General features: G+C 38.8%; 91 protein-coding genes and 1 other RNA gene (1 of these 92 running past the window's edge). 38 read left to right on the forward strand and 54 right to left on the reverse strand.

The window, feature by feature from the left end; all coding sequences use genetic code 11:
* From IQ282_RS03815 to IQ282_RS03855, 9 genes are all read left to right on the forward strand, one after another.
* Nucleotides 1–196, forward strand: the 3' portion of a protein-coding gene (locus IQ282_RS03815) for a phosphoribosylpyrophosphate synthetase (protein ID WP_194850583.1). Its footprint begins 98 nt before the window's first position; 196 of the gene's 294 nt are visible here — the last part of the coding sequence; its start codon lies beyond the left edge, outside the window; the stop codon is at nt 194–196.
* Nucleotides 197–198: 2 nt separating this feature from the next.
* Nucleotides 199–1554, forward strand: a complete 1356-nt coding sequence (locus IQ282_RS03820) for an APC family permease (protein WP_194850584.1) — start codon at nt 199–201, stop codon at nt 1552–1554.
* Nucleotides 1555–1565: 11 nt separating this feature from the next.
* On the forward strand, nt 1566–4301 hold the full coding sequence (locus IQ282_RS03825; protein ID WP_194850585.1) for a heavy metal translocating P-type ATPase: 2736 nt from the start codon (nt 1566–1568) through the stop codon (nt 4299–4301).
* A 17-nt stretch (nt 4302–4318) separates the two neighbouring features.
* Nucleotides 4319–4810: a DUF305 domain-containing protein gene (locus tag IQ282_RS03830; RefSeq protein WP_194850586.1), complete on the forward strand. Its 492-nt coding sequence runs from the start codon at nt 4319–4321 to the stop codon at nt 4808–4810.
* A gap of 234 nt (nt 4811–5044) precedes the next feature.
* Entirely contained in the window at nt 5045–6784 is a 1740-nt protein-coding gene (locus IQ282_RS03835; protein ID WP_194850587.1) for an efflux RND transporter periplasmic adaptor subunit, read from the forward strand.
* Nucleotides 6785–7075: 291 nt separating this feature from the next.
* Nucleotides 7076–7720 (forward strand): pyridoxamine 5'-phosphate oxidase, encoded by a 645-nt coding sequence (gene pdxH, locus IQ282_RS03840; protein ID WP_194850588.1) that lies wholly within the window; start codon nt 7076–7078, stop codon nt 7718–7720.
* A complete protein-coding gene (locus IQ282_RS03845; protein ID WP_194850589.1) occupies nt 7720–8205 on the forward strand; it encodes a SixA phosphatase family protein in 486 nt (161 codons plus the stop codon). The genes pdxH and IQ282_RS03845 overlap by 1 nt, the downstream gene beginning before the upstream one ends.
* A complete protein-coding gene (gene ppk1 / locus IQ282_RS03850; RefSeq protein WP_194850590.1) occupies nt 8205–10253 on the forward strand; it encodes a polyphosphate kinase 1 in 2049 nt (682 codons plus the stop codon). The genes IQ282_RS03845 and ppk1 overlap by 1 nt, the downstream gene beginning before the upstream one ends.
* The gene (locus IQ282_RS03855) at nt 10253–11152 is read left to right on the forward strand and encodes a Ppx/GppA phosphatase family protein (RefSeq protein WP_194850591.1); all 900 of its coding nucleotides are present in this window, start codon (nt 10253–10255) and stop codon (nt 11150–11152) included. The genes ppk1 and IQ282_RS03855 overlap by 1 nt, the downstream gene beginning before the upstream one ends.
* Nucleotides 11153–11269: 117 nt before the next feature.
* Here the strand turns inward: IQ282_RS03855 and IQ282_RS03860 are convergent, their stop codons facing one another.
* Nucleotides 11270–13156: a DNA polymerase III subunit gamma/tau gene (locus IQ282_RS03860; protein ID WP_194850592.1), complete on the reverse strand. Its 1887-nt coding sequence runs from the start codon at nt 13154–13156 to the stop codon at nt 11270–11272.
* 100 nt (nt 13157–13256) lie between these two features.
* Here IQ282_RS03860 and rnpB point away from each other — a divergent pair.
* Nucleotides 13257–13596: RNase P RNA component class A (rnpB, locus tag IQ282_RS03865), an RNA gene on the forward strand.
* A 521-nt stretch (nt 13597–14117) separates the two neighbouring features.
* Here the strand turns inward: rnpB and IQ282_RS03870 are convergent.
* From IQ282_RS03870 to IQ282_RS03880, 3 genes are read right to left on the reverse strand one after another with little or no spacing between them, the layout of a single operon-like run.
* The gene (locus IQ282_RS03870; protein WP_194850593.1) at nt 14118–14672 is read right to left on the reverse strand and encodes an RsmD family RNA methyltransferase; all 555 of its coding nucleotides are present in this window, start codon (nt 14670–14672) and stop codon (nt 14118–14120) included.
* On the reverse strand, nt 14663–15427 hold the full coding sequence (locus IQ282_RS03875; RefSeq protein WP_194850594.1) for a DUF3822 family protein: 765 nt from the start codon (nt 15425–15427) through the stop codon (nt 14663–14665). Before IQ282_RS03875 ends, IQ282_RS03870 begins: the two co-directional genes overlap by 10 nt.
* A complete protein-coding gene (locus IQ282_RS03880; protein ID WP_194850595.1) occupies nt 15402–16154 on the reverse strand; it encodes a hypothetical protein in 753 nt (250 codons plus the stop codon). The genes IQ282_RS03875 and IQ282_RS03880 overlap by 26 nt, the downstream gene beginning before the upstream one ends.
* Nucleotides 16155–16275: 121 nt before the next feature.
* On the opposite strand from IQ282_RS03880, the gene IQ282_RS03885 reads away from it, so the two are divergent.
* The 4 genes from IQ282_RS03885 to kdsB are packed head-to-tail and all read left to right on the forward strand — an operon-like array spanning nt 16276 to nt 19489.
* Nucleotides 16276–17697: an ATP-dependent DNA helicase gene (locus tag IQ282_RS03885; protein WP_194850596.1), complete on the forward strand. Its 1422-nt coding sequence runs from the start codon at nt 16276–16278 to the stop codon at nt 17695–17697.
* 4 nt (nt 17698–17701) lie between these two features.
* Entirely contained in the window at nt 17702–18307 is a 606-nt protein-coding gene (locus IQ282_RS03890) for a DUF4126 domain-containing protein (RefSeq protein ID WP_194850597.1), read from the forward strand.
* Nucleotides 18304–18753, forward strand: coding sequence for a hypothetical protein (locus IQ282_RS03895; RefSeq protein WP_194850598.1), 450 nt, complete (start codon nt 18304–18306; stop codon nt 18751–18753). The genes IQ282_RS03890 and IQ282_RS03895 overlap by 4 nt, the downstream gene beginning before the upstream one ends.
* Nucleotide 18754: 1 nt before the next feature.
* The gene (kdsB, locus tag IQ282_RS03900; protein WP_194850599.1) at nt 18755–19489 is read left to right on the forward strand and encodes a 3-deoxy-manno-octulosonate cytidylyltransferase; all 735 of its coding nucleotides are present in this window, start codon (nt 18755–18757) and stop codon (nt 19487–19489) included.
* Between the two features lie 10 nt (nt 19490–19499).
* Here kdsB and IQ282_RS03905 read toward each other — a convergent pair whose 3' ends face one another.
* Nucleotides 19500–19808 carry a GNAT family N-acetyltransferase gene (locus IQ282_RS03905; protein ID WP_194850600.1) on the reverse strand — a complete coding sequence of 103 codons (309 nt, stop codon included), beginning with the start codon at nt 19806–19808 and terminating at the stop codon, nt 19500–19502.
* 177 nt (nt 19809–19985) lie between these two features.
* Between IQ282_RS03905 and IQ282_RS03910 the strand changes: the two genes are divergently transcribed.
* The 6 genes from IQ282_RS03910 (at nt 19986) to IQ282_RS03935 (ending at nt 25098) form a co-directional block, all read left to right on the forward strand.
* A complete protein-coding gene (locus tag IQ282_RS03910; protein WP_194850601.1) occupies nt 19986–20636 on the forward strand; it encodes an alpha/beta fold hydrolase in 651 nt (216 codons plus the stop codon).
* Nucleotides 20637–20681: 45 nt separating this feature from the next.
* Entirely contained in the window at nt 20682–21608 is a 927-nt protein-coding gene (locus tag IQ282_RS03915) for a lytic transglycosylase domain-containing protein (protein WP_194850602.1), read from the forward strand.
* A 3-nt stretch (nt 21609–21611) separates the two neighbouring features.
* Entirely contained in the window at nt 21612–23090 is a 1479-nt protein-coding gene (gene cls, locus IQ282_RS03920) for a cardiolipin synthase (protein ID WP_194850603.1), read from the forward strand.
* 16 nt (nt 23091–23106) lie between these two features.
* Nucleotides 23107–23490 (forward strand): sulfite exporter TauE/SafE family protein, encoded by a 384-nt coding sequence (locus IQ282_RS03925; protein ID WP_194850604.1) that lies wholly within the window; start codon nt 23107–23109, stop codon nt 23488–23490.
* 18 nt (nt 23491–23508) lie between these two features.
* Nucleotides 23509–24354, forward strand: coding sequence for a DUF2911 domain-containing protein (locus IQ282_RS03930; protein ID WP_194850605.1), 846 nt, complete (start codon nt 23509–23511; stop codon nt 24352–24354).
* 321 nt (nt 24355–24675) lie between these two features.
* A complete protein-coding gene (locus IQ282_RS03935; RefSeq protein WP_194850606.1) occupies nt 24676–25098 on the forward strand; it encodes an OsmC family peroxiredoxin in 423 nt (140 codons plus the stop codon).
* 49 nt (nt 25099–25147) lie between these two features.
* Here IQ282_RS03935 and IQ282_RS03940 read toward each other — a convergent pair whose 3' ends face one another.
* From IQ282_RS03940 to IQ282_RS03965, 6 genes are all read right to left on the reverse strand, one after another.
* On the reverse strand, nt 25148–25681 hold the full coding sequence (locus IQ282_RS03940; RefSeq protein WP_194850607.1) for a hypothetical protein: 534 nt from the start codon (nt 25679–25681) through the stop codon (nt 25148–25150).
* Nucleotides 25674–27446: a sodium:solute symporter gene (locus IQ282_RS03945; protein WP_194850608.1), complete on the reverse strand. Its 1773-nt coding sequence runs from the start codon at nt 27444–27446 to the stop codon at nt 25674–25676. Before IQ282_RS03945 ends, IQ282_RS03940 begins: the two co-directional genes overlap by 8 nt.
* A gap of 80 nt (nt 27447–27526) precedes the next feature.
* Entirely contained in the window at nt 27527–30070 is a 2544-nt protein-coding gene (locus IQ282_RS03950; RefSeq protein ID WP_194850609.1) for a PIG-L family deacetylase, read from the reverse strand.
* Nucleotides 30071–30135: 65 nt separating this feature from the next.
* Nucleotides 30136–30552: a PIN domain-containing protein gene (locus tag IQ282_RS03955; RefSeq protein ID WP_194850610.1), complete on the reverse strand. Its 417-nt coding sequence runs from the start codon at nt 30550–30552 to the stop codon at nt 30136–30138.
* A gap of 2 nt (nt 30553–30554) precedes the next feature.
* Entirely contained in the window at nt 30555–30821 is a 267-nt protein-coding gene (locus tag IQ282_RS03960) for a DUF6364 family protein (RefSeq protein ID WP_194850611.1), read from the reverse strand.
* 59 nt (nt 30822–30880) lie between these two features.
* Nucleotides 30881–31654 carry a DUF1206 domain-containing protein gene (locus IQ282_RS03965; RefSeq protein WP_194850612.1) on the reverse strand — a complete coding sequence of 258 codons (774 nt, stop codon included), beginning with the start codon at nt 31652–31654 and terminating at the stop codon, nt 30881–30883.
* A 209-nt stretch (nt 31655–31863) separates the two neighbouring features.
* On the opposite strand from IQ282_RS03965, the gene IQ282_RS03970 reads away from it, so the two are divergent.
* The 8 genes from IQ282_RS03970 to IQ282_RS04005 all read left to right on the forward strand — a co-directional run bounded on the left by IQ282_RS03970 (nt 31864) and on the right by IQ282_RS04005 (nt 46942).
* Nucleotides 31864–35415 (forward strand): methylmalonyl-CoA mutase family protein, encoded by a 3552-nt coding sequence (locus IQ282_RS03970; protein ID WP_194850613.1) that lies wholly within the window; start codon nt 31864–31866, stop codon nt 35413–35415.
* A 290-nt stretch (nt 35416–35705) separates the two neighbouring features.
* Nucleotides 35706–35954, forward strand: a complete 249-nt coding sequence (locus IQ282_RS03975) for a hypothetical protein (RefSeq protein WP_194850614.1) — start codon at nt 35706–35708, stop codon at nt 35952–35954.
* Nucleotides 35955–36466: 512 nt separating this feature from the next.
* Nucleotides 36467–37210 carry a hypothetical protein gene (locus IQ282_RS03980; RefSeq protein ID WP_194850615.1) on the forward strand — a complete coding sequence of 248 codons (744 nt, stop codon included), beginning with the start codon at nt 36467–36469 and terminating at the stop codon, nt 37208–37210.
* Nucleotides 37211–37326: 116 nt separating this feature from the next.
* The gene (locus IQ282_RS03985) at nt 37327–42519 is read left to right on the forward strand and encodes a translocation/assembly module TamB domain-containing protein (RefSeq protein WP_317174178.1); all 5193 of its coding nucleotides are present in this window, start codon (nt 37327–37329) and stop codon (nt 42517–42519) included.
* A 49-nt stretch (nt 42520–42568) separates the two neighbouring features.
* Complete coding sequence (gene tamL, locus IQ282_RS03990; RefSeq protein ID WP_449406806.1) at nt 42569–44851, forward strand: translocation and assembly module lipoprotein TamL; 2283 nt, start codon at nt 42569–42571, stop codon at nt 44849–44851.
* 98 nt (nt 44852–44949) lie between these two features.
* Nucleotides 44950–45447 carry a DUF805 domain-containing protein gene (locus IQ282_RS03995; RefSeq protein ID WP_228547208.1) on the forward strand — a complete coding sequence of 166 codons (498 nt, stop codon included), beginning with the start codon at nt 44950–44952 and terminating at the stop codon, nt 45445–45447.
* Nucleotides 45448–45518: 71 nt separating this feature from the next.
* The gene (locus tag IQ282_RS04000; protein ID WP_194850617.1) at nt 45519–46616 is read left to right on the forward strand and encodes an endonuclease/exonuclease/phosphatase family protein; all 1098 of its coding nucleotides are present in this window, start codon (nt 45519–45521) and stop codon (nt 46614–46616) included.
* A 125-nt stretch (nt 46617–46741) separates the two neighbouring features.
* Nucleotides 46742–46942 carry a hypothetical protein gene (locus IQ282_RS04005; protein ID WP_194850618.1) on the forward strand — a complete coding sequence of 67 codons (201 nt, stop codon included), beginning with the start codon at nt 46742–46744 and terminating at the stop codon, nt 46940–46942.
* A gap of 16 nt (nt 46943–46958) precedes the next feature.
* Here the strand turns inward: IQ282_RS04005 and crcB are convergent, their stop codons facing one another.
* From crcB to IQ282_RS04035, 6 genes are all read right to left on the reverse strand, one after another.
* On the reverse strand, nt 46959–47330 hold the full coding sequence (gene crcB / locus IQ282_RS04010; RefSeq protein ID WP_228547209.1) for a fluoride efflux transporter CrcB: 372 nt from the start codon (nt 47328–47330) through the stop codon (nt 46959–46961).
* Nucleotides 47330–48352: a GyrI-like domain-containing protein gene (locus IQ282_RS04015; RefSeq protein ID WP_194850619.1), complete on the reverse strand. Its 1023-nt coding sequence runs from the start codon at nt 48350–48352 to the stop codon at nt 47330–47332. The genes crcB and IQ282_RS04015 overlap by 1 nt, the downstream gene beginning before the upstream one ends.
* Before the next feature lie 506 nt (nt 48353–48858).
* Nucleotides 48859–49482, reverse strand: a complete 624-nt coding sequence (locus IQ282_RS04020) for a response regulator (protein ID WP_194850620.1) — start codon at nt 49480–49482, stop codon at nt 48859–48861.
* Nucleotides 49479–51242, reverse strand: a complete 1764-nt coding sequence (locus IQ282_RS04025; RefSeq protein ID WP_194850621.1) for a tetratricopeptide repeat-containing sensor histidine kinase — start codon at nt 51240–51242, stop codon at nt 49479–49481. The genes IQ282_RS04020 and IQ282_RS04025 overlap by 4 nt, the downstream gene beginning before the upstream one ends.
* Nucleotides 51242–51610 (reverse strand): hypothetical protein, encoded by a 369-nt coding sequence (locus IQ282_RS04030; RefSeq protein ID WP_194850622.1) that lies wholly within the window; start codon nt 51608–51610, stop codon nt 51242–51244. Before IQ282_RS04030 ends, IQ282_RS04025 begins: the two co-directional genes overlap by 1 nt.
* Nucleotides 51611–51702: 92 nt before the next feature.
* Nucleotides 51703–53019 (reverse strand): M28 family peptidase, encoded by a 1317-nt coding sequence (locus IQ282_RS04035; RefSeq protein WP_228547214.1) that lies wholly within the window; start codon nt 53017–53019, stop codon nt 51703–51705.
* A gap of 172 nt (nt 53020–53191) precedes the next feature.
* Here IQ282_RS04035 and IQ282_RS04040 point away from each other — a divergent pair, with 172 nt between their 5' ends.
* The gene (locus IQ282_RS04040; protein ID WP_194850623.1) at nt 53192–54082 is read left to right on the forward strand and encodes a DUF302 domain-containing protein; all 891 of its coding nucleotides are present in this window, start codon (nt 53192–53194) and stop codon (nt 54080–54082) included.
* Nucleotides 54083–54161: 79 nt separating this feature from the next.
* Here the strand turns inward: IQ282_RS04040 and IQ282_RS04045 are convergent, their stop codons facing one another.
* From IQ282_RS04045 to IQ282_RS04055, 3 genes are all read right to left on the reverse strand, one after another.
* Entirely contained in the window at nt 54162–54824 is a 663-nt protein-coding gene (locus IQ282_RS04045; RefSeq protein WP_194850624.1) for a hypothetical protein, read from the reverse strand.
* A gap of 72 nt (nt 54825–54896) precedes the next feature.
* Nucleotides 54897–55757, reverse strand: coding sequence for an endo alpha-1,4 polygalactosaminidase (locus IQ282_RS04050; protein ID WP_194850625.1), 861 nt, complete (start codon nt 55755–55757; stop codon nt 54897–54899).
* 405 nt (nt 55758–56162) lie between these two features.
* Nucleotides 56163–56972 carry a mechanosensitive ion channel family protein gene (locus IQ282_RS04055; protein WP_194850626.1) on the reverse strand — a complete coding sequence of 270 codons (810 nt, stop codon included), beginning with the start codon at nt 56970–56972 and terminating at the stop codon, nt 56163–56165.
* Between the two features lie 460 nt (nt 56973–57432).
* On the opposite strand from IQ282_RS04055, the gene IQ282_RS04060 reads away from it, so the two are divergent.
* Entirely contained in the window at nt 57433–58743 is a 1311-nt protein-coding gene (locus IQ282_RS04060) for a DUF2254 domain-containing protein (protein ID WP_194850627.1), read from the forward strand.
* 341 nt (nt 58744–59084) lie between these two features.
* Here the strand turns inward: IQ282_RS04060 and IQ282_RS04065 are convergent, their stop codons facing one another.
* The 6 genes from IQ282_RS04065 to IQ282_RS04090 all read right to left on the reverse strand — a co-directional run bounded on the left by IQ282_RS04065 (nt 59085) and on the right by IQ282_RS04090 (nt 66141).
* Nucleotides 59085–60893: an acyl-CoA dehydrogenase family protein gene (locus tag IQ282_RS04065; protein WP_194850628.1), complete on the reverse strand. Its 1809-nt coding sequence runs from the start codon at nt 60891–60893 to the stop codon at nt 59085–59087.
* Between the two features lie 149 nt (nt 60894–61042).
* The gene (locus IQ282_RS04070) at nt 61043–61393 is read right to left on the reverse strand and encodes a four helix bundle protein (RefSeq protein WP_194850629.1); all 351 of its coding nucleotides are present in this window, start codon (nt 61391–61393) and stop codon (nt 61043–61045) included.
* A gap of 108 nt (nt 61394–61501) precedes the next feature.
* Nucleotides 61502–62695: an acetyl-CoA C-acyltransferase gene (locus IQ282_RS04075; protein WP_194850630.1), complete on the reverse strand. Its 1194-nt coding sequence runs from the start codon at nt 62693–62695 to the stop codon at nt 61502–61504.
* Between the two features lie 71 nt (nt 62696–62766).
* Nucleotides 62767–63135, reverse strand: coding sequence for a four helix bundle protein (locus IQ282_RS04080; protein WP_194850631.1), 369 nt, complete (start codon nt 63133–63135; stop codon nt 62767–62769).
* 137 nt (nt 63136–63272) lie between these two features.
* Nucleotides 63273–65681, reverse strand: a complete 2409-nt coding sequence (locus tag IQ282_RS04085) for a 3-hydroxyacyl-CoA dehydrogenase/enoyl-CoA hydratase family protein (protein WP_194850632.1) — start codon at nt 65679–65681, stop codon at nt 63273–63275.
* Nucleotides 65682–65700: 19 nt separating this feature from the next.
* Nucleotides 65701–66141 carry a MarR family winged helix-turn-helix transcriptional regulator gene (locus IQ282_RS04090; protein WP_194850633.1) on the reverse strand — a complete coding sequence of 147 codons (441 nt, stop codon included), beginning with the start codon at nt 66139–66141 and terminating at the stop codon, nt 65701–65703.
* 292 nt (nt 66142–66433) lie between these two features.
* Between IQ282_RS04090 and IQ282_RS15030 the strand changes: the two genes are divergently transcribed.
* On the forward strand, nt 66434–66565 hold the full coding sequence (locus tag IQ282_RS15030; protein WP_262893086.1) for a hypothetical protein: 132 nt from the start codon (nt 66434–66436) through the stop codon (nt 66563–66565).
* A 39-nt stretch (nt 66566–66604) separates the two neighbouring features.
* Here IQ282_RS15030 and IQ282_RS04095 read toward each other — a convergent pair whose 3' ends face one another.
* The 3 genes from IQ282_RS04095 to IQ282_RS04105 are packed head-to-tail and all read right to left on the reverse strand — an operon-like array spanning nt 66605 to nt 69042.
* Entirely contained in the window at nt 66605–67273 is a 669-nt protein-coding gene (locus IQ282_RS04095) for a T9SS type B sorting domain-containing protein (protein ID WP_194850634.1), read from the reverse strand.
* 23 nt (nt 67274–67296) lie between these two features.
* Complete coding sequence (locus tag IQ282_RS04100) at nt 67297–68139, reverse strand: ABC transporter permease (RefSeq protein WP_194850635.1); 843 nt, start codon at nt 68137–68139, stop codon at nt 67297–67299.
* Nucleotides 68140–68148: 9 nt separating this feature from the next.
* Nucleotides 68149–69042, reverse strand: coding sequence for an ABC transporter ATP-binding protein (locus IQ282_RS04105; protein WP_194850636.1), 894 nt, complete (start codon nt 69040–69042; stop codon nt 68149–68151).
* A 57-nt stretch (nt 69043–69099) separates the two neighbouring features.
* Here IQ282_RS04105 and IQ282_RS04110 point away from each other — a divergent pair, with 57 nt between their 5' ends.
* Nucleotides 69100–70158, forward strand: a complete 1059-nt coding sequence (locus IQ282_RS04110) for a hypothetical protein (RefSeq protein WP_194850637.1) — start codon at nt 69100–69102, stop codon at nt 70156–70158.
* A gap of 1 nt (nt 70159) precedes the next feature.
* Here IQ282_RS04110 and IQ282_RS04115 read toward each other — a convergent pair whose 3' ends face one another.
* The 5 genes from IQ282_RS04115 to IQ282_RS04135 form a co-directional block, all read right to left on the reverse strand.
* Nucleotides 70160–71218 (reverse strand): nucleoid-associated protein, encoded by a 1059-nt coding sequence (locus IQ282_RS04115; protein WP_194850638.1) that lies wholly within the window; start codon nt 71216–71218, stop codon nt 70160–70162.
* Between the two features lie 6 nt (nt 71219–71224).
* Nucleotides 71225–71743: an IS1096 element passenger TnpR family protein gene (locus IQ282_RS04120; protein WP_194850639.1), complete on the reverse strand. Its 519-nt coding sequence runs from the start codon at nt 71741–71743 to the stop codon at nt 71225–71227.
* A 78-nt stretch (nt 71744–71821) separates the two neighbouring features.
* Nucleotides 71822–72868 (reverse strand): COX15/CtaA family protein, encoded by a 1047-nt coding sequence (locus IQ282_RS04125; RefSeq protein WP_317174180.1) that lies wholly within the window; start codon nt 72866–72868, stop codon nt 71822–71824.
* 284 nt (nt 72869–73152) lie between these two features.
* On the reverse strand, nt 73153–73761 hold the full coding sequence (gene miaE / locus IQ282_RS04130) for a tRNA-(ms[2]io[6]A)-hydroxylase (RefSeq protein WP_194850640.1): 609 nt from the start codon (nt 73759–73761) through the stop codon (nt 73153–73155).
* 144 nt (nt 73762–73905) lie between these two features.
* Complete coding sequence (locus IQ282_RS04135) at nt 73906–74334, reverse strand: MarR family winged helix-turn-helix transcriptional regulator (RefSeq protein WP_194850641.1); 429 nt, start codon at nt 74332–74334, stop codon at nt 73906–73908.
* Nucleotides 74335–74471: 137 nt separating this feature from the next.
* On the opposite strand from IQ282_RS04135, the gene IQ282_RS04140 reads away from it, so the two are divergent.
* The gene (locus tag IQ282_RS04140; protein ID WP_194850642.1) at nt 74472–75044 is read left to right on the forward strand and encodes a porin family protein; all 573 of its coding nucleotides are present in this window, start codon (nt 74472–74474) and stop codon (nt 75042–75044) included.
* A gap of 96 nt (nt 75045–75140) precedes the next feature.
* Here the strand turns inward: IQ282_RS04140 and IQ282_RS04145 are convergent, their stop codons facing one another.
* From IQ282_RS04145 to IQ282_RS04175, 7 genes are all read right to left on the reverse strand, one after another.
* Nucleotides 75141–76790 (reverse strand): RluA family pseudouridine synthase, encoded by a 1650-nt coding sequence (locus IQ282_RS04145; RefSeq protein WP_194850643.1) that lies wholly within the window; start codon nt 76788–76790, stop codon nt 75141–75143.
* Nucleotides 76787–77323 (reverse strand): MepB family protein, encoded by a 537-nt coding sequence (locus IQ282_RS04150; RefSeq protein ID WP_194850644.1) that lies wholly within the window; start codon nt 77321–77323, stop codon nt 76787–76789. Before IQ282_RS04150 ends, IQ282_RS04145 begins: the two co-directional genes overlap by 4 nt.
* A gap of 2 nt (nt 77324–77325) precedes the next feature.
* Complete coding sequence (locus tag IQ282_RS04155) at nt 77326–79146, reverse strand: ABC transporter ATP-binding protein (RefSeq protein ID WP_194850645.1); 1821 nt, start codon at nt 79144–79146, stop codon at nt 77326–77328.
* Nucleotides 79146–80861, reverse strand: coding sequence for a phospho-sugar mutase (locus IQ282_RS04160; protein WP_194850646.1), 1716 nt, complete (start codon nt 80859–80861; stop codon nt 79146–79148). The genes IQ282_RS04155 and IQ282_RS04160 overlap by 1 nt, the downstream gene beginning before the upstream one ends.
* A 72-nt stretch (nt 80862–80933) precedes the next feature.
* Complete coding sequence (locus tag IQ282_RS04165) at nt 80934–82817, reverse strand: hypothetical protein (RefSeq protein WP_194850647.1); 1884 nt, start codon at nt 82815–82817, stop codon at nt 80934–80936.
* Between the two features lie 228 nt (nt 82818–83045).
* Nucleotides 83046–84005 carry a glycosyltransferase family 2 protein gene (locus IQ282_RS04170; RefSeq protein WP_194850648.1) on the reverse strand — a complete coding sequence of 320 codons (960 nt, stop codon included), beginning with the start codon at nt 84003–84005 and terminating at the stop codon, nt 83046–83048.
* Nucleotide 84006: 1 nt separating this feature from the next.
* Complete coding sequence (locus IQ282_RS04175) at nt 84007–84558, reverse strand: DUF4199 domain-containing protein (RefSeq protein ID WP_194850649.1); 552 nt, start codon at nt 84556–84558, stop codon at nt 84007–84009.
* 90 nt (nt 84559–84648) lie between these two features.
* Here IQ282_RS04175 and IQ282_RS04180 point away from each other — a divergent pair, with 90 nt between their 5' ends.
* Nucleotides 84649–84900, forward strand: coding sequence for a type B 50S ribosomal protein L31 (locus IQ282_RS04180; protein ID WP_194850650.1), 252 nt, complete (start codon nt 84649–84651; stop codon nt 84898–84900).
* Between the two features lie 509 nt (nt 84901–85409).
* Here the strand turns inward: IQ282_RS04180 and IQ282_RS04185 are convergent.
* The 3 genes from IQ282_RS04185 to IQ282_RS04195 form a co-directional block, all read right to left on the reverse strand.
* The gene (locus IQ282_RS04185) at nt 85410–86555 is read right to left on the reverse strand and encodes a sensor histidine kinase (RefSeq protein ID WP_194850651.1); all 1146 of its coding nucleotides are present in this window, start codon (nt 86553–86555) and stop codon (nt 85410–85412) included.
* 193 nt (nt 86556–86748) lie between these two features.
* Nucleotides 86749–88374: a GMC oxidoreductase gene (locus IQ282_RS04190; RefSeq protein WP_194850652.1), complete on the reverse strand. Its 1626-nt coding sequence runs from the start codon at nt 88372–88374 to the stop codon at nt 86749–86751.
* Between the two features lie 194 nt (nt 88375–88568).
* On the reverse strand, nt 88569–89807 hold the full coding sequence (locus IQ282_RS04195) for a serine hydrolase domain-containing protein (protein ID WP_194850653.1): 1239 nt from the start codon (nt 89805–89807) through the stop codon (nt 88569–88571).
* A 161-nt stretch (nt 89808–89968) separates the two neighbouring features.
* Here IQ282_RS04195 and IQ282_RS04200 point away from each other — a divergent pair, with 161 nt between their 5' ends.
* Entirely contained in the window at nt 89969–91720 is a 1752-nt protein-coding gene (locus tag IQ282_RS04200; protein WP_194850654.1) for an ABC transporter ATP-binding protein, read from the forward strand.
* A gap of 20 nt (nt 91721–91740) precedes the next feature.
* On the opposite strand, the gene IQ282_RS04205 is transcribed toward IQ282_RS04200, so the two are convergent.
* The 8 genes from IQ282_RS04205 to IQ282_RS04240 all read right to left on the reverse strand — a co-directional run bounded on the left by IQ282_RS04205 (nt 91741) and on the right by IQ282_RS04240 (nt 99255).
* A complete protein-coding gene (locus IQ282_RS04205; protein ID WP_194850655.1) occupies nt 91741–91995 on the reverse strand; it encodes a hypothetical protein in 255 nt (84 codons plus the stop codon).
* Nucleotides 91996–92748: 753 nt separating this feature from the next.
* The gene (locus IQ282_RS04210; protein WP_194850656.1) at nt 92749–93594 is read right to left on the reverse strand and encodes a formate/nitrite transporter family protein; all 846 of its coding nucleotides are present in this window, start codon (nt 93592–93594) and stop codon (nt 92749–92751) included.
* 8 nt (nt 93595–93602) lie between these two features.
* Nucleotides 93603–94970 (reverse strand): Na+/H+ antiporter NhaA, encoded by a 1368-nt coding sequence (nhaA, locus tag IQ282_RS04215; RefSeq protein WP_194850657.1) that lies wholly within the window; start codon nt 94968–94970, stop codon nt 93603–93605.
* Nucleotides 94971–95326: 356 nt separating this feature from the next.
* Nucleotides 95327–95893, reverse strand: a complete 567-nt coding sequence (locus IQ282_RS04220; protein ID WP_194850658.1) for a hypothetical protein — start codon at nt 95891–95893, stop codon at nt 95327–95329.
* Between the two features lie 110 nt (nt 95894–96003).
* Nucleotides 96004–96441, reverse strand: coding sequence for a S1 RNA-binding domain-containing protein (locus tag IQ282_RS04225; protein WP_194850659.1), 438 nt, complete (start codon nt 96439–96441; stop codon nt 96004–96006).
* A gap of 296 nt (nt 96442–96737) precedes the next feature.
* Nucleotides 96738–97601 carry a sigma-70 family RNA polymerase sigma factor gene (locus IQ282_RS04230; RefSeq protein WP_194850660.1) on the reverse strand — a complete coding sequence of 288 codons (864 nt, stop codon included), beginning with the start codon at nt 97599–97601 and terminating at the stop codon, nt 96738–96740.
* Between the two features lie 511 nt (nt 97602–98112).
* Nucleotides 98113–98496 carry an alkyl hydroperoxide reductase gene (locus tag IQ282_RS04235; protein WP_194850661.1) on the reverse strand — a complete coding sequence of 128 codons (384 nt, stop codon included), beginning with the start codon at nt 98494–98496 and terminating at the stop codon, nt 98113–98115.
* 342 nt (nt 98497–98838) lie between these two features.
* Nucleotides 98839–99255 (reverse strand): hypothetical protein, encoded by a 417-nt coding sequence (locus IQ282_RS04240; protein WP_194850662.1) that lies wholly within the window; start codon nt 99253–99255, stop codon nt 98839–98841.
* A 181-nt stretch (nt 99256–99436) separates the two neighbouring features.
* On the opposite strand from IQ282_RS04240, the gene porQ reads away from it, so the two are divergent.
* Nucleotides 99437–100459, forward strand: coding sequence for a type IX secretion system protein PorQ (gene porQ, locus IQ282_RS04245; protein WP_194850663.1), 1023 nt, complete (start codon nt 99437–99439; stop codon nt 100457–100459).
* A 2-nt stretch (nt 100460–100461) separates the two neighbouring features.
* Nucleotides 100462–101151, forward strand: coding sequence for a (d)CMP kinase (cmk, locus tag IQ282_RS04250; protein ID WP_194850677.1), 690 nt, complete (start codon nt 100462–100464; stop codon nt 101149–101151).
* Here cmk and IQ282_RS04255 read toward each other — a convergent pair.
* Nucleotides 101132–101596, reverse strand: a complete 465-nt coding sequence (locus tag IQ282_RS04255; protein WP_194850664.1) for a hypothetical protein — start codon at nt 101594–101596, stop codon at nt 101132–101134. The genes cmk and IQ282_RS04255 overlap by 20 nt on opposite strands.
* 529 nt (nt 101597–102125) lie before the next feature.
* Nucleotides 102126–102893 carry an amino acid kinase family protein gene (locus IQ282_RS04260; protein ID WP_194850665.1) on the reverse strand — a complete coding sequence of 256 codons (768 nt, stop codon included), beginning with the start codon at nt 102891–102893 and terminating at the stop codon, nt 102126–102128.
* 325 nt (nt 102894–103218) lie between these two features.
* On the opposite strand from IQ282_RS04260, the gene rpsA reads away from it, so the two are divergent.
* Complete coding sequence (gene rpsA, locus IQ282_RS04265) at nt 103219–105183, forward strand: 30S ribosomal protein S1 (RefSeq protein ID WP_194850666.1); 1965 nt, start codon at nt 103219–103221, stop codon at nt 105181–105183.
* The last annotated feature ends 199 nt before the right edge of the window (nt 105184–105382 follow it).

The raw sequence follows: 105382 nt of genomic DNA on the forward strand, positions 1-105382 counted from the left end.
TTCACTCAAACTGAAATTACATCCAGAAGATTTTGATGTTGACCAGACGTTTCGGTTTGAAGGGATGAGCAGTACGGACGATAATAGTATTCTATATGCTATATCTTCAAAAAAAGGAATTAAAGGTTTATTGGTAGATGCCTATGGTGTATATGCAGAAAACATCACTGAAACAATGAGACAAAAATTAAGATAAAAATGAAGCCGTTAAACATAAGTAACCAAAAGCTTTCTTTATTGGGCTCTGTATCTTTAGGTACAGGCGTGATGATAGGTGCTGGTATTTTTGTTTTAATGGGACAGATAGCCGAGTTGGTCGGAGATTTATTTCCTATCGTCTTTGTGGCTGGAGCTATTGTTATAGGATTTAGTTCCTATTCGTATATTAAATTTTCAAACGCTTACCCATCTTCTGGTGGTGTGGCTAAATTTTTGACCAAAGCCTATAAGCCAGGCACTCTTGCGGGATCATACTCGTTATTAATGTATGTGTCGATGGTGGTCGCAGAGAGTTTAGTAGCTGGTACTTTTGGCGCTTATGCGTTGCGGTTATTTCCAGAGGAGTACGCGGGTAATGCATCTTTATTGGGGGTTGTTCTTATTGCAACCGCATATATCATAAATATCTCTGGTAATAAAGTTATCGAAGCAACTGCCACCTATACCGCAATTATAAAGGTTGCAGGTATTGCCTTATTAGCTGTTGCTGGTTTGGTGATTTCGGGATTGCCTACTGTAACTGGCAATTATGTGGCTTCTAACAGCCAGTCTTTTCCTGAAGGTTTTGGATTTATTGCGGCATTAGCGTTATCAGTTCTTGCATTTAAGGGATTTACAACCATCACAAATCAAGGAGGTGATATTAAAAACCCTCATAAAAAGGTGGGACGTTCTATTATAATTTCAATCGCCGTTTGTACCATTATTTATGTTGCCTTAGCGTTATCTGTCGCCGGTGGATTGAGTATAGAAGAAATTATTGTAGCTAAGGATTATGCATTGGCCGCTGCTGCAAAACCCATATTTGGGGAATGGGGTTCTACATTGACCATTTTACTTGCTATCGTTGCAACGGTTTCTGGTGTTATAGCCAGCGTTTATTCTGCCTCAAGAATGTTAGGCATGTTGAGTAGTATGAAACAAGTGCCAAACTTGAATGCCATCAAAAAACTTAAAAATCCTGCACTAATCTTTACCGTTTCTCTAGCCATAGTGTTAACTATATTGTTTGATTTAACGAGGATAGCTTCCATAGGTGCTATTTTCTATTTGATAATGGATATTGCTATCCACTGGGGACTTTTCAGACATTTAAAAAAAGAAGTAAAATTTAATCCGGTAATTCCAATAATAGCCATAGTAATGGATGTTGTCATTTTATCAGCATTCATTTATTTAAAATATGTGAACGACCCATTTGTGCTTATAGTTGCTGCAATTGGAATCGCGCTCATTTTTCTCACACAATTTATATTTATGAAATCGCATACTGATAACGATGGGAATATGAATATGGGAATGGAAAGCAGCGGAGAAGAAACAATGAAAATGTAATAATAAATAATATGAAACACACCTATCACATACAAGGTATGACCTGCAACGGTTGCCGCAGTCACGTAGAGCAGACACTTTCTAAAGTGAATGGTGTTAAAAGCGCTACTGTTGATTTAGAAAAAGTAGAAGCAATCATTGAAATGAATTCTCACATTCCCATCGAGACATTTCAAGATGCATTATCAAAGGATGGCGGGAGCTACAGCATACATATGCCAAAAGAAAACGGAACAATGAAGCACACTTATCACATACACGGAATGACCTGCAATGGTTGCCGCAGTAACGTGGAGCAGACACTTTCTAAAGTGGATGGTGTTTCTAATGCAACCGTCAATCTGGAAAAAGCCGAAGCTACCATTGAAATGGAATCACATATTCCTATCGAAACTTTTCAAAAAGCACTTCAAGATGATGGAGGTAGTTATTCCATTCATAAACTCGGTGATAAACCGGCTGACATTGATAAACCAAATGAGGTTCCCGCCTCTGCGGGAACTTCAGGAACGGGAACCTTTTACTGCCCCATGCATTGCGAGGGCGACAAGACGTATGGCAAACCAGGCGATTGTCCCGTTTGTGGAATGGATCTGGTAGAAGAAGTCAATCTATCTGCAACCACCACAGAACAATGGACTTGCCCCATGCATCCAGAAATCATCAAGGATGAATCCGGAGCCTGTCCCATTTGCGGGATGGATCTAGTTCCCATGAAAGCAGACAGTTCTGCCGAGGAAAAGACGTATAAGAAACTACTCAAGAAATTCTGGGTTGCGGTCGCCTTTACACTTCCCATTTTTCTAATGGCTATGAGTGAGATGATTCCCAGCAATCCACTATATGATTTAATGGAACAGAAGTGGTGGAACTGGATTCAGTTTGGCTTATCCATTCCGGTGGTGTTCTATGCGACCTGGATGTTTTTTGAACGCGCTTATCGCAGTATTATCACCTGGAAGCTCAATATGTTCACACTTATAGGCATCGGTGCTGGTGTGGCGTGGTTATTTAGTGTTTTCGGAATGCTGTTTCCAGACTTTTTTCCAGACCAATTCAAGACTGAATCTGGTGCTGTACACGTCTATTTTGAAGCGGCAACAGTGATTCTCACGTTGGTGTTGATGGGACAGGTTTTGGAAGCTCGTGCGCACAGTAAAACAAATTCTGCCGTCAAGGAATTGCTCAAACTGGCTCCTAATAAAGCTACCCGAGTAGTAGATGGAAACGAGGAAGAAGTTTCTATTGATAAAATTGAAAAAGGAGATATCCTGAGGGTTAAACCTGGCGATAAAATTCCTGTGGATGGTATTATTACAGAGGGAAACACCACGGTTGACGAATCGATGATCTCTGGAGAACCCATTCCTATTGATAAAGCTGAGAATGATCAAGTAAGCAGCGGTACCATTAATGGTAATCAATCATTCTTGATGAAAGCCGAAAAAGTAGGCAGCGATACCTTGCTATCCCAAATAGTGCAAATGGTCAACGACGCGAGCCGCAGCCGCGCGCCCATCCAGAAGTTGGCCGATACGGTTTCCGGGTATTTTGTACCCGTTGTCGTTGCGATTTCCATAATTACGTTTATGGTTTGGGCAATCTGGGGACCAGAACCCGCTTACGTTTATGCCCTGGTTAATGCCATTGCGGTATTGATTATTGCCTGTCCTTGTGCGTTGGGACTTGCGACTCCCATGTCCATTATGGTAGGCGTGGGTAAAGGTGCTCAAAACGGTGTGCTCATTAAAAATGCAGAAGCCCTTGAAAAGCTCGATAAAGTAGACACGCTCATCGTTGATAAAACAGGAACGATTACAGAAGGTAAACCAACCGTTGAAAAAATAGGCGTTTTTGGAGACCGCTTTCGCGAAAGCGAAATACTTAAAATGATTGCTTCCTTGAACAGCTCTAGTGAACACCCGTTGGCAGAGGCTACCGTGAAATACGGAAAAGAACAAAAAGTCGAAATCCTAAAAACCGAAAACTTTAGCGCAGTTACTGGAAAAGGAGTAGAAGGAACTGTTAATGGTAAAAAGCTCGATCTGGGAAATGCAAAAATGATGGAGTACGCAAAAGCCAGCATCTCCTCAGAAATGGAAGCAGAAGCGCAATCCTTTCAGAAGAAGGGAAAAACCGTCTCCTATCTAGCCGTAGACGGTGAAGTATCAGGTTATGTGGTCATAGGCGATAAAATTAAAGAAACCAGTGCGCAGGCCATCAAAGAACTGCAAGACAAAGGCATTGCCGTCATTATGTTGACCGGCGATAACCACGATACCGCGCAATCTGTAGCCAGCGACCTAAACCTAGCCGATTTTAAAGCGGGAATGCTGCCAGAAGACAAACTCAAAGAAGTAACTAGATTACAAGAAGAAGGAAAAATAGTGGCAATGGCTGGAGACGGTATCAACGATGCACCGGCACTGGCCAAAAGTGATGTAGGAATCGCCATGGGAACAGGAACTGATGTTGCCATAGAAAGTGCTATGATCACTTTGGTTAAAGGGGATTTACACGGCATTGTTAAAGCGAAAAATTTGAGCCATGCCGTAATGAGAAATATCAAGCAAAACCTGTTTTTTGCTTTGATCTATAACGTTCTAGGCGTTCCAATTGCCGCTGGATTGCTCTTCCCGTTTTTCGGAATATTATTATCACCCATGATTGCAGCACTAGCGATGAGCTTCAGCTCGGTTTCCGTGATTGCAAATGCATTGAGGCTCAAATCAAAATCAATTAACTAATTTCTAAATCAAACAACATGCAAAACGACATCAAAATGAATCATGATTCCATGAAAAAAAACCAATACACAAAATTTGTGGCCATGCTCGCCGCCTCGTTTGTGGCTATGTACATCACGATGTACTTGAACACGTATTCCATCGATCATGTATATTTTAGCCTAACCCGTTTTTATATGAGCTGTCTTGGTATTTCTGCCATGGCGATTATTATGTATGTGGCGATGCGCGGGATGTACAAGAATAAAAAGAAGAATTTCGCCATTATTTTTGTAAGCATCAGTTTGTTTATTGGAGCACTGAGTTTAGTGCGTGATCAAAAAACTACCGTGGGCGATGTTTTGTGGATGAAAGCGATGATTCCGCATCACTCCATTGCTATTTTGACGAGTGAACGTGCTGATATAAAGGATCCAGAAGTAAGACAATTAGCTGATGATATTATCAAGGCCCAACGTAAGGAAATAGGTGAGATGAAAGCTATGATAAAAAGGTTAGAAGGGAAATAATACTTATGATTTTTTTTTGGGCGCTCGAGCGGGCTATTCGCTACAATCTTTTTAATGCCTATCGGCATTTAAAAAGGATTTCCACTTCTATCCCTAGCGCAAAACAAAAAACCTTGTAGGAACAAACCTAATAGGTTTTCAATACCTGTTAGGTTTCGTAAGGTAATAAAGAGGGTTTTTAAAAAACTGTTGGATTAAAATCACAGGTAAGGGTTTCAATAAGAAATAGAAATTATGAAAAAGAACATTTTATATATAGGCATTGCGGTAATCGTTGGGTTACTTGCTGGCTGGCTCATCTTTGGGAACGGCAATGATGAATCGATGAACGTAAAGAACGTTTCTGATATGTCAGACAATCACGGTCATGATGGTGAAACGGCGGCTCAAATGTGGACTTGCTCGATGCATCCACAAATAATGCAACCAGAATCTGGCGATTGTCCTATTTGTGGAATGGATCTTATTCCTGCGGCATCCAGCGCTGAAGGTCTTGCCATGAACGAGATTAAAATGACCGAGAATGCCATCGCACTGGCTAATATCCAAACGACCATTGTAGGTAGTGGGACAGCATCTGATGAGGATGGTATGATCTCCTTATCAGGGAAAATTGCTACTAACGAAGAAAACAACTCGGTTCAGGCAAGTTATTTTGATGGACGTATTGAACGATTGAATGTAAATTATGAAGGTCAAAAAGTTAATCGCGGGCAGCTGCTGGCTACCATTTATGCGCCTACTCTCGTCGCTGCACAGCAGGAATTGCTAACAACAGCTTCGCTAAAAGAATCACAACCGGCACTTTATAAGGCAGTTCGCAATAAACTAAAAAACTGGAAGCTTTCTGACGGGCAGATCAATGCTATTGAATCCTCAGGAAAAGTGCGGGATAATTTCCCCATTTATGCCACCGTATCTGGAACGGTTGCCGAGGTAGTGGCACGCGAAGGCGATTACGTCAAACAAGGGCAACCCATCCTTAAGGTCAGTAACTTGAATTCGGTTTGGGCAGAATTTGATGGATATGAGAATCAGATCTCAAACCTGAAGGAAGGTCAAAACATTAAAGTCGTGACGAATGCCTATCCCAATAAAGAATTTGACGCAACGATATCCTTTATAAACCCTATGCTGGATAATGCGACTCGCACCGTGACGGTAAGAGCAACGCTTAAAAACACCGATAACCTTTTCAAGCCAGGAATGTTTGTTACCGGTAAACTTAAAGGCGCAACAAAAATGACTGGAGAAACACTGACCGTACCCGCAACTGCCGTCATGTGGACCGGAGAACGATCCCTAGTTTATATCAAAACAAACCCCAACGAGCCTATTTTTGAAATGCGCGAAGTAACTCTGGGGAACCGGAATGGTGATAATTACTCAATTGCAAATGGTCTTTTAAATGGTGATGAAATCGTTACTAATGGGACTTTTACCGTGGATGCGGCGGCTCAACTTCAAGGTAAAAAATCTATGATGAATCAAGGAAAGCCGGATATGACCGAAATGCCTATTTCTCAAATGAAAATGGAGTTTCCAAAGAGTTTCCAGCTGAATTTTAAAAAGGTACTGAAACCATATTTACAAATGAAAGATGCCTTCGTGAGTAGTGATGCTGGTAAGGTTTCAGCTTTCGCGAAAGCGACATCGACCTCTTTAAAATCTGTAAGTATAGGTAGCTTAGGAAAAATGGAACAAGCGCATATCAAAAAAAGTATCGAGATGCTTGACGCTATTGCGACCAATGATATTCTTGAAAATCAGCGCGCGCACTATGTGATCTTGAATGAAAACATGGTTCCCATTGCAATGAATATCGGGAGTATAGACCCCACGCTTTATGTTCAGAAATGCCCTATGGCTAACAATAACAAGGGCGCAGTCTGGTTGAGTACAGAACAAGATATACGCAACCCTTACTATGGCGAACAAATGATGACTTGCGGGAGTGTGATCGAGGAGATCTAATAGGCAAGAATGGAAGTAACCGTTAAAGTTTTCGCCCTATGTTAATTCAGATAAATTTGATTTCCTAGACGGATTAACTTCTGGAAGCTAGGTATTTTAACTCTTATTATCACAATAGAAAAATGAGTGGCACATAGTATTGAGGTGCTCGATTGAAGACTGCATGCTTTTAATATAGCTTTATCTCCGCAACCTTAATAGATTGATATCACCATCTCACCTTATGTAAAACCTTTGTTTAGGGCTGTGAAATCTGTCTTCAAATCCTTAAATTGCATTCAAACGTTTGCAATGGAAAAAGACCTTCAAGATTCACGCAAATCCTATGACAAGGATGCGCTATTAGAGTCAAATCTTAATAGAAATCCTTTTGAAACCTTTGGAGAATGGTTCCAGCAAGCAGAAAATGACGATGCGGTGGAAGAACCTAATGCAATGAGTGTTTCTACCATAGGAGGTGATGGATTTCCTAAAACCAGAATTGTTCTTCTTAAAGAAATCGCAAACGACACGTTCTTATTTTATACGAATTATACTTCTGAAAAGGCTGTCGCTATTGAAGCGCATCCTCAAATTTGCATTCATTTTTTCTGGCCTAGTCTAGAGCGACAAGTAATTATCAAGGCAAATGTGAAAAAGGTACCTGCTGAAAAGTCTGCTGCTTACTTCAACAGTCGTCCCAGAGGTAGTCAATTGGGCGCATGGGCTAGTCATCAGAGTGATGTAATAATTTCTAGAGAAGAGTTAGATGATCAATTAAAAGCAATAGAAAAACAATTTGAGGGCAAAGATGTTCCATTACCAGAGTTTTGGGGAGGTTATAGTTGCTCACCAGTGTCTTTTGAGTTTTGGCAAGGCCGTCCTAATCGAATGCATGATCGTATTTTGTACCTCCAGAATAATAACTCCTGGGAATTTAAAAGATTACAACCTTAATGAAAAAGCAACTTATCTTAGTACGCCACGGGAAGTCTAGCTGGGAATTTGATGTTCGCGACCATGATCGACCCCTAATTTTTAAAGGAATTCAAGATGCTCATATCATTGGGCAATCGCTTCAAGAATTTCCTAAGCATCCCGGTTTAATCTGGTCAAGCACAGCTGCACGAGCGCTACAGACGGCTACCATACTTACCGAATATATAGATTACGATCTCAAGAATTTACAACTTAAAAGAGAGCTGTATACTTTTGATTCAAGCGAACTCTTAAAAATGGTACATACGATTCCAGATAATATGGAAAGCTGTATGATCGTATCGCATAATCATGGTTTGACAGAACTCGCTAACCAGCTAGGTGATACACATTTTTCAAACGTTCCTACCACAGGCGTTGTGATTATTGAGTTTGAAGCTTCCAGCTGGAGAAGTATTTCTAAAGGGACTACAACCTTTCATCTTTTTCCAAAAAACCTTTAATGATACCACGCTATTTTAATAGAGAGCTATCATGGCTTAAATTCAACGCACGCGTGCTGCAAGAGGCTAACGACCCTACTGTACCGCTCATCGAGAGGCTTAGGTTTTTAGGGATTTTCTCTAACAATCTTGACGAATTTTTCAAAGTACGTTATGCTGCTATTCAACGTATTTATCGTGCAGGAAAAAATGCTACTAAATCCCTAGGAGGTATCTCCGCTGCTGACTTGTTGAATGAGATCAACTTGACGGTAATGGAAGATCAGATGCTTAGTTTTCAAATTCTCAATGACCTTGAAAATGAGCTCGCTAAGGAACACATTATCATTGTTGATGAGAACGAAGTTTTAAAAGAACATGAGGATTATTTACGTAAATACTTCAATGAAAAAATAAGCCCTGCGTTAGGAGTTATCATGATTGATGGTAAGGCTGCATTCCCACCTTTACAGGATGGAATGGGGTATCTCGCGGTTCGAATGACTTTCAAAGATGGCGAGGTGCGACATGCTCTGATCGAGAAGCCTAAACATTTGAACAGATTTGTTGTACTTCCAGATCTAAAAGACGGTAAGCAATATGTCTTGCTGATAGATGATTTGATACGTCACAGAATGCATTATCTATTCAGCATTTTTGAATATGAAAGCATTGAGGCACATATGATAAAAGTAACACTAGATGCCCAGCTTGATATTGACTTAGACCTTAAAAAAAGTCTACTAGAAAAAATCAGAGATAGTGTATATGATCGTAAAGATGGGGATCCAGTTCGGTTCGTTTTTGATAGAGAAATCAATAAGGAAACGATTGATTTGATAATGAGTAAACTGGAGATAGATGATACCGACTCTATCATTCCCAGCGGTAGGTATCACAACAGGCGTGATTATTTAAAGTTCCCCAGTTTAGGTCGTAAAGACTTATTATATGAACCACTCACACCTTTACCTATTAAAAATCTTGTTATTAAAGGTTCTCTATTGATGCACATTGCAAGGAAGGATATTCTGCAATACGCGCCGTATCATACATTTGCAAATACTACAAAATTCTTAAGAGAAGCTGCGCTGGACCCTAATGTTGAGGATATAAAGATTACAATATATAGACTGGCAGAAGTTTCCCAGATTGCAGGATCTCTTATTAATGCCGCCAAAAACGGAAAGTCGGTTACGGTATCTATTGAGTTACAGGCACGGTTTGATGAACAAGCAAATATCAATTATGCAGAGTTGATGCAGGAGGAGGGGATTCAGATGATTTTCGGTGTTCCAGGCTTAAAAGTGCACTGCAAAGCTTGTCTCATAACTCGCCGACAGGAAGGTAAATTGAAACGGTATGGTTTTATCTCTACTGGGAACTTCAACGAGGCGACTGCAGGAATTTACACAGATTATACTTTATTCACAGCAGATAAGAAGATATTAAAAGAGGTGGAACGTGTTTTTGAATTTTTTGAAGTCAATTACAAACAGCACAGGTATAAGCATTTACTTGTGAGTCCTACTTTTTTGAGATCTCGTATTGAGCAGATGGTTAGACGTGAAATCGCTTTCGCGAAAGCGGGAAAAAAGGCATTGATACGGTTGAAACTTAATTCGTTCTCAGACTATAAAATGATTGATTTATTCTATCAAGCGTCCAATGCAGGTGTTCAAATTGAGCTAATCATACGTGGCATATGTTGTCTGATTCCAGGTGTTAAGGGAATGAGTGATAACATTAAAGCGATTAGTATTGTCGATCGTTATCTAGAGCATCCACGCGTTTATTATTTTCACAATGGCGGTGATACCTCGTTATACATTTCTAGCGCAGATTTTATGCAACGCAACCTAGATAATCGTGTAGAAATCGCTTGTCCCATCTACGATGAGGATATTAAAAAAGAGATTTTAGAAACGCTGGATATTTGCTGGAATGACAATGTGAAGGCAAGAATAATTGATGAGGATCAGTCAAATTCCTACGTAAGGAATGAAATGCCAGAAATCAGGTCGCAATACGCTACCTATGCTTATTATCAACAAAATATAGATGTTTAATGGGATTTAATACAGAGAAATACGGAGCTATTGATATAGGATCTAACGCAATACGTTTATTAATTGCGACGGTCAATACCTTTGACAACCTGTCCCCTGTATTTAAAAAAACCAGTCTGATACGTGTTCCTGTTCGACTGGGCGAGGAAGTTTTTATGGATGGAAATATCTCGGAATATAACATTGAAAGGATGGTCAAAACTATGAAATCCTATAAAAACTTAATGGAAGTTCATGAGGTTCTTGATTATAAGGCTTATGCTACCAGTGCGATGCGTGATGCCTCTAATGGTAAAGATGTGGTGAAGATTATAAAGAAGCAATCGGGAATTGATATTGAAATCATTGATGGAACACATGAAGCTGCTATGATTGCCATGACAGACCTGCGCGATTTGATCGATGAGAATAAAGTTTACTTATATGTGGATGTGGGTGGAGGAAGTACAGAATTTACCTTGTATGCAAATGGTAGCCCGATAGAATCAAAATCCTTTAAAATCGGATCTGTTCGACTACTGCACGATATGGTTAAAAGCGAACTGTGGAAAGAAGCTGAGAAATGGGTAAAAGAAGCTTGTGAACCCTATCATAAAATAGAATTGATAGGCTCTGGTGGTAATATCAATAATATCTTTAAAAACAGCGGTAAGGTTTACGGCAAGCCTTTATCGTATTTGTACTTATCGAGTTATTATGAGAAACTGCAAAGCTATACTTATGAAGAACGCATCTATCATCTAGCACTTAATCGAGATAGAGCAGATGTGATAATTCCAGCCTGTCGTATCTATCTGAGAGCCATGAAATGGAGTGATGCAAAAAACATTCATGTTCCAAAAATAGGATTAACGGATGGTATCATTAAATCTATATATAATTCTAGAATTCAAACATAAAGAATAGACTTTTAGAACAGCTCATCACATCTATCTTTAATGGTAAGGTCATAACTCGATAATTTTATGGTCCTACTTTCATTCCAGATTGAAACCGATTATGATTTAAAAGTTCATTTAAAATTCTAAGTCAAAGGTTTTTCTAAGTAAATCTATAGAAGGATTTTTATCTACTAATTTTTGAAATTTCTCCTGATCCGTATAGACGTATCTTTTTTGTACTGATTTGTCCACAGTAATGGCGATTTCCAGATTGTAATTCTGTAATTCTCGCTTTAAGAATTCAAGTATTTGACCCATGTTTTTTTCCAAATCTTCCTTCATAGAAACATTTGGGAATCGCAGGTGTGCTATTGTACCTTCCAACTTGGGACTATCCACGTTTAAAATACTCGCTAGAATCAGTGAGCCGCGTTCTTTTAAGTGTTCCACATATTTATTCCATACCGCCACTAGCTCCTCTTGTGTAAAAGGTTCTTCAGGTAAACTGTCGTGTATCACTTCAGTTTCCTTTTTATTCTCAATGTGTTCCTTTTTACGCTCTATTCCCTGTATTGAAAGCGAGCTTACCCTATTGCGATTTTTATCTAATAAAGCTTTACGTCTCTCGTCTAGAGATTGATTGGAAGATTCACTAGGAGTAGGAGGTATAGGATTTGTTACTTCAGAAGTACTCGTTTGCGGAACAACTTTTACTTCAGGCTGTGGTAGAGAATTTAATTTTTCTTCTGTCTTCTCGGGAACGTCAATTGCACTGGAGTTAGAAACTTGACCTACATTTTCGGTATGGCCAGGAAGCGATTGGTTAGAATTAGATCTTTCAATTTTCGATTGGGAATCAGCTATAACCTCATCTGTAGAAGTAGTAGGCTCTGAAACTACAGCTTCAGCAAATGTATCAGCGGGTAGGATGTAGGTTAGAGACTTTTTTTTTTCGCCAGTAGCTGGCGTAAGAATAGAGGCAAGTTGCATCAAGCAAAGCTCCACAAGCAAACGCTGGTTGCGGCTGTTGCGGTACTTTAAATCGGCATCGTTAGTGATCTCGATGGCTGTTTGCAAAAAGCTCATCTCTGTCAATCTTGCCTGTTCTAGATATTTCTTTTTAGTAGATTCTCCCAATTCCAGCAACACAATCGTACGTTCGTCTTTACAAACCATTAGATCTCTAAAATGTGAGGCAAGACCATTTAAAAAATGCTGACCATCAAAACCTTTAATCATGATCTGATCATAATCTACCAGTAGCTGTGGTATATTATTTTCAAGAATCAAAGAAGTCATACTGAAATAAGTATCCCGATCCAGTACATTCAAATTCTCAGTTACCGCTTGTACCGTTAGATCTTTACCAGAAAAACTCACAACCCGGTCAAAAATGGATAAGGAATCCCGCAAGGCACCATCAGCTTTTTGAGCGATGATTTGCAGTGCTTCTTCCTCCGCATCAATATTTTCCTTAACCGCTATTCGCTTTAAATGCTCTCGCATGTCACTAACCGTGATTCGTTTAAAGTCAAAGATTTGACAACGGGACAAGATCGTAGGAATTATTTTGTGCTTCTCTGTGGTTGCGAGAATAAAAATCGCATGCGCTGGTGGTTCTTCTAAGGTTTTCAAAAACGCATTAAAAGCAGCAGAAGACAACATGTGTACCTCGTCAATAATATAGATTTTGTATTTCCCCACTTGCGGAGGTACGCGCACCTGGGCAATCAATTCCCGGATGCCATCCACGCTATTGTTGGATGCCGCATCCAGTTCAAAAATGTTGAATGCAAAATCCTCATTAGGATCATATTCCACATTATGCTGGTTAATTTTCTTCGCCAGAATACGAGCGCAAGTCGTTTTTCCCACACCACGCGGTCCGGTGAATAGCAGGGCCTGCGCTAGATGATTGCTTTCGATAGCGTTATCTAACGTTCGGGTAATGGCAGACTGTCCCACCACATCTTCAAAGGTCTCGGGTCTGTATTTTCGGGCTGATACTATAAAGGGCTCCATGCGCGCCAAAGATAAATTCAACCATCCGCAACTGGATCGATTGTGGGTTTGTTTTTATGATAATTATCAACAGTTCGGGCATAATTCATGTAATTTTGCCGCAGCAGGCCGCTCTATCGTATAGCGCTCAGATTTATCTGGGAATTATGAGGAAAGTCCGGACACCATAGGATAACATAGCGGCTAACGGCCGTCGGTTCGCTTTCGCGAAAGCGAAAACGAATTAGGACCAGTGCAACAGAAAGGATGTACAGGTAATGCTGTAGTGAAACCAGGTAAACTCTATGTGGTGAAATGTCGCGTAAATCAGAGCTTGAGTGCGATCCGCGCGATTCTGAAGGGTAGGCAGTTAGAGGTTGTGAGTAATTGCAATCCTAGATAAATGATAGAGTGCTTCATTTATGGAGTAACAGGATCCGGCTTATAGGCCTGCTTTTTTAATTACCAATTGCTGATTCTTGATTTGCTAAGCAAACCATTATTGCTAATTATCGATTGCGAATTGCTGCGCAACCATTTATTCCTTTTCCAGGATATTTCACTGATCATAGATAGATCATTTTGTAAAATTACAAATCTCTCGACGTCAGTTCGAGCGCAGTCGAGAACAGTTGTGTAGCAGCGCCTTGATTTTTTTCACTAATCTTAATGGTCAATTATCTATTGGAAATCGCTACCCATTTTTCATTCTCGATTCTTAATTATTGGCCTCCTTAGCAAGCTTTAGTTGCTGATTTCATTCAGGTACTACTATACAGCTTGTAAATAGAAAAACTACAACGTCAGTTGGATCGCAGTCGAGAACAATTGTGTAGTTCAATTTTTAATTCAAGAGAAAACACAGATCTTGAAAAACTTAAACCTAAACTGAAACTAAAAAAAACTACATTTCAATATTCAATATTCAATATTCGTTAATCTGTGTTCGATAATATTTAAGTTCGCTATTAGGCTCAGACTATTATTCCTCCTCGGAACTTTCACCTAAGAAAAAACTAAAAACCGTCCCCCCATATTTGCGCTGGTTATCAAAGGAAGGATGACTACTTAAATCGGTGTGTTTTGAATGCTCGATAATTAAAATCCCATCAGTATTGAGAAGGTTATTTTCAAAAACTGCATCAGGAATTTTTAGAAATTCCTCCAGCTCTATACCGTAAGGAGGATCAGCAAAAATGATGTCGTAACTGCCCTTGTGATTTTGGATAAACATGAAAACATCTGCTTTGGTGGTTTCAATGGGAAGATCTAGTAACTCTGCTGTCTTTTCAATAAACTGAATGCAGGGCATGTGTGAATCTACAGCTAGAACAGACCCTACACCGCGACTTGCAAATTCATAGGACATGTTTCCGCTTCCTGCAAAAAGTTCTAAAACCTTCAAGCCATGTAAATGAACCAGGTTGCGCAGAATGTTGAATAGGGCTTCCTTAGCCATATCTGTTGTAGGGCGTATGGGAAGCTTTTTAGGAGCTTGAATCCTGCGGCCTTTATGAATGCCTGAAATTATGCGCATAGGAGTGTTTGTAAGTATTTAGGATAGTCATCAATATAAGCTACGTGGCGCACATAGGTGTATAATAAATTAAAAAGCTGTTGATTGATTTCTGGCTGAATTATAGTTAAATGAACCGTTTCTGGATCGAGTTGGTTTTGTTCAGCGGCAAATAGGGTATAAAATAAAATATCTTCTACTTGCTCGTGCTGGAATAGGTTATGGGCAACTAAAATTCCATCGCTAAAAATAGTAAGATAAAAATGCGATGGCATGACTTCAATAAAAACTCCATCAGGTCTGGTATTTAAAACAGGCAGACAGAGTGTTGAATAATGGAAATAACTATAATCTCCATACCTGTCGTAAAAGAAATTATTGACATTTGAATAAGCAACATATACCAGGTTCGCATTTATTGCTGGAAGGTTTTCGTCAACGCTTACCGTATCGGTTTGCAGCAATCTGGTGTTGTATTTTAAATAATCTGCAGCATTTTCTTCTTGATAGATATCACTAGGAACTAGAGTGAAAATATCATGATGATAAATCAGTTTCACCGATTCAAAGTCTGCTTTGAGAGACTCCTCCTTTTCAAAACAATCTTTCACAGCAGTTAAGATCTCAATGGGGTTAGAAGCGTGTTTAAAAGATTTATTAAATACACTAATAACCTCAGATGAGGTATGGATATAAAAAGAAAGTCCATCCTGATGAATCAGGACGGACAGTCTATTAATTATATTTTGATTATTGTTTTGTGCGGGAGATTGCATATTGTCTAGGCCAGTTACCACTTGTGGAAACTTCTTCTAAGCTACCTACTATAATTTCAGCACCGTCAATGGCTTCCACTTGTTTGATTTCTAATTCTCTTTGAACCAATCTTTCTGGTTGGTCAAAAAGGATTTCTTTCTTAGAGGCTTTCGCTACAAATACTTGCAGTTGATTATCTCCATCTGCAACAGTTCCTGTTTCAAGGGTGATTTTTCCTGGTGCACCAGGAATATCATAACTCAATAGGTTGCGTACATCCACATTTTGGAACAGTGAATCTTTAACCGATTTAAACCCTAGAGTATCCACCATTGTAATTTCTTTGTAATACCCTCCAGTTCCTGACAGACCGTATCGTTTGTTTTTTTCCACGTCAATGATACTGCTATCACGTTTTTGGGTTAATGCAAACTGTGCGGTATCAATAAACCTTGCAAGAGCTTCAATATCTTTAGTGTATTTGCCAGTAATTAGTTTGTGAGCCACTTGTGCATCACGCAATCTAATAAGTTGGGCAACTACTTTTTGATACCGTTCCTCTTTCACCTTTTCAAATTTGACAGGCTCTGCGATGGATTGATAAAGTTTGAATCCGAAGAAACCTATGAGCGCCAGCAATACAATGATGATAACGATGTGAAGTTTACGTGGGATTTTGTTGATAAATATCGCAAGTAGTACAAGCACGATGATACCTATAACTACCGACAAGATCAAATTGAACATAAGAAGAATTGTTTGTTAGCTTTATTTCAAAGGAAACAAATCTACAATTTTTTTTCACTCGTCCTAATGAGCAGTGTTTTTTTTGAACTAAGTTTATCCTCTACATTCCCACAACTCATTTATGACTCCTCCAGAATTCTTCAAAATTCTCAAACTAGATTTTCCATTTGAACCCACTTTCCAGCAGGAGAAGGCGCTAGAGTCGCTTTCAGATTTTATTCTGGATCCAGATAGGGACAGGATATTTATGTTACGTGGATATGCGGGTACTGGAAAAACTACAATTATCAGTAGTTTAGTTAAAAGCATCTGGAAAATAAAGAAGAGCGCCGTACTTCTAGCGCCTACGGGTAGGGCTGCAAAAGTGATAAGCAGCTATTCAAATCAACAAGCAGCCACCATACATCGTGAAATTTATTATCCCAAGGGTCAAGGTTCGGGAAATGTTCAATTTTCTTTAAAAGTCAATAAGCATAGAAATGCGTTATTTATTGTTGATGAAGCTTCTATGATTCCAGATGTTGCGGCAGATAATAAAATGTTTGGTGGGAATGGTTCACTGTTGGACGATTTGATTGAATACGTTTATAATGGTTACAAATGCAAATTGATTATAATAGGTGATACAGCGCAGCTCCCGCCAGTGAAACTAGACGTTTCGCCAGCGCTAGACGCTGCTTTGATAGGACAGCGCTATTTGAAAGAAGTAACAGATATTGAATTAGACGAAGTCAAACGACAGAGCGTTGAATCTGGAATTTTATATAACGCCACACAAATAAGGGATCACATAGAGGAAAATAATCCCGCTTTCAAATTTAACGTATTGCCATTTCCAGATATTCATAGGTTAATTGACGGGCATGAGATAATGGAAACAGTGATGAGTGCTTATGACAACCAGGGACATGAGGAAACTGCGATCATTGTACGATCGAACAAACGAGCTAATCTGTACAACCAACAAATTAGGTCACGTATTCTTTTTCGCGAAAGCGAACTTGCCACTGGAGACTATTTAATGGTGGTAAAAAACAATTATCACTGGCTAGAAAGTACTAGTGATGCTGGATTTATTGCTAATGGTGACATTATAGAAGTGCTGGAGATTTTTGATTTTAAGGAAATTTATGAATTTAAATTTGCCAATGTTAAGGTGCGCATGGTGGATTATCCCAATGCAAAGTCGTTTGAAACCACGCTGCTGCTAGATACGCTCTCATCAGAATCACCTTCTTTAACCTATGAGCAAAGTAATCAGTTATATCAAGAGGTGCGCAAGGATTATCTTAAATTGCCTAAATGGCAGCAGTATAAGGAGATTAAGGCAAATCAATATTTCAACGCACTCCAAGTGAAGTTTTCATATGCGATTACTTGTCACAAATCACAAGGTGGACAGTGGGAAAATGTGATTGTGGAACAACCTTATTTACCAGAAGGGCCCAGTAAGGAATACTTACGATGGTTATACACGGCTGTGACACGGGCCAAAACTAATTTGTATCTTATTGGTTTCAAAAATGAAAGTTTTATAGAATAGCGCTATGCTGGAAATCATTATTAGCATTTGTTTAGGAATAGGGCTTGCGGCAAGCGCTGGTTTCCGTGTTTTTATACCTTTATTGCTACTCAGTCTTGCTGGTTATATGGAATGGATTCCTCTTAATGAAGACTGGGCGTGGGCAGCAAGTTTAACGGCTATTCTTGTTTTAGCGGCAGCCTCAATATTTGAGTTGGTTGCGTACCTTATTCCCTATGTGGACAATTTACTAGATACTATTTCAATACCATTAGCAGCAGTTGCAGGCACTCTGGCAATGGTTTCAGTAGTAGGCGATCTTGATCCTATATTTAGCTGGACATTAGCCATTATTGCCGGTGGTGGTACAGCTGCAACTATTGCTACAACTACAACTGCTGCAAGGGCGGCAAGCACCGCGACCACAGCTGGAATAGGCAATCCTGTTATTAGTGTTTTAGAAGGTTTATTTTCAACTTTCTTGAGTATTCTATCGCTTATAGCGCCTATTATTGCAGTAATTGTTGTGATTCTTACGTTTTTTGGTATTCGTAAAGTATATCGCAGAATGTTTAAAGGGAATTCGCTTTCGCGAAAGCGTAACAACCACATAACAACTGACAACTCATGAGTTTCTTCGAAAGAGAACCGACAGCGTGGAACTATTCCAATAAAAATAACGTTTTAGAGTTTAAGGATCATGTAAAATGGAAGTTGATCATGCAGTTTTTTCTCATGTTTTGGCCATTAATTTATGTGGGTATAACAGCCTACCTAGAAGGAGGGATAATCTGGATCATATTAATTTCGATTTTTGGTACTCTCAATATTCTATTCATTAGCATCAGTATTAAAACTGTCAGTCTTGCTACTAGTGTTGATATTGAATCAATAGAAGGTGGTATTATAAAAGGGAATAGCCATACTAGGATTCATGTCAAATTGAAAAACGGCAGATGTAGACAGCTTTATTTTGTAACAAGACCACAATTTGAATCGTTTGCTTCTTTCCTGCACGATCACAATATTCCCGTTCAGGAACGATCAAAATACTTTTCTTTACCATTAAATTATTGATATGCTTAAAAAAATTGCCGTAATACCCGCCAGGCTAGAGGCGCAGCGGTTTCCCAAAAAATTACTTCAAGACCTAGGTGGCGCACCTGTAATTGTACGTACGTATGAGGCAGCAGTTCGAACGGGATTGTTTGATCAGGTCCTGGTTGCCACAGATAGCAAGGATATATATCAAATCATACGTCAATATGATGGAAAAGCTATCATGAGTCAAAAAGAACATGATTGTGGTAGCAATAGAATTGCAGAGGCTGTATTAGATCTGGATTATGATATTATAGTAAACGTTCAAGGCGACGAGCCTTTTACAAATCGTGGTGATCTTGAGCGGTTGATCCAGGTGTTTGAGGAAGATAAAGATCATAAAGTTGACCTTGCATCGCTGATGCACCCGTTGACAGAAGAATCTGAAATTCAAGATCCTAACAATGTGAAAGTAATTGTAGATGACTTGGGTAACGCGATCTACTTTTCAAGATCGCCTATTCCCTTTGTACGTGATGAATCCGTTGATATTGAGTTCCAGAAACATATAGGAATTTACGCTTTTAGAAAGAAAGCGTTGATGGAATTTTATAAAACCGCACCCACACCTTTAGAAATGGCAGAAAAAATCGAATGCATAAGATACCTAGAACACGGCAAGAAAATACGCATGGTAAAAACTTCAAATCGCAGCATAGGAATAGATACGCCTACTGATTTAGAGAAGGCGCGTGTACTGTGGGAATCTTGATTGAGGTTTTTTAAATACTAATTCCTACGGGAAGCATTTCTTTATATTCATTGCGGTGCTTGCGTACAAATCCTGCAATTTTAGGATGTGTAGGAACTACTTTTAGTTTTTTGTTATCTCGAATGTCAGCAAAAACTGCTTTCAAAAAATCATCTTTGAAAGTAGGGTTTTCTTCTAGAACTTCTGGAATAATTAATTTAGTCAGGAAGATCTTGCGTTCCTGTTGCGCATATTCGATTTTGGCAAGTGCCCCATCGAATTCACATTGATACTGTCTTAAAAATTCATTATCAGTAATTTCGATCATAGTCGTATCCATATTCAATTTATTTGACTCGTTCTAAAATGTGAGAGAGGTAATTTTTAAATCAAGCAAAGTTATGGGCTGGTTAGCAGAAGAGTAAAATTTGCTTGTTTAACTTTGCAAAGATACTTTATTACAAGCACTAACGCTTTTTTATATAGTTAAAACCTTGACTGGCAATTCCCATTCTTTATGAAGCATGTTTATTTAATGCCTGGGATGGCAGCATCGCCCTTGATTTTTGAATACATTGAATTGCCTAAAGACCGATTTGAAATCCATCTTATGGACTGGATCAATCCTGAAAAGAAAGAATCTCTTCCAGATTACTGCACGCGATTACTAGAACAAATCAAGCATGTCAACCCGGTGTTGATTGGAGTATCGTTTGGTGGAATCATCGTTCAGGAGATCTCTAAATTGATTGCGGTAGAAAAGGTCATCATCATTTCCAGTGTAAAGTGTGTTGCAGAATTTCCCAGACGTATGCGCATTTGTAGAAAAACGCAATTGCATCGATTATTGCCCACTAGATTAATGGAGAATTTTGAAGGTATTTCAAAATATGCCGTTGGAGTTGCGCCTAAAAAAATTGAGCTATATCAGAAATACATTCATATGAATAACAGGGTTTATCTCGACTGGGCACTGGATTCAGTAATGAACTGGAGTCAAGAGGAACCACTTGATTATGTGATTCACATTCACGGAGAAAAAGACCCTATTTTCCCCATTAAATACATTAAGAATTGTATAATCGTGCCTGGTGGAACTCATGTGATGATCATCAATCGCTTCCGGTGGTTTAATGAAAATTTACCTGAAATCATTGATGGGAAATAGATTTCTTTTGGCTTGAATCTTCTATATTTAAACAAAAATTAAAAGATGAAAAAGATCGTAATCGGCTTCTCTATAGCCATCGTATCCGTCATTGCCATCAGCGCATCGAGTATGTCTGACTCCTCATCTCAAAAAGAAAGTGTTACTGATCCAGAATCGCTGGTAGGTGATTACAATGTATATTCTCTTGCCATGCCAGAAGAACTCTCTTTTGCAGGTGAAAAAGTTCCGCTTTCAGATCCAGATATTGAAGAGCGATTTGATAATGAACTGCTATCTAATGTTTATTTCCAGTCAAATGCCATTAAATTAATTAAGAAAGCACATAAGTATTTCCCTATTATCGAGCCTATTTTGAGAGAAGAAGGAATTCCTGATGACTTTAAATACCTAGCGGTGGCAGAAAGTGCACTTACAAATGCTGTTTCTCCAGCTGGTGCAAAAGGTTTCTGGCAATTGATGCCTGCAACCGCGCGCGAGTTGAATATGGAAGTTAATGATAATGTCGACGAGCGCTATAATATGGAAATGTCTACCCGCGCAGCTTGTAAATATTTGAAGGATAGTAAGAAGAAATTCGGTACGTGGACACTTGCGGCAGCAGCTTATAATGCTGGAAATAGAGGAGTCAACCGCCAGCAGGAACGTCAGGAAGAAGGTGAATATTATGATTTATTGTTGAATAGCGAGACTGCTAGATATGTTTTTAGAATTCTTGCTTTGAAAGAAATATTAGAAAAACCTGAGGCTTATGGTTTCAATGTTCTGCCAGAACATTTCTATAAAAATGTTCCAGTTAGTCAGGTTGAGGTTGATTATGAAATTGATGACTTAGTCGCTTTCGCGAAAGCGAACAAAATCTCATATAAAGTGCTTAAAATTCACAACCCATGGCTGCGGGAGACAATGCTGAACAATAAGTCTGGAAAAACATATTTTATATCCATTCCAAAAGCCGGATATTATAAATAAAATATGCTAGAATGGTTAGGAATGCACTGGTTCTTTACATCACTAATAATTAATTATTTAGTAGCTCTCAGTGCAGCGTTTTTTCTGATCAGAAACAATCAGAATCCGCGTAAAACATTATCATCACTTTTATTCCTCGTCGCTTTTCCTTTCATAGGATTGGGGATATACTACTTCTTTGGTCTGGAATACCGCAAATCCAAAATATTTAAACGCAAAGATTTAAATTCTAATGCACTTATAGAAAAGTGGAATAAGCGTTTGTTTCCTTCAGACGATCAACTGGAACAATACCGCGATAGCTTTTTACAAGATCGTGTGAAAATGGTGAAACTGCTGAGCCACAATCAGAAATCACCACTCACATTACAAAATGATCTTGAGGTAATCTACAATGGAGAAAATACATTTAAAGCAATTTTTCAAGATTTAAAAAAGGCTACAAACCATATTCATCTAGAGTACTTTGTTTTTAACGATGATAAAATAGGAACTGAATTCATCGATCATTTAGTGGAAGCTACAGGTCGTGGTGTAAAAGTTAAGTTGATTTATGACTCTGTGGGAAGTGATTTATCCACTGCAGCTCAGCGCCGTATGACTGCTGCTGGAATTGATCACCATGCTTTTATGCCAGTTCTACTGTCCCGATTCACTAGAAAAGCAAATTACCGCGATCACCGTAAAATCTGTATTGTTGATGGTCACATAGGATATTTAGGAGGTGTCAATGTAAGTGATGATTATGTCAACACACCAGATAGAGACCCTCTAGAGTACTGGAGAGACACTCATTTGCGTATTGAAGGTCATGCTGTCAAAAGTCTGCAATCTCAATGGCTGTTGAATTGGTTTTTTGTTTGTGATGGAGAGGGTCATGACAGTGATGATGAAATTTATGACAGCTACTTTCCAGAGATTGATGAAAAAGAGAACAAGGCAGTCCAGATTGCAGCAAGTGGGCCAGATACAGATTGGGCTAACATTATGGAAGCCATTTTTGCCGGGATTAACTCTGCTGAAAAACGAGTGCGTATTACTACGCCATATTTCATACCTAATGAAGCTATACTAATTGCTTTAAAAAGTGCCTCCAGATCTGGAATAGAAGTAGAGTTGATGTTGCCCAGAATAGGAGATAGTTGGGCAGCGAGATACGCTTCCAGGTCCTATTTTGAGGAACTTATGGAGAGCGGTATCAAAATTCACTGGTATTGTAAGGGTATGTTGCATGCAAAAACGATGGTGGTAGATAACAATTTTGCAACCATAGGAACCTGTAACATGGATTACCGTAGTTTTGGGATTAACTTTGAAATCAACGCATTGATTTTTGACAGCGATACCGCAAAAAATCTTAATGATAAGTTTGATATGGATATTAAAGATTGCCAGCTCATAGATATGAAAGAATGGCAGAATCGATCAAAAATGTATAAGTTTAAAGAGTCTTTTTGTAGATTGTGGGCTCCATTATTATAACATGAAAAAAGGTAAAATGACAGTAGAAATTGTGTTGCTATTACTGCTATTAGGTTTAATAGCAGGATTCTTGAGTGGCAGTGTAGGAGTAGGTGGCGGTGTGGTAATGGTACCACTTGCAATCTGGTTTTTAGGGTACGATCAGTATCAGGCACAAGGAATGAGTCTCGCGGTCCTCGCGGTTCCTGTAACCTTTATTGCTGCATATACATATCATACAAGTGGTCATGAGTTAGACTGGCGCTATGCGTTAGTAATTGCGGTGGCATTTGTAGTAGGTGGTTATTTAGGATCGAAAATTGCAGTAAATTTGAATCAACAAGTTCTTAAGAAAGTGTTTGGGATTATTATGCTAATCGTTGCGATTAAAATGATCTTCTTTTCAGGAGCTAAAGCTTAAAATTTTAAAATAAAAATCATGAATAAAAATATTTTTTTAGTAGCATTTTGTGCCATAGGAATGAGCATGCAGGCACAAATAACTCCAGTACAGCCTAGTCCTAGTGCAAAATTGACACAAACCGTAGGTTTGACAGAAGTTAATGTTGAATACTCAAGACCTGCTGCGCGGGACCGTGCGATTTTTGGTGAATTAGTTCCGTTTGATCAAGTGTGGAGAACAGGAGCCAACTCAAATACTGTTGTCACATTTTCTGATAGTGTAAGTTTTGGGGAACAAAAATTGAAAGCTGGTAGTTATGCCTTGTATACTAAACCGGGTAAGAGTCAGTGGGAAGTCATATTTTATAATAATACAGAAAACTGGGGAACACCAGAGGACTGGGATGAGGCTCAAGTAGCTGCCACGGTAATGGCGCCGGTTACTAAAACTTCTAATAAAACAGAAAATTTTACCATTGCGGTTAATAATCTTATGGTTGATGGAGCTACTCTTGACATTATGTGGGACCAGACAATGGTTTCTGTGCCATTTACAGTGCCTACAGATCAGAAAATGCTAGCCAGTATTAACAGGATTATTGCGGGTCCAACGGGAACGGATTATTTTAGTGCCGCGAGTTTTTACATGGAAACAGGTAAAGATATCAATCAAGCAAAAGAATGGATTGACATCGCCGTTGAAAAAAGTCCTAATGCTTACTGGATGTGGAGAATGAAATCCTTGATAGAGGCAAAAATGGGTGATAAGAACATGGCAATCGAGAGTGCAAAAAAATCATTAGCTCTTGCGACGTCCGCACCTAATCCAGATTATGTAAGACTCAACAAAATATCTTTAGAGGAGTGGGGAGTTAAGATGTAATATCTTTTAAACTATTTCTGCTTTCGCGAAAGCTGACTAATCTAAAACCGCTCTACATAGAGCGGTTTTTTTTATCGAACAGTATTTAGTTAAATCGTTGTCCGTCATGAATACGAGTCGATGTTTGCTTATAAAAGATATAAGTCGCTGGTTATCTATTATGAAAGTCATCCATTTGTGATTAACGTAGTGACGTCTAATTTTAGATTTGACTTAAATTGTGACTTTAAATTTAAAGTATCTCAACCTTGATTAAACCTTAGTTAAAGACACCGAAAAGCCCCTTTTTGCAGCTTACTTTTATATTAAATAATTATAGTTATGAAATTTACAAGAAATGCGGAAGCGCAATGGAAAGGAACCGGAAAAGAAGGTAAAGGTCATGTGACCACTGGTAGTAAGGCAATGGTAGATGTTCCTTATTCATTTGGAACTAGATTTGAAGGCGAACAAAAGGGTACAAATCCTGAAGAATTATTAGGTGCAGCTCACGCAGGATGTTATACAATGCAGTTAAGCTTCCTATTAAATGAGGAGGATTTTACAGCAACTAATTTACATACAGATGCTAAAGTGCATTTTGCAGATGGTGAGATAACTACGGTTGATCTAGAGGTTACGGGAGAAGTTCCAGAAATCTCTGCAGATAAGTTTAAGGAGATCGCTAATAAAGCTAAAGAGGTTTGTCCTGTTTCAAAGCTTTTTAAAGCTAAGATTAATTTGAAAGTCAGCTTAAAAAAGTGAATTTCTAAATAGTATCAGAAAATCCGCTGCAGCACTTGCAGCGGATTTTTTATGCGGCGTAAATTGAGAAAATATTCCAGGCAGCATACAAGTTAGCAATAACCAACACAATTGCAAGAATTAAACCTGGTATCCTATAAATCTTCTTTTGAATTCCTAAGGCGATGAGCAAAGGCGTAAATGCTGTTAGAATTCTTAAAATCAAATAAACATTGCTGGAAATATTTATTTCTAATTCCGATTTTATGATGTTTAATATGAAACGTAAAATAAGTACAAACATTAATAAAACCACAGCACCGAATAGAAGGGGGTCACGCCAGGCTTCTCGATCCTTTTCCAACCTTGGAGCCTGAGCGCTCTCTTCTTCTTTTTCATCAAGCCTCTTAAATTCTGACTCAGCAGGAAAAGTTTTATTATTTCCTACAATGAATCGCAGTTCAGGATGTTCTGAAATGGGTTTCATCTCCACCTCATTTGCTTCCCGAACCTTAAAATCCGGACGTAGCTTTTTGTCCATCATTTCTGTAACTGTAAAAGGCCCAAATTCGCGCAAGCCATCGCCGTAATAATATCTATTCATTTAATACTGTTTTAGGAGTAGAGGGAAGAGAATCTTTAGGCGACTGAATTAATAAAGCAAGCCCCATAGTTAACAAGGCTCCCAGCGGATTCAACCATAAGAAAGGTAGGATTTTGATTCCGTTATCCTGCAAGTCAATTAAATAGCAAGCGATCACAACAACTTCTGAAATCAATGCTGCAATAAAAATGGCTCGGCCTCTGATTTTTTTCAAATAGAAGGCAGTAAGAAAAATCCCGAGAATCGTACCGTAAAACAAGGAACCGATAATATTCACCAACTGGATCAAATTATCAAATAAGGAGACCACACTTGCAAATACAATGGCGATTATACCCCACATTAAAGTGAACCACTTGCTCGCTATAACATAGTGATCGTCTTCTTTCCCAGCACCGCTAAACCTCTTATAGATGTCAATTGTGGTGGTAGAAGAAAGAGCATTCAATTCTGAGGCGGTGGATGACATAGCGGCACTGATAATTACCGCTAGAAGAAGACCTATCAAACCTTTAGGCAAGTGGTGCAAAATAAAATTGATAAATACAAAATCCTTGTCATTGGTCTCCGCCGTGGGATCTGCTTTTGTGATGAGATCTCTTGCGAGTTGTCTGTTTGATTCTTCTTGGCTTCTCAAAACTTTGAGCTCGTTGCTCAGTCTATTTGATTCGGCCGAAACTCCGTTCTCTAGTAATTTTCCATAGGCGATTTGCTTCTCTTGTTTCTCCTCGAGAATGGAAGCATGATTAGACTGTAAAGCCTGATAATCTCCAGAATAGTCACTTTCAAGAACAGCTTTTTCTGCTGCTGGATTAAAGTTAAGTGGTGTGGAATTGAACTGGTAGAATACAAAAACCATCACACCTACCATCAATATAAAGAACTGCATGGGAACTTTAAGCAACCCGTTAAAGAGTAGGCCGATCCGCATTTGCTTTACTGATTTTCCTGATAAGTAGCGTTGCACCTGCGATTGATCTGTTCCAAAATAACTGAGCATTAAAAAACTGGCGCCAAAAATTGCCGTCCATACATTATAGCGATCGTCCAGAGAAAAATTGAAATCTAAAATCTTCATCTTGTCGGCATTACCTGCCATAGTCAGCGCATTGTCAAAAGAAACGGTATCTGGTAATTGAGTGACTATAAGTACAAAAGCGGTGATCATACCCGCCATAATAACGATCATTTGTTGCTTTTGAGTCACATTCACAGCCTTGGTACCTCCAGAAACGGTGTAGATAATAACTAATATTCCTATAACAATATTGAGGTATTTGAGTTCCCAATTCAATACCGCACTCAAAATAATCGCCGGCGCATATATCGTGATTCCTGCAGCTAGGCCTCGCTGGATAAGGAATAGGATGGAGGCAAGTGACCTTGTTTTCACATCAAACCGCTGCTCCAGAAATTCGTAGGCGGTATAAACCTTAAGTTTATGATAGATGGGAATAAAAGTGACACAGATAATAATGACCGCTATAGGCAGCCCAAAATAGAACTGGACGAACTCCATCCCGTCCGTATAGGCTTGACCAGGCGTACTCAAAAAAGTAATGGCACTAGCTTGTGTTGCCATGACAGATAAACCTACTGTCCACCATCGCGCATCACCGCCTTTTATATATTGCTCACTGGTCTGTTTTCCACGTGTTTTGTAAACCCCATACAGCACGATAAATGCAAGCGTGGAGGCAAGTATAAACCAGTCGACAATGGATAATTCCCCCAGGCTACCTGAGAACCAATCAACTATTCCCATAAACCGAGCTTATTATATAGAATGCAACGGCAAACAATAGGTTAGCGACAGCTATGAGAATGTAGAAATACATCCACTTTTTAGAACTTTTGATCTTGTTTTCTTTCAAGGTTGGCTTCATTTTTACTTAAACTAATCATATTTGCGAGCAGCTTATAAGCTCCAGAAACTCCAGCAGGCAATTCTCTAAATAGACTTAAACCTGTATAAACCACGTGACCTTTACCATATGGAGCAACCAGCAAACTTCCTTTTGTTTGAGCCTCACCCTTATCGTTCATTCCTAAGATAGGAGTGAAGGCAGCATCCCACTTTTCAGGGAAATACAATCCACGTTCTTGAACCCAGCCTTTAAAATCATTTTCGGTAATTTTATTGGGTGACTGGAGCACCTTATGTTCGGGATTTAAAAAGGTTACCGCGGCGTTTTCATCAGTAACCCGCTTCCGCGAAAGCGTAATTGACAACGGTCCCAGTGCATCATTAGGAATCCCACGGTCTGTATTGTATTGCATTATAAGTGTACCGCCGTTTTTCACGTAAGCGTCAAATCTATTTTGAAGGTTTGCCATCGCTTCTGGCTCTACATTAAACGCCCTAATTCCCACCACAACAGCGTCATATTTACTTAAGTCTGCGGGAACTTCGCTAGGCTCAAACTTGAAAACCTTACTACCTATGGCTTCAATGGCCTGAGCAACCTCGTCACCAGCGCCGTTGATATACGCGACTGTTTGAGCAAAATTGGTCAACCCTGGATTAACAATCTTAGCGCTAGCTGCTTTTACCAACTGTTGATTTGGGATGTGGTTATAATCAATGAGAATTACTTCTGAAGTAAACTTTTGATCATCAATTCTAGCAACTATGTCCAGCTCGCCTTGAGAAGAACCATAAGGTGCCGTAATGTAAAAGTGCTCTGTAGTTTGTTGTCCTTTTTGTAGATCTTTTGGTATTCTCTCTACAATCTGGTTTTCCCAATCGTCTGGAACGCTTCCATATATTTTTAAACCTTTGATATCTTTGTAGGCCTTAATAGTGACATTGATCGTTTTAGATTCATCATCACTAAAAACATACACCGGGTTCTCGATAGAGATTGAAACTGCCGGAACCACCATAAAAGGTTCATAAACTTCGCCTCGCACACGATCTGTGGTTTTATAAATAACAGGCAATGACATTTCAATTTTCTGATTGCCAAAATTTAAGATCAATGGTACTTGAAAGGCAGCATTTGCCTCAGGTAAACCTATCAAGTTAGGATCATTAACGGTGTACATTCCCACGGTGCCCTCTTCCTCTAAATAATACGGATTTGTAGCTTTTGCATCTTCAGCAATTTTAAGCGTTCCAGTTATCGTTATTGATTTATTTTTTGTCAGTGATCCTTTGGACTCTTTAAAGGAAACGGCTGCATTATTATTAAGTTGAAAATCCAATTGATCCAGCGCGCGGTTTGCAATTTCCACATTTAATTTTACTGATTCTCCAGGCGTTGCGTATGCTTGGGAAACATATGCCTTTGCATAAAGCCCGATAATATCTTCAACGATTCCATCGACTTCTGCCCGTTTTATACTTTTCCAATACCCTGAGTTCAAAGTATCGATTTCATTTCTTAATTCTAGCAACCCTTTCAGACTGCTAGATGGGTTTTTAAAGTCATAAGCAGACTGTACCTTTTCCAGTTGCGCTAATACTTTTTTCCCATCATCAACACGTGTCCAGGTTGTATTGATCCCAGAAAACGGATCTGATTTATCGGTAGGTCGGGTTCCTTTTAAAAACTCCAGGTATTCTGTTGACGACCCACGAGATCCGCTGGAACCAAATCCTTGAGACTGGTGTCTGCTTCGGCTCAATGCAGCAATTTCACCTATAGAGTAACCGCTATAATTTAAATAATCACCATCTTCTAGTTCTAATAAGTTGGTTTTGTCCGCTTTCGCGAAAGCGTCCTCGCTGCCATAAAACCACCAGCTGGTATTAAAGAATAAACGCTCCGGCTTCCAGGTGTCCACATATTTTAATTGTGCGGGAAAAGCATTTTTGTCATTTACAAGGTCAAATGCCTCAACACTTAAAATGGCACTGCTGGTGTGATGACCGTGGGTTTCCCCTGCGGTTCTATGATCAAATCTATTAATGATAATATCTGGTTGAAACTTGCGGATCACCTGAACTACATCAGAAAGTACCTCATTACGATCCCAAATCTCTAGGGTTTCCTCTGGGTCCTTAGAATACCCGAAGTCATTTGCCCGAGTGAAAAACTGCTCGCCGCCATCGATATTGCGGGCTTCCAGTAATTCTTGTGTTCTGATCATTCCCAGTTGTTCCCTTAATTGTGGTCCCACGAGGTTCTGACCACCATCACCACGAGTAAGTGACAAATAAGCCGTACGCGCCATTTTCTTATTGTCCAGCCAGCCGATTAGCTTGGTATTTTCATCATCAGGATGCGCCGCAATAAAAAGCGCCGACCCTAGAAAACCCAACTTCTCGATCTTGTGATAAATCTCTGAACTGCTGGTAGGCCTATCGCCCAGTCGGTTTTCCTGTGCCACAGACGTTGCTATAATAAAACAAGCAACTAACAGTGAAAGAACGTATTTTTTCATAGGTGGTGAAGATAGAATTTTTGAATCGGAATGTTTTAATGGTATACGGAAACTAGGAGACGATATTAAGGCCTCTGTTTGAGGTAAGTTAGTGGAGTTTGAATGGAGAGCCTACTGCTTTTGTAGTCTTTGAAGTTTCGGGTAATTACTATAGAAATATCTTTGTTCGCGGCTGCTGCAAAATTTTGTAAAGCGTCTTCGAAATCTTTGAAACTAGAATTAAGAGCGTCAATCACAGTGATTTTATTTATTTCAACAAGATCGATGACTTCCAATAATTTTAAAAAACTCTTTACAATGTTTTCGTGAGAATGAATTTTCCTTAATACATAGTGAGCATTGGAGAGGATAACGGGACTAGTATACCCCTTAATAACCCCAGTTTTACAAAGCTCATAAATCTTAGCTGCATCATCTGAAAATGGTTGACGATTGAGCAGAAAATCAAGCATAACGTCATTGTCTATTAGTACGTGATCCATACCTACAAATATTTCTTTTCCAGTTCTTCTTGCAAAATCTTTTTATAGTCGTAATCAAAACCTGAACATTTAGGTGGTGTGAGAGCGCCTTTCAATGAATCTACCCAAGGACTCAATTCATCTTCTTCAATAGAAATCTGTTTCTTTCCCGAGATGTGTTTCAAATAATTCTCCACCAGTTTACTCAAACTTTGATTTTGTTCTTTGGCAAACACTTTGGCCATTTCAATGACGTCCTTTTTAATGCTTAACGTAAGTTTTGTGTTCATCCTGAAGATCTTAAATAGTTATACGTAGTAAATATAATAAAAAGATACGTAACAGATTTCTAATCAATTGGTATGTTGCGGTGCTTTCCGCTTAAAATGAGGAACAAACCATAACACATCATTCCAAAAGCAACAATACCCATGAAGACTGCTCCATAAGTCGCATCCATAAAGGCAAAAGCAGCATCAGCACCTTTCGGTAAGTTTTCCATATCATAGTAAGCAGATCGGGCCAATACATAAGCAAAAACACCAAAAACAATCCCACGACAGAATCTACCGAAGCGACCTAATCCCATCAACCATTTGTACTGTAATGTGGTCAGGTTATCAGGCAGCGTCATTTTATTCATCATGTCAGAAAAAGAGATCCACCACTCATTTATAGCACTAACTGCCAGTCCTATGGCTATTATGTAAACTAAAATTTTCCCATAAATTGATTGTAATACCATCAATTTAAAGTTGGAATCACTGTTGCTTTGGGCTCCTAAAAGTATCGTGATACAAGTGAACAGTAAAAGACAATATCCTAAGCCATTGATAAGATAGGCTGCTCTTCTAAAATTAGGTTTGTTTTTAGACCCATCATAATCTCTATTATTAAAGGTGAGATAGACGCGAGAGAAAATGTAACCGATTAGTCCTATGGATACTGCTAGCAATAAAAACCACCCAAAAGATAAACCATAAATCCATTGAATGACTTCCTTTTCATTTTTCAGAGTATAAGTTAGATTACACGCTGTTATAAATGACATGAAGCCTATCAGAAAGAAGACGATGCCTTTTGTGGCGATTCCTACTCTTGCAAAACGTCTGGAATTTTTCAATAATTGGTTTTAGAAGAACTGTCGCGCAAAGATAATAGTGACGCACATAGGATGAAACCCTTTATCAAAAGGTTATACTAATTGTTCAAATTAATACTTAGGCTTACAAATCTTTTTAAAATCTAATTCTATTAGAAGTTTAAAATAGCATTGGCAATCGTACGCTATCGTTTTCGTAATTTTGCAACATATAAAATAAGGATATCGCAATGCAGGATCAGACCCCATATACTCCAAAAAATAAAGTAAGAATTGTAACCGCAGCCAGTCTATTTGATGGTCATGATGCCGCTATAAATATTATGCGCCGCATCATTCAATCTACGGGTTGTGAGGTGATTCATTTAGGCCACGACCGCAGCGTTGAAGAGGTTGTAAATACAGCAATTCAAGAAGATGCAAGCGGTATTGCGATGACTTCTTATCAAGGTGGTCACACCGAATATTTCAAGTATATGCGCGATCTTCTGGTGGAGAAAGGCGCTGGGCACATCAAGATTTTTGGTGGCGGTGGCGGTGTCATCCTTCCATCAGAAATTAAGGAATTGATGGATTATGGAATCACCAGGATTTACGCGCCAGATGATGGACGTGAGATGGGACTCCAGGGAATGATCAATGATCTAGTAGAGCAGTGTGATGTGGAGGTTCCCCCATTTCCTGTAAAGGAATCAAAAGACAAGGACGCGAAAGCGAAATTAAATGGAGAATTGCTGGAAAATCACGTACCCACCATTGCCCGATTGATCTCTCTAGCAGAAAACCGTCACGAGGACTACGTAAAACACTTTGCAGAAGCCGATAAAACTGAAATCCAAGCGCCAGTGCTAGGAATTACTGGAACGGGTGGGTCTGGAAAATCATCTCTCGTTGATGAACTGATCCGAAGATTCCTAGTCGATTTCCCAGAAAAAAATATTGGGGTAATTTCAGTCGATCCTTCAAAAAGAAAAACGGGAGGCGCATTGTTGGGAGATAGAATACGCATGAATGCGATTAATAACGACCGCGTTTATATGCGATCTCTAGCAACACGTCAATCAAATCTTGCTCTTTCTAAACACGTGCAGGAAGCTGTTGACGTTCTGAAAGCAGCAGATTATGACCTTATCATTCTAGAAACAAGCGGGATAGGGCAGAGTGATACAGAGATTATGGACCATAGCGATGTGGCTTTATATGTGATGACACCAGAATTTGGTGCTGCAACTCAGTTGGAAAAAATCGATATGTTAGATTTTGCTGACGTGGTTGCCATCAACAAATTTGACAAACGTGGTTCGCTAGACGCTTTGCGTGACGTTAAAAAACAATATCAGCGCAATCATAATCTGTGGGAGACAGATCCTGATACACTTCCTGTTTATGGAACTATTGCAAGTCAGTTCAACGATCCGGGAATGAATGCGTTGTATGAAGCATTGATGGGAGAAATCACTACAAAAACCCATGCCGATTTCAGTTCCACCAACAAACTGAACACCGTTCAAAGCGAGAAAATATTTGTAATTCCACCAGCGAGAACACGCTATTTAAGTGAGATTGCAGAAAGCAATAGATCCTACGATCAAACAGCAGAAGTACAGTCAGAGGTTGCTCAAAAGCTATTTGGAATTTATAAAACAATCCAAGCGGTTCTTGATAATTCTGAATTTAGAATGGAGAATTCAGAAATGCTGACCGATAAAGGTCTCAATGAAGAAGCAATACTTTCTTCTCTTAGAGAAGATGTTCGCAGGACAGATGGAATTGAAGCTGATGAGCAGTTTTTAGATTTACTTATCGCTCAATTCAATAAAACCTTAAAAGACCTTGATCCCTACAACTGGGAAGTTATCTTCGGTTGGGGAGAAAAAGTGAATAAATACAAACAACCTATTTACGAATTCCAAGTTCGCGATAAGGTTATCAAAATAGAAACCCACACAGAATCTCTTTCTCATAAGCAGATTCCAAAGGTAGCGATGCCTAAATACAGCGCTTGGGGTGATATTTTAAAGTGGTGTCTGCAGGAAAATGTTCCCGGTGAATATCCATATACCGCAGGATTGTACCCATTCAAACGTCAGGGTGAAGATCCTACTAGAATGTTTGCTGGTGAGGGTGGACCGGAACGTACAAATAAGCGATTCCATTACGTAAGTCTGGGCATGCCTGCAAAACGTCTGAGTACGGCTTTTGATAGTGTAACTTTATACGGGAACGATCCTGGATTGCGACCAGATATTTATGGGAAAATTGGTAATGCAGGAGTAAGTATCTGCTGTCTTGATGATGCTAAAAAACTGTATTCTGGTTTTGATTTGTCTCATGCAATGACTTCCGTTTCTATGACGATTAATGGGCCAGCGCCCATGTTGTTAGGTTTCTTCATGAATGCCGCAATTGATCAGAACTGTGAACGATTTATTACAGAAAATGAACTGGGCGACAAGGTAGAAGCAAAGCTTAAAGAGGTTTATGACGATCACGATGTAGAACGCCCTTCCTATCTAAATGCAGATGGCGAAAAAGTCATTTCAAAAAACGGCAAAGTCGACACTTCTAAATTGCCAGAAGGAAATGATGGGTTGGGGTTGATGCTATTAGGTTTAACAGGTGATCAAATCCTAGAACCATCAGATTATGCCAAAATCAAAGCGGAAACCCTAGCACAGGTTCGTGGGACCGTTCAAGCCGATATTTTAAAAGAAGATCAGGCACAAAACACCTGCATATTCTCTACTGAATTTGCTCTGCGGTTAATGGGTGACGTTCAGCAGTATTTTATTGAGGAAAAAGTACGCAACTTTTATAGTGTTTCTATTTCAGGATATCACATTGCAGAGGCGGGAGCAAACCCGATTACCCAACTAGCATTCACGCTAGCAAATGGTTTCACTTATGTAGAATACTATTTGAGCAGAGGAATGGACATCAATAAATTCGGTCCTAACTTAAGTTTCTTCTTTTCTAATGGTGTAGATCCAGAATATTCTGTGATCGGTCGTGTGGCGAGGAAAATTTGGTCTAAAGCGTTGAAACATAAATACGGTGCGAATTCCAGAGCACAGATGTTGAAATACCACATTCAGACTAGTGGTAGATCACTGCACGCTCAGGAAATTGATTTTAACGACATTAGAACCACGTTGCAGGCGTTGTACGCGATTTATGACAATTGTAATTCGCTACACACAAACGCTTACGATGAAGCAATCACGACACCTACGGAAGAATCGGTGAGACGTGCGATGGCGATCCAGCTGATTATTAATAAAGAATTGGGACTTGCTAAGAATGAAAATCCGATTCAAGGATCCTTTATCATTGAAGAGTTAACTGATCTGGTAGAATCTGCCGTATTGGAAGAATTTGACCGCATCACAGAACGTGGCGGAGTGTTAGGAGCTATGGAAACGATGTATCAGCGCAGTAAGATTCAGGAAGAATCCATGCACTACGAGATGCTGAAACATACTGGCGAATTCCCAATCATAGGAGTGAATACATTCCTAAGTTCTAAAGGAAGCCCAACGGTATTACCGGCTGAGGTAATCAGAGCAACTGAAGAAGAGAAACAGGCTCAAATTGCAACCAAGAATAATTTGCATTCCGCTTTCGCGAAAGCATCACAAGAGCAAATTGATAAGATACAGGCCGCAGCAGTAGCACAAGGAAACATTTTTGAACATTTGATGGAAGCAACTAAAGTTTGTACGTTGGGTCAGATTACTGAGGCATTGTTTGAAGTAGGAGGGCAGTATAGGCGCAATATGTAAGCAGAGAACCATAACCCGCTGCGCGGGATGTGTGTGAATCGCTTATCCCGCTAAGCGCAGCGAGAGCGGGATCTATCGTTTTGTAAAGATTTTGACTGAAGAAGGGTTATGTGTGAATCGCTTATCCCGCTAAGCGCAGTGAGAGCAGAACCTTATGTAGAATACAGCTTCGTTACGTTGCAGGCAGCTTTTCCTAAGCTTGACTGGGGATCACTTTCTTTGAAATATTTGTGAATGAAACTAATTTACGTTTGAATCCATTATATTTAGAGGACAACAAACTAATCCAGATGAAAAATTTAATAATATTCTACCTAATCATCCTAGTGCCCTTGGCATTTTTAATTTGGTTGACTAAGATTGAATTTCTAGATGGTTGGTTGTTCATGAGTATTCTGCTCATTTATACATTTGTATATCGAACTTACACAGACGGAAAAAGACTCGCCAGTAAAAATATCATTCTTGAAAAAGACATCTGGAAATTGGTTATTCCCGGTAAGCGTTTTCAGTATTTCAGGGAGTTGTATTTAAAATAGAAGCAGCTGGAAAAATAATTAGATTTTCAGCCACTATTTGAGGTACTCTTTAAGTTTGTGTAGTAACCAGAAATTATATCACGACGGCATATCACGAACCTACTGCACAAAAGCGTTGTAAACCTTTGTAAGAATTTAGCTTCAGCAACTATTCGGTGCTGGTAGAATCAGCTCTGGAATAAATAGAAATTGAGTGAATCGGCAAGAAGGCATTTAACAATTTCTACTTTTGAATTTTAAGTAAATGTCTTTTCAATTAATCCGGATTAGGTTTCATCGCGAACAAGCAATATTGTAGTTTGACCTTTTTTTTAGTCTTTTACCTTCAGTCTAAATAAGCTCTTAAGATAAAAGCTCCTTTACTTCTGATTAAAATTATTTAATGATATCCACTAGATTTCTGACAATCCTGCAAAATCAGCATTTTTCAGTCAATTCTACGCTTTAGGAATTAACAATTGTAATTGTCTGTACAACTAAACCAAGATTATTTTTGATGAAAATTGAAGTTCATGAAAAATAGTTTTATTCTTTGGATGGTTTTTGGAATAGTTGCATCCAGTTTTGCTCAAGTTGGAATCAATACGGCAACTCCAGACGACTCGGCCATCTTAGATATTACTTCAACTGATAAAGGGGTTTTGTTTCCTAGGATGGATTTGAAGAATTTGAATGAGGCATCTCCAATTTCGAACCCACAAGAAAGTCTAGTAGTTTGGAATACAGACACTAAAAATGGTGGGGCAAAAAAAGGTTTTTATTATTGGGATGGGGAATGGAAGAGGTTTGGTATTGTTGATGATCGTTTGTCTGGGGTGTTTGGACAATTAAAGTTGAGCTCAAACGTGAAAGGAAATTTACGTGCAGCTTTTAACAATACTGTAGTGTCAATAAAAGGAAGTTCAACTGGAAAGTTTTCAGGTGTCACACTCAACGAGCCAAATTTTAAAATGAATACTCAGTTAGGAGGTCTTTATGAGATAAAATTTACAGTTACTTTTAAAAATGATAAAACTGTTGGATCTAATCAAATTGAGTTTTACACAACTCAAAATAATAATTTAATGCAGTCTACAGTAACATCCGGCTTATTATCATCCGATAAAAATTCGGTAACTTTTGTTGGTAATGTCAACTTGATTGCTAATGCTGAATATGCTTTAGGTTTTCGACCAGCGGGACTAAATCCCAGCAATAAAGCAACTACTATTACAATTTTTGAAGATTTAACTCAGTTCTCCATCAAACGACTTTGATTAGTCTACTAGTCGTTAATTTTCTTAACACAAATTTATTCCCCACACCCTCAATTTCCCGCTGATTTTTAGCAATTTGCACGACTTATGTGCGTTACTCTAAACACGCATCTCTAGTGGAAAAGGAAGAAGAAAAAAAAGACAAAAAACCAATTAGAAGATTCCGCTGGCTGCGCAGGCTGGCACGGGTATTTCTGGGTATTCTGATTTTTTTAATCCTGTTGTTATTGTTTATTCGCAGTCCGTGGGGACAGAATATTATCGTGGGTCAGGCCGTCAAATATGTGAAGGATAAAACAGGAACTGAGGTTTCTGTTGGTAAACTTTTTGTCACATTTGATGGAAATATACAACTGGATGATCTTTATCTAGCAGATAAAAAGGGCGATACGCTCGTTTATTCTAAACATTTAGAAGCAAGTATTCCGTTGTTGCCTATCATTAAAGGCGATGGTTTTGGCATCGATTATGCGCGCTGGGATGGTTTTAAAGCTCGGGTTTCCCGCAGGGATTCCATCAGTGGTTTTAACTATCAGTTTTTGATGGATGCCTTTGTGGTAGAGGATACAACTACTACTTCAGAGCCTGTACAGGTTTCCATAGGAGATCTGGATTTTTCTAATTTTGACATTACGTTCAAGGACGATGTTGAGGAACTGGACGCTATAGTCCAATTTGAAAAGTTTCATCTTTCCATGAATGAGCTCGATCTCGAGCAGATGATTGTGGACATTGATGCTGTATCGCTTACAAATGCCGTGATTAAATATGATAAGGATACGGTTACCGCTTTCGCGAAAGCGGAAAAGGACAGCGATCCCAACACAGACACCACCATCGCAGAGGCGATCACAGACGACGCAGGTGACTCTCCATTGCCCTTGATAACCGTAGGAAACCTTAAAATGGACCGGGTGGCACTCGAATATGAATCTGTGCCTGATGCGATCAATTTCAACAGTATCATAGGGTTGCTGGAAACTTCTATTTCTAAAGCAGATGTGGGTGCAAGTGCCTATACCGTTGACTATTTCAATTTGAGCCAAAGCCATATAAAAGTGGCCATGAAAACTGTGGTTGAAGATGATGCGACTGCTGTAACTAGTGAAACCGCTCCATTTGAATGGCCAGATTTCGTTATTGATGTAAACGATCTAGCGCTGCGTAATAATAGCGTGGATTATAGGATGGATGGTGCTGCACCGGTACGGAACACGTTCGATCCAAATGCGATTGTCCTAACTGATTTTAACCTGCTTGCAGATAAGATTCTTTATAAAAATAAGGAGGCCAACGCAGAGATTTCAGAGCTTATTTTTGAAGAGGCCTCTGGAATCAACGTGAAACAGTTTGCGTTTGCATTAACTGCAAACGATAAGGCCATTAATATTACAGATCTCAATGCGCAGGTTAATAATAACGCTCTGCAAGGTAATGTGATGTTGGGATACACTAGTATGGATGCTTTTATCAGCAATCCAGATAAAGTAAAGCTGGATGTTCAAATCCCAAGATATATGATTGATTTAGCTGATATTTTCAGATTCCAGCCAGATTTGAGATCCAATGAATATTTACTTGCTTTAAGCAAACGTCCACTAACGGGAAGCTTAAAAGCTAAAGGCTCTACAGCTGCCTTGCAAATACCAAATCTTGTGGCTAACTGGGGAAATCAAACTGCTATTATGGCAACGGGAAGCCTGCGCAATGCGACAGATCCAAATAATCTATATATCGATTTTCCTTCCATAAAAATGCGCTCCACAAGAGCAGATCTTACGAATTTTATTAGTGAAAAAGACTTGGGGATTCAATTACCCGAGCGTTTTTCATTGGCAGGAAATGCACAGGGTCGAGTGGATGATATAACCGCCAAAGCCACGTTAACAACGAGTTCAGGAACGATAAAGCTAGATGGAGGTTTCAAGAACCAAAAATTAATGACTTTCAATGCAGATGTTGAGGCCGTGGAAGTAGATCTGGGTGCTATTTTGCAAAATCCGCAACTGGGGAAATTGAATTTAAGTATCAAAACGAATGGTTCTGGATCAACACTAAATAATCTAGATGCTGTTGTTGATGCTACCATTTCAAGTTTTACCTATAATGATTATGAGATAAAGGATCTTCCCATTAATGGGAAGTTTAAAGACGGCAATGGCTCTGTTACTTCAAAATACAGGGATAAAAATATCGATCTGGATCTGGACAGTCAGATCAAGCTGGATAGTGTGGCCACAGAAGCAAACATGCAACTCGATATTGCTGGTGTGGACTTGCGGGCTTTTGGGATAACGACCCAAAACGTGAAGGCAGCCGGAAAAATATCGGCATTTTTTAAGGGTGATGCAGAAAATTTTGAAGTAAAGTCAACCATTACAGATGGTATTGCTGTATTTGACGAACAATCCTATTTGCTGGGGAATTTAAATTTGAGTGCATTTGTAAATCCAGATTCAACATCAGTAGATGTGAAAAATAAGATGCTTGATTTAGAATTAAGGTCCAATGCAGATCCTACAGATCTTACCGCCGCGATGAAACGACATATTGATCGTTATCTCAGTCCTAAAACTGCGGTTGACACGATCAAACCAGTCGTCATGAGAGTGAAGGGAACCATCAGTCCAGCGCCCATTTTAAGGGATGTAATCCTACCCAGTCTTGAGGCTCTTGACACGATCAGGATTGCAGTGGATTTTAATGAGTTAGATCGTAAACTCGATGCAGATATCAAGGTTCCCTACGTAAAATATGCAGGTAGCGAGATTGATAGTCTTTTGATCACTTCTACTTCAGATGCTGAGAATCTAACTTTTAATTTAGGGTTTAAAAACGTTGTCGCTGGACCTCTCCACATAAAAAGAACAAACCTTAATGGAGTCATTACAAGTAAGGCGTTAAATATTGATTTTGTTTCTTATGATGAGGAAGAAGTGCTGATGCAGTTCAATAGTGCACTGAAAAGAAGATCAAATGCTCAAGGTATTGAAGAGCTTATCTATAGTGTAAAGCCCGAGAATTTAACTCTTAATAAACAATCGTGGACCATACCCGCAGATAATTCCCTGACGTATAATGAGAATGAGTTAGCCTTCAATGACTTCAAACTTTCCAATGGTTCTCAAAGTGTGGAATTTAGTAGCAATGTATCTGGCATCACTAAAGATCATCTGGGGATTTTACTGAATGATTTCAAACTACAATCCATTATTTCTCTCTTAAATTCTGACGAGGAGTTGGCAAGCGGCAGTGTAGATGGGAAATTGGTTTTAGAAGATATTTTCAATAAGCTAGGTTTTTCTGCAGGTCTATCTATCGATGATTTAAAAGTTCTAGAGGTTCCATTGGGCACAATGGGATTAGATGCCGGGACTGAAGACGGACAGCGCTACACCATGGACATGAGTCTTAACGGCAATGACATTGATCTAGCGGTTGACGGTTCTTACGTGGCAGATCCTGAGGCTGCCCAACTGGATTTAAACCTTGATCTACAGAAACTGGGTATGCAAACCTTAACCGGAATTGCAAGTGACTTTTTATCTGAAGGTTCAGGAAACCTTTCCGGAAAAATGAAAATTACTGGGACTACGGCAGCACCAGATTACGTGGGAACTTTCCGTTTTAACGACGCAAAATTTACCGTGGATATGCTCAATGCCCCATTTGAGTTCAGAGATGAAGAATTAATTATCAACAATGACGGGTTGTCCATGGCTGACTTTACCATTCGTGATGCAGACGATAACACTTTTGTAGTGGATGGACTCATAGGAACAGAAGAATTGCTGACGCCTACATTTGATCTGCGAATGAAGGCTGAAAATTTCACGGCCTTAAACTCCACCGCTTCAGACAACGATTTGTACTACGGTAAAGCCACTTTTGACGCCACCGCAACCATAACGGGAAATAGTACGGTTCCCGTAGTGGATCTAACCTTTAATGTAGATGACTCTACAAATGTGACCTATGTTATCCCAGGTACCGAACTGGATATCGTTCAACGCGATGGCATTGTCCAATTTGTAAATAAAGAGAACCCTGATGATATTCTTACTCGTACTGAGGAAGAAAGCGCTACCCTAACTGGTTTTGATATCACCGCAAACTTGAAAATTGGGAAAGAAGCTGTTGTAAATATTATTGTTGATCCTACTACTGGAGACAATTTACAGGTGTCTGGGGATGCAGATCTTAAATTTAGAATGACTCCTAATGGACGAATGACGCTTGCGGGTCGTTATGAAATTGACAATGGTCATTATGAATTGAGCTTGTACGATATCGTCAAGAGAAAATTTGACCTTAAAAAAGGTGGTATTGTTTCCTGGTCAGGCGATCCATTTGATGCAGATTTGAATGTAAGTGCGATTTATGAGATTGAAACCAGTGCGAGTGCTCTTATGGCATCCCAGACTAGCGGCGCTGATCAGAACGAGAAAAATAAGTTTCGTCAGGAATTACCGTTTCTAGTCTACCTGAATGTGGATGGAGAATTACTAAAACCGATAATCAGTTTTGAATTGGACTTGCCTGAGAATGAAAGAGGGTACGCCAGTGGACAAGTCTATGGTCGATTGCGACAATTGAATACGCAAGATCAGGAATTGAATAAACAGGTGTTTTCCCTTTTAGTGCTCAACAAGTTCTTTCCAACCAGTGGTGCAGATGGTAGTTCTGGTGGAACGGCAACGATAGCCCGTGATAATATCAATCAGGCATTGAGCGATCAGCTCAACCAGTTTGGTGGTAAATTATTGGGTAATTCTGGAATAGATTTAAATTTCGGTCTTGATAGTTTTACAGATTATCAAAGTGGTACGGGACAGGACCGCACCCAGTTGGATGTAACCGCTAGTAAGAAATTACTGGATGATCGATTAATTGTAAGTGTAGGTAGTGAGGTGGATATTCAGGGTAGTGCCGCAGAGTCTGAAGGCAAAACACCTGTGGTGGGTAATGTGAGTCTGGAATATCTATTGAACGAATCTGGGCAATGGAGGTTAAAAGGATTCCGTCGCAATCAGTATGATAACGTTATTGATGGACAATTAGTCGTGAGTGGGATCAGTTTGATATTTACCAAAGAATTTAACGAATTCAAAAACTTGTTTACCAAAACTGTTCAAGAAGCAGCAGCAGACGAAAAAAGAAAAGAGGAAGCAGCAAAGAAGAGGGAAGAAGAAAAAGCGAAAGCCAAACGAGATGAGGAAGAAGAGCGTCAAAAACAGCTGGATGCCACTAAAAAAGAGCGGGAAGCAATGAGAAAAAAGGAGAACGAAAACGAAGATCAAAAACAATAACTCTCGAATGAAAATTACGTTTTAAGCTTTGGAATTTAAAAAGATAACCTTGATTAAAAACACGTACATAAAAATTGGTTTGCTGTCATTTTTCTCAATGATGGTATATTCCTGTGCCGTTAAAAAATACGTACCAGATGATGAGCTACTTCTGGAGTCTAACAATCTAGAGTTAATGGTTGATTCTGCCGTGGTTGTAAAAGATGTGGATCTTCTCAAGATCGAATTGCAAAAAACAGTTTCTCCCAAACCCAACTCTAAATTTTTGGGCCTTCGTCCGGGACTGCATTATTATTATAAAGTGAATGTGGACAGTGCCGGGTTTATAAATAAATTTATAAATAAAAAAATAGGCGAGAAGCCCGTTTACCTATCTCAGGTAGAAGAGGAATCAACGAAAGACCTGTTAAGAAACCGCCTGGAAAACCGAGGCTTCTTTTTTAGCAATATAGCATCAGAGGTAGAGCGTAATGAAGATGCTAAAGAGGCTACCGTTAATTACAAGATCAAGCTGCCCAAACCTTATACGATGGAGACCTATCAGGTAGATCGGGATTCCATACCATTTTATGATGTGCTGGAGCAGGAAGTTCAAAACTCCCCTATAAAGAAAGGCTCAAGATTTGACCTGTCTGCCATGAAACTGGAGCGGGAGCGCATCGATCGGAATTTTAAAGAAAAGGGATATTATAACTTCAATTCTGGTTTCCTGATTTTTCAAGCAGATACGAACCAATATGACAACCGCAGGTTTGACCTATTTCTCAAACTGAAACAAGATGTTCCCAGCAAATCTGTCAAGCCCTATAAGATCAATAAGGTAAATATCTATCCCCATAATGTGGTGGGAGCAGATTCCATAATTAAGGATACGACTCGATATGCAGAGAAGAACTTTATCCAAGATCAAGAGTTTTTTAGGGCAGATCGATTAGATCCTTTTGTACTGATAGAAGAAGGAGACCTTTACAGCCCTACTACATCAAAAGCAACCAGCAGGCGATTGGGTTCCATAGGGGCTTACAAATTTGTGAATATTGAATATAAAGAGTTGGACTCCCTACAAAATGATTCCCTCAATTTTCTGGAAGCTAATATTTACCTCTCACCGCTCAATAAAAGAGCATTGCGTGCGGAATTACAGGGAGTGACAAAATCAAACGATTTTGCGGGACCTAGCCTAGCATTGACGTTTTCCAACCGCAATCTTTTTAAGGGAGGAGAAACCCTTAATATCACGGCCAAAACTTCCTATGAGGTCCAGATTGCTAAAAGCAGTCAGGCCGGATTGACCAGTACAGAATTTGAGTTGGGAGCAGACTTGATCTTCCCACGTGTGTTGACACCTATTAAAATAAACGATGATTTTTTTGAATATTCAATTCCCAAAACCATAGTCAGTGCAAATGTGAATCTATTGACTAGGAGTAAACTCTATAGTTTATTGACCTTTTCTGGTAGTTTCGGTTATGTATGGCAGGCTAATAAATTTGTTACCCATGAGTTCAATCCCATTTCCATTAATTATGTGAATCCATTGAATAAATCAAAGGAGTTTGATGAGATTTTAATGTCAAATAGGTTTTTATCAAACAGTTTTGATCAGCAATTTATTTCTGGTTTAACTTATTCCTTTACTTATAATGGGATGATAGAACAAAACAAGCGCCATCTCTTTTTTGTGAACAGTACGGTAGATATTGCAGGCAACTCCATTAGTTTTTTGGGAAAAGAAAACGACATGGGTAAAAAGGAATTTCTGGGACTGGAATATGCACAATATGCGAAGGCTGATGTGGATTTCAGGTATCATTTTATAACCGGTAAGGAACAGCGCATCGCCACAAGGATTTTTGCGGGAATAGGCTTGCCCTATGGAAATAGTGATGTACTGCCATTCAGTAAACAATACTTTTCTGGTGGTGCCTATAGCGTTCGTGCCTTTAGAACCAGATCGCTGGGCCCGGGAACCTACACGCCAGAAAGTACAAATGACCGGTCGTTTTTTGACAGGTCCGGTAACTTGAGGTTGGAGGCAAACGTAGAATATCGATTCCCCATTTTTGGGTATGTGAAAGGTGCCCTTTTTGCAGATGCGGGAAATGTGTGGAACACTACTAATAATGGACTGGAAGGCGGGAAGTTTTCGGGCAATTTCTTGAATGAGTTGGGAATAGGTGCCGGTGCTGGAATACGGGTAGACGTTCAGGGTTTTGTAATTCGTTTTGATCTTGCCGCGCCATTGCACGATCCATCGCTCCCGGTAGAAGATCGCTGGGTGAATGATTTTGCAAATCCCGTGTTTAATTTTGCCATAGGATATCCTTTTTAGGTCAGTAAATATCTAGTATGTATTTTATTTCTTGATGATCCAGCTTTCGCGAAAGCGGAACAACCATTTTTATATATTGCACTTTATAAATTAAAAAAATGAGTGAATTTAACCGACCGGAGGACAAGACCGATTACAGACCTAGAAGAAATAGAGAACCTTTTGATGCCACGGTTGAGGCTCAAGGAATGATGGACTATGTCAAAGACTGTTTTAAAAAATATGCTGATTTTAAAGGACGCTCTCGCAGGTCAGAATATTGGTATTTTTATCTTTTTAATATCATTATATCTTTTGCCTTAATTATTCCTGCAATAGCGCTTATGGTAGCAAAGAGCGATGCTTTCTGGCTGCCCGTAATATTATTAATACTGTATTCCCTAGCAACAATCCTACCTACATTAGCAGTTGTTGTGCGCCGTTTACATGATACCAGCCGCAGTGGATGGTATTATTTTATGACACTTATCCCGCTCGTAGGGATCTTTATACTGATAGTATTTCTCGTTGACGATAGTAAGCCTGGAACAAATCAATGGGGACCTAATCCTAAAGGTGAGGGAAATGAAGATTTTGATACAGAAGCATTTTTATAAATACGTTCATTGACGCAAAACCTCTATAATTACTGGTTTTTAAAACTATATTTGGATAAACCTCTTTCACTATGAAATGGCGTCTCGCGTTTCAAATATTAGGCCTTATTGCCGCTGTATTTTCTTTACTTCCATTAATCGCAGCAGACTACTGGTGGATTAGGGTATTTGATTATCCGCATCTACAGTTTACTGCTTTCACTCTAGCAGCTATTATTTTATCGTTATTTACCTTCAAATGGCGGTGGTATCAGGATTACATATTCTTGGCGATTTTAGTGGGTTGTTTTGCTTTTCAATGTTATAAAATAATTAGATTCACACCATTAGTCCCTGTTGAATTGAAAGACAGTTCTGCAAATATTTCCTCTAAAGATCAACTGAGACTGTACACAGCAAATGTGTTACAAACGAATACAAATAGAAAAGCCTTATTTGAGGAAATCACGCAGCGTCAACCAGATGTAGTCGTTTTTACAGAAACAGATCAAATATGGATGAAGGAAATTAGAAAAGCTTTAAGCGCTGATTATCCTTACAAGGTGGAAGAGCCATTAGAAAACACGTATGGAATCATCTTGTATTCTAAATTGCCACTAAGGGAAACCTCTGTGCAATTTATGGTAGATCCGGAAATACCTTCCATACATACTCAAGTAAAATTGCGTAATGGCGACTGGTTCCAGTTGTATGCAATACACCCAACACCGCCCATGCCGCAGGAAAACCCATCAAGTTCAGACCGTGATACAGAATTGATGAAAATCGCCATTAAAAGTTATCAGTCTACTCTTCCCGTTATTGTTTTAGGTGACTTTAATGATGTAGCCTGGTCTTCAAGTACGGAGTTAACTGAGACGATCGGAAAATTACTGGATTTAAGAGTAGGGCGAGGATTCTATAATTCCTATCATGCGCAGTACCCCATGTTTAGATGGGCTTTAGATCATATTTTGATAGCGCCAGAATTCAGATTATCAAAAGTAGGAAGAGGAGTCAATACGGGAAGTGATCACTTTCCAACCTATGCATATCTTACGTATGAACCTGATCTTGCACACGAACAAGAGCCGGAAGAGCCAAGCATGGAAAACTGGAAGAGTGCCAGAGATCAAATGAGTAAACAGGGATTAGAAAGTTTTTCAGTACTTCCCGACGGAATGAAATAATTTTTAGATTTCAATTACCTGAATGAAAATCGGCTCGGTTATTAATAGTTAATTATAAGGTAATTAATTATGTATTAACGACTTCAGAGCGATTTCAGGACGATATTTGCAGCTTAATTAAATCCATGAATAAATATATACTCTTACTTGTAACTCTTGCTACCGTTAGTGGTATCATAGGCTTTACAACGGACTCTGCTCTTACTTCTTTTTTAAGAGTTTTCACTTTAATTACCGCTGACATTGCGATTATTCTTTTGATAGGTAAATTTGTATTCTTTACAGATAAAAGTAAGACTTTGCGTCAACGCATCAGCATAAGATAATCTGAGTTATGATGGTTTAATTTATAGATTTTATAAATTGATAGGATAGTAAAACAGCAGTAATTCCCAAAATGCTGCTCAGTAAAAAATAAATTACCGCCTGTGTATAGGCAGCTTGTTTCAGCAGAAAATACAACTCAGCAGAAAAAGTGCTGAAGGTGGTCAAGCCACCACAAAAACCCACAGCCAGCAATAGGAATGTAGATTCTGATAGCTGGCTTTTATCGTTTAAGGCTAGAAAGCTTCCCAAGAGTAAACAGCCTATAATATTAACTGCGATTGTAGGTATCCATTTAATCTCGTCTGAATTGAGCCATAGACTCATAAGAAATCGTAGGCAACTGCCTAACCCACCGCCCAGAAAAACAAAGAATAAACTTTTAATCATTATCGAACGGGCAAATAGATTTCAGTAATATAATTCGCTGGATTGTCTATTTTACTGGGATCAGTTTTATAAACCTCAAAAGGCGGTTGTTCAGACCTTTCTAAACCATTTGCAGATATGTAATCGTCACCGTTCTTCCAGGCTTCTCTTAGGTAATCATAACTTCCTTTGAGCGTAATTTTTATGGCACTTTGAGGTTCCATGAAGCCAACTAAGATCCGAGAGTTAGCGGCTGTAATAACACGTTCTTGAACAGGTACAGCTGCAGAAAATATGGCGTTTTCTCCGTCTTCATCAAACTTCTCATAGAGAACCATATCAGCTCCATAAGAATCAATGTTATTAGCATCCATAAAACTATGGATTTTACGTAACATTTGCGACTGGAGACTGGAAAGGTTTTCATAACTAGAGCTGGAAGACATGTATAAATAATATCCACCACTGTAATCGATTCTTCCATCCACATTTGCGATGTATTTATCCATCTCGGTAGTTAGGTACTGGTTTAAATTAGCAATACTTTTCTCATACGATGGACCTAATTCCTCATCCATACTCGTTCCACTCAAGGTTGATAATATTTTGCCGACTAAATTTTTATCGCCAGTCGTATGGATAATGACTTCTGTACCGTTTTCAACTTGTGCGAGCTTGTAATTTATTTTAGCCCGAGAACTACCTAAGCTATGTTTATAAAACATTTCAAGATCAATGGATTTATTAGGATTCAATCTTGTAATCGTCATTGTACCTTTTCCATCTTCATCAGTAAAAGAATAGTTTGCATCAACACCAGCAGATTGCTCATTGAGCTGCACATCAACATCACTTCGTTGATGATAAGTATTCCAATTTGCCCAATTGTCAAAATCGGCTATTTGATCATAAACTAGGCTGGATGGTGCATCTACTATAGAAGTGCGTTTCACGTCATAATGTCCGTCCTGTAATGAGAAATAGACGGCACCTGCGATGATGACCACCAGCAGTAAAATAAGAATGTACTTTAAGGCTTTCATACTAAAAAATGGTTGTAGATCAAAGATACAATTTATATGAAGTGATCACAGGTCATAAAAAAACTGCCAGATTTAAGTCTGGCAGTTAGAAAGAAACGCAAGCGATTCTTTTCCCCTACTACTCTCTCAAGTAATTTGAATCAAAGGTAGGAGGTAAGGAAAGTAGACGAAATACCCACTATTGGGTATATTTTCAAAAGTCGTAATGCTCTAAGGAAAGAAAGTAATTAGCTTACCAACTTTCAAAACAGGTTATAATACAATAAAGCAAGCTAAAAGATATACGATTTCAATAGGCAAGGTAGTCGCGGATTATAATCGCGAATAAAACTGTTACTCGATTCCAGAAATAAAACAAGCATAAAGTTTTAGTTCATAAGATTTGTGCTTTTGATAAGCAGCTTAGAAGAGGTGCCAGGATTTTTATCGAGCACGTTGATTATCTGATGTATTACTGAAAATGGAAAGAAGTCCGCTTTCGCGAAAGCGAGATGCAGTGAATCACATTACTTATAATGAGGGTGCTGCTGCAAGGCAAATCTCAACAGCTCACCTTTACCTTCCAAGCCTAATTTTTGAATCATATTCTTGCGATGCTTATGAATAGTACTCACAGCAGTATGGCGGATTTCTGCTATATCTGATGAACGATTTCCTGCCGCCATGAGCTTTAAAATTTCTCGCTCACTGCGGGAAAGTATATCAGTATCACCATTAGGAATTTCAGAATTTGGATTGACGGTTATTGATGGATCGATATACGCATTCCCTCGAGAAACACTTAAAATCGCCTCGCGAACTGTCGATAATGATCTTATTTTTAAAACGTAACCATCCACACCAGCATTCATCATTTCTTTTACTGCGGATGCATCGTCAAACATAGTGAAAGCTACAACCTTGATTTTAGGGTTCTTTTCCTTTACTCTTTTACATAATTCGATGCCGTTCATTCTAGGCATGCTTATGTCTGTGAGTATGACGTTAGGATTTCTGTATTCTAAAATACTCATGAGTTCTATACCATCTAGTGCTGTATCGATAACTTCAATATCTGTATCTTTTTCAAATAATAATTTAAGACCGTCGATGAGGGAGACATGATCTTCAACAATGATTAGCTGTATCATATAAAAGGTATTTCGATGGTTATGGTGGTGCCATGTCCTGGATTTGAATCAATCTCAAACTGACCATCCATATCTTCCACTCTAGCTTCAATACTGGTCAATCCCATACCATCTGTTTTTTTAGTACGGTCAAGGATAAAGCCCTGGCCATCATCTTCTACCATAAGGTTGATGCTTGTATCAGAGCCTACAATATTTATACTTGCCGTGCTGGCACCAGCATGCTTTACAATATTGCTTAGCAGCTCCTGCAACATTCTAAAAATGTTAAGTTCGAGCGAGTTTTCGATCTTTCGATCCATCCCGTGATGAAATATATCCACTTGTAATTTACCGCTATTGGAAATATTAGTTGTCAGCTTTTTGAGCGTAGGAATTAATCCTTTACTTGCCAGCACTCCATTGTGACGGCTGTGGGACATCCCACGTATGGTCGCATAGGTATCTTCCAATAACTTATCCGTACGATCATAAATCTCTGACGAGGTCTCTGGTTTCAATTGGTTTTTCAAATTATCAAAATACAACCGAATGGTAGTCAATGAACTCCCTAGATTATCATGTAGGTCTTCCGCTAATTTTTTACGTTCTTTTTCTTGACCTTGAATCATGGCGTCGATCGTGGCGAGTTCTTGGTTCTTCATCAAGTTATCGGCACGTTGTTTTTCCAGTTCCATCTCTTGTTTAGCAATACGTTGCTTTTTGCGCTGGTTGTTATACACAAATCCTGCGACCAGTAAAAGAACTAGAGCACTTCCTGCAATGGAAATGATCATCAGTTTTTGACGTTCGTTGTCAGCACTTAACTCAGCATTTTCAAGTTTGCGTTCTTGGACTTGGTATTTTGTTTCTAATTCCTGTAATGCATTGAATCTTTCTGTAGCATTTAGGGAGTCTTTAAAGGAAACGTAACTTTTATAGGATTCTAAACTTTTTTCATATTCCTCATTCAGGTCATAATTTGTCGCTAGATTAAATAGAATATTGAGCTTAGTATTGTTGACGTTTTCATCTTTTGATAATTGCAAGGCTCTATTCAAATTGTCAATGGCTTCATCGTACCGGCCAAGGCTATTCAAGGTATTTGCGATATTATTGTAGAAAGCGATTTTTGTGGGTATGTACTCCTTATTCTCCACATATTTTCTGGACTTCTCATAGTAAATCATTGCAGAGTCGAACTGTTTTGCCCTTTCATGGGTAGTGGCGATATTAATAACCTCATTGCCATAGATGGTTTTTAAATTTGATCTTTCTGCAATCACACGATTTTTATGCAATAGCGCCAATTGTTTTTGGAACTTTAATGGATCATCTTGATCAATTTGATAGAACAAATAACCGTTGCAGTAGATGGTATGTTCGGGATCTTGTGTTTTTGCAGCTATCGCGCAGTTTTCTGCCATTAATTCACTGGCGGTATTCTGGCTGTTATCAAAAGAAAGTTGGGCATAAATTAGCTCATCGTTCAATTTGAATAATAAGTCATCGCTCTGATTTTTAAGGAGTCTTTTTGCATCCAGTAAAATCTGGTAGGATTTCACAACTTCACCTTCAAGGTTAATTTTGCAAAGAGCAAATTCGTAAAGATATTTTGCCTTGTTGAGCCTATTGAAACCGACGGTATCAATCTTAACTAGGATATCTTTCCCTTCTTGGTATTTACCCACATCATTTTTGCTGCGGACTTGATCTAGCAAATTTACTTGAGCAAGACTAGTAACGGAAAATAAAAATAAAAGTATTTTGATTAGCTTCATTAAGGTTTATGCCTAATAATTACACCACCGTCAATCGGGTCATCCATTTCTTTCTCCTGATTCAGATGAATGATTACAGGGTATTCCTGATCTTTCACTAATAATTTATTTTTAAGAGAAAATACCTTTAACGGTTTTACATTACTTTCTAGTTTTATAAGAAAACTTCCATCTTTTTGAAAATGAGCATAGCTTACTTGATGATCCCCATCTAATTGGCAAAAAACAACATTGCTCAACGATTTTTTATCGCTCCATTCAAAAAACGCCCAGATTTGCAAACCGTTTTTGTCGTAGAGACAAACGGGTTTGTAGCACGTGTCTTGGGAGATGATGCAAAGGTGTTGAGATGGTTCTGTGGACTTCATGGTATGAAGGTTTTAGACTAGGTTCAAATATGCCTTGAAATTAGGCAAAAAAAAATACCCACTAATGGGTATTTTTTTGAATTTGAAATGAATTATCTCATTGTTCCACTAGGGAAAGAAACCACACTTTCCACGCCGTCTTCACCCACCGCAGCAACGCCAAAGAAGGAGTTGTCAATCACGATACCATTGAGTGTAAACTGGTTAACATTTCCTACATATCTGGAATGATCCCAAGTAGGACTGGTAGTATCTCTCCAGTATATTTTATACCCTTTAGCGCCTTTCACAGCATCCCAGGATAGTTTTACATCTGCTTCTACAATCCCACCTATTTTTACATTTTGTGGTCGGGTAGGAGCCCAGGCCAGTTGTGCCAGGTTGATGGCATTCACTGCCGTCAATTTTCTAGCATAAGGAAAATTTACATGTTCTACCACGTCGCCATAAGCGATGCCATCCTCAACTCTAATATCCTGATGTTGCTGGGTATAATTCTCATGCGCCTCCATAATACGGATTCCAGGAAATCCTAAATCATTAAAAGGTCTATGGTGACCACCACGACCAAAACGGTCCAGTCGATACACCATCATGGGGTGCATTTCTGGCATGTAATGAGTTACGCTCTTGTGAATATATCTTGCTAGCTGTCGGGAAATCCCATCTACTTCACCACCGTAAAAACGTCTGGCACCGCGTTCTCTTTCTGTTTCGGTGGGGTCTGTAGGTTCAGAAAATATGCGGAATTCTCGATTATCGATCACACCATCCACACCCTTGATATTACCTATCATGTCATTATTAAGAAAGCCTATAACGTTCCATTCTTTTTCTTTGGCATATTCTGCAAGGCCTTTTCCACCAAACAATCCCTGTTCCTCACCGCTCAATCCTACGTAAACAATAGAATTATTGAAAGTCCGCTTGCTAAGTACTCTCGCTGCTTCAATGGTTCCTGCCATACCACTCGCGTTGTCGTTAGCGCCAGGAGCATCTTTAGTAAAGTCAGAGCCATCACTATTGCGGGAATCAATATCCCCACTCATCATCACAAAACTGTTAGGATTGGTAGTGCCTCGTTGTATGGCTATAACATTCACGACCCAAGTATCTTTTGGGATGCGGTTGCTCATATCCTTAGTGACATAATCTTTTTGATAAAAAACCTCTAGACAACCACCACAGTCAGCGCTAATCTTATCAAATTCTGCTTTGATCCATCGTCTTGCGGCGCCTATACCACGAGTATCGCTAATAGTATCAGAAAATGTATTTCTTGTTCCAAAACCCGCCAGTTTGCGAACATCATTCTCAATGCGATCTGCGCTGACTTCATCAACGATCTTGTAAATATCTTGTTGGTTTTTAGTAGGGATTTGTGCCGCAGCCAGACTGGCTGTAAGCATAAGGAGGGTAAGAATGCGCATGTGTTTTTGTTTTAAAGATAAAGGTTGTTCCGCTTTCGCGAAAGCGAAAACCAAACAATACCCCATTAAAATAAAATATGCTGCCTAGTTAAAGAATGCGCAAAGAGTTGGTTGACCGATGGATAAGAGATATTTTTCTAAAAAGTAAACCATGAAAAAATTAGCGATAGTACTGATACTGGCATTAGTAAGCTGTGAAAGTCAGGAAAGAGAAAGTGATTTACCGGATGTGCTTGGCGCAAATTATGCGCTTTCCACCCAGAGTTTTATAGAGACTTACGAAAGTATTGAGAATAGCTTGAAAGCAGCTGCGCCCATAAGTATCGTTGCGGTAGTGGATCATAAATCAAATGCTGCCAGTGTGAATCAAGAATTGAAGGATGCTAAAACGATATTTTTTGGTAATCCTGCGTTGGGAACTGCATTTATGCAAGAAAACCAACAAGCTGGACTGGATCTACCTCAAAAATTTGCAGTTTATACCACTCAAAATGATACAACCATCCTTATATATAATGACGTGGATTATCTTAAAAATAGACACGGAGTTGACCCGGCAACCGCTCCCAAAGTGGCAACCGCATTAGAAAACATTGCGTTAAAAGCTAAAAATTCCCAAATTATTCAAAATAAGGAATCTGTGACGAGGGACGAAGGTGTGGTTGTCGTGAAGAGCGATCGGGACTTTGAGTTGACTTATCAAAGTTTGATAAATGCTTTGAATGCTAATCCAGCGATCAAGATTATCGCAGAGCTTGACCACCAACAAAATGCAGCTAGTGTAAATTTGAGCTTGCTTCCTACAAGGGTCGTAATTTTAGGAAATCCTACGTCAGGAACACCATTGCTGCAGAAAGGCGGCAGTATTTCGCTCGATCTACCGCAGAAAATGCTGGTTTATCAAGATGCTACGGGAATAGTAAAGATTGCTTTTAACGACGCCTCATTTATGGCAAAACGTCATAATTTAAATAACGCTGAGAACATTGCTATAATTAATAATGCACTTGCAACGTTTGCCGAAACAGCTGCCGGCAGGTAGGAAGTTCTTGACCTACCTAAATTAAAAATCCTCATGACTTTTGAAAAAAGCCATGAGGATTTTTGTTGAACTCAGCTTTTTATTCCTCAACTTCTGGTAAAGTAGCTTCAAATTCTCTTGCGGTCAATTCCTCCGTACTGATCCAGTAGTTTGACGTAATCAATTGATAACTATGATCGCCGGTTTTATCAAAGTACCAGGCGATATTTTCTGCTTCAGGAAACTCTTCTTCACCACTTATTTGATCTTTGAACAATCGTCGCAAAATAGAATGTGGATCAATCCCAGCGCATAATAATCGCAAAGCGGCAGCTTTGTCGATTTCTTGACCTTCGTTTGATTTAGTAGTTGCGGTAAACTTGATAACACTTGCCTGTCCATGAGGAAATTTACCATTGTAAGCTTTATACAGGAACTCGTTGACATCAAATAGCCTACTGTGCAGTGTTATATCAGAATATTTTTCGGCCACGTTTTCCTTGAGCATATCGTTTGAGATTTGACCATATTGACCGTCGTTCAATTCGTCCTTAAATTTGTAACGCAATACAAGTTCTGCAGCTTCCTGTGGATCGTATTCTGATAGGGCGAGGAAGAGTAATTCTCGTAAATCCTGATCTGTTGCTTCTCCAGTATCACCAAACTCGATCAATTCTAAAAGGTTCACATAGTCATCATGATTCCATTTATTTTCTATTTCGTTAACCGAATCAAAATCGTCGATTACAATTTGATATTTCATAAAAAATACTTTTTGGAAAGTTAGCTCATGTGGACATTTATCATTGCTAAAACCAACTTAAACCAGAGAGGTTTAGTTGCAATAAAAAGTGGTGTTTGTAAGATCACGATCTTTTAATACGCTGCTGTATTGAAGTCGCCTTGCTTCTGGACAGACCTGGTTATTGAAGTCGGTTCTTCTCATACGATCCGTGTATTCTACCAGGAATACGGCTTTGTTAGCATCGATATAAGGAGTCAATTGAGTGTAAAATTCGTCTACAAAAGCATCTTCAGCAAGAAACCAATCGAATTCATTAACTAAAGTAGGGATGAGTTCTTCCGCATTTTTTTGACCTATGCTCAATCCTCTCTCATGAGCCTCGCGTATCAACCATCTGGAAAAGGTGATAGCGTCTTTTTTTGTCAGATCAAATCCAGAGTTGTTTTGGTAGCCATTGATGTTGTCTGGTTCGATCCCGTCAAAGCCCTTAGCCTTAATCATGTCCAGTCTTGCTTCCATAATAGGGCCCACAATGTCAATTTTTCTAACGTCAATCCATTTTTCGTCAGGAAATCCTTCGTACTTGTTTCCCTTGACGCTGCTGGGAAATGAGCCGGCATCTTCTCGAAAATTCTCAAAACTCCCCACTGATAAATAGGCAATCACTTTAGTTCCTTGAGCTTGTAGGTTAGCCACCAGTTGTGGGGTAGCGGCAAATGCATCAATATCAATAATGTCAACGCCGGTTTGAAAATCATCAGGTAAATCATCGAGGCGCCATTCAAAAGTAGCACCAGGTCTTGGAATCATAATACCATTGACAATGTCAACATTGCCGGTGCGGGTGCCAGGATTGATAGTATCCATTCTAGTATCCTGATCTTTCATAGCGGTACATGAAAATAAAGCCAAAACCGATAGAAGAAAAGAAATAGAAGAGATGTATTTCATGGGGATGGAAATTAGACTCAAGAAACGGTAGACTAGGTTCATTATTATTAGTAATTAACAAAAACAAAGCAAGAATAAATTCAAGAATAAAATCAAAAACAAAAACAAAAACAAAGCAAAAATAAATTCAAGAATAAAATCAAAAATTGGCTTAAACATTAAATTTCTGCTTCATAATTCCATCTGTCAGAAATAATCAAATATTTAACCAACTTTTAAATCTACAAAGCTTTGTTTATTAGGAGAACACTGATTCCTTTCACTTCTATGGAGTATTCATTCCTCTTTGAGCTTCACATTTTCTGTAAGGGAGAACTTAAATTCAATAATCATAAACAGAGCAGATAATTGAAAAGCATTAAAAAGCCGCTTCTTTAAGGAAGCGGCTTTTGATATTCAAGACAATCAGTCTTTTTTGTGTATTTCCACTTGATGTGGGTAAGGAATTTCAACTCCTATTGCATCTAGCGTAGTTTTGAAGTTTTCCTGTAGATACCAGTAAACCGACCATACATCGTCAGAAAGCGTATAGGGTCTCACATTAATTTTAATGCAACTGTCCGCATTATCTGCAATTTGTATAAGCGGTGCTGGATCTTCTAGGACTAGAGGATTATCCTTACATAGTTTGAGTAGCGCCTCTTTAACTTTAGGAAGATCTGCGCCGTAATTGACTCGTACAACGGCTTGACAACGTAAGATTCCGGTGCCGTCGTGATTGATGATATTCCCATTTAATAAAGGTCCATTAGGAATGATAGCGAGCTTGCGTTCAAAGGTGACGACTTTAGTCTGTAAAATATCAATTTCCTTGATAGTACCTAAAATTCCTTGGGCCTCTACGGTATCGCCCACTTTAAAAGGTTTGAAGACCAGCAAAAGTACGCCTCCGGCAAAGTTAGATAGGGAACCCTGTAATGCTAATCCTATGGCAAGACCCATTGCGGCGAGTACGGCGGCAAAACCACTAGTTTCTACCCCTAATGTTCCTATAATGGCAACGAGTAAGAGGATCCACAGCACCCAATTTATAATGTTAACCAAGAATTTTTGAAGGGTTAACTCATATTCCCGGGCTACCATTACTTTCTTAACAATCTTAACCAGGCGTTTAATCAGCCAGGCACCTATAAGGTAGATTGCAATAGCCTTCAATAACGGTATTCCATATTCCAGAGCTAGAGCTATGACACTTTCCCATTTAAAATCTCCCATGGTAATTTTTTGAATTTTGCGCAAAGTTATTACGTTGATACTCAAATCTCCTTAGTAAATTGTTAAGTGTATAAAAGTCATAATAAGGATCTTTAAGTTTTTAAAAATTGAAAGCCGCAAAGAGATTAATACACGATAAATCTTTTACTTTAATTGCACTGAACCCTGAATAATTAGCGGATCAAATATCTAGATGCCACTCAACTTTATAGATTCTAAATATAGATGCATTGGCAACCATCAGCATTTATAGAGACAATTACGATCTTTTAAGGTTCTTTGTAAGCAGATCTATCAATCATTACACGGGATAAATATTTAAGCTACAACCATACCCAGCTTATAAAATATTACATTAGCCCTCCAGTTTGTATGACAGCCTTATATTTTGAAAGCTTAATACAGCAATTAATAAGACCTTTTCAAAACAACACTAACACATCACCCGCTAATTTCTTAAATGAAAAAATTATACAATCGCATTACCGCCTTTTACAATACCATAAAAAGTAAAATCGCATTCTATCCCACGCTTTTGTCACTCGGCGGCTTTCTGGTGGCTCTATTGATGATACTGCTTGAAAAGGAAGGGATTTCCCGTAAATTAATTGAAATCTTTCCCCTTATTGTTATTGAGGATGGAGATACAGCTCTTAATGTGTTGAGCACTTGTATAGGTGGGTTGATTTCCCTGATGGTTTTCAGTTTTTCCATGGTAATGCTGTTATTGAGTCAGGCCTCCAGTAATTTTTCACCTAGATTATTGCCAGGTTTGATCTCTAATAAAAAGCATCAGTTGATATTAGGGTTTTATCTCGCCACGATTATCTATAATATTTTCACGTTGTTTTCCATTGAACCCAGTGAAAAAAAGTACACGCTGCCCGGGCTTTCTATCTTGATAGGGGTATTGCTGACTATCATTTGTTTGAGTGCTTTCATATTTTTCATACATAACATATCGCAATCCATTCAGATCAATAATATCATGGACGGTATTTATGATAAGGCTTCAAAACGTATGGAAGAGGTTATCAAAAAGGAAAAAGAAAATCCGACCGCTGTGGTGGAAAGTTTTCCAGATACTGAGGGCTGGACCGCTTACATATCTCCCAAAACTGGATATTTTCAAAACCTGGCAGAGAAGAACATAATGGATATCTGTGAAAAACAGGAAACTAAAATTCACATCACCGTACCTAAGGGGCTTTTTGTACTTAAAAATGTTCCCATACTCAAGTCAGAGAAAGCACTTTCTCAAGAGGTGATCAAGGATATTTTCCAAAACCTGAACTTCGCCCGAGGAGAATATATTGAAGATAATTATGTATTATCCTTCAAGCAGATTTGTGAGATCGCTCTAAAAGCCATGTCACCGGGAATCAATGATCCCGGCACCGCGATCAATGCCATTGATTATCTCACGGAGTTATTTGCCTTGCGCCTACAGAAAAGTGATTCAGGAGTACTTGTTTTCGATGGCAAAGCAAAAATCAGGATAGCAGTAGTGAGCTTCAGTGAGTTGCTGTATTACGTGATGTCCTCCCTGCGTACCTATTGCAAACATGACCCTATCGTTGTTCAAAAATTGTTATGGATGCTCAGCTATCTAAAACAACAGCCCTGTGAAGTGGACAGTTACAATGAATCCATAGAACGAGAAATATCGGTTCTCATGAAAGACGTTAACTTTGATTCCCCCACAGATCAAAGGAAGGTAGAAGAACTTGCTACCTCGCTAGGTGACGGCTCTTTTGGTGAAAATAATTAGTGGGAGAATTTCGCTTTCGCGAAAGCGGAATAAAACAATATTCGTCGAAAATTGATTTTCTGAACTTGCCATTGATTCTAGATATACAGGCTATTGTCTAAAGCGAAATGATCGTTAGCCACAACGCATTAATTGCTGCTGTTAGAGCCTTTCCTTTGAATATTTAAGAAGCTGAATATTCATAAACTCAAAAAATCTCTTATAGGATTTTAATTGGTCATTATTCATTCCTGCTCTTAACGCGGAATCTCATTTCGGTACCTGAATTTCAATCCTATTTAAGACCACAAAAAAATGCCCTAAATCTCTTCAGGGCATTTCAACATTCACGTTTTAGAATCCTAGAAAGGATACTTATTTTCTTTAGTTACCTTGTCTGCAATCGTATTTCTCAATTCAATCACATTAGGCAGGTTTGCATATTTAGTAAAGCGTTTCAAGCCCATTAACATCATGCGTTGTTCATCACCTTCTGCAAAGCTGGCAATTCCTTCCTCAGCTTTTGCCTGGATGATCTTAGTGGCTTTGTATAGATAAAGTCTAGACATAGCGATTTGCTCTTTTTGAGCTTCCTCACTGGAACGGTTCACGTTCTTTTCAGTTCTAAGAAGAGCGCTTTCTGCCATATAGATCTCGATCAGGATATCAGAAGCTGCCATTAACAATTGTTGGTGCTCTTCTAACTCTGTACCGAATTTTTGAACCGCACTACCGGCTACCATCAAGAACACTTTCTTGAGTTTCCCTAACATTTCTTTTTCTTCCGCAAATAGTTGGGAATAATCTGGTGTTTCAAATGATGGGATGGATGTCAATTCTTGTCCTACAGCTGTGGCAGGTCCTAATAGATCAACATGACCTTTCATTGCTTTTTTAACAAGCATTCCCACGGCTAGCATGCGATTAATCTCGTTAGTACCTTCATAGATTCTAGAAATACGCGCATCTCTCCAGGCGGCTTCCATAGGCGCGTCTGCACTGAATCCCATTCCTCCATAAATCTGGATTCCTTCATCTGCGCATTCCTGTAAATCTTCAGAAACGGCCACTTTAAGAATAGAACATTCAATAGCAAATTCCTCCACACCTTTCAATTCCGCTTCCGCGAAAGGAGCTCCGTCTTCCTGGCGTCTGTGGATTCTATTTTCAATATCTTTTGCAGCACGGTAGGAAGCACTTTCACCTACATAGGCATTTGTAGCAAGGTCTGCCAGCTTCTTACGAATCGCACCAAATTTTGCGATAGGTGTGTCAAACTGTACCCGATCATTAGCATAAGTAGTGGACAGCGTAATCAAACGACGCTGTGCATCCAGACAAGCCGCAGCCAATTTTATACGTCCTATGTTCAGGGCATTCATTGCAATTTTAAAACCTTCACCCTGACCAGCTAGCATATTTTCAACAGGTACCATTGTGTCGTTGAAAAATACCTGACGGGTAGAAGAGGAGTGGATTCCTAGCTTGTGCTCTTCATCACCCATAGTGATGCCGTTGCTGGCGTCATTCTCAACGATGAATCCGGTAATATTTTTGTCATCACCCATTCTCGCAAATACTACAAAAACATTACAGAAACCTGCGTTTGAGATCCACATTTTTTGACCATTGATCTTGTAATGTTTCCCGTCTTCTGTAAGCTCTGCTTTTGTTTTCCCTGAATTGGCATCAGATCCTGCACCCGGTTCTGTCAAACAATAAGCGCCAAACCATTCACCGGTGGCGAGTCTGGGAACATACTTTTTCTTCTGCGCCTCTGTACCATACAAGGTAATAGGCATAGTGCCGATTCCCGTATGCGCACCAAAAGCGGTTGCAATAGATCCCGTAGCTCCAGATATGTAGTCACACACGAGCATGGTAGAAACAAACCCCATTCCTAGGCCATCGTATTCCTCAGGAACGGCAACGCCCAAAAAGCCCATTTCTCCGGCCTTGCGCATCACTTCTTCCGTAAGTGCGTAGTCTTTCTTTTCAAAACGTTCCCTGTTTGGAATAATTTCTTTATCCACAAATTCGCGAACGGAATCCCGCATCATTTTTTGTTCGTCTGAGAAGTCCTCAGGAGTGAATACATCTGCCGCTTTTGTTTCAGTGACTATAAATTGACCACCGCGGATCATTGTTTTTTCTTGTGTTTCTGTACTCATAATAGTATTTAGTATTTGTCGCTTCGCTCTTAGTACAAAGTATTATGTATAAAGTACAAAGACTGAGTGGGTGTTATTAATTCGCTTTGCTCATTTCGTAAAAAGTAGTGTGTAATAAATACAAAGATCGAATGAAAAGCATTACTTTTTTATTTTAGACTTTTTTGAAGTCCGTAGTTCATATTTGATATTTCTACACATTGATCGACTAATATTCTCATAGTTTCTGTGTCTAACAATCCTAATCGCTCAGAGAGAAATGTCTGCGTAATTAATTCCGATGTACTACCATTGGCAATTCCTAAAAATTGATTGAACTGTGGATTACTATTTCTGCCTGAGCCTTCCGCAATATTTGATGGAATGGAAACAGAACATCTTCTCATTTGAGAAATCAATCCGTATTTCTCCTCTGTCGGGAATGAACTTGTAGCATTATAAACATCTACTGCTAGATCCATTGCTTTTTGCCAAATTTTCAACTTCTCAAACTTATGCATATGTTTTGTTTTAGATTAAACTTCTAAATATTCCGCTTTCGCGAAAGCGAAAACACCATTAGCAACTGTCTTAATACTTTGTACTCTGTACTTAATACTAAAAGGACTTTAATTCAAAAACTCAAATATCCCAGCAGCTCCCTGTCCAGTTCCCACACACATGGTAACCATACAATATTTTCCCTGATTTCCACGCTTGCGCATCTCGTCAAAAATTTGCACTGATAATTTTGCGCCGGTGCAACCTAGAGGATGGCCTAGTGCAATGGCACCACCGTTTACGTTTACAATATCTTTATTCAGTTCTAATTCTCGTATTACTGCAACAGACTGGCTAGCAAACGCCTCGTTCAGTTCGATCAATGCCATGTCTTCTTTTTTAAGACCGGCTTGTTTTAATGCTTTTGGTATTGCGATAATTGGTGCAATTCCCATCACTCGTGGTTCAACGGCAGCAACGGCAAAACTTACCATTCTAGCAATAGGCTTAATGCCCAGCTCCTTGACCATATCCTCACTCATCACCATAGTAAACGCAGCACCATCACTGGTTTGCGAAGAATTTCCAGCAGTGACACTACCGCCAGCTGCAAATACCGGACGTAACTTTGAAAGCGCCTCGACATTAGTTCCCTTACGTGGCCCTTCATCTTTAGTCACGGTATAGGTTCTGGTTTGTTTCTTACCATCGTCATCCAGATAAACTTCTTCTACATCAATAGGAACAATCTGATCTTGAAAACGACCTTCATCTTGAGCTCTTAGTGCTTTAGATTGGGATTCGAATGCAAATTGATCTTGCTCTTCTCGGGAGACATTGTAATCATTGGCTACCTCTTCAGCCGTCAAACCCATTCCCCAGTAATAATCTTCATGACCTTCTTTAGCCAGTTTATAGTCTGGAGTAGGTTTGTAACCACCCATTGGAACATAACTCATGCTTTCAACGCCACCAGCAACAATACATTCTGCCATTCCTGACTGTATTCTAGCGACTGCAGTTCCTATGGCATCAAGGCCAGAAGCACACCATCGATTGACGGTAGTTCCTGGAACGTCTACACGATCCAATGCTAGCAAAGAGATCTGTCGAGCCATGTTCAACCCTTGTTCTGCCTCAGGCATTGCATTGCCGATGATCATATCATCAATGCGACCCTTGTCAAAATCAGGGAGGTCTTTCAACATTCCTTGTATGGTTTCTGCCGCAAGCTCATCAGGTCTTTTGAACCTGAATACGCCTCTTCCTGATTTTCCTACCGCGGTTCTTTTTGCGGCTACTATGTATGCTGTCTTGTTCATGTTCTTAATTTTGTTGATAGTTCTTAAATTCCTAATGACATAAGAATTAATTCGCTTTCAGCGAATTTGACTTAGGACGTAAGACTTTTTTCTAGTTTTTCTATAAACCTATGGATTTTACCTTGAAGATTTTGAATCTTTTTTTCCAACTCCTCAAACCTATTTTTCTCTATGTAACCTACTCTAAATGCTATTACTAATTGAGATTCCCATTCATATCCAGAACCTAGGGCATTCTCTAAATAAGTAATGAAATGCTTATCTGATTTACGAGAGGTTCCTTCAGCGATGTTTGATGGAATTGAAACGGATGCCCTTTGCATTTGACTTATAAAGCCAAAACGTTCCTCCTTAGGAAAACTCTTAGTTAAGGCACACGTATCTATAGACAAATCAATCCCAGCTGACCAGACCTCTAACTTTTTAAAATTATGTCTCATAACTATTTTTAAGCTTCAGTGAATATTCTATAGGTCAAATAATTAGTATTAATGTTCCTGTATCAATATTTATTCTTACGTCTTAAGTCAAGTTTGCGTCAGCAAACTCCATCCTATGTCAGAAATAAGGCGTAAGCCTAGTTTCTCAACGGTTTCCCCTTCTGCAACATATGCTGCAATCTTTCCAATGTCTTGCGTTCTCCTGCTAAACTCAAGAAAGCTTCTCGTTCCAGATCTAATAAGTAGCGCTCGCTGACTTCTTGCGGCTGACTCAAATTTCCACCTGCCATCACGTAGGCAAGTTTATTAGCTATTTTCTGATCGTGCTCGCTGATGTATTTTCCGGCGTGCATTGCATCTGTTCCTACCAGGAACATTCCCAATGCCTGTTTTCCAAGAACTTTTACATTCTTGTTAGGCGGTGGCTGGGTGTAACCCATATCGGCTAACATTCTTGCTTCTGCTTTTGCAGCTCCTATTTGTAAAGAAGCATTGACCACTACTTTATCTTTCCCTTTTTTCAAGATTCCTAGATCAAAGGCTTCGTAAGCACTAGTGGCAACTTTAGCCTGACCTATAGTTAGGAAGTATTCTCTCAAACGGTTGAGTTCTACATCACCTTCACTAAATCCTTCTGCAGCGCGCAAGGTCATTTCCTTAGATCCTCCACCACCGGGAATCAAACCAACACCGAATTCTACCAGACCTATGTATGTTTCTGCATGAGCCACCACAACATCTGCGTGGAGGGATAACTCACAACCACCACCTAACGTCATTTGTTGAGGTGCGGCAACTGTCGGGATACTGCTGTAACGCATGCGCATCATCGTATCCTGGAATTGCTTCACAGCCATATTGAGCTCCTCATACTCCTGCTCAACGGCCATCATAAATATCATACCGATGTTTGCTCCCACAGAGAAATTTGTTCCCTGATTTGCAATCACTAATCCATCAAAATCTTTTTCTGCGAGATCAATCGCCTTATTCATACCAGCAAGTACATCACCACCTATAGAATTCATCTTAGAGCGGAATTCACAATTAATGATACCATCGCCTAGATCCTGAATAGAAACGCCAGAATTACTCCAGATTTCTGTTGATTTTCTAATATTGTCTAAGATGATTACACCATCTTGACCGGGTTTTTTAACATAGTCTTTATCTGGAATAGAGTAGTAGTAAGTAGCTCCTTCCTTGATAGTATAGAAAGATTCAAATCCTTTCTCTAACATTTCAGTTACCCATGAAGCTGGTTCTTTGCCCAGTTCTTTCATTAAGTCAATTCCTTTCTGAATACCTACGGCGTCCCAAATCTCGAAAGGTCCATTTTCCCAACCAAACCCTGCGCTCATCGCGTCATCGATGCGGTATAATTCGTCAGAAATCTCTGGAATGCGATGTTGCACATAAGCAAACAAAGCTCCAAATGACTTGCGATAAAATTCGCCAGCCTTATCTTTTCCTTTGATCAATACCGGAAAACGATCTGGTACATGATCAATAGTTTTGGTTTGTTCTAGTGTGGCATATTTAGCTCGTGGCTGGACTTCATACTCCATAGTATCTAGATTCAATCCTTGAATCTCGCTACTTCCATCCTTGCCTTTCACTTTTTTGTAAAATCCTTGTCCAGACTTACTTCCCAACCATTTGTTAGTCATCATCGTGTCGATGAATTCTGGAAGTTTAAAGGTGTCTCTGTGCTCGTCTTCAGGGGCATTTTCATATACACCGTTAGCCACATGAACTAAAGTGTCAAGTCCTACAACGTCAACTGTTCTAAATGTAGCCGATTTAGGACGGCCGATAACTGGACCGGTTAATTTGTCAACTTCAGAAACGGTCAATCCCATTTCTTTTACCGTGTGGAATAAACTCTGAATGGAGAAAATTCCCACTCGGTTTCCTATAAACGCTGGAGTATCCTTAGCAAGAACGGAAGTTTTACCTAAGAATTTTTCTCCATATTTCATTAAGAAATCAGTCACGTCAGGATCACAATCTGGTCCCGGGATGACTTCAAATAATTTTAAATAACGCGGTGGGTTGAAAAAGTGGGTAACTGCAAAATGCTTGCGGAAATCGGCACTACGTCCTTCATTCATAAAGTGAATGGGAATACCTGAGGTATTAGAAGTAATTAAAGTCCCTTTAGTACGGAATTCTTCAATTTTCTCAAAGACGGATTTTTTAATATCGAGTCTTTCAACGACAACTTCAATAATCCAGTCTGTGTCCTTTATTTTTTTAAGATCATCGTCTAGATTTCCAGTGGAAATACGGTTGACAAAATCTTTATGGTAGAGTGGTGCTGGTTTGCTCTTGATCGCGCTTGCAAGATTTTCATTCACCATGCGGTTGCGCACTTTCTTATCTTCCAGCGTCAATCCGCTTGCTTTTTCTTTTTCTGTCAGTTCCCTAGGAACAATATCCAGCAACAACACCTCGCAACCTATATTAGCAAAATGGCAAGCAATCCCGCTTCCCATAATCCCTGAACCTATAACTGTGACGTGTTTAATTCTGCGTTTTCCCATGTTGTTTTATAGCTAGTACTTATTCTTTTGTGTAAACTTTCTTTGAATAGACCAAATCATTTATCCGATTAGTCACCTCTAGAAAGATACTTAATTTTTCTTCTGAAATTTCTGATTTCACCACGTTATCAAAGGTTTTAACTACGTTTTTAGAAAAATCGCGCATCTCTTTTCCAAAGTCGGTTAAATGTATCAAAACACTGCGTCCATCTTCAGGATTGCGGCTTCTAGTAATCAGACCTTTTTCCTCCATCGCTTTTAAAGTGCGCGATAAAGAAGTAGCCTCCATTCCCATTTTAGGCCCTAAAGCAGTGCTGGGAGTACCTGTTTCTGGATCGATACTTATCAGCGCAAATCCAGTAGCCATGGTGCTTCCCTTAACGCTTGCCTGTTCGTTGTACATCTTTGCAACGGCCATCCAGGTCGATCTCAAGACGTAATCTATGGTTTTATCTTTCATAAAATTGAGTCTCAAATATAATCAAAAGTATTATGCACGCATAGTATACTTGTTAAAGTTTAACCGAAATAATTATTGATTTTCAGCATTTAGGATAGGCAATTAAAAGGCATCTTGACGCAGGTTCCGGCAATCTAACAAGCACTGCGCGACTGGAGATAAAACAATTTCACTTCAATCCATTGACGTTCATCATGACATTATTATTGTCATTGTAGAAATTTCAACTGTATTTAAGGAACATGATTTTCTTTGCGCCATTGATTATGCGTCACAGCCACAACCGTTTTTCATGACGCGGTCTTCTATTTTTTTAAAGGTTCCAGAATCGGAGTCGGTTCTTGCCATATCGCTCAATAATTCCAAGACGGATTTCTATTACGCTTTCGCGAAAGCGGAACAATTCAAAGTCTACAATAAATAATCTATCCTGAAATTATTCTTAGAGGTAATGCTCTTTTGACTAGCGCTTCAAGCTAAAATGGGCAGAGAATTCAGTTCCATCTTTAAGGGTTGCTTTGAACCAGTAATCACTGGAGGGTAGGGGCTCACCATTAAAGGTACCATCCCAACCTTGAGCAGTGGACAATAATTGTTTCAATAATTTCCCATAACGATGGAAAATAAAAATTTTAGCCTTTGGTTCAAACATGTTGTTAACGCCATCCAGTTGCCAGAAATCGTTAAATCCATCAGCATTAGGTGTGAAAAACCGCGGATAACCCACGATGCTGAATCGTTGCTGAGTTACCCCACACCCATTTTTATCATTAACGAATAAGGTATAAAAATCAGGTGGAAGATCATTGAAAAAAGGACTTTCCTGATAACTAGCATTTTCATCGATGCGGAATTCATAATCACCCAGCCCACTTACCATTGCAGTTGCAGACCCAAATTCCCCACCGTTTGCATTAATTATTTCTATAGCGTTTATGGTAGCTGGATCACAGTTGATCGTAGTAATTAGCTGGTTTCTATAGGTGTCAAAATCATCCGCATCATTTGTATTAGAATTATACCTTGATTCCTCATTCTCTCCATAGTATCTATTCTGCGCCTCTAACTGTCCATAGCTTAATTGTACCGTACAAATAACCAGCACAATTAAAGCGATACGTGTTTTTATCATGCTGCTAATTTAAAGGATTAGACCTATAAGTCGCGACGCTTGAGTAGCGCAAAAGCCCAATAAATAAAAATAGAACTCCAGATTAATACAGATGCGACATCAATCCATTCGACTTGATAATCAAAAACGAGACCTCCTTGCGTTACCTGATTAATGCTAGAACCTATCAAATCAATTCTTGTGAATGGTTGCTTAATTAAATTTGCCATGGCGTTTAATGGAAGGATATGAAGGACATAATCATACACCTGCGTACCATATGCCTTATCAATCACGTAGGCAATTATATTGACGGCACCCTCAAAAAGCCACCACACAGCGACAAAACCCAAAGCAAACGCACTACGTTTCAATAAAATTCCTGCAAAAAGACAAAAACTAAAAAATACCAGATGCCCTAAGAAAAAGGCTCCTATAAATTGTAAATCTGAGAAAATGATACCAATCTCGTTGTAATCTGAATAGATTAAACCTAAAGTTAATGATGCTAGAAACACAACTAGTGTGGTTAACACGGCAAGTATCAATACAAAGTAAAATTTAGATAAAATTAACTCCTTTTTACTCAACCCGTCAATCAAATTCTGTTTGATCGTCCTATTGCTGTATTCACTTGCTGTTAGAGAGACAATTACAATTGCAATGAATATTTTTAGAAAGCTGGTAAAATAGGTGCTAACATGCCAGACATAAGGAAAGTCAAAAATGCCTAAATCTGAGAAACTACCGCTGAACCCGTTGAAATCAATTTTGATCATTCCCACCAGCATCATAAGTGCAACGATGGATAGGTAAATTATGGTCAATATTTTACTACTACGGCTGTATCTGAATTTGTGAAATTCTATATCAAGTAATCTTTTCATCTGTAGTGGTTAGTTTTTAGTTAGCTCTATAAATTGATCTTCTAGGCTCTGCTTTTTAAACATCAATTTACTTAATACAATACCTGCGTTGTAGGCATCTTGATTGATTTGGGTGGTGTTGACATCTTTCAATAATTTGACTTCAAATCCATCAAGTTGATCTTCTGTACTCCCCACATAATCTTGTGTTTTCATAAAGCGCATTAAAGCTGCTTTATCGACGGCATCTATCAATATGGAACCAAAGTTTTTATTCATTTCTTCCACAGGACCGCAATACAACATCTGTCCCTTGCGCAAAACAATAACGTGGGTGCACACTTTTTCAACTTCATCTAGTAGGTGAGAGGCGAGTAAAATGGTAGTTCCCATTTTAGCAATATGCTGTATGATATCCCTTATTTTACGTATTCCCTGTGGATCCAGACCATTAGTAGGTTCGTCTAGGATCAATATCTCGGGATCGTTCAATAATGCACTGGCAATGGCAAGACGCTGCTTCATTCCTAGTGAGTAGGTTTTGAAGGGACTATTTTTTCGCGAAAGCAAATCTACCAGTTCCAGTTTTTCATCAATTTTATCCTCACTTATTTCTTTGATTTTACAAACCAGTTTTAGGTTTTGCACCGCATCCATATTAGGATAGAAGTTGGGTCTTTCTATTATAGCACCTATGCGTTTGAGAGCATTGTGATTGTTAACAGTACCTTCAAACCAGGAATAGCTACCTGCGGTAGGATTAACGACATTGAGAACCATTCCTAAAGTGGTAGATTTGCCGCTGCCGTTAGGACCTAGAATGCCATACACATGACCTTTTTGTATTTGAAAGCTTACGTGATCTACTGCTTTTAGAGCACCATAGTGCTTTGAGAGATCTTTAATTTCAAGGATTTTTTCCACAGTTGGCGTTTTTGTTGTATTATGAGACTAAGATAAAAGTAAAACGTTACCAATTCCATGAATGAAGTTCAAGAAGATAAGTTATTATCTAAGAAAAAGCCCGCTTTTCCCGTACACCAAAAGCTTAGGGATTATCTAAAAAAATACAATCGTGATTCTGATATCTCTGTTTCCTACGACGACTTGTTACGTTTTCAAGGTGCAATCACGGTTTATGACCGCAATGAAGAAGATACCTTATGGGTACGTTGCTATTATGCAGATCATGAACGAGAAAATATAGATAAAGACTTAAGACACATCTATGATGTACTCCATAGTGATGGTCGCAGCAATACAATGGATTTTCTAAATGTTGATGCGGTGGACTACTGCACCTTTGGTAACACAAAACCATTCAGAATTAAGGTGCGTAATATCTTAAATGATGCGTTTACCTATTTTTATGTGAAACGTGCAGATGCGTCAAGAGTTTACGGTCTGGAGCTGGAACATTTGCTATCGCCACACAGGATCAATTTTCTAGTTCACGATGACACTTTAATAGAAGAGCATATCGCGGGAATTCCCGGTGATGAATTTATTGATAATTATCTAGAGGAATGCGACCATCAAGAACGCACTCAAATAGCAAAAGAATTTGTTAAATTTAACGAGCGCTGTTTAATAAGGCTTCTAGGAGATATGCGAGCTTACAATTATGTAATCATACCCACGCACGATTTTGACCGTGTAAGTTATGCGATAAGAGCCATTGATTTTGACCAGCAGAGTTATGAAGGGAGGCTTAAAGTGTACCGGCCGCAATTCTTTAAGGAAAATGTACCCATGGTTATGAATGTTGCTGACTGTCTTAAGAATGAAAGCATAGAACAATATAAAAAAGAGGAACGAGCCCTAATTGCTAAAAGATTGATCAATACTCAAAATCGCTATAAAGCCTTAATTAAATGCATGCGTGCTGACCATCTTACCACGAACGAAAAACTAAAAGAATTGAAGCGCGATTTGCTAGATTTTACGGGCGATATAAAATTCAAAACTTGTCGGAATATGGGATCTGTCCTTCATACGGCGCTAGAATTTGTACGCCGTAATTACTCCATTGAACTTTAAGTTACTTCTTTTCCTCGCGGTTGAAATACACTAGATAATAGTACATCTGTCGCTCTTCATCCCAGCCTTTTTCAATGTATTTCTCTGCGCTGTCAGAATTTGTAAAGTCCATTTTGATCTGTACGTGAGTGTCCAGATTGATCACGCTTTTGATACCTTTTCTCGCAGCACTTACCGCAGTATTTGAAATAGGGAAACTGGAAACGTCCTCAATACTATATTTAGGGCCCTTTTCTGTTTTGTAATTTTTGAATTCTGGAATTAGGTCAGGATTTTCTAGGGTTTCATTTAAAAAAGCCGACTCTTCAAAATCATCATTTTTGGCAAAATAGTTTACAGATCTGTTCATAAACATCACCTCTTCTTTTTTATCCTCTGCTGGGAGGACAACGTCTTTTGCAAAGTCTTGACAGAATTTAAGATACTTTTTAGTGAAGAAATTTTCATCTTCAAAAACGTCCACACCTAAGAAATCATCTAGCCAATATTTAGCATCGTAGCGGTTTGAATCTACAGAAAGAATTTTGAAACCATTTTCTTGTTCTGCGTTGAAAATTATGGCGCCTTTATCCAGTTTGTTGAGGTTGACTCCTTGTTTCAGGAGCATTTTCAAGTCGGTTTCTGATTCTTCAAATTGAAGGAAATCTTGTTTGATTTCGCTTTTGAATATTCCTATGGCGTCTACTTTATTGTTGTCCAGCATGACGTTTGTAAAATAGCAAACGTAAACCTCACCGCTTCTAATGTGTGGATGTACGGACTGTTGATAGAGTTGTTTTGCTATCTTTTTAGAGTTTTCCAGTAAGGTTGCTGGGGTGCTAAATATCGCTTTCGCGAAAGCGTACATTTCATGAAATTCTAAGTCCTCTTCATGATGAAAACTATAATACGCCTCTTCTTTGGAACGGAAGGGTTTTAAAAAATATTCCTTGAGTAGCGAGTGCATTTCATCATCCAGCGGTGTGCTATTACTGGAAGTAAGAAGCATCTCTCCTTTATTTTTATTTCCTACGCGATGGATCGCAAGGTCTTCAATTCTCGTATTAAATAGGTTGATCATGTAGGTCTAGTAAAACTCGTTATCGTCGTATTCATCATAAGATTCCTCATCATCGCCATAAGAATCATCATCTTCATCCTCGCCCTCGTGGAATCGTGGGTCTGCCTCAAACTCTGGATCTGGTGGCGAGTCCGGTAATTCTCCCATTGCAAATATGACTTGAGGATATGCGGTACCATCGACTGGACCAGCAATATCTGCCAGTTCAATCATAAAAGTCCACATGCTTAGGAAATCATAGACATATATCATCTTTGTATTCCCCTTATCCATTACATCATCAATAGCTGTATCCTGCATCTTTTTAACAGGTGCCGTACCATCGCTCATATCAAAAAGGCAGTATTCTTCACCTTGATTCCAGTCAGCATCACAAGCATAAAAGCTTGCCATCTCATCGCCCTGGAGCTGGAATGACTGCGCAATTACATTATGAAGGTCTTCTAGGGTAGCGTCAGACTCGATCTCAATATCGCGGAAACAGTCCTGCGTAGTGTCGAGAATAGCTCTTAATCTATAGATCATTTCCGATTTTTTTTAAGGATTGCAAAGATAGGTTTTTAAAGAATTGTGACCCTAAAGTTTCTCCCGATCCTATAATTATTATCCCACGATTCTAGCCGATCTCAATCGCATCCAAATGTAAAATTGAAGTCCCAAAATCAAAGAGGCGGTGACTAAATGAGCAGCCTGTGAACCAAATGGAAAATCAACGTAATTCATTAGAATACCACTAATCATAGTGATTATGATTAAGAAGGCAAGCCAGTAGTAAGATCTCTTAGGATGATTCCATTTTTTAATGGCTATATAAAAGAACCAAAAATGCAATAGCGTCAAAACGATGGAAAAACTGCGATGGATGAAAAATAAAACGGGACCATTTTCCAACCATTCAGAACTAAGGTTGTAGCCAAATAGATCTACTTGATGATCTATATATTGACGAACTTGAGTTCCCATGACTACTTGTACAAGGGTCAAAATTATTAATACGGAAGCGATATTTGCCAACTTCCCGTCGTTTTTGTAGCGGTTGTCAGGCGGTAGAACTTCATACAATAAGTAAATGAGTAAACCTACAATCAGCAGCGCTACAATCATATGTATCGTGATCAATACTGGTGACAGCAACGTATCGACAACGATTTTACCTATCACTGCTTGTATCAACATCGATAGTAAAGCCACCACGGTAAGAATTGTAATTTTAGGTCTTGATTTAATAAACTGCAGCGATAATAATGCTGCAATCAGCACTACTAATCCACCTAGAGCGCCTATTAATCTATTAATATACTCAGTCCAAGTATGAAACTTATTGAAAACCGCATAATCGTGTTTAGTGTAGGGTTCCCAATTTTCTGCCTTATAAGTGGTTGAGGTAAAGAAATCTTTTTTAGCAACTTGCAACGCTTCCTCGTGAATGATGACCATTCCTTTCTTGTAGGGTGTGTCAGGGGAGAATTCAAGCTCAGCTTCCTCAGTTGGTGGTACCCAGTACCCAAAACATTTAGGCCAGTCTGGACAACCCATCCCACTTCCAGTCATGCGCACGACAGCACCTGCAATAATGATCAAGTAGATAACAAGTATACTCAACCGCAACCAGCGGCGATAGTTTTTTGTAGTAAATAGTATTGTAGCCACTTCTAATATTTTAATTCAAAACCTGAAACCTGCAATGTCAAATCTCAAATCGTCAATTTTTGATTCTCTTCCGAAACCGTGATTGCCTATTCTCTTATTGACTTAAACTCCACATAATTCCTTAATAAACCTAAACCTGTGTATTCTTGAAAAGAGTCTTTCGGTGTTCGTTATTATTTGATCAATACTCGCTTTTCCTTCACTTTACCTAATTTCAATATGGTAATTCTCAAACTGTTCTGGACTGCGCTAGAACTAACATTTTTACTCAACTCTTAGCAGAATCAGTGCATCCTATCACCGCGAACTTCTAGCGTTTTCATAAAATCAGCTTCATATGCTAACCAGTATTGCCATCTTTTCATAACCCTGTCTTCAGGAAAATAGGTCTTTGATAAATCAAGAAACAATTTGTAATGACTGGCTTCCGCGACCATGAATTGATGGTAAAATTTTTGTAGATCTTCATCTTCTAAATTTTGCGACAGCATTTTGAAACGTTCACAACTTCTCGCCTCGATCAACGCACAGATTAGCAATTGATCTAGAAACAAAAAATCCCGGCTTTCACCCTTTGGTTTTCCCTTCATCAATGTTTTGATGTAGTCGTCAGGGCGTTGTAATCCCAACGTTAAACCGCGTTTTTTTAATTCTGCAAGTACCATTCTAAAATGACCCCATTCCTCTGTCACTACAGGTGCTAGAGCTTCTACGAGCTCTGGTTTATCAGAATGCATCTGTACCATGGATATCATAGTACTTGCTGCTTTTTGTTCGCAAAAAGCATGGTCTGTTAAAATATCTTGAAGGCTCATTGCTGCCAGATCTACCCACCTGGGATCTGTGGGTAAATTGAGACCTAATACTGTTTTGGTTGCTTCAGTAGATTTCATAAATACAAAGATCGGTTAGAATAGTAGGAACGTCAAGATATCTCACTTCATTTATTGCACTAGTGAAAAGAGAATTCCCTCAAATTGAGAAGATAATTGCTAATGATCTAAGTAGGTGTTAGAGAAATAGATGATAGATCTAGATCATATTTTTTTGAGATACTCAATCAATACCTGAACTTCACTATTAGAAAGATTTTTAACTAACTCACTTTCTCTTTCATCAACCTTAAGATCGAGCCTAGATAGTAGCTTTAAACCAGTTTCAGTAATCGTTATTTCAATTTGTCGTCTATCGTTGGAACATTGCACGCGTTGCGCATATTCCTTAACAACAAGTTTATCTACAACTCTGGTTGTGTTAGAGTTGGAATGCAGCATGTCTTTGCTTACATCTTGAAGGTTAGCTGGATCTCCTTTTCTACCTCTCAATATCCGCAAAACATTAAATTGCTGTATAGTAATTTTCTCTTCTTTAAGTACGTGAGCAATAGCCTCTGTGAATTCTGTACTCTTTTTTACGATAGTGGTAATTAGCTTTCGCGAAAGCGGAATACCCGCAGTCTCATCCATAGTCATAACTTATATTGTATCTACAAATGTAAATTTTTATAAGTCATGGGCTGATTTTTATTTATAAATTTGCAGCTTAAATTATTCTCAATTCAATAATTTACCGAATGTTGCGTTAGGTTTCTAAACTATCTATTATGAAAAAATTATGTACAGCAGCCTTTGTTTTGATAGGGATCTTTTCTTTTGCTCAAACTGATAGTGGGTTTGGTATTAAAGGAGGTTTAAATTATGGATCTTCTGGTGAGTTTAAAGATGAAATCAATAGCAATACAGAAGACCCAGATTCTAAAATAGGATTTCATTTAGGCGTGTTTGCTAAAGCTGACCTAGGACCTATATATGTTAGACCAGAACTGATTTACACAAAACTGAATAGCGAATATTCGATTGGTGACTTTGAGGTTCAAAAGTTGGATTTACCTATTCTTGTGGGCGTCAATGTCATCGGTCCTTTAAATGTTTTCGCGGGACCTTCCCTTCAATATATTCTTGATACAGATCTAGAAGGATTTGACGTAGATGATGTAAAAGATCAATTTTCTGTAGGGGCACAATTTGGTGTTGGACTGGATCTAGGTAGGTTGGGAATCGATTTACGATATGAGCGTGGTTTCAAAGATAATGAGGTAACCTTTTTTGACATTAACCGCAGTCGAATTGATACAAGACCTGAACAATTAATAATTGCATTGAGTTTATCTTTGTAAGATAGAATTAAGGTAATGCGTGCCTCAAATTATCCCTAAATATTTGATGTTGCGTCATGAAACCATCCCAATTGGGATGGTTTTTTTATGCTAAAATTAAAATTCTGATTGCGTTTTTAAAGTCGTTCGCTTACGCGAAATGGGGTGAACGAATGTAATCTGCTGGGCATGTAAGTGCAATCTACCTTCCCTATTGCCATAAAGATCATCACCCACGATGGGAGTGTTAAGACCATCTACATGGGCAGCGTGAACTCTCAATTGATGCGTTCTTCCAGTAATGGGGTAGAAGTGAACCCTTGTTTTACCGTCAAAGCGCTCTACAACTTCAAACCGGGTCCTAGCAGATTTTCCATACTCGTAATCTACCAGCTGGTACGGTCTGTTGTCGAGATCCACACGCAACGGTAAATCAATATAGCCATCGTCCTCTTTAACATTGCCATTTAAAATCGCAACATACCTTTTATGAACGCTGCGTTTTGTGAACTGTTCTTGCAAGTCGTGATAGACTTCCAGAGTTTTTGCGATTAATAGAATTCCAGAAGTTGACATATCGAGTCTATGAACGATCAATGGCCCGGTAGCATCTGGATACTTTTTCTTCATTCTACTTTGAACCGAATCATTAATGGATTTTCCTGGAACAGATAAAAATTCCGGTGGCTTGTTAATTGCCAGCATATACTCATCCTCATAAATAATCTCCAACTCTTCATCCACCACAGGACTTTCTAAAAGCGGATTTGCTTCTACGTCCATTCCCATGAGCATAAATTCTAATACCGGTTCACACTTGCTGCGGCAAGCTGGATAAAAATTTCCATGCTTGCGAACCTTTGACTTGGGTGATTTCCCGTACCAAAACTCTGCCATTGTGATAGGCTTTAAATTATTCTGAAAAGCGTATTGCAATAACTTAGGAGCTGCACAATCTCCCGTTGCAGCCGGTGGTGATTCTGGGATTCTAGACTTGAATATATTCTTGACACTTTTAGTTTCACCGCGGGCGTTTAGAAAATTATACTCATCAAACAACCAGTCTTGCAACCAGTTTGATCCATCTTTCCGTTGCGAGCGCAGGGCGTTCAGCTTGTCTTGCAACAGATTGAACTTTTGTTGCAATTGCATTATTTTTTGCTCGAGATAAACGTCATATTCTTTCAAGTAGAAGCTGTCGTTTAAACTTAATTGTCGCTGTTCTGCTTCAAAAGTCGAAAACTCTACTTTAGGAAGTAACTTTTTTTGTTCCTTAAGGTAAATGCGCCGTTGTCTTTTACGACTTTGAATCCGTTTTTTTTCGAATTTTAATTTCTGCTGGTTTTCTGCTGCTGCTTTACTGTAATTCGCAATCAGTTCTGTATTTAAAGGATCTGTTTCTAATTTCTGTAATTCTTGAGTCAGAAGATCGAGTTTGTGTGTTTCTTGTTTAAAAAATTGATCTACGCGCTCCAATTCATAAACAGGTGGTACAAAAAATGGTTGGGTAGTTTCTCCAGCCAGTTTTCCCGAGAACCCGGCTAGGTAGTCTAATTCTCCATTGAGATTTTCCACCACTAAAACTCCAAACATTTTCCCAGCCTCCTGCAAACCTTCAATCGAAAACCATTCCGTTTGCAATGCGAGGTATTCTTGCAACTCCTGCGCCGCAATTCTAGCCAATTCATGAGGCTGATAATAAAACGGAAAGTTGAACTGTGACGGTTTTTCAATGGAGTCTACGTCAGTTTTGAAAGAATGAATCACGCGGTGGCTTCAAATACGGGTTCGTATAATTTCTTGACTCGCTCAAGACTTAAGGAATCGTTGATTTCATAGAAATAGTCCAGTTGCCATTTTTGGGTTCGTATTGCTTGCTTGTTGTTGGGCACGGCCCAGACAGGATATAATCGGAAACCTCTTTTTCCTTCTTTCTTTTCAGAAGAAACAATGCCCTTATCAATAAGGACAGATTTAGGAAATACAAATTGTCCCAATCGAGATTCAGATTCAGCTTCAGTCGTCACTACATAAAAATCAAACGGATCTGTTTGCTCTAAAGGTTCGATTACTCCATGACTATTTCTTTTCCAAAAAGTCACAAATTGGCCTATCTTTTTTGGAGTGACCTTTGCACTGCGATATATAATATGGTTTCCATCAAGTAAAAACCGGCTCGCATGATATTCCTTGCTTTCCCGTTCTAAAACGAAACCAGATATATCATAACCACATGGATCAAAAACCATCTTTTTGACTTGGTTTAAGTTGGAATCAAGATCGTTTTTATCATTATTCATTCCTATCCCAGGCTTTGCATATTGACCAGATTGCTATAAACTCCTTGTAAAGCAATAAGTTCTTCATGAGATCCTTGTTCTGCTATTTTACCGCGGCTCATCACTATGATTTGATCGGCCTTTTGAATGGTACTTAATCGGTGAGCTATAACTATCGAGGTTCTATTTTCCATCACCTTTTCTAAAGCACCCTGCACCAGTCGCTCACTTTCAGTATCCAGCGCACTAGTAGCCTCATCTAGAATAAGAATAGGTGCGTTTTTCAACACTGCTCTAGCTATGCTTAAACGTTGCTTTTGACCACCACTTAATTTGTTACCGCTATCACCTATATTGGTTTGTATTCCATTGGGAAGTTGAGACACAAATTCCCAGGCATTGGCAATTTTAAGAGCTTCTATTACTTCCTGATCAGTGGCGTTTTTATTGCTCAACGCTACATTCACCGCCACCGTATCATTAAATAAAATACTATCTTGAGTTACCAGAGCCATTTGATCGCGCAAGCTTTTCAACTTCACATCTTTAATATTGACGCCATCGATTTCAATCGTTCCCTGTTGGATATCATAGAAACGAGTTACAAGATTTGCGATAGTACTTTTCCCGCTACCTGATTGACCTACTAGGGCAACGGTAGAGCCTTTGGGAATGGATAATGTAAAGTTTTCCAATACATTTTCATCCTCATAAGCAAATGTTAGGTTACGAATTTCTATCGCTTTCGCGAAAGCGGACACCTCCACAGCATTTTCTTTATCCTTGATATGGTTTTCTGTATGCAATATCTGCAAAACGCGCTCTGCAGCTGCGTTCCCCTGTTTGACACCATAACTAGCTTTTGAAATCGCTTTAGCCGGTGTTAAAATTCCATAGGCAAGGCCCATAAAAGATATGAAAATCGCACCATCAATGTTATTGTCAAATACCATTTTTCCACCAAACCAAAGCAAAACACCTATCACCAGAATTCCTAAAAATTCACTCACCGGACTTGCTAATCCTTTGCGCAGTTCTAATTTATTTGCATAATTGTAGTAGCGTTGCGTACTATCTTTAAAACTGTCCTCCATGCGATTTTCAGCATTAAAACCTTTGATAACCTTGAGTCCACCCAGTGTTTCTTCTAATAAAGAAAGAAAGAAACCTTGTTCTCGCTGTACATTATCACTCTGCTTTTTTAAACGCTTTCCTATGAGGGAAATGATAAATCCAGAAATAGGTATGAATACGAGAACAAAAATGGTTAACTCTACACTGAACAATAACATAGCTGCCAGAGCAAAAAGTATGTTCAACGGTTCCTTAACAATCAGTTCAAGAATGGATAAAAAGCTCGTTTGTACTTCCTGAGCATCACTGGTAGCACGAGCAATAACATCGCCCTTGCGTTTTTCAGAAAAATAGGAAATGGGCAGATTTACAATCTTACCGTATAAAGCATTTCTAATATCCCTCATCACGCCATTTCTCAGGAATGTAATAAAGTAAGTCCCTAAATATCCCGATACGTTTTTAAGCAAAAACAGCAATAGAACAATAGCAATCATAGCAATCAAAGCTTGTTCTTGATTATTGCCCACAACATCAGTCACGTACCAGTTTACATAACCTTCTAGATAATCCTTAGCCGTTGTAATCCCTTCCCATACTGGTTTTTGATAAACATCTTCTGTCGTTTGAAAAAGAACCTTCATAACGGGAACGAGCGCTACAAATGACAACGTACCGAAGAAGGCATAGAAAATATTACAGATAATGTTTGCAATTCCATACTTGCGATACGGCTTTGCAAACTGAAGTATTTCTTTAAAGTAATTCATTAATTAATATCAAGACCCTTTTCAATAGCGTCTAATTTTTTATTCAATTTTGCTTTCATTGCGTCATAATTATCGACATTATCCAGTGTTTCTTTAACACTCATGTAAAACTTGATTTTAGGTTCAGTTCCACTAGGTCTGGCTGCGATTTTACTTCCATCTTCCAGATAAAATATCAAGACATTTGAAGAAGGAACATCTATTTTTTCAGCTTTATTCAGAGATTGATTCCTGCGGATTCCTGTCTGGTAATCCTCGATAATGATTACTTTTTTACCAGAAATTTCTGAAGGTGGCGCCGCTCTCAAGTCAATCATCATTTGTTTTATTTCCTGTGCCCCAGAGATTCCTTTTTTAACTAAGCTTACCAAACGCTCCTGGTAACAGCCATGTTTTACATATAGATTTAATAAATAGTTGTAAGCTGTTGTTTTGTTCGCTTTCGCGAAAGCGAGCATTTCACAAGCCAGTAAACTAGCAGTAACGGCATCCTTATCCCGAACGAAATCGCCTACCATGTATCCAAAACTTTCCTCGCCACCACCTATAAAGTTTTGATCTGGAGCATCCACAATCATTTTAGCAATCCATTTAAATCCTGTCAACCCTTCCTTGCATTCCACGTTATGAGCGGCGGCAAGATCTTGCATCATGGGTGTGCTGACGATGGTAGACCCTATGAAAGGTTTATTTAATTTTTTAAGATCTGTCTGCTCTAATAAAAAAGCTGTCATCGCAATCATAGTTTGATTGCCGTTGAGTAACAGCATCTCACCATTATTATCTCGAATTGCAATTCCCAATCTGTCGCTATCTGGATCCGTACCGATGACGATATCTGCATTTATTTTGTTAGCCAGACCCACTGCCATTTCCAGTGCTTCCGGCTCTTCTGGATTGGGAGATTTTACGGTGGGAAAATTACCGTCGGGAACTTCCTGCTCTTTTACAATATGTAGATCTGTATAGCCCGCAAGTCGCAAGGTGTCTGGCAAGATGGTAATGCTGGTACCGTGTAAACTGGTGAACACCACTTTTACTTTAGAACGATCAATATCACCTGCAATCTTTCCAGCGCTGACACTATCCTCGATAAAGGCCTGGTCGTCGGTTTTATCTAAAAGATGAATTAAACGATCGTTTCCACTAAATTTTATATCGGCAAAATTTGTTTTATCTATGGTGTCTAATAACTGTTTATCCTGCGGTGGTACTAATTGACCGCCATCTTGCCAGTATACTTTATACCCGTTGTACTCTGGCGGATTATGACTGGCAGTGAGCACAATACCAGCGTGACAGTTTTTACGTTTTACGGTATATGACAGCAGTGGGGTAGGGCGCAGCTCTGGGAATAGATATACGTGAATACCGTTAGCGGTTAAAACCTCTGCAACAACTCGCGCAAGTTCTTTACTATTATGCCTGCAATCATAAGCAATTGCGACTTTTAATTCCTCATCGGGAAATGACTCTTGTAAGAATTGAGATAATCCTTGTGTGTTTTTTCCTAGGGTGTATTTATTTATTCTATTTGTTCCTACGCCCATGATACCGCGCATTCCACCAGTACCGAATTCTAAATTTTTATAGAAAGATTCCAGGTATTCTTCAGATTGTGCTTGAATCAGTAATTCGGTTTTTGAGATGGTATCAACGTCAAAAGGTTTTTTAGTCCATGCCGTTGCAACGTTGCGAATGTGATCTTTATCCATGTATATTAAAAATATAGATTTACAAAGGTACTATTTTATGAAACGCTCGCGAGCAGCATTGATTCACGCGTTTTAGTTTTCACAATTCTCGCAATACGTCATTTTCAAATAAGCATCTTCTAATAATTGAAACGTCACGCCACCTTCTAGCGATGGGTTAAATAATTTGCAATACCGCTCCATGTTTTGATTGACTGCATTGAGCATAATTGTCCGATATGCATCAGTTTGTGTCAGTTTTTTGTCAATCATGGTGAGATTTAAATAGTAGAATAACAAATCCTCATCAATGGTAATTTCTTGGGCACGTGGTTCTAGTAATTTTACGGCCTCGCTGCTTTGAGCATAATAAGTCAGGAATTGCGCAAGACTTAGGTAATCTGAATCGGTTAGAGAGATTTTTTTGTAGGTGTTTAGAATGTTGCGGACGCTCCTATCTTTTTCGTCAAAGTTGCGCTTGCGCATCTCACGCTCTGCACGAACTATATGGTAGTTAATCATCATGCGATCTATGAGACTGCGCTCGATCCCGTATTTTTTGAGGTTTGAAATTTGATTCTTAAACTGGATGGCATCGATGGGAGCTGCATCATTTCTCCAAAGTATAAATTTCAATACGACGAGATTGTATTGGATTTTGGGATTTTTAGGATCGAGATCTGCGAGGCCTTTTAAGTCGTTGTAAACAATCATGGACTGGCGTATATCCATGGAATATTTATACATATTATTTTTGACTAGAAAATCAATGTATTTTTTCTGTCTGGGGATTTCTAATTTATTCAAGGCATCTGGAGACACTAGACCCCTTACCTTATCATATAAGGATGCCTGAATCGCTGCAGCCTCTTCTAATTTTTCAGATTTAAGGTTAGCGTTGAAAAGTACAATCAATTCATCCACAGACTTGTCCTTATATAAATCGATGCGATCCAGCTCTAGGGTAACCACTGCCTTACGATGATTTGCAAGAATAGGTTCTAATTCAGTGGAAGTTTGCCCTACTACTTTTGCTTTGATCTCTTTTTTGGAGAGCGATTTCAAGTCGGCAAATTTTGATTTTGAAATGTCATTGAAAAATTCCACCCAATTTTCAGAGGTTGTGATGTTTGTTTTTATTTCTGGTGATTGGAAGGTTTGCATGGAACTGGCAATACTGCTGCCGCGTTCTTGTTGTAGTTCCATATTACGTTCTGTACTTCCTTCAATACTTGCGTATGCCTTGATATCAATAGATTTAATATTGAAATCTGTCAAACGCAGGGAATCGTATAAAGGTTTAATGTCTGTCGCCTCATAAACCGATTTATTTTTCTCAAACGGAATTACAAATTTCAACGTTTTATAGCGAGTAATGGATTGCTCTGAATCGCTGATAATTTTTTGGTTTTTGAAGGTCAGTGAATCCAGATAAATTCCCATATCCAGCAAATCCCAAGGATAGGATGCCAGGTTGTAAATAGTATAATATTTACAAAGTGTATTTTCATTTAAAAAAAGAATGTTGAATTCTAGATCCTGCTTCATCATAGAACCGGGAATCGTTCCCACCGCCACACGATATTTGTCTTTTTCAAAAGGTTTCATTCCTTTCTTCAAGTCGCTGGTGTAAATAGGAGCAAGTAGTTTTCCTTTTATTTGTGAAGCCATTGTAGTGCTTTCACAAGAGTAGCGATCTTTTGAAACAATTTCCACGGCTATACCGTCGGTTGACTTTTTGAAGAGTTGGTTGACCCATTTCTCATCATTAGTTTCAAAGAAAAGATTACGCCCGTCTCTTTTAATGACAAAAGAAGTTTCCTTGGGCTTATTTTGAAAAGCCTGTTCAAAATAAGAGCAGACGGCGCTTCTTTCAGCACTAGTGGGAAATTGAATCCCAAAAAGCTCTTGAGCGTTAGTAACCGTCAGAAAAAAGCAAAAGATAATAATAATAGATAATTTCAATCGGCTGGCCATCTGTGGTGTATTAAAATACTAAAATAGCCTTTCGGGTTTAAGAAGCAAGAGAAACGTACGTAGGTTGGTTTTTAATCGGTGGTACTAACTTTATGACTAAAGCTACGAGTGGTGACATTGTGGTTGCTATTGGATTTTTTAGGATCTAGGCTATCAATTTAACCGCTTAAAGGCATCAATTCCAGAACATCTATTGATTACTTTTTATCAGATTCTTCTTTAAAAAGATTAGATCTTGGTGGTTTCCTCTGCAATTTTATATCGTTCTTGTTGAAGGCCAGTTCTAACAATAAGCTCACCTATAAAACCAGCGATGAAGAAAAGACTTCCTAAAATCATTGCGGTTAAAGCAATATAAAACCAAGGGTTTGTGGTCACTAATACATAGGGTAAATCTGCCGCCATTTTGTAAAGCTTAGAAACACCGATGTATGCGGCCACGACAAAACCAAATATGAACATCACAAATCCCAAAGTCCCAAAAAAGTGCATCGGACGTTTACCAAATCTAGATATGAATGCAATGGTCACTAGATCTAAAAATCCTTTTATAAAACGATCATATCCAAACTTTGTCTCGCCATACTTGCGGGCCTGATGCTGCACTACTTTTTGAGTAATATTAGTATAACCCGCATTTGCTGCAAGCACAGGAATGTAACGGTGCATCTCGCCGTGAACATCTATATTTTTCACTACCGCGCTACGATAGGCTTTCAAGCCGCAATTAAAGTCGTTGAGCTGAACCCCACTGGTGCGTCTCGCAGCCCAATTGAATAATTTACTGGGCAAATTTTTAGAGATGACGTTATCATATCGCTTCTTTTTCCAGCCGCTAACCAGGTCATAATTGCCGTCAACAATCATATGGTACAGTTCGGGAATCTCCTCAGGGCTGTCCTGTAAATCAGCATCCATAGTGATGACCACATCGCCTTCTGCTCTTTTAAAACCTGCATGAAGCGCTTGTGATTTACCATAATTGCTCAAAAACTTTATGGCGGTGAGGTTGTTTCGCTTTCGCGAAAGCGAACTTAATATAGACCAACTGCTATCAGTACTGCCGTCGTCAATATAAATGACTTCAAATGAAATACTTGTTGTGACCATGACGCGTTCTATCCATTCCTGTAACTCTGGAATGGACTCTGCCTCGTTAAGTAGCGGTATGATGATGGAAAGCTGCATTCTAGGCGGTCTCAGGATTTTTCTTAATAAAGAATGCCATGACAATTCCTATAACTGTGTAAAAAAGCAATTTTGAAGTCGCGGCCTTTATATAACTGATGGCACTGTAATCAATGTCGCTGACTTGAACGGCAGCATTTGAAGTAGCTTTGCGCTGTTCCACCATCGTTTCCTGCAACAAACGAATTGTTTCTTGTGCTGCAGGATCCCATACCACATAAATTAAATAATTGATAGCAGCTTCTGCTATAAAAATGATGAGAACTGATAAGAAAAAAGCGAGTACGGCCTGCTTTAATGAAAGGTAACCACCCAGCTGTCGTTTGCTGTATACTTGTGCAGCAATCCCTATTGAAAGTGGGATCACATAAGTGGCTATTCCTATCCAGACGTTTTGAAAGTCTTGATTTTGCCATATGTAAAGATAGCAGGACACCACAACGGCTGCTCCCGCAAGTCCAAAAATAGCTGCTATTTTCTTAACGATATTATCCACTTTAATAACTCTTTTGGGTTTGCTTGCAAATATAACCGTTATGAAAGTTGTTGACATGGCAAGTTCATTGTATTTTTACGAGCAAGGCCTTGCGTATATAATTTAAATGATTAAGTTTGCAGCCGCTAAAGAATAAAGTACAAGATCATGCAAAAAGGAATCCACCCAGAAGATTACAGACTAGTCGCTTTTAAAGACATGTCTAATGAAGAAGTTTTCATTACTAAATCTACTACAAATACAAAAGAAACTATCGATGTAGATGGTACGGAATATCCATTAGTTAAAATGGAAATTTCTAGAACTTCTCACCCGTTCTACACAGGAACTAATAAACTTATCGATACCGCTGGTCGTATTGACAAGTTTAAAAACAAATACAAGAAATTCGCGAAGTAATTCTCGAATCTTAGTTTATATTTAAAAAGCCTCGCATTTGCGAGGCTTTTTTGTTGTGGTGTGAACCGAAGGCTGTAATAATTATTCGATTGCCGATTATAGTGTTCCTAGGCAAAACTTAATTACCGCTTAAAAAAACAAAAAACAAAGCCAATTCACCGCATTTCTAATTTCAGATTTGTGTATGTGATAGATTCCGCGCATCGAGTGCGGAAATTAAATGGTTGTGTCAAGATTTTACGTTAACTGAGAAGCGAAGCCGTCCTACGACGGTTTGACGCTGAGGTAATTATATTATTGTTGTACGACTTACATTTGCTCAAAGCTGAATAATAACTTGTTTTTACCGCTTGAGGAATATCTGCGAGAACGAAGTTGCTACTCGAAAATCAAAACCAACTTGTCAGGCTATTCTAACATGGAGTTTGGGGATGTGATAGATTCCGCGTTGAGTGCAGGAATTAAATGGTTGTGTCAAAATTACATTAATGAGAAGCTGCAACTGCTTACTAATGATCCTCTGTTTCTGATGCTAGTAGTGTACGTCTTTTACCGGGTGAGTTGAACTTTTTAAGTAGGATAGTAGTAAAAGTAGTACCACTTTCTTCATCGCTTTTCAAGTCTACGGAACCTCCATGTGCTTCTGCAACAATTTGCGCGAGAGTTAATCCCATACCCCAACTATTTATAGTACCGTCATCTATGTTTTCTCTGCCTAAAAATTCGAATATATGCTCTTGTTTTTCTTTAGAAATTGGATTGCCATAATTGTGAATTTCAATACTCATACGATCCCTTAAATCTTTTACTGTGATAGTAATGGGATGCAAGTTAGATCCATATTTAATAGCATTTCCGATCAGGTTTTCTAGCAATCGTCTTACAGCAGCACCGTCAAACACCCCTATAATTACTTCGTCTGGACATGATAATTTTATTTCACTTCCATAAACTTCTTTGGCCTCTTCAAAAACCCATTTGATATCGTGTATCAGGTTTTTCTCTTCAAAATTGAGCATCATTCCCTGGCCTGCCTGTACAGTAATTCCATTCATCAAGCCTTCTACCAGGCTTATAGCTTTTCTCACGCTACGTTCTGCGGCATCCCGCATTTTTCCAACCCATTTACCTTCTTTATCCTGTTTTATCATTTCTAATGATAACTGTGCGGCGGCAAGTGGATTGCGTATATCATGAGCAATAGTACCAACTAGCATTTCCTGCATTTCTTGAATAGACCTAGAAAAGGAACCTACAGATTTAAGAATGGAGGTTTCTATAACATATTTGAGCAAGTCTGAAACTTCTTCATTATATCCTTGCTTGAGCTTTAAATAATTAGACAAACATCTGTGGAAGATGATGTATTCAAGAATCACCTGTTCCACAGTGTAATTTGCAGTCTTAGCACGATGACGGCCATGATTCTGACTATTTTCTAATATTCCATTATAGCCAGCATCCACGAGTAGCGAGCCCATGTCGATATAACGGTCCATAATGTCAGCTATGTCATTGATGATGTTGGGCAGATGATCATACAATGAAACTGTAGTAGCCATTCTAGCAGCAGGAACCTCTGATGTTACTTCTTTTTCCCAAGCTGCTAAAATATCAGAATTGTTCTCTCTTAACACTCGTGCAGTGTTTTTCATTAAGTTTATTTGATGCAATTTAAGATATTTTCAAATTGCAGCTTCTGCTGTAAGAAAAAAACTACGAATTAATTATCCAAATATAATTTTAAGGACGAAAATTAAAGGGCTCTTACACACAATAAATCGTTTATTTTAATGGTGTAAATAGCATTTTGTTTGACAAAATAATTATTCAAAAGTATTTCAAAAATTAAAAAATTACATCAGTATTCACTGTCTTATTTATGGTAGTTGATTGACTTTCCTCCAATTCACTTTTACCTGGAATCTTAGACATTGCAAATTCCGCAATAGCGGTAATAGATAAAGATGGGTTCACACCCGGATTAGCTGATATCATTGCACCATCGATCACATACATGTTTTCATACCCGAAAACCTTGTTATCCTGATCAATGACACCTTGATTGCGGTCTTTTCCCATCACCGCACCGCCTAGAATATGTGCGGTTGAAGGAATTCCTGCCAGTGTTTCCAAAGCAAACGAAGTGCTAACGCCATTAATAGCTTTTTGATAGGCATCTACCAACTTAATAGATTCTGGAATGAATGGGGTAGGAGCCTTGCCTGTGCTGACGGTGGACGTCATCTGACCCAATGCATTTCTTTTAAATTTTAAGGTGCTGTCTAGGGTTTGCATGAACAGCAATACCACCGTGTTTTTTGCCCAACCGTTCACAAAATAGATCTTGAAGTAATCCACGGGATGTTTCAGGAATTTGCCTACCGTTTTGAACAGTCGCGATACCACATTTGACCCGGTGACGTAAGGCATGTGTGCAAGCTTCCACGCATCTGACCCTTCTCCATAACGGCAAATCTCCAAGTGGCTGTTTTCGTCGGTATCCAGAATGCTGCCTATGGCAATTCCCTTTGAATAATTCTTGTCCTTTTCCAGACTGGAAACACTGATCAAGGTTTCATTATTACTGCGAATGTCCTCGCCTAGCTTGTCGGATAGATCGGGCAGTGATTTTTGTTTCAGTTTCAGCAGCAATTTTACGGTACCTAAAACACCGCCTGAGAATATGACTGCAGTTGCAGTGATCTTTTTTGATTTGGCAAAGAGTTTTGTGCTGCTCTTTATGGTAACTTCATAACCTTGTGAACCGTCGCCTTTGGCTATAGGTTGTACGTCCATCACTTCGTTTTCGGCAAGAATCTCGGCACCTTGTTGTTGTGCGAGGTAGAGATAGTTTTTATCCAACGTATTTTTAGCATTGTAACGGCAACCCGTCATACAGGCACCACAGAAATTACAACCGCTGCGATCTGGGCCTTTACCATTGAAATAAGGATCCTTGACCGTCTTATTTTCTTCTCCGAAAAATACCGCCACTCGAGTGGAATCAAACTTTTTGAGGATGTCCAGATCTTCTGCTACTTTTTTAAGTCCAAGATCGCCATCAAACAATTTTGGGTTTTGCGCTGCGCCCAGCATTCGTAATGCTTCGGTGTAATGGGGTTTGAGTTCCTGTTCCCAGTCGGCGAGCTTGCTCCAAGATCCGGAGTTGAAAAAGGCAGTTTTAGGGGTGGGCAATGTGTTTGCATAAACTAAAGAACCGCCGCCCACACCAGTTCCGGAAATAATAGCAATGTGTCTAAATATGGAAAGCTTCATAATACCAAAAAACCGCAAATATGGCATCCACAGCCATCTTTTGAAATTCCAGTTGGATTTAGGGAAATCATCAGCTTTGTACCATTTTCCTTTTTCAACCACCAATACTTTATAGCCTTTTTCGGATAATCTCAATGCACTGACCGAACCGCCAAAACCGCTGCCTATGATGATATAATCGTAATCGTAATCCATTTTATGGTTTAAAGTTTCTCCTTCAAAGTTCAAGGCAGAAGGTAATAATTAAGAAGAACAAAGTACAAAGATATTTTCTTGGAATGATAGAGATCAGTTGCTCCGTTTTTGAAGTTCAGAATTCAAAATTTGGCATTCAGAATTAAACTTTTTTTTCAAGTTCGATTTCAATTTAATTATAATTTTAGGTCTATTTACTCTGCTAACCTTCGTCTTTTGCTTCGTCTGATCAATCCAAATGCAGCAGCGCCAATCACTAAGTAGCCTATGATCAGTAAGCTTAATAAAAACGATTTATTTCTTTGGATCACTTTAAAGTCGGCTATTCCGAATTTCCAAAACAACCATTCTTCCGCTATTCCAGAAGCTGTGTAATAATTTCCCATTTGAAGAATGATAATACCGTCTTTAGAATTCAAGTCTATACGGGCTGCGGTGTTCATGGCAGTCACACCGCCCACACCGTCGTGACCTATGACTTTAGAATCTTCATCACTTTGACTGTATAAATCTGGGCCCAATCCATATACCGGTACATCGTTGACATAGGTTTGTGGAGCGTTCATTAAATCCTTTGTAGCTTGAGAAAGAACTACATTATCACTAATGGTAGCCTGCATCAACTTACTAAGATCTTCCACACTGGTGAATAAACCCGCAGCTGCAAGTGCGGTATGTGTGTTTGGCTGTGTTAGATTGCTATCTTCATCATAGAGTTGCCCCAGTTTTAAGTCTGGTTTTGAGCGCAGTAGAAATGTCGAATTATTCATTTGCAGAGGTTCAAAAACCGTCTGTTCGATATAATCGGGAAAGGATTGTTGAGTTACTTCTTCAATAACCAACTGCAAAATGGCATATCCTATGTTTGAATATGCATATTGAGACCCTGGTTCAAACCAGATAAAGGAATCACCTTCATAGGAATTAAGCAACTCTTCAATAGTCTGGGTATTTGTTTCAGGTTTAAAGTTATCATCCTCTATATCCCTAATTACTCCAGAGGAATGTGACAGTAACCGGCGGATGGTTATTTGCTTGTTGTCAAAATCACTTTTGTGCAAATGCCACCTAGTAAGATAGCTGTCAACGGGTACATCTAGGTCTAATTTTCCCTGTTCCACAAGTTTCATAACGCCCCATGCCGTGACCCACTTACTAATGGAAGCAACTGGAAAAACAGTTGTTCTATCAACGGGCTGGTCAATAGAATAGTAATATTCATCTTCTATTTTACCGTCTTGGATGAGTGCCATGGCTCGGCTACCCACAAACTCTTCGTCGGGATTAACTTTTGTGGATTCTATAAACGATTTTGCGCTGTCTTCTTCGTTTATAGAGCTCAATAGAAAGCCGTTGCTCATGCCAAAAAACAGAAATGCGGTCCATGCAACTAGTGCAATTAGTATTAAAAATATGTATTTGAGAATTCTCATGCCCTAATGAATATCGTTTGTGGATTACCAAAATAACGATTATTTACGACTATGTAAATCTCGAAATTTCAAAAACCCAAGTCAACTTATGGTTATAGAAATTCCTAATTGTTTTCGCTTTCGCGAAAGCGAACCACCCACACGCGCTATCTTTACAAGCTATGAGGGACGACACGAGTGCAACATCTAAAGTGACCATGCTATCAGCCTTTAAAACGATCATCTGGCCAAGGCGTAAGTTGGTTTTTATAGGTCTGATCCTCATTGTTATAGGACGTCTGGCGAGTTTGATCTTGCCGTGGAAGTCTAAAGCGCTGATTGATGACATCATCCCCAACAAGGATTTTCCCGCTCTCTACGATTTGCTATGGCTGGTAGGCTTTGCCCTGCTGGTACAGGCGGTAACTTCCTATCTATTGACGATTATTTTAAGTGTGCAGGCACAATATTTGATTTCAGAACTGCGGGTGCAGGTACAGAAAAAAGTGCTTTCCCTTCCCATTAGTTTTTTTGACAATACAAAATCTGGAGCACTAGTTTCCCGCATTATGAATGATGTGGAAGGAGTGCGCAACCTAATAGGAACTGGACTTGTTCAACTGGTGGGAGGAACGATTACCGCAGTAATATCGCTGGTGTTGCTTATACGTATCAATGCGTGGATGACGCTATTTGTATTCTTGCCGGTAGCGATTTTTGGATTTGTAGCGCTGAAAGCCTTCAAGTACATTCGACCGATTTTCAGAAACCGCGGAAAAATAAGTGCAGACGTCACCGGTAGATTGACTGAGACGCTTTCTGGCGTGCGGGTTATAAAAGGCTTCGGTGCAGAGGCGCAAGAAAATAAAATATTTGAAGAAGGGGTGGATAAGCTCTATCTCAATGTGAAAAAGAGTCTAACCGCGACGGCTGTGGTAACCAGTAGTTCTACGTTTTTGCTGGGTCTGGCTTCGGTTGGAATTATGGGAATAGGTGGTTACTTTATGATGGAAGGTACCATGACGGTAGGGGAATTTTTGTTCTTTACAATCCTGCTAGGTTTTATGATCGCACCTATCGTGCAGATGTCAAACATAGGAAGCCAACTCACAGAAGCGCTCGCAGGACTGGACCGCACGGAAGAATTGATGAATCTAACGCCAGAAGACGAGATGGGCGAACGCACCATTGAACTGGACAACTTTAAAGGTAATCTGAAATTTGATAACGTATCCTTTTCTTATGAGAAAGGCAAAGAGGTGATTCATGACATCTCTTTTGAGGTTAGCGCTGGAAAAACCGTAGCTTTGGTGGGTAGTTCTGGATCCGGTAAATCCACCATTGCAGGACTTTCCGCTACTTTTTTAAACCCTACCGATGGAATGGTTTCTATTGATGGACAAGATATGTCTAAAATTAAGTTGGCTAGTTTCAGAAAACATTTAGGCGTCGTTCTCCAAGACGAATTTCTCTTTGAGGGAACCATTAGGGAAAACATTTTGTTTCCTAGACCAGATGCCAGTGAGGAGCGTTTGCTCGCTGCGGTAAACGCAGGTTATGTGAATGAATTTACAGACCGGTTTGAAGATGGTCTTGATACTTTGATAGGAGAACGTGGTGTCAAATTATCAGGAGGTCAGCGCCAGCGTATTGCTATCGCCCGAGCTATACTCGCAGATCCCAAAATTATCATTCTCGATGAAGCTACTTCCAATCTTGATACCGAAAGTGAAGGCTTGATTCAGAAATCCTTGTCAGAATTGGTTAAAGACAGAACCACCATCGTCATTGCCCATAGATTGAGCACCATTAAAAAAGCAGATCAGATTCTTGTGATAGAAGATGGAAGGATTGTGGAGCGCGGGACTCATGACGAGTTGATTGCGGTGGAAGGGAGATATTATGAATTATATACTTATGAAAGTAGGATATAGGGCTATTGCATAATGTCACTTTATTCCGAATGATTAGAGTTGCTCAATGCTAGTTTGCAAGCAAAAGATTCAAACAAAAAATTAATACCTGTCATAATTAGGACTAATGATATCGTGCCAGCGGCAACCCATTGCCATGATTGAACATCGCTGTGTTTCAAAAAACCGCTCTCCACTAAAGCAGAAAATCCGAAACCCAATATTCCAGTTCCTAAACCTCCAAACATCCAGTAGCGTTTTTTTAATTGTTTTCTCGTGTACTTATTCTTTTTCATGATTTGATCCTATTTAGGTTTAAGTAAAAGCCATGAGAGTACTTTTATAGTATTTCTAAAAATTCCTCAAAAAAAGTAAGCTTGTATTTGAGTATAAAGCCACTTATTAGTGAATTACTTAAATCCATCTCTTTTTAGCTTTACGGTCTTATATTATGCATTGAATCAGGCTTCTGGATATCACCTAAAATGTAATCACAAAGAAATTCAATTTCGTAGTGACAGTGAAACCTTTTTATCAATTAAACCTCGCTTTATCTTTTACTGAGCTGTAAGTTAGCCCTAAGAATCTTTTGATTTTACATAGGCTTCCCAAAGAGCGGCAGCATTACTGATAGTAAATTCTACATTACCACAGTCTCCGCAAATTTGAGCTATTAATTCACCTTGCTCTTGCTTGTTAAACAGGATTCAATCGGTCTTTTGAATATAGACAGATAGATTCTTCTCAATATTACCATGACTAAAATCGGTGATTCTGGTATTCTCTATAATCTTAACTGAATTACATTTTTTACATTTTGATTCACTCATAGCTATGTTATAAATTTGATTTACAAATTATTGGTATTTATTTTTCGAAATTCCTTTGTTCACTTAATAGTTAATACGATGTGCTTTTTGATTACCCACCGATATAAGAATAGTTGGGCTGGACTAACCTCTAATTCAACAAACCTCTATTCACACCTAAATATCATTAAAATAAAATAGTTACTTCTTGCACCTAAGGAACATTGATACAAAGCTATTTTATTCGTTGTAGTTAGATTGAAATACACGATACTTAAAAAGCCCAACTACAATGGCACCACCAATACTGTTGCCTATTAAGGCCAAAAACAAGAACCATAAATAGTCTGTAACGGTTATGGTATCTGAATAAAGAAATCCGCCAAACACTTCAACATTTCCAACAATACTGTGATGAAACCCTCCAAAACCGATAACGCCGGTAATCATAAAAATTAGAAAAATGCGGGAGAATGAACTCATAGTGCTATTTAACAACCAATTCAATAAACCCATTAACCAGCCAGCCACTATAGCGCTTAAAAAAAGAACCCATGCATCGTGATCTACGACATGATTCCCTATAGAAGCCATGGTTTCATGAGTGAACAAATTTAATTGCGGTGCCAGTATGCCTATGAATAGGGTAAAAATAATACCGCCAACGACGTTCCCCAATATGACCAATCCCCAAATACGCAATAATTCCCAAATGCTGCGCTGACCATTTAATACGGGTAATGTCAAAACTGAAGTCTGTTCTGTAAAAAGCGCCGACTTTCCTAAAATGACAAGAATAAACCCTACAGGATATACAAGACCAAAAAGTTGAAAAACAGAGCTCTCTTCCATTGATCCTGCTAAGGAATAGTAAAGTATGGATATGAGTAAATAGCTGATTCCTATTTCCATTCCTGCAACAATGGCGCTTAATATTATTGCTTTATTTTTTATTTTGAAAATAACCTCACCTTCATGAATAACACGACTTAGGATATCGCGATATTCATTAATGCCATCAATTTCATTAGATTCTTGTTCTAAATCCTTCTGGTATTTTTCTTGATCCGTATTTTTAGGTTTCATAAAGTCGTCTATTGCTTTTCCTCACTTTCATTACTATCATCCTGGGTCTCGTCTCCAAAGCCTAACGTACCTTTTTGGAGATCTTTTTGTTTCCTTGTACTTTGATAAAGAATGTAATATCCTAAGAAACCACTAACTAGAGAGGCTGTTAAAATACCCATTTTAGCATCTTGAAGAAGAACATCGTCATTGAAGGATAAATTAGCGATGAATAAAGACATCGTAAACCCTATACCACATAGCAAGGCAATTCCGAGTAGTACCTTCCATATTGTTGGAGAAGTGGGTATATCTCTATAGAAAACCTTTAATAAAATCCAGATGGCTAACATAATTCCTATAGGTTTACCCAGTAATAATCCTAAAATAACGCCCCATGTGACGGTGGTTTGAAAGGCCTGACTCAAAATTTCCAAATCCATAAAAATACCAGCATTTACAAATGCAAATAAAGGCATGATAAAAAAGTATACTGGATCGTGTAACTTTCGTTCCAGACGTCTCAATGGAGACTCCATATCGCGTTGCGTATTTTCAAGATAATAGTGGGCTTGTTGCGTGGTATTAGAAAGCGTACGGTCTTTAGCTTTTTTAAATTGGTTAAAACCTTCTGTTGCAAAACCCTGAATCTGTTCTAAATTCCATTTGCGGTTCAGTGGAATAGTAAAGGCTACAATGACACCAGCTATAGTGGCATGTATACCAGAAGCTAGAATGGCCCACCATAGAAAAAAACCGATACATAGATACGGAGTGAGGCTGTTTACTTTGCGATAATTGAGCACTCCAAGTGCTATGGCACATAAAGCTGCAATACCCAGTGGTGTCCAGTTGATTTGTTCTGTATAAAACAAAGCGATAATAAGTATTGCTATGAGGTCGTCAACTACAGCAATAGTCGTTACAAATACTTTTACCCAAGAAGGAACACGTGATCCTATCATGGCTAGAATACCTATAACAAAAGCGATATCGGTTGCCATAGGTATAGCCCATCCATCGATGTATTCTGTATTCTGATTAAAAATCCAAAATATTAAAGCAGGGAGCGCAGCACCAGATACTGCGGCAACCACTGGAAATACTGCCGAGTTGAAGGAGTTAAGTTTACCAAATTTTAATTCTCCTTTAATTTCCAGACCTACTAATAAGAAAAAAAAGGCCATCAATCCATCGTTCACCCAATGATGTAAAGATTTTGAAATGTTTAAATCTGTAAATCCTACTGTAAATTTCAATTCCATGAAATCATGGTAATTTTGCCGAAAGGGTGAGTTAGCAACAATCAAAGCGGCTACAGTGGCCGCTATGAGCAGGATTCCTGTAGAAGAATCCTTTTGAAAAAACGTTTTAAAGTAGGCTGTAATCTTATGCATGAAATAGTAATAGTGACTGTAATATAGAAAAGTCGCTAAAAACACATTGAAATAACGCATTTAATTTAGTCTTTAGGTTGAAAGGAGATTTCTCAACCACTTTTTAAGCATCTAATAACACCTTAAAACATAGGTTAATTATTTGTCGATTTTACATAAACTGCGACTATCAGCTGTAACATCACTGGTGTTACTCCTACGTATCAATTCGTGGATGATGCCGTTCGTATTCTTACCGGTGGCGATATTCGGGTTTATGGCATTAATAGAGGGTTAATGCATAAATTTCACTTCAAAGCAAAACCCTGCTAGTAGGCTGGGTTTAGATCTAAAACGTATTCTAAGTAGAAAGAGAATTAATCTACAGCTCCCCAAGGAGCTTCTGGAGTTGATACTGTTTTAGTTAGATCAAAACGTACTGTAAACAAGCGATCAGAACCTATCCTGCGCAGGTTGTAGGTTAAGTTTGTATCATTGATGGTAAACCACCATACATTAGTAGAAGCAGCAGGTAAAATTTTAGCTGTGTGTGCGTCTGCTGGAAACATTTGCAAAGTAGCTAGACCTACATTGGCACTTGTACCACCATATTGAGTAAGTGTTTCTTCCGTACCATTTTCATGACGGTGATCGTGTTTAAGACTTATGATTTTGTCATGATTCATGGTAAGAACCCAGGTACGTGATCTATTTTCCCCTACAAAAAAAGGAATGCGCAGGGTATTCTCTTCACAAGAGCGTACATGCATAATTAGCTTTTTACCTGTAAACCCATCACCTTCAACGCCTCCTGTAATAATTTCACCTTCAAAAGCATCACCACAGTGTGTTTCCAGCTGTGCCCAGAACTTTTCTGAACTGGTTTGCTCCTGTGCCACTACACAAATAGGTAAAAAAATAAATAACAGGATTATCGACTTCATAAATATTTTTTTTTTCAGGATGTTTAAACTTACCGAATTAAATGAAAGGTTACCCTTCCTGAAATTTAAATCGCTATGCGCAGACTTGTCAAACTAATCCTCCACAGAGTCTATAGATCGAAATTATTTTTATTAACCAATTCAACTTTATCTTCAGTAATGGTAATTACCTTTTGCTTGTAAAGAATTCCTAGTGCTTTTTTATAGGATTTTTTACTCATATTCAAATGATGGCGTATTGTTTCAGGTGTGCTTTTATCGGTCAATAATAAATAACCATTTGGACTTTCATTCAGCAGTGCTAAAACTGTTTCTACATCTGTATCGATTACATTTAAAAAACCTTGAGGTCTAAGAGAAACGTCTATTAAACCATCTTCGCGTATTTTTTTAATAAAACCAATACCTTCCATATCTACCGCCATCTCTTGATACACATCATCGTGATAGAGTAGGCCTTCAAACTCGTTGTTGATGAGAACGGTATATCCTAAGGGTGTTTCTTTTTCAATGATGAGGTTTACTTTATCTCCTATTTGTAAATCCATTACGGTAAATATTAAATTCTATTATTGTAGTTACAAAGGTACAATGCGGGAAAGGTATGCTGAATTTATTTCAGCAACTTCTTCCCATAACTAGAAGTTTGTCATGCTGAAATGAATTCAACGTGACAGCTGGCGAGAAAAATAGGTGCATTGAAACTATTTCCTATTTAATACCACCTCAAGTGTAACATAAATTTTTTTATTTTGATACCGCGAAAGCGTAAATCCACCAAAACAACCCCCAATAAAAAAGCGCCTGTGAGGGCGCTTCAGTGTGTATAAAATAATAAAATAGCTTATCCTAGATAAGACTTCAAGATTTTACTGCGGCTGTTCTGGCGCAATCTCTTGATTCCTTTTTCCTTGATCTGACGCACGCGCTCACGAGTCAAGTCAAAAGTTTCACCTATTTCTTCCAGACTCATAGGCTGCTGATTCCCGATACCGAAGTATAGCGAAATAACATCTGCTTCCTTTTGAGAAAGAGTTTCCAGTGCACGAGTGATTTCTAAGGTAAGAGATTCATGCAATAATTCTCTGTCAGGATTAGGTGACTCACCACTACGAACAACGTCGTACAGGTTAGAAGTCTCACCTTCTTTAAGCGGCGCATCCATCGATACGTGACGCCCGGCATTTTTAAGCGATTGTTTCACGTCACTTACCGTCATATCTAGCTCAGTCGCTAGTTCTTCAGGAGATGGTGGACGCTCGTGCAATTGCTCGAGGTGGGAAAAAGCCTTGTTGATTTTGTTAATCGAACCGATTTTGTTCAATGGAAGTCGCACGATACGTGACTGCTCTGCAAGTGCCTGTAAGATCGACTGGCGTATCCACCATACCGCGTACGATATGAATTTGAACCCACGAGTTTCATCAAACCTTTTGGCAGCCTTTACGAGACCGGCATTTCCTTCATTAATAAGATCGGGTAATTTCAGACCTTGATTCTGGTACTGTTTTGCAACAGAAACCACAAAACGTAAGTTTGCGGTCGTCAGTCTCTCAAGAGCCCCTTGATCACCTTTTTTAATACGCTGTGCAAGTTCCACTTCTTCCTCTGCAGTGATCAGGTCGATCTTAGAGATGTCTTGTAGGTACTTGTCCAGGGATTTAGACTCACGGTTGGTAACCTGCTTGGTGATTTTGAGTTGTCTCATTAAAATAAAAAGATTAAGTAATTAAGGCGGGTTTCAGCTTTTGAAACCCAGACATAATAGTAGCAATAATCGTACCATAACAGCTTTGTCTGACACTAATTCAGACTAGGCACAGCGCGACTTTCACAACTATTTTATTAGTCGCACTGACGTATTATCTGTTACACAGTAGATAGATTTTTACGCTTTCGCGAAAGCGTATTTCCTTTTAAACCATAGTACTATTACGATATCGCAGTCTTAAATTAAATCTCGTACATCACTCAATGGTTAAGTTTAAATAGTTCAAAAAGTCTTAGACGCAGCTCCATAATGAAAGTGTGAAAATTATTTAGTTACACTAATCATTGTAAGCTGTCAGACGAAAATGTCACGGCGCATTTCTCATGAAGGATGGTTTCAAGGTCAGTTATTTCTTTAATACGGCCGCAAAAGAATATAGAAACGTCAATAAGGACAGCGCCCTCGTAAGATTTTGGTCCAATATTTTAAACTTAAACCTAGATAAAATCTAAGTCAGCCTCCATTTATATTCTGTATGCACTTTCTTTAAAATCAAGAAAAAAGGAATCCACCAGATGAAATCATTAGTGATTAGCGTGTAGATAAATTCAAATGGTACTTTACCCTGCGCATAATTGAAAACAAACCCTAAAGGCCCAAAGATCTTTCCTAACATACCCACGGCTACAATAGGCCAGTGTCGCATAGGATCATAACTCGCCCACCAATAGCCCAAACCGTAAACGCCTATCACCATTCCCATTCCTTGCCAGACCATAGGCTGATTTAAAGGCTCCATACCTACCAATTCCCAAAACATTTGTGGGAACAGCACGACCCATGCTCCCCATAGAACATTGTAAATGGCGGCAAGTTTAAGAGTTAATTTCATGAGCTTTGAATTTAATTAGAAATGCAACGATAGAATCATTGCATTTTATGTTGACAAGATGAAAGTCGAGATGATGGATTATAGTTTACAATCTAAATTTTATGATTCGTATTTGATATTTTGACAGACTGGTTGGAGAGGTTTTTTTCAATTTCTTAGTTTAGTAAACACTCTATTTCTTTTCTTATTAATCTAATTCCTAGTTTTAAAGAAATACGATTGGGAATAAGTAATTGTTCTCTAAGCTACAAATCAAAAACCGCCAAAATTTTTGGTTTTCCAGAGAAGAAATACCGAAGGCAATGAGGTTTCAAATCTCCCACAGAACACAGCTAAATTCTTTTAAATTAAATGCAATAAAACAATTAACGTCCACACCGCTACACGCCACCAGTTTGTTTTCTCCAACCTGTGACACAAATGCACATTTTGAGGTTCCTGTATCAATCGTTCATGAAGAGGTTTATAAAATAAGGCAGTGGACAACCACATCGAGCCGACTAAGATAAAATCTAAAATCCTCACGAGCGTAAATTCTTGAACGTAGAATAGGAGGTAGCCCGACAAAACCAATTGCCCAAGCATCAATGGCAGTACAATAAAGGTGATGTTTCTCATGTGGATAGCATGCCATTTCTGAAATCCAGCGGCTCCAAAATGACAGAAACTGGGATAGATTAAGAGTTGCACCATCCATATAAGGACGAGCAAACCTACATCAACCGATAATTTTAAGATTTCCCAAATGGTAAAAGTCATGTGTAGATAGGTTGTACTATGGTTAAAATTACTCGGATTGATTCACTTTGACGTATTGTCTTTTGCTAGCTTTCAATTTTTACAGCTGGCTTATTCAAGAAATAATGAATACACGTTTATTGGCCATTAAAAATAAATTAAACTTGCAGTCGTTAAGTAAGTGCAATCCACAAGCCCTTTGATGCGTTTTAGTCTAATAGTTCTATGTATTTTCTATTTATTTCCGCTTCAGCATGAGGCGCAGATAGGAGGTGAAAATACGTATCAATTTTTGAATCTTGTTTCTGGAACTAAGCAGGCTGCACTAGGTGGTCGGGTACTTACTGCTGTTGATTATGACCCTACAACGGCACTTTACAACCCGGCGACCATCAATCCTAAAATGGACAATCAGCTTCAAGTGAATTATGTTAATTATCTAGGTGATGTTAATTATGGAACGGCCAGTTATGCCTACACCTGGGACCGTCGTAAGCAAACTTTCCATATAGGGGTGACTTATCTGGATTATGGAACTTTTGATGGTTATGATGAGCAAGGGATTTCTACCGGTGAATTTGGTGGTAATGAGGTTGCCGTTTCTGCGGGTTACGCTTACAATATTCCGTGGTCTGATTTTTATGTCGGAGCCAATGTGAAACTGATCAGTTCTAAATTGGAGAATTTCACCTCTATTGGTGGTGCGCTAGACTTTGGACTATTGTACTATGATGAGGAGAAAGCCATACGTGGTGCTTTAGTAGTGCGTAATATTGGTACCCAGTTTACCGCCTATGATGAGATTTATGAGAGTCTTCCTTTAGAAGTGGCTTTAGGCTTTTCAAACACCATGCGTACTTTGCCTGTGCGTTTACACGTGACGCTGGAAAACCTACAGAAATGGAATATAGCTTTCTCTAACGATGCAAATGCACAACGGGATCTGGACGGAAATGTAGTTAATGACGATCCAGGATTTTTCAACAATGCCCTAAGGCATACAGTTATAGGATTAGAATTGTTCCCAGAAAGCGTTTTTGAATTGCGATTAGGTTACAGCTTTCGTCGGGCTGAAGAATTGCGCATTCAGGATACGAGAGCATTTTCTGGATTGAGTGCCGGCTTTTCCCTAAAAATCAATAAGATGCGATTCAGTTACAGCCATGCTCGATATAGTCTGGCATCAAACACCAGTTTTATAGGGGTAAATATTAACTTGCAATAATGATGCAATCTCTAATCACCATCGCTATTGATGGCCATTCCAGTACCGGTAAAAGCACAGCTGCAAAACAACTCGCACATGAGCTAGGCTATCTTTATGTTGATACTGGTGCTATGTATAGAGCTGTTTCTTTTTTCGCTTTAAGCGAAAATCTAATCAATCAAGGTCAACTGGATCAGTCGGTTTTAGAACGTCGTTTGAAAGATATTGCCATCACTTTTGAACGCAATCCAGAAACCGGAAATAATGAAGTTTGCTTAAATGGTAAAAATATTGAGTCAGAAATCCGCACGCTGGAAGTGAGCAATGTCGTGAGTATTGTTGCTTCAAATAGTGCCGTACGTGCTAAACTTGTGGAGCAACAACAAAAAATGGGCGCTGCCAAAGGTGTGGTCATGGATGGTCGCGATATAGGAACCGTCGTTTTTCCAGATGCAGAACTTAAAGTTTTTATGACGGCAGCAGCAGATGTAAGAGCAAAACGTAGGTTTGAGGAGTTGACCAATAGCGGTCAAATAGTAGATTATGCAGATGTCCTAGAAAACGTTATTGAGCGAGATAGAATTGATTCTACCCGAGAAGACAGTCCACTTATTCAGGCAGATGATGCTCTATTGCTGGATACAAGTTACATGGATCGCAAACAGCAATTTGATACCTTATTGCATTGGGCTAATCAGGAATTACAGTAGGTGGTGTACCTGGTTTGTTTTCAGGAAAATATTCATGAATTGTGCTATCTCTTAAAAATTTAAATCTTAGAGCAGTGCGGTCATTCTTCAAGATTTCATAATGTAGGGAATCATTTTCCCGTATTAAATGCAGATAACTTATGCCTTTATTTGCAGTGCTTTTCCCATTCAGGCTTTGATCGACAATGTAGTCGTAGTAATTGTTTGTAGTGTCCGTTTCTGAGCGGTAGAACATATTGATAAGGTTTGAGGTAATTTCCATACCGGCATTGATATCAAGATCGTTTAAATAAGAGTCTTGTTTTAGTACTTGCAACTCTTTTGAAAGAGTGTCTACTTTTTTGAATTGCTCTGGATTGTTTCTGGGATCCTCAATGACTACTGGCTTCTCATTACAGCTGCTTAATATCAAGAGTCCTATGATGGCGAATACGTAATTTTTCAATGGCTTAGCGTTTTGATTTGGTTTAGATAATTTTCAATCCATTTAATAACAGAAATCTTGCCACAAAGTTCGGCTATCAAGTCATAAAACAATATATCAATTATTTTAAATTGGTTTCCTTTTTTTCATAGATCTCGTATAGTTTTGGAATGGATGGAGAATTCATTTAGAAAGCATGCTAGCCAGTTGAGATTTATGCAGATACACATTTGATCGAGTGGGATGTGCTTTTAGTAAAAAAATATAATCATAGGACAATATCACTGATTCTTTACCGCATGATTGCCTTCAGGAAATAATGTTGAAAGGAATACAAATTGCGATTATTTCAGAATTCTTGGCTTTCTAAAATATCTCTCAAACAATATTTTTTAATACTTCCAGGTAATTTATAAAAGAATACATTTTGATTTTTAGGAAATTCATGACGTGTACTTTACCGGTTTTGGCTTTGTACGATTTTCTGTTTTTATTTTAGCATTAAAATTTCTAGGTATTCTGCTTTCGCGAAAGCGAACCGAATTTAAAATTACAAATTCTTAGTTTTCTTCTTTTTCCACATCAATTTTACAATACCTACACTAGCCAGTGTCAACACCAGAATAAAGAAACCTACTAGAAAAAGCACCCACACCGGATGGTCAGATTTGTAATCATAAAAAATGCGCTGGACCATATAATAGATCAGTCCTACATTCATACCTATCATTCCCAGGGGCATAATAATGTAGAGAAAAATAATCACAGTGTAGTCCATACCAGTAATTTCTATGGGAATAGTATAGGCATATGCAAACCCAATGATAACGTAGCCCAAAAGTAGGAGCGACATGATAAGACCGCCGGTTAAAAGTAGAACGCTCGCCATTGACCTAGAACTCACCTTGTCACTGTCAACATCATAAGTGATGGGATGTTTTTCTCCTACATAATAAGGATCACCAGAACTTATGTTAAGTTCCCGTTCTATGATGGCTCCACTACTATTTGTAAAAATCACAGTAGGAGAGTACATAGTATGGTAATTTCCCTCATCATCCTCACTCTCGTATTGCCTGACTTGGGTGACGGTGGCTTCAAAACGATCGTGCGCGACAGTGGCGTACAAACCAGCAACAGTAATTCCTATGAAAGGAAAAGATAAGGAGCACATGCACAGGTATACCAGCGTTACGTATCCTATTAGTACACAGCCGGGTTTGTCATTAGGATCCTTTTTATGCGCCATCTGTAGTGCAATTCTATATCCAATATAACACCCAAAAGCGATGAGCAGTAGTATCAAAGTCAATTTCATAACGTGAAAGTAGGAAATGATTTGAAGATCTATCCTTCTTGAGGGTATCGGCTAAATCTGTAAATGCAATAACTGTATGTGACTTCAAAAAGCATTAAAATAGAAGTTATTTTTAGAAGGATCCCGCTTACGCGAAAGCGAAATTATTTCCATTACTCTAACGACATACTTATATAGGAAGAAATTAAAAATATTCGTACTTTTGCAAGCCCAAAGCGAGAATAAGGAAACCGCTTGGGAATCAAAATCTTATAATAATCTTCTAGAGAAGTTTCTATAAGTTTCCAACAGACACTAGGATACAAAATTAAATCAGCAACCTATTATGGCTGAAGAAAAAACAAAACAAGAACTTGAGGCAGCACAAGATGGTGTTAAGAAAACTCAGGTTTCAGAAAAAGTAGAAGCAGCAACTCCTCTTGAAGAGGCTGAATCTACGGAAACAAAGAAAGAAGACGAGCCTAAAGGCGAGGCTCCTAAAAAAGAAGAAAAAGCACAAGATCCTCAAGAATTTCTTGACACTTTTGACTGGGAACGTTACAGTGAAGGTATTGAGAAGGTAGATGAGGAGCAGTTGAAATCTTTTGAAAAGCTAGTTGCAGAAAACTTTGTAGATACCATCGATACTGATGTGATCTCTGGTACTGTAATTAAAATCACTGATCGTGATGCGATTATTGATATCAATGCAAAATCAGAAGGTGTTATTTCCCTTAACGAATTCCGCTATAATCCCAACCTTAAGGAAGGCGATAAAGTAGAGGTTCTTGTTGATGTACGTGAAGACGCAACCGGACAATTGATTCTATCTCACCGTAAGGCTAGATTGATCAAGGCATGGGAACGTGTTAACAACGCACATGATACAGGTGAGATCGTTAACGGTTATGTAAAATGTCGTACTAAAGGTGGTATGATCGTAGATGTATTCGGTATCGAGGCGTTCCTTCCAGGATCCCAGATCGATGTGAAGCCTATTCGCGATTATGATGCATACGTAGATAAAACAATGGAATTCAAGGTGGTGAAAATCAACCATGAATTCAAGAACGTTGTTGTATCGCACAAAGCACTTATTGAGGCAGATATTGAAGAGCAGAAGAAAGAAATCATCTCTCGTCTAGAGAAAGGACAAGTACTGGAAGGTGTTGTGAAAAACATCACTTCTTACGGTGTGTTTGTTGATCTAGGTGGTGTTGATGGACTGGTTCACATTACAGACCTTTCCTGGTCACGTATCAACCATCCTAACGAGGTTGTAGAACTAGATCAGACGCTTAACGTAGTTATCCTTGACTTTGATGAAGATAAGTCACGTATCCAGTTAGGTCTTAAACAACTAGAGCCACACCCATGGGAAGCTCTATCTGACAAGATCAAGCCAGGTGATAAAGTGAAAGGTAAAGTAGTTGTAATCGCAGATTACGGTGCATTTGTAGAGGTTGAAGAAGGAGTTGAAGGACTCGTTCACGTATCTGAAATGTCATGGTCAACGCACTTAAGAAGTGCTGGTGACTTTGTAAAAGTAGGAGATATTATCGACGCTCAAGTTCTTACCGTTGATAGAGAAGATCGCAAGATGTCTCTAGGTATGAAGCAACTGACTCAAGATCCATGGACTGATATTACTACTAAGTACCCAGTAGGTTCCCATCATAATGGTATCGTGAGAAACTTCACAAATTTCGGTGTATTTGTAGAATTGGAAGAAGGAGTAGATGGATTGATCTACATCTCTGACCTTTCTTGGACTAAGAAAATCAAGCACCCATCAGAATTCTGTGCGGTAGGTGATAAACTTGACGTTGTTGTTCTTGAACTTGATGTTAACGGTCGCAAATTGTCTCTAGGACATAAGCAGACAGTTGATAACCCATGGGATAAGTACGAGGCTGAATTTGGTCTAGGTACGAAACATAATGTGGAGATTACAGAAATGGTAGATAAAGGCGCTGTTGTTAAATTCAACGACGATATCACCGTATTCATCCCGGCACGTCACCTTGAGAAAGAAGACGGATCCAAACTAGGAAAAGGGGAGAAGGCTGAAATCGAAATCATCGAATTCAACAAAGAATTTAAACGCGTTGTTGGTTCACACATGGTAATCCATAAGGAAGAAGAAGCTAAGATTGTTAAGCAAGCCGCTAAGCAGCAGCAAGCAGCTGAGAAGCCTACTTTAGGTGACGCAAATACTAAGCTACAGCAATTGAAGGAAAGAATGGAAGGCAAACCAGTTAAAGAGGAGCCAGCCAAGAAGTCTAAGAAAGCAGCCAAAGAAGAAGAATAAGTTTTTCTTTTTATTGATATGAAGAATCCCTTGTCATTTGTTTGACAAGGGATTTTTTTTTGAAATTTTTGTCCCGTCCTGAAATAGCGATACACAAAAACCTTAGTGTAATGGAAACACCTATAAACAGGGGTTACGTGAAGCGTACCCAAAAAGACTACTCGCTTTCTTTCAAGCTTCAAGTGGTCGATGAGATTGA

Source organism: Nonlabens antarcticus (assembly GCF_015356755.1).
GTDB lineage: Bacteria > Bacteroidota > Bacteroidia > Flavobacteriales > Flavobacteriaceae > Nonlabens > Nonlabens antarcticus.

Excerpts from the sequence above, each read along its gene's own strand:
- IQ282_RS03820 (WP_194850584.1), top strand. The coding sequence starts at position 199 with ATGAAGCCGTTAAACATAAGTAACCAAAAGCTTTCTTTATTGGGCTCT.
- IQ282_RS03825 (WP_194850585.1), top strand. The coding sequence starts at position 1,566 with ATGAAACACACCTATCACATACAAGGTATGACCTGCAACGGTTGCCGC.
- IQ282_RS03830 (WP_194850586.1), top strand. The coding sequence starts at position 4,319 with ATGCAAAACGACATCAAAATGAATCATGATTCCATGAAAAAAAACCAA.
- IQ282_RS03835 (WP_194850587.1), top strand. The coding sequence starts at position 5,045 with ATGAAAAAGAACATTTTATATATAGGCATTGCGGTAATCGTTGGGTTA.
- pdxH (WP_194850588.1), top strand. The coding sequence starts at position 7,076 with ATGGAAAAAGACCTTCAAGATTCACGCAAATCCTATGACAAGGATGCG.
- IQ282_RS03845 (WP_194850589.1), top strand. The coding sequence starts at position 7,720 with ATGAAAAAGCAACTTATCTTAGTACGCCACGGGAAGTCTAGCTGGGAA.
- ppk1 (WP_194850590.1), top strand. The coding sequence starts at position 8,205 with ATGATACCACGCTATTTTAATAGAGAGCTATCATGGCTTAAATTCAAC.
- IQ282_RS03855 (WP_194850591.1), top strand. The coding sequence starts at position 10,253 with ATGGGATTTAATACAGAGAAATACGGAGCTATTGATATAGGATCTAAC.
- IQ282_RS03860 (WP_194850592.1), bottom strand. The coding sequence starts at position 13,156 with ATGGAGCCCTTTATAGTATCAGCCCGAAAATACAGACCCGAGACCTTT.
- IQ282_RS03870 (WP_194850593.1), bottom strand. The coding sequence starts at position 14,672 with ATGCGCATAATTTCAGGCATTCATAAAGGCCGCAGGATTCAAGCTCCT.
- IQ282_RS03875 (WP_194850594.1), bottom strand. The coding sequence starts at position 15,427 with ATGCAATCTCCCGCACAAAACAATAATCAAAATATAATTAATAGACTG.
- IQ282_RS03880 (WP_194850595.1), bottom strand. The coding sequence starts at position 16,154 with ATGTTCAATTTGATCTTGTCGGTAGTTATAGGTATCATCGTGCTTGTA.
- IQ282_RS03885 (WP_194850596.1), top strand. The coding sequence starts at position 16,276 with ATGACTCCTCCAGAATTCTTCAAAATTCTCAAACTAGATTTTCCATTT.
- IQ282_RS03890 (WP_194850597.1), top strand. The coding sequence starts at position 17,702 with ATGCTGGAAATCATTATTAGCATTTGTTTAGGAATAGGGCTTGCGGCA.
- IQ282_RS03895 (WP_194850598.1), top strand. The coding sequence starts at position 18,304 with ATGAGTTTCTTCGAAAGAGAACCGACAGCGTGGAACTATTCCAATAAA.
- kdsB (WP_194850599.1), top strand. The coding sequence starts at position 18,755 with ATGCTTAAAAAAATTGCCGTAATACCCGCCAGGCTAGAGGCGCAGCGG.
- IQ282_RS03905 (WP_194850600.1), bottom strand. The coding sequence starts at position 19,808 with ATGGATACGACTATGATCGAAATTACTGATAATGAATTTTTAAGACAG.
- IQ282_RS03910 (WP_194850601.1), top strand. The coding sequence starts at position 19,986 with ATGAAGCATGTTTATTTAATGCCTGGGATGGCAGCATCGCCCTTGATT.
- IQ282_RS03915 (WP_194850602.1), top strand. The coding sequence starts at position 20,682 with ATGAAAAAGATCGTAATCGGCTTCTCTATAGCCATCGTATCCGTCATT.
- cls (WP_194850603.1), top strand. The coding sequence starts at position 21,612 with ATGCTAGAATGGTTAGGAATGCACTGGTTCTTTACATCACTAATAATT.
- IQ282_RS03925 (WP_194850604.1), top strand. The coding sequence starts at position 23,107 with ATGACAGTAGAAATTGTGTTGCTATTACTGCTATTAGGTTTAATAGCA.
- IQ282_RS03930 (WP_194850605.1), top strand. The coding sequence starts at position 23,509 with ATGAATAAAAATATTTTTTTAGTAGCATTTTGTGCCATAGGAATGAGC.
- IQ282_RS03935 (WP_194850606.1), top strand. The coding sequence starts at position 24,676 with ATGAAATTTACAAGAAATGCGGAAGCGCAATGGAAAGGAACCGGAAAA.
- IQ282_RS03940 (WP_194850607.1), bottom strand. The coding sequence starts at position 25,681 with ATGAATAGATATTATTACGGCGATGGCTTGCGCGAATTTGGGCCTTTT.
- IQ282_RS03945 (WP_194850608.1), bottom strand. The coding sequence starts at position 27,446 with ATGGGAATAGTTGATTGGTTCTCAGGTAGCCTGGGGGAATTATCCATT.
- IQ282_RS03950 (WP_194850609.1), bottom strand. The coding sequence starts at position 30,070 with ATGAAAAAATACGTTCTTTCACTGTTAGTTGCTTGTTTTATTATAGCA.
- IQ282_RS03955 (WP_194850610.1), bottom strand. The coding sequence starts at position 30,552 with ATGGATCACGTACTAATAGACAATGACGTTATGCTTGATTTTCTGCTC.
- IQ282_RS03960 (WP_194850611.1), bottom strand. The coding sequence starts at position 30,821 with ATGAACACAAAACTTACGTTAAGCATTAAAAAGGACGTCATTGAAATG.
- IQ282_RS03970 (WP_194850613.1), top strand. The coding sequence starts at position 31,864 with ATGCAGGATCAGACCCCATATACTCCAAAAAATAAAGTAAGAATTGTA.
- IQ282_RS03975 (WP_194850614.1), top strand. The coding sequence starts at position 35,706 with ATGAAAAATTTAATAATATTCTACCTAATCATCCTAGTGCCCTTGGCA.
- IQ282_RS03980 (WP_194850615.1), top strand. The coding sequence starts at position 36,467 with ATGAAAAATAGTTTTATTCTTTGGATGGTTTTTGGAATAGTTGCATCC.
- IQ282_RS03995 (WP_228547208.1), top strand. The coding sequence starts at position 44,950 with ATGAGTGAATTTAACCGACCGGAGGACAAGACCGATTACAGACCTAGA.
- IQ282_RS04000 (WP_194850617.1), top strand. The coding sequence starts at position 45,519 with ATGAAATGGCGTCTCGCGTTTCAAATATTAGGCCTTATTGCCGCTGTA.
- IQ282_RS04005 (WP_194850618.1), top strand. The coding sequence starts at position 46,742 with ATGAATAAATATATACTCTTACTTGTAACTCTTGCTACCGTTAGTGGT.
- crcB (WP_228547209.1), bottom strand. The coding sequence starts at position 47,330 with ATGATTAAAAGTTTATTCTTTGTTTTTCTGGGCGGTGGGTTAGGCAGT.
- IQ282_RS04015 (WP_194850619.1), bottom strand. The coding sequence starts at position 48,352 with ATGAAAGCCTTAAAGTACATTCTTATTTTACTGCTGGTGGTCATCATC.
- IQ282_RS04020 (WP_194850620.1), bottom strand. The coding sequence starts at position 49,482 with ATGATACAGCTAATCATTGTTGAAGATCATGTCTCCCTCATCGACGGT.
- IQ282_RS04025 (WP_194850621.1), bottom strand. The coding sequence starts at position 51,242 with ATGAAGCTAATCAAAATACTTTTATTTTTATTTTCCGTTACTAGTCTT.
- IQ282_RS04030 (WP_194850622.1), bottom strand. The coding sequence starts at position 51,610 with ATGAAGTCCACAGAACCATCTCAACACCTTTGCATCATCTCCCAAGAC.
- IQ282_RS04035 (WP_228547214.1), bottom strand. The coding sequence starts at position 53,019 with ATGCTTACAGCCAGTCTGGCTGCGGCACAAATCCCTACTAAAAACCAA.
- IQ282_RS04040 (WP_194850623.1), top strand. The coding sequence starts at position 53,192 with ATGAAAAAATTAGCGATAGTACTGATACTGGCATTAGTAAGCTGTGAA.
- IQ282_RS04045 (WP_194850624.1), bottom strand. The coding sequence starts at position 54,824 with ATGAAATATCAAATTGTAATCGACGATTTTGATTCGGTTAACGAAATA.
- IQ282_RS04050 (WP_194850625.1), bottom strand. The coding sequence starts at position 55,757 with ATGAAATACATCTCTTCTATTTCTTTTCTTCTATCGGTTTTGGCTTTA.
- IQ282_RS04055 (WP_194850626.1), bottom strand. The coding sequence starts at position 56,972 with ATGGGAGATTTTAAATGGGAAAGTGTCATAGCTCTAGCTCTGGAATAT.
- IQ282_RS04060 (WP_194850627.1), top strand. The coding sequence starts at position 57,433 with ATGAAAAAATTATACAATCGCATTACCGCCTTTTACAATACCATAAAA.
- IQ282_RS04065 (WP_194850628.1), bottom strand. The coding sequence starts at position 60,893 with ATGAGTACAGAAACACAAGAAAAAACAATGATCCGCGGTGGTCAATTT.
- IQ282_RS04070 (WP_194850629.1), bottom strand. The coding sequence starts at position 61,393 with ATGCATAAGTTTGAGAAGTTGAAAATTTGGCAAAAAGCAATGGATCTA.
- IQ282_RS04075 (WP_194850630.1), bottom strand. The coding sequence starts at position 62,695 with ATGAACAAGACAGCATACATAGTAGCCGCAAAAAGAACCGCGGTAGGA.
- IQ282_RS04080 (WP_194850631.1), bottom strand. The coding sequence starts at position 63,135 with ATGAGACATAATTTTAAAAAGTTAGAGGTCTGGTCAGCTGGGATTGAT.
- IQ282_RS04085 (WP_194850632.1), bottom strand. The coding sequence starts at position 65,681 with ATGGGAAAACGCAGAATTAAACACGTCACAGTTATAGGTTCAGGGATT.
- IQ282_RS04090 (WP_194850633.1), bottom strand. The coding sequence starts at position 66,141 with ATGAAAGATAAAACCATAGATTACGTCTTGAGATCGACCTGGATGGCC.
- IQ282_RS15030 (WP_262893086.1), top strand. The coding sequence starts at position 66,434 with ATGACGCGGTCTTCTATTTTTTTAAAGGTTCCAGAATCGGAGTCGGTT.
- IQ282_RS04095 (WP_194850634.1), bottom strand. The coding sequence starts at position 67,273 with ATGATAAAAACACGTATCGCTTTAATTGTGCTGGTTATTTGTACGGTA.
- IQ282_RS04100 (WP_194850635.1), bottom strand. The coding sequence starts at position 68,139 with ATGAAAAGATTACTTGATATAGAATTTCACAAATTCAGATACAGCCGT.
- IQ282_RS04110 (WP_194850637.1), top strand. The coding sequence starts at position 69,100 with ATGAATGAAGTTCAAGAAGATAAGTTATTATCTAAGAAAAAGCCCGCT.
- IQ282_RS04115 (WP_194850638.1), bottom strand. The coding sequence starts at position 71,218 with ATGATCAACCTATTTAATACGAGAATTGAAGACCTTGCGATCCATCGC.
- IQ282_RS04120 (WP_194850639.1), bottom strand. The coding sequence starts at position 71,743 with ATGATCTATAGATTAAGAGCTATTCTCGACACTACGCAGGACTGTTTC.
- miaE (WP_194850640.1), bottom strand. The coding sequence starts at position 73,761 with ATGAAATCTACTGAAGCAACCAAAACAGTATTAGGTCTCAATTTACCC.
- IQ282_RS04135 (WP_194850641.1), bottom strand. The coding sequence starts at position 74,334 with ATGGATGAGACTGCGGGTATTCCGCTTTCGCGAAAGCTAATTACCACT.
- IQ282_RS04140 (WP_194850642.1), top strand. The coding sequence starts at position 74,472 with ATGAAAAAATTATGTACAGCAGCCTTTGTTTTGATAGGGATCTTTTCT.
- IQ282_RS04150 (WP_194850644.1), bottom strand. The coding sequence starts at position 77,323 with ATGAATAATGATAAAAACGATCTTGATTCCAACTTAAACCAAGTCAAA.
- IQ282_RS04155 (WP_194850645.1), bottom strand. The coding sequence starts at position 79,146 with ATGAATTACTTTAAAGAAATACTTCAGTTTGCAAAGCCGTATCGCAAG.
- IQ282_RS04160 (WP_194850646.1), bottom strand. The coding sequence starts at position 80,861 with ATGGATAAAGATCACATTCGCAACGTTGCAACGGCATGGACTAAAAAA.
- IQ282_RS04165 (WP_194850647.1), bottom strand. The coding sequence starts at position 82,817 with ATGGCCAGCCGATTGAAATTATCTATTATTATTATCTTTTGCTTTTTT.
- IQ282_RS04170 (WP_194850648.1), bottom strand. The coding sequence starts at position 84,005 with ATGCAGCTTTCCATCATCATACCGCTACTTAACGAGGCAGAGTCCATT.
- IQ282_RS04175 (WP_194850649.1), bottom strand. The coding sequence starts at position 84,558 with ATGTCAACAACTTTCATAACGGTTATATTTGCAAGCAAACCCAAAAGA.
- IQ282_RS04180 (WP_194850650.1), top strand. The coding sequence starts at position 84,649 with ATGCAAAAAGGAATCCACCCAGAAGATTACAGACTAGTCGCTTTTAAA.
- IQ282_RS04185 (WP_194850651.1), bottom strand. The coding sequence starts at position 86,555 with ATGAAAAACACTGCACGAGTGTTAAGAGAGAACAATTCTGATATTTTA.
- IQ282_RS04190 (WP_194850652.1), bottom strand. The coding sequence starts at position 88,374 with ATGGATTACGATTACGATTATATCATCATAGGCAGCGGTTTTGGCGGT.
- IQ282_RS04195 (WP_194850653.1), bottom strand. The coding sequence starts at position 89,807 with ATGAGAATTCTCAAATACATATTTTTAATACTAATTGCACTAGTTGCA.
- IQ282_RS04200 (WP_194850654.1), top strand. The coding sequence starts at position 89,969 with ATGAGGGACGACACGAGTGCAACATCTAAAGTGACCATGCTATCAGCC.
- IQ282_RS04205 (WP_194850655.1), bottom strand. The coding sequence starts at position 91,995 with ATGAAAAAGAATAAGTACACGAGAAAACAATTAAAAAAACGCTACTGG.
- IQ282_RS04210 (WP_194850656.1), bottom strand. The coding sequence starts at position 93,594 with ATGAAACCTAAAAATACGGATCAAGAAAAATACCAGAAGGATTTAGAA.
- nhaA (WP_194850657.1), bottom strand. The coding sequence starts at position 94,970 with ATGCATAAGATTACAGCCTACTTTAAAACGTTTTTTCAAAAGGATTCT.
- IQ282_RS04220 (WP_194850658.1), bottom strand. The coding sequence starts at position 95,893 with ATGAAGTCGATAATCCTGTTATTTATTTTTTTACCTATTTGTGTAGTG.
- IQ282_RS04225 (WP_194850659.1), bottom strand. The coding sequence starts at position 96,441 with ATGGATTTACAAATAGGAGATAAAGTAAACCTCATCATTGAAAAAGAA.
- IQ282_RS04230 (WP_194850660.1), bottom strand. The coding sequence starts at position 97,601 with ATGAGACAACTCAAAATCACCAAGCAGGTTACCAACCGTGAGTCTAAA.
- IQ282_RS04235 (WP_194850661.1), bottom strand. The coding sequence starts at position 98,496 with ATGAAATTAACTCTTAAACTTGCCGCCATTTACAATGTTCTATGGGGA.
- IQ282_RS04240 (WP_194850662.1), bottom strand. The coding sequence starts at position 99,255 with ATGACTTTTACCATTTGGGAAATCTTAAAATTATCGGTTGATGTAGGT.
- porQ (WP_194850663.1), top strand. The coding sequence starts at position 99,437 with ATGCGTTTTAGTCTAATAGTTCTATGTATTTTCTATTTATTTCCGCTT.
- cmk (WP_194850677.1), top strand. The coding sequence starts at position 100,462 with ATGCAATCTCTAATCACCATCGCTATTGATGGCCATTCCAGTACCGGT.
- IQ282_RS04260 (WP_194850665.1), bottom strand. The coding sequence starts at position 102,893 with ATGAAATTGACTTTGATACTACTGCTCATCGCTTTTGGGTGTTATATT.
- rpsA (WP_194850666.1), top strand. The coding sequence starts at position 103,219 with ATGGCTGAAGAAAAAACAAAACAAGAACTTGAGGCAGCACAAGATGGT.